73 protein-coding genes and 1 tRNA gene are annotated in these 83,141 nt (G+C 41.8%); 28 read left to right on the top strand and 46 right to left on the bottom strand.

What is annotated here, in order from left to right; all coding sequences use genetic code 11:
* Nucleotides 1-1,860: 1,860 nt before the first annotated feature.
* From ABKW31_RS18375 to ABKW31_RS18360, 4 genes are all read right to left on the bottom strand, one after another.
* Nucleotides 1,861-1,936: transfer RNA gene (locus ABKW31_RS18375), tRNA-Phe, on the bottom strand.
* 192 nt (nucleotides 1,937-2,128) lie between these two features.
* Nucleotides 2,129-2,404 carry an oxidative damage protection protein gene (locus tag ABKW31_RS18370; RefSeq protein WP_348618040.1) on the bottom strand — a complete coding sequence of 92 codons (276 nt, stop codon included), beginning with the start codon at nucleotides 2,402-2,404 and terminating at the stop codon, nucleotides 2,129-2,131.
* A gap of 251 nt (nucleotides 2,405-2,655) precedes the next feature.
* Nucleotides 2,656-5,796, bottom strand: coding sequence for an efflux RND transporter permease subunit (locus tag ABKW31_RS18365; protein ID WP_348618039.1), 3,141 nt, complete (start codon nucleotides 5,794-5,796; stop codon nucleotides 2,656-2,658).
* Nucleotides 5,797-5,798: 2 nt separating this feature from the next.
* Nucleotides 5,799-6,947, bottom strand: a complete 1,149-nt coding sequence (locus tag ABKW31_RS18360; protein WP_348618038.1) for an efflux RND transporter periplasmic adaptor subunit — start codon at nucleotides 6,945-6,947, stop codon at nucleotides 5,799-5,801.
* A gap of 230 nt (nucleotides 6,948-7,177) precedes the next feature.
* Here ABKW31_RS18360 and ABKW31_RS18355 point away from each other — a divergent pair, with 230 nt between their 5' ends.
* Nucleotides 7,178-7,822, top strand: coding sequence for a TetR family transcriptional regulator (locus ABKW31_RS18355; protein WP_348618037.1), 645 nt, complete (start codon nucleotides 7,178-7,180; stop codon nucleotides 7,820-7,822).
* Here the strand turns inward: ABKW31_RS18355 and mutY are convergent.
* A complete protein-coding gene (mutY, locus tag ABKW31_RS18350; RefSeq protein WP_348618036.1) occupies nucleotides 7,815-8,891 on the bottom strand; it encodes an A/G-specific adenine glycosylase in 1,077 nt (358 codons plus the stop codon). The genes ABKW31_RS18355 and mutY overlap by 8 nt on opposite strands.
* On the opposite strand from mutY, the gene ABKW31_RS18345 reads away from it, so the two are divergent.
* From ABKW31_RS18345 to ABKW31_RS18295, 11 genes are all read left to right on the top strand, one after another.
* The gene (locus ABKW31_RS18345) at nucleotides 8,861-9,697 is read left to right on the top strand and encodes an alpha/beta hydrolase (RefSeq protein ID WP_348618046.1); all 837 of its coding nucleotides are present in this window, start codon (nucleotides 8,861-8,863) and stop codon (nucleotides 9,695-9,697) included. The genes mutY and ABKW31_RS18345 overlap by 31 nt on opposite strands.
* A gap of 83 nt (nucleotides 9,698-9,780) precedes the next feature.
* On the top strand, nucleotides 9,781-10,500 hold the full coding sequence (trmB, locus tag ABKW31_RS18340; protein WP_348618035.1) for a tRNA (guanosine(46)-N7)-methyltransferase TrmB: 720 nt from the start codon (nucleotides 9,781-9,783) through the stop codon (nucleotides 10,498-10,500).
* Nucleotides 10,500-11,525: a methyltransferase gene (locus tag ABKW31_RS18335; RefSeq protein ID WP_348618034.1), complete on the top strand. Its 1,026-nt coding sequence runs from the start codon at nucleotides 10,500-10,502 to the stop codon at nucleotides 11,523-11,525. Before trmB ends, ABKW31_RS18335 begins: the two co-directional genes overlap by 1 nt.
* A 133-nt stretch (nucleotides 11,526-11,658) precedes the next feature.
* A complete protein-coding gene (gene glgA / locus ABKW31_RS18330; RefSeq protein ID WP_348618033.1) occupies nucleotides 11,659-13,086 on the top strand; it encodes a glycogen synthase GlgA in 1,428 nt (475 codons plus the stop codon).
* Between the two features lie 28 nt (nucleotides 13,087-13,114).
* Entirely contained in the window at nucleotides 13,115-13,414 is a 300-nt protein-coding gene (locus ABKW31_RS18325) for a hypothetical protein (protein WP_348618032.1), read from the top strand.
* A gap of 118 nt (nucleotides 13,415-13,532) precedes the next feature.
* Complete coding sequence (locus ABKW31_RS18320) at nucleotides 13,533-15,218, top strand: HAMP domain-containing sensor histidine kinase (RefSeq protein WP_348618031.1); 1,686 nt, start codon at nucleotides 13,533-13,535, stop codon at nucleotides 15,216-15,218.
* Nucleotides 15,219-15,385: 167 nt separating this feature from the next.
* A complete protein-coding gene (gene arcA / locus ABKW31_RS18315; protein ID WP_348618030.1) occupies nucleotides 15,386-16,093 on the top strand; it encodes a two-component system response regulator ArcA in 708 nt (235 codons plus the stop codon).
* A 180-nt stretch (nucleotides 16,094-16,273) separates the two neighbouring features.
* A complete protein-coding gene (locus ABKW31_RS18310) occupies nucleotides 16,274-16,771 on the top strand; it encodes a TlpA disulfide reductase family protein (RefSeq protein WP_348618029.1) in 498 nt (165 codons plus the stop codon).
* Nucleotides 16,772-16,776: 5 nt separating this feature from the next.
* Complete coding sequence (locus tag ABKW31_RS18305; protein WP_348618028.1) at nucleotides 16,777-17,001, top strand: DUF4266 domain-containing protein; 225 nt, start codon at nucleotides 16,777-16,779, stop codon at nucleotides 16,999-17,001.
* Between the two features lie 25 nt (nucleotides 17,002-17,026).
* Nucleotides 17,027-18,337 (top strand): DUF3570 domain-containing protein, encoded by a 1,311-nt coding sequence (locus ABKW31_RS18300; protein ID WP_348618027.1) that lies wholly within the window; start codon nucleotides 17,027-17,029, stop codon nucleotides 18,335-18,337.
* Nucleotides 18,338-18,444: 107 nt separating this feature from the next.
* Entirely contained in the window at nucleotides 18,445-19,278 is an 834-nt protein-coding gene (locus ABKW31_RS18295) for an FAD:protein FMN transferase (RefSeq protein WP_348618045.1), read from the top strand.
* A 25-nt stretch (nucleotides 19,279-19,303) separates the two neighbouring features.
* On the opposite strand, the gene ppiC is transcribed toward ABKW31_RS18295, so the two are convergent.
* The 8 genes from ppiC to ABKW31_RS18255 all read right to left on the bottom strand — a co-directional run bounded on the left by ppiC (nucleotide 19,304) and on the right by ABKW31_RS18255 (nucleotide 24,826).
* On the bottom strand, nucleotides 19,304-19,579 hold the full coding sequence (gene ppiC, locus ABKW31_RS18290; protein WP_348618026.1) for a peptidylprolyl isomerase PpiC: 276 nt from the start codon (nucleotides 19,577-19,579) through the stop codon (nucleotides 19,304-19,306).
* A gap of 158 nt (nucleotides 19,580-19,737) precedes the next feature.
* Entirely contained in the window at nucleotides 19,738-20,403 is a 666-nt protein-coding gene (locus tag ABKW31_RS18285) for a hypothetical protein (protein ID WP_348618044.1), read from the bottom strand.
* A 38-nt stretch (nucleotides 20,404-20,441) separates the two neighbouring features.
* Entirely contained in the window at nucleotides 20,442-21,227 is a 786-nt protein-coding gene (locus ABKW31_RS18280; protein WP_348618025.1) for a hypothetical protein, read from the bottom strand.
* The gene (locus tag ABKW31_RS18275; RefSeq protein ID WP_348618043.1) at nucleotides 21,217-21,537 is read right to left on the bottom strand and encodes a cupredoxin domain-containing protein; all 321 of its coding nucleotides are present in this window, start codon (nucleotides 21,535-21,537) and stop codon (nucleotides 21,217-21,219) included. Before ABKW31_RS18275 ends, ABKW31_RS18280 begins: the two co-directional genes overlap by 11 nt.
* Before the next feature lie 28 nt (nucleotides 21,538-21,565).
* A complete protein-coding gene (locus ABKW31_RS18270; protein ID WP_348618024.1) occupies nucleotides 21,566-22,891 on the bottom strand; it encodes an ATP-binding protein in 1,326 nt (441 codons plus the stop codon).
* A gap of 3 nt (nucleotides 22,892-22,894) precedes the next feature.
* Nucleotides 22,895-23,557 carry a response regulator gene (locus ABKW31_RS18265; RefSeq protein ID WP_348618023.1) on the bottom strand — a complete coding sequence of 221 codons (663 nt, stop codon included), beginning with the start codon at nucleotides 23,555-23,557 and terminating at the stop codon, nucleotides 22,895-22,897.
* 93 nt (nucleotides 23,558-23,650) lie between these two features.
* A complete protein-coding gene (locus ABKW31_RS18260; RefSeq protein WP_348618022.1) occupies nucleotides 23,651-24,277 on the bottom strand; it encodes a hypothetical protein in 627 nt (208 codons plus the stop codon).
* Nucleotides 24,278-24,316: 39 nt separating this feature from the next.
* Nucleotides 24,317-24,826 (bottom strand): FxsA family protein, encoded by a 510-nt coding sequence (locus ABKW31_RS18255; RefSeq protein WP_348618021.1) that lies wholly within the window; start codon nucleotides 24,824-24,826, stop codon nucleotides 24,317-24,319.
* Nucleotides 24,827-25,158: 332 nt separating this feature from the next.
* On the opposite strand from ABKW31_RS18255, the gene dsbD reads away from it, so the two are divergent.
* Nucleotides 25,159-27,357 (top strand): protein-disulfide reductase DsbD, encoded by a 2,199-nt coding sequence (gene dsbD / locus ABKW31_RS18250; protein WP_348618020.1) that lies wholly within the window; start codon nucleotides 25,159-25,161, stop codon nucleotides 27,355-27,357.
* A gap of 79 nt (nucleotides 27,358-27,436) precedes the next feature.
* Here the strand turns inward: dsbD and ABKW31_RS18245 are convergent, their stop codons facing one another.
* The 3 genes from ABKW31_RS18245 to ABKW31_RS18235 form a co-directional block, all read right to left on the bottom strand.
* Complete coding sequence (locus tag ABKW31_RS18245; protein WP_348618019.1) at nucleotides 27,437-31,993, bottom strand: EAL domain-containing protein; 4,557 nt, start codon at nucleotides 31,991-31,993, stop codon at nucleotides 27,437-27,439.
* Between the two features lie 253 nt (nucleotides 31,994-32,246).
* Nucleotides 32,247-32,876, bottom strand: coding sequence for a uracil phosphoribosyltransferase (gene upp / locus ABKW31_RS18240; RefSeq protein ID WP_348618018.1), 630 nt, complete (start codon nucleotides 32,874-32,876; stop codon nucleotides 32,247-32,249).
* A gap of 18 nt (nucleotides 32,877-32,894) precedes the next feature.
* Nucleotides 32,895-33,491, bottom strand: a complete 597-nt coding sequence (locus ABKW31_RS18235; RefSeq protein ID WP_348618017.1) for an ACP phosphodiesterase — start codon at nucleotides 33,489-33,491, stop codon at nucleotides 32,895-32,897.
* 166 nt (nucleotides 33,492-33,657) lie between these two features.
* On the opposite strand from ABKW31_RS18235, the gene aroQ reads away from it, so the two are divergent.
* The 5 genes from aroQ to ABKW31_RS18210 all read left to right on the top strand — a co-directional run bounded on the left by aroQ (nucleotide 33,658) and on the right by ABKW31_RS18210 (nucleotide 37,674).
* Entirely contained in the window at nucleotides 33,658-34,092 is a 435-nt protein-coding gene (gene aroQ, locus ABKW31_RS18230) for a type II 3-dehydroquinate dehydratase (RefSeq protein ID WP_348618016.1), read from the top strand.
* A gap of 40 nt (nucleotides 34,093-34,132) precedes the next feature.
* Nucleotides 34,133-34,594 carry an acetyl-CoA carboxylase biotin carboxyl carrier protein gene (accB, locus tag ABKW31_RS18225; RefSeq protein WP_348618015.1) on the top strand — a complete coding sequence of 154 codons (462 nt, stop codon included), beginning with the start codon at nucleotides 34,133-34,135 and terminating at the stop codon, nucleotides 34,592-34,594.
* Nucleotides 34,595-34,606: 12 nt separating this feature from the next.
* Complete coding sequence (gene accC / locus ABKW31_RS18220) at nucleotides 34,607-35,956, top strand: acetyl-CoA carboxylase biotin carboxylase subunit (RefSeq protein WP_348618014.1); 1,350 nt, start codon at nucleotides 34,607-34,609, stop codon at nucleotides 35,954-35,956.
* Nucleotides 35,957-36,154: 198 nt separating this feature from the next.
* Nucleotides 36,155-37,033 carry a 50S ribosomal protein L11 methyltransferase gene (gene prmA / locus ABKW31_RS18215; RefSeq protein ID WP_348618013.1) on the top strand — a complete coding sequence of 293 codons (879 nt, stop codon included), beginning with the start codon at nucleotides 36,155-36,157 and terminating at the stop codon, nucleotides 37,031-37,033.
* A 137-nt stretch (nucleotides 37,034-37,170) separates the two neighbouring features.
* Nucleotides 37,171-37,674, top strand: coding sequence for a hypothetical protein (locus tag ABKW31_RS18210; RefSeq protein WP_348618012.1), 504 nt, complete (start codon nucleotides 37,171-37,173; stop codon nucleotides 37,672-37,674).
* A gap of 253 nt (nucleotides 37,675-37,927) precedes the next feature.
* Here the strand turns inward: ABKW31_RS18210 and ABKW31_RS18205 are convergent, their stop codons facing one another.
* From ABKW31_RS18205 to trxA, 5 genes are all read right to left on the bottom strand, one after another.
* Nucleotides 37,928-38,911, bottom strand: coding sequence for a transposase (locus ABKW31_RS18205; RefSeq protein WP_348618011.1), 984 nt, complete (start codon nucleotides 38,909-38,911; stop codon nucleotides 37,928-37,930).
* Between the two features lie 284 nt (nucleotides 38,912-39,195).
* Complete coding sequence (locus tag ABKW31_RS18200) at nucleotides 39,196-40,338, bottom strand: 5-(carboxyamino)imidazole ribonucleotide synthase (protein ID WP_348618010.1); 1,143 nt, start codon at nucleotides 40,336-40,338, stop codon at nucleotides 39,196-39,198.
* Between the two features lie 15 nt (nucleotides 40,339-40,353).
* Nucleotides 40,354-40,848 (bottom strand): 5-(carboxyamino)imidazole ribonucleotide mutase, encoded by a 495-nt coding sequence (gene purE, locus ABKW31_RS18195; protein ID WP_348618009.1) that lies wholly within the window; start codon nucleotides 40,846-40,848, stop codon nucleotides 40,354-40,356.
* Between the two features lie 221 nt (nucleotides 40,849-41,069).
* The gene (gene rho / locus ABKW31_RS18190; protein ID WP_348618008.1) at nucleotides 41,070-42,335 is read right to left on the bottom strand and encodes a transcription termination factor Rho; all 1,266 of its coding nucleotides are present in this window, start codon (nucleotides 42,333-42,335) and stop codon (nucleotides 41,070-41,072) included.
* 323 nt (nucleotides 42,336-42,658) lie between these two features.
* Nucleotides 42,659-42,985 carry a thioredoxin TrxA gene (gene trxA / locus ABKW31_RS18185; RefSeq protein ID WP_306021099.1) on the bottom strand — a complete coding sequence of 109 codons (327 nt, stop codon included), beginning with the start codon at nucleotides 42,983-42,985 and terminating at the stop codon, nucleotides 42,659-42,661.
* 101 nt (nucleotides 42,986-43,086) lie between these two features.
* On the opposite strand from trxA, the gene rhlB reads away from it, so the two are divergent.
* Both rhlB and ABKW31_RS18175 read left to right on the top strand, forming a co-directional pair.
* Entirely contained in the window at nucleotides 43,087-44,349 is a 1,263-nt protein-coding gene (gene rhlB, locus ABKW31_RS18180; protein WP_348618007.1) for an ATP-dependent RNA helicase RhlB, read from the top strand.
* Nucleotides 44,346-45,863: a guanosine-5'-triphosphate,3'-diphosphate pyrophosphatase gene (locus ABKW31_RS18175; protein WP_348618006.1), complete on the top strand. Its 1,518-nt coding sequence runs from the start codon at nucleotides 44,346-44,348 to the stop codon at nucleotides 45,861-45,863. Before rhlB ends, ABKW31_RS18175 begins: the two co-directional genes overlap by 4 nt.
* 28 nt (nucleotides 45,864-45,891) lie before the next feature.
* Here the strand turns inward: ABKW31_RS18175 and ABKW31_RS18170 are convergent, their stop codons facing one another.
* Nucleotides 45,892-46,281, bottom strand: a complete 390-nt coding sequence (locus tag ABKW31_RS18170; protein ID WP_348618005.1) for a hypothetical protein — start codon at nucleotides 46,279-46,281, stop codon at nucleotides 45,892-45,894.
* 303 nt (nucleotides 46,282-46,584) lie between these two features.
* Here ABKW31_RS18170 and ABKW31_RS18165 point away from each other — a divergent pair, with 303 nt between their 5' ends.
* Complete coding sequence (locus ABKW31_RS18165) at nucleotides 46,585-48,636, top strand: amidohydrolase family protein (RefSeq protein ID WP_348618004.1); 2,052 nt, start codon at nucleotides 46,585-46,587, stop codon at nucleotides 48,634-48,636.
* A gap of 104 nt (nucleotides 48,637-48,740) precedes the next feature.
* Here ABKW31_RS18165 and hemB read toward each other — a convergent pair whose 3' ends face one another.
* Genes hemB through tatA form a run of 7 tightly spaced genes read right to left on the bottom strand, consistent with a single transcriptional unit; the run spans nucleotide 48,741 to nucleotide 54,006 of the window.
* Complete coding sequence (gene hemB, locus ABKW31_RS18160; protein ID WP_348618003.1) at nucleotides 48,741-49,739, bottom strand: porphobilinogen synthase; 999 nt, start codon at nucleotides 49,737-49,739, stop codon at nucleotides 48,741-48,743.
* Between the two features lie 15 nt (nucleotides 49,740-49,754).
* The gene (locus ABKW31_RS18155; protein WP_348618042.1) at nucleotides 49,755-51,650 is read right to left on the bottom strand and encodes a diguanylate cyclase; all 1,896 of its coding nucleotides are present in this window, start codon (nucleotides 51,648-51,650) and stop codon (nucleotides 49,755-49,757) included.
* Nucleotides 51,651-51,654: 4 nt separating this feature from the next.
* Nucleotides 51,655-52,452: a TatD family hydrolase gene (locus ABKW31_RS18150; RefSeq protein WP_348618002.1), complete on the bottom strand. Its 798-nt coding sequence runs from the start codon at nucleotides 52,450-52,452 to the stop codon at nucleotides 51,655-51,657.
* Nucleotides 52,453-52,454: 2 nt separating this feature from the next.
* Entirely contained in the window at nucleotides 52,455-52,694 is a 240-nt protein-coding gene (locus ABKW31_RS18145) for a hypothetical protein (protein ID WP_348618001.1), read from the bottom strand.
* The gene (gene tatC, locus ABKW31_RS18140; RefSeq protein WP_348618000.1) at nucleotides 52,691-53,437 is read right to left on the bottom strand and encodes a twin-arginine translocase subunit TatC; all 747 of its coding nucleotides are present in this window, start codon (nucleotides 53,435-53,437) and stop codon (nucleotides 52,691-52,693) included. The genes ABKW31_RS18145 and tatC overlap by 4 nt, the downstream gene beginning before the upstream one ends.
* Before the next feature lie 6 nt (nucleotides 53,438-53,443).
* Entirely contained in the window at nucleotides 53,444-53,743 is a 300-nt protein-coding gene (gene tatB / locus ABKW31_RS18135; protein WP_348617999.1) for a Sec-independent protein translocase protein TatB, read from the bottom strand.
* Entirely contained in the window at nucleotides 53,743-54,006 is a 264-nt protein-coding gene (tatA, locus tag ABKW31_RS18130; RefSeq protein WP_348617998.1) for a twin-arginine translocase TatA/TatE family subunit, read from the bottom strand. Before tatA ends, tatB begins: the two co-directional genes overlap by 1 nt.
* Before the next feature lie 145 nt (nucleotides 54,007-54,151).
* Between tatA and ABKW31_RS18125 the strand changes: the two genes are divergently transcribed.
* Nucleotides 54,152-55,072 (top strand): hypothetical protein, encoded by a 921-nt coding sequence (locus tag ABKW31_RS18125; RefSeq protein WP_348617997.1) that lies wholly within the window; start codon nucleotides 54,152-54,154, stop codon nucleotides 55,070-55,072.
* A gap of 68 nt (nucleotides 55,073-55,140) precedes the next feature.
* Here the strand turns inward: ABKW31_RS18125 and ubiB are convergent, their stop codons facing one another.
* From ubiB to ABKW31_RS18105, 4 genes are all read right to left on the bottom strand, one after another.
* On the bottom strand, nucleotides 55,141-56,766 hold the full coding sequence (ubiB, locus tag ABKW31_RS18120; protein ID WP_348618041.1) for a ubiquinone biosynthesis regulatory protein kinase UbiB: 1,626 nt from the start codon (nucleotides 56,764-56,766) through the stop codon (nucleotides 55,141-55,143).
* A gap of 7 nt (nucleotides 56,767-56,773) precedes the next feature.
* Nucleotides 56,774-57,400, bottom strand: a complete 627-nt coding sequence (locus tag ABKW31_RS18115) for an SCP2 sterol-binding domain-containing protein (protein WP_348617996.1) — start codon at nucleotides 57,398-57,400, stop codon at nucleotides 56,774-56,776.
* Nucleotides 57,400-58,182 carry a bifunctional demethylmenaquinone methyltransferase/2-methoxy-6-polyprenyl-1,4-benzoquinol methylase UbiE gene (ubiE, locus tag ABKW31_RS18110; protein ID WP_348617995.1) on the bottom strand — a complete coding sequence of 261 codons (783 nt, stop codon included), beginning with the start codon at nucleotides 58,180-58,182 and terminating at the stop codon, nucleotides 57,400-57,402. The genes ABKW31_RS18115 and ubiE overlap by 1 nt, the downstream gene beginning before the upstream one ends.
* A gap of 252 nt (nucleotides 58,183-58,434) precedes the next feature.
* The gene (locus ABKW31_RS18105) at nucleotides 58,435-58,815 is read right to left on the bottom strand and encodes a VOC family protein (RefSeq protein WP_348617994.1); all 381 of its coding nucleotides are present in this window, start codon (nucleotides 58,813-58,815) and stop codon (nucleotides 58,435-58,437) included.
* Nucleotides 58,816-59,025: 210 nt separating this feature from the next.
* On the opposite strand from ABKW31_RS18105, the gene ABKW31_RS18100 reads away from it, so the two are divergent.
* Together ABKW31_RS18100 and ABKW31_RS18095 are read left to right on the top strand one after the other, a co-directional pair.
* Nucleotides 59,026-59,544, top strand: coding sequence for a hypothetical protein (locus tag ABKW31_RS18100; RefSeq protein WP_348617993.1), 519 nt, complete (start codon nucleotides 59,026-59,028; stop codon nucleotides 59,542-59,544).
* Nucleotides 59,545-59,669: 125 nt separating this feature from the next.
* Nucleotides 59,670-60,635, top strand: coding sequence for an SMP-30/gluconolactonase/LRE family protein (locus ABKW31_RS18095; RefSeq protein WP_348617992.1), 966 nt, complete (start codon nucleotides 59,670-59,672; stop codon nucleotides 60,633-60,635).
* Between the two features lie 611 nt (nucleotides 60,636-61,246).
* Here the strand turns inward: ABKW31_RS18095 and ABKW31_RS18090 are convergent.
* Together ABKW31_RS18090 and prlC are read right to left on the bottom strand one after the other, a co-directional pair.
* Entirely contained in the window at nucleotides 61,247-61,936 is a 690-nt protein-coding gene (locus tag ABKW31_RS18090) for a DNA-3-methyladenine glycosylase I (RefSeq protein WP_348617991.1), read from the bottom strand.
* Nucleotides 61,937-62,098: 162 nt separating this feature from the next.
* Nucleotides 62,099-64,150 carry an oligopeptidase A gene (gene prlC, locus ABKW31_RS18085; protein WP_348617990.1) on the bottom strand — a complete coding sequence of 684 codons (2,052 nt, stop codon included), beginning with the start codon at nucleotides 64,148-64,150 and terminating at the stop codon, nucleotides 62,099-62,101.
* A gap of 202 nt (nucleotides 64,151-64,352) precedes the next feature.
* On the opposite strand from prlC, the gene gorA reads away from it, so the two are divergent.
* Nucleotides 64,353-65,711 carry a glutathione-disulfide reductase gene (gene gorA, locus ABKW31_RS18080; protein ID WP_348617989.1) on the top strand — a complete coding sequence of 453 codons (1,359 nt, stop codon included), beginning with the start codon at nucleotides 64,353-64,355 and terminating at the stop codon, nucleotides 65,709-65,711.
* A 54-nt stretch (nucleotides 65,712-65,765) separates the two neighbouring features.
* On the opposite strand, the gene ABKW31_RS18075 is transcribed toward gorA, so the two are convergent.
* From ABKW31_RS18075 to ABKW31_RS18040, 8 genes are all read right to left on the bottom strand, one after another.
* Entirely contained in the window at nucleotides 65,766-68,192 is a 2,427-nt protein-coding gene (locus ABKW31_RS18075) for an ABC transporter permease (RefSeq protein WP_348617988.1), read from the bottom strand.
* A gap of 89 nt (nucleotides 68,193-68,281) precedes the next feature.
* Nucleotides 68,282-68,587, bottom strand: a complete 306-nt coding sequence (locus tag ABKW31_RS18070) for a hypothetical protein (protein ID WP_348617987.1) — start codon at nucleotides 68,585-68,587, stop codon at nucleotides 68,282-68,284.
* A gap of 11 nt (nucleotides 68,588-68,598) precedes the next feature.
* Nucleotides 68,599-71,028 carry an ABC transporter permease gene (locus ABKW31_RS18065; RefSeq protein ID WP_348617986.1) on the bottom strand — a complete coding sequence of 810 codons (2,430 nt, stop codon included), beginning with the start codon at nucleotides 71,026-71,028 and terminating at the stop codon, nucleotides 68,599-68,601.
* Nucleotides 71,029-71,038: 10 nt separating this feature from the next.
* Entirely contained in the window at nucleotides 71,039-71,740 is a 702-nt protein-coding gene (locus ABKW31_RS18060) for an ABC transporter ATP-binding protein (RefSeq protein WP_348617985.1), read from the bottom strand.
* Between the two features lie 22 nt (nucleotides 71,741-71,762).
* On the bottom strand, nucleotides 71,763-73,016 hold the full coding sequence (locus ABKW31_RS18055) for an HlyD family efflux transporter periplasmic adaptor subunit (RefSeq protein WP_348617984.1): 1,254 nt from the start codon (nucleotides 73,014-73,016) through the stop codon (nucleotides 71,763-71,765).
* A 228-nt stretch (nucleotides 73,017-73,244) separates the two neighbouring features.
* Nucleotides 73,245-74,519 carry a HAMP domain-containing sensor histidine kinase gene (locus ABKW31_RS18050; RefSeq protein ID WP_348617983.1) on the bottom strand — a complete coding sequence of 425 codons (1,275 nt, stop codon included), beginning with the start codon at nucleotides 74,517-74,519 and terminating at the stop codon, nucleotides 73,245-73,247.
* Complete coding sequence (locus tag ABKW31_RS18045) at nucleotides 74,500-75,879, bottom strand: sigma-54 dependent transcriptional regulator (RefSeq protein WP_348617982.1); 1,380 nt, start codon at nucleotides 75,877-75,879, stop codon at nucleotides 74,500-74,502. The genes ABKW31_RS18050 and ABKW31_RS18045 overlap by 20 nt, the downstream gene beginning before the upstream one ends.
* Nucleotides 75,880-76,409: 530 nt before the next feature.
* Nucleotides 76,410-76,811 carry a Dabb family protein gene (locus tag ABKW31_RS18040; RefSeq protein ID WP_348617981.1) on the bottom strand — a complete coding sequence of 134 codons (402 nt, stop codon included), beginning with the start codon at nucleotides 76,809-76,811 and terminating at the stop codon, nucleotides 76,410-76,412.
* A gap of 211 nt (nucleotides 76,812-77,022) precedes the next feature.
* Here ABKW31_RS18040 and ABKW31_RS18035 point away from each other — a divergent pair, with 211 nt between their 5' ends.
* The gene (locus ABKW31_RS18035; protein WP_348617980.1) at nucleotides 77,023-78,039 is read left to right on the top strand and encodes a hypothetical protein; all 1,017 of its coding nucleotides are present in this window, start codon (nucleotides 77,023-77,025) and stop codon (nucleotides 78,037-78,039) included.
* Nucleotides 78,040-78,054: 15 nt separating this feature from the next.
* Nucleotides 78,055-78,624: a LemA family protein gene (locus ABKW31_RS18030; protein ID WP_348617979.1), complete on the top strand. Its 570-nt coding sequence runs from the start codon at nucleotides 78,055-78,057 to the stop codon at nucleotides 78,622-78,624.
* A gap of 208 nt (nucleotides 78,625-78,832) precedes the next feature.
* Here ABKW31_RS18030 and ABKW31_RS18025 read toward each other — a convergent pair whose 3' ends face one another.
* Nucleotides 78,833-79,933: a hypothetical protein gene (locus ABKW31_RS18025; RefSeq protein ID WP_348617978.1), complete on the bottom strand. Its 1,101-nt coding sequence runs from the start codon at nucleotides 79,931-79,933 to the stop codon at nucleotides 78,833-78,835.
* A gap of 71 nt (nucleotides 79,934-80,004) precedes the next feature.
* Entirely contained in the window at nucleotides 80,005-80,772 is a 768-nt protein-coding gene (locus tag ABKW31_RS18020) for a glutathione S-transferase N-terminal domain-containing protein (protein ID WP_348617977.1), read from the bottom strand.
* A 247-nt stretch (nucleotides 80,773-81,019) separates the two neighbouring features.
* On the opposite strand from ABKW31_RS18020, the gene ABKW31_RS18015 reads away from it, so the two are divergent.
* Entirely contained in the window at nucleotides 81,020-81,625 is a 606-nt protein-coding gene (locus tag ABKW31_RS18015; protein WP_348617976.1) for a hypothetical protein, read from the top strand.
* Nucleotides 81,626-82,043: 418 nt separating this feature from the next.
* Here the strand turns inward: ABKW31_RS18015 and ABKW31_RS18010 are convergent.
* A partial coding sequence (locus ABKW31_RS18010) for a S41 family peptidase (protein WP_348617975.1) occupies nucleotides 82,044-83,141 on the bottom strand: 1,098 nt, incomplete at its 5' end.

The following is an 83,141-nucleotide window of genomic DNA, read 5'->3' as shown; positions in this document are numbered from 1 at the left end:
CCCTATCAATAGACTGAACCCTATAACCGCTTATATGATAGTCGTGCCATGCCTTCATAATAGGTTCTGCCTAACGCTTATTAACGAGCATTTCGCATTTGCAACTGCTCGGCTTGATTGTTTTTTTTCGTCATTTTCAGTGCCTACCTTCTGATTTTATTACGTATTTTTTACTTTTATTAAGCTAAAACTACGGAAGTTCTAAAAAGCAAAAGGAGCCTGACTTTAACGAGACTTTTTTCGCTTCCTATTAAAAACCATGCGCAAAATATTTTCCATAATTAAATTAATAACTTAGCTGTTTTCTTAAAATCAAAGTGAGACCTAGGAAATTTATTTAATAGGAAGCGAAATTGGTATTATTCACTAATCTTCATTATACCTGATTTTTTATACAGCATATTGAAGTGAGAAATATTTAAGCAATCAGTTAATCTATAGTCCGCTATGGTCTGAACATTTGGTACATACCAAGCCGAGGGCGAAGTGCGGCTTTTGGCACAAACTTGCTATTCAAACCAAACAACATGAACGCCCACGCCATCAGTAAAAGCAATATTCCGAAGATGTCAGCCTCCCTTTTTTAGTTGTAAATGGAGCGGTTTGAAGTAAGCGAAATCTACAAATTAATATTGGACATTTGAATCCAAATCATTAGTGTCATTTGGCATGTTTAATCAATAAATACATACCCATGTTATACAAGAAACCTAATTCGAAATATTGGTATACCAAGTTTGATCTTGCTTTCGATGGCACGACTAAACGTGTTAATCGCAGTACTAGAGAAACAATCAGAGCCAAAGCTGAGGCTGTTGAACAACAAATCAGGGAAATCACATGGGAATTACTCAAAGAGCCTGAAAAACAACAATATGAATGGGCTGATGCTGTTCGTTTGTATTTAGGTTGTCGGCAAACTAATAAGACATTGAATGGCAAACAACGCAAGCTCCTATGGTGGCAAGAAAACTTAAGCTCTGACTCATTTAAGAAAATAACTGCAAGTGAAATTTTCACGACTTTGTCTACCCGAACAGAATTGAGTCTCGCCACGAAAAATCGGTATTTGTCTGAAATAAAATCCTTTTTGAATTTTGTTCACAAAGAGCTTGAGTGGATTGACCGAGTGCCCGTCATCAAAATCTTTAAAGAACGGGAGAAACCATTTTATAAACTCACTGACAACGACGTAGAGCGTTTATTGTTGGCTTCGCCGGAGTTCATGCGGCCTATCATTCTTTTTGCTCTTTCAACGGGGTTTAGAGCGTCTAACATCATTGGACTGACGTGGAACAAGCTTGATTTAGAAAAAAAGGTAATTCGGATCGATGCTGACAATCATAAAAGTGGCTCGGCCATGCTGCATCCAATCAATGAAACGGTTGTAACATTACTCAGAAATCTTGCCACAAGTAAGAAATCTGATTTCGTATTCCTAAACGAAAGTGACTTACCGATTAACGATCTTAATCGCCGTATTTGGTATCGAGCATGTAAAAGTGCTGCTTTAGTCGGTTTGCGGTTCCATGATTTGCGGCATAACTGGGCATCGCGCCATGCAGAGAAAGGCACGGATATTCTAGCTATTAAAGAATTGGGAGGTTGGAAAACTCTAGAGATGGTGCAACGCTATACGCATCCAAGTTTGGACTATCTTAGTCTACAGGCAAACAACATTGTAGAAAAATCATTTACAGAGAGTAGTGAAGATAACATTGTGACAAATGTTGATGAGAAACAGAGCTGTGACAAAAAATCGTCTCACTTTGTCACAGTAGGTAGTTTGAAAGTGCTAAAAGATGAGGGTCAAAAATGGAAAAACCTGTTAACTTTCAACAAGTTAACAGGTTTTAAACATGGTGCCCGGAGGCGGAATCGAACCACCGACACGGGGATTTTCAATCCCCTGCTCTACCGACTGAGCTATCCGGGCAAAACTGGTTGACTTGCGGCTTACGGTGTTTTGTAGGACCTGCTTCGTCGTGGGTGCGTATTAAACGGATTATGGTGATTTATGTCAACTAATTTATGGTAAATATTTTGATTTTTGTGCTGACTGCTGCAAAAACCAGCAAAGCTTAGTTATTAAATCACCATTTCAAGCAAAAAGCGGGCTTGGTACTCCTTATTCAGGTTTAACCGGCACGTAACCTTCAACTTCTACATCTTTACCTTCAAACAAAAAGTCGGTCATGGCCCCTTCTAAAAATTGACGGTGTTCAGCATTCATCATGTTGAGCTTTTTTTCATTAATTAACATGATCTGTTTCTTTTGCCAAAGCGTCCACGCCTCTTGGCTAATATTATCAAAAATACGTTTGCCCAGTTCACCTGGATACAATTGAAAACCTAAACCTTGTGCTTCTTTTTTCAAATACTGGCAATGTACCGTTCTACTCATTTTAATACCTTCTTACTCAAATGTGCCTACCCCACCTCGAAATAATAAATTAAGAGGATGGGCATTAGCTTAATAACTGAACTCATAAAGCTAGTCTAGCAAATTAGTTGAGCCCAGTCCTGACACAAAGGCACCAATAGCGAGCTTAATTCGATTTTAGTTTTTCGCACTCAAGTACAGCAAAAATGAGCGCGCCTAATAAATAAGCCAGCATAGGTGTCACAACCATTACGAACAGTATTTGTAGGGGATTAAACATGACTTTTATCCTTTTGTGCTTGCTCACCTTGCTTTTTATCTATACCAAAGAAGCGATAAACACATACAAAAAATAAAGGCACAAAAAATATGGCCAGTACCGTGGCTGAAAACATCCCACCAAATACCCCCGTACCAATAGCATGCTGACTTCCAGAGCCTGCTCCTGAGCTCAAGACTAATGGGGTTACACCTAACATAAAGGCCAAAGAAGTCATGATAATAGGACGTAAGCGCTGCCTAGATGCCTCAATGGCAGAATCAAGCAAACTATTACCTTCTTCGTAGAGAGTTTTAGCAAATTCGATAATTAAAATGGCATTTTTAGCCGCTAAACCTATGGTCGTAAGCAAGCCAACTTGAAAATAGACATCATTTGTCAGACCTCTAAGAAGGGTAAAGATCACCGCTCCCAATATACCCAATGGTACGACCAAGATCACGGCCGTTGGTATACTCCAGCTTTCATATAAAGCGGATAAACATAAAAATACGATTAAGATTGATAAGGCATATAACATTGGTGCTTGAGAACCAGACTTTTGTTCCTGCAAGGATAAACCCGACCATTCAAAGCCAAAACCGGCTGGTAGCTTTGCGGCTAATTCTTCCATCGCTTGCATGGCTTCCCCCGAACTTAGACCAGGCGCCGCCTGCCCTAAAATTTCGACTGAAGATACACCGTTGTAACGTTCTAATTTAGGTGAACCAGAAACGAGTCCGAAAGTACTGATAGCACTTAAGGACACCATTTTGTTTTCGTCATTACGCACATACCAGTCTTTGATATCTTCTGGCATCATGCGATAAGGTGCATCCGCTTGCACAAAAACCTTTTTAACCCGATTGCCATCGACAAAGTCATTCACATAGGTAGAGGCCCAAGCTGTGGTAAACACTTGATTCACATCGGCAATAGAAAGGCCTAAAGCCATGGCTTTCTGCTGATCGATATTAATTTTAAATTGCGTTGTATCACCTAATCCATTGGGCCGCACACCGACCAGTCGACTATCTTGTTCTGCCATACCAAGTAACTCATTTCGAGCCGCCATCAAGGCTTGATGGCCTTGCCCGCTCAAATCTTGTAACTCAAAGGTAAATCCTGTGGCATTACCTAATTCGGCGATTGGTGGTGGTATGAAGGCGAAAACAGACGCTTCTTTTAGCTGCGACAATGCCCCCATTGCCCGAGCAGCAACAGCTTGCACACTTTGCTCGGCACCGGGACGTTCGTCCCAGTCTTTTAATCTTAAAAAGGCCATACCGTTGTTTTGACCGCTACCTTGAAAACTAAAACCAACCACTGAGAACATGGCTTGTACGTTTTCTTTTTCATCCTCTAGAAAGTATTTTTCGACTTTATCCATTACCAAAGATGAACGCTCCATCGACGCACCTTGAGGCAAAGACAGCAGAGCAAACATTCGGCCTTGGTCTTCGTCAGGCAAAAAACCGGTTGGCAAGCGCAAGAACAGCGCACCCAGTACAACAACTAAAATCACATAGATAAACATGTACCGTCCAGTGCGACCCAATATGTGGCCTACTGAATTCTGGTAGGCCTTAGTCATCCCTTCAAATTTATTATTGAACCAAAAAAAGAAACCACTTTTTGGCTTATCTTCGCTGGAAATAGGCTTTAACATAGTGGCACATAACGCAGGTGTTAATATCAGGGCCACCAGCACTGATAAGGCCATGGCCGAAACAATAGTCACCGCAAACTGACGATAAATAACCCCAGTCGAGCCACCAAAAAAGGCCATTGGTACAAACACCGCTGATAGCACTAGAGCAATACCGATGAGTGCACCGGTAATCTGCTTCATGGATTTTTTGGTAGCCTCTTTAGGCGATAAACCTTCTTCGTGCATTACTCTTTCTACATTTTCCACCACAACAATCGCGTCATCCACTAATAAGCCGATAGCTAATACCATGGCAAACATAGTCAAGGTATTGATTGAATATCCAAAAAGATAAAGAATACCAAAGGTACCTAGCAACACGACTGGTACGGCAATAGTAGGGATTAATGTTGCTCTAAAGTTTTGTAAAAACAAAAACATTACACAAAATACGAGCACGATGGCTTCTAATAAAGTTTGTACAACAGATTCAATAGATAACTTAACAAAGGGCGTAGAATCATAGGGGTAAACAACCTCAAGTCCAGCGGGAAACTGCGGCTTCAACTGAGCAATACGCTCTTTCACCAATGCTGCTGTATCAAGGGCATTTGCTCCAGACGCCAAGCTGATAGCCATACCAGCTGCAGGTTGATTATTATATTCAGACAGTATTCGATAGTTTTCGCCACCAAGCTCGACTCTCGCTACATCTGACAAACGCAAAGTCGAGCCATCATCTGCCACCCTTAACAGAATATCGCCAAACTCTTTTGGCGTTTCTAAACCAGTTTCTACCACTATGCTGGCGCTAATTTGCTGACCAGGAACAGCTGGCGCACCACCTAACTCGCCTGCCGCTATTTGAGAATTTTGTGCTCTAATGGCAAGAATTACTTCATTAACAGTTACGCCATATTGGGTAAGTTTGTCAGGGTTTAACCATATTCTCATCGCATATTGTGAGCCAAAAAACTGTATGGTGCCCACCCCAGAAAGACGACTTACTTGGTCTTTTACATTAGAGGCAACATAGTCAGAAATATCAAAACGGTCCATACGGCCATCAGCTGAATAAAAACCTGCGACCAATAAAAAACCTGAAGATGATTTAGCCACTCTAACGCCAGCTTGCTGAACCTTGTCTGGCAACAGAGTCATAGCTGTCTGCAATTTGTTTTGTACTTGTACTTGTGCGATATCAGGGTCGGTACCTGCATTAAAGGTTACCGTTATATTGGCATTACCGGTTGAATCACTGCTCGCACTGATATACTGAACATTGTCTATACCGGTTAAGGTCTGTTCTATTACTTGTATTACAGTATCTTGCACCACTTGAGCGGAAGCCCCTGAATAGGAAGCAGAAATAGTAACTGTAGGTGGAGCAACATTAGGATATTGTGAAACAGGTAACTTAAGCATAGCCAACGTACCTGCCAACATAATCATAATGGCAATTACCCAAGCAAGTATTGGTCTCTCGATGAATATTTTAGCCATAGTTAACCGGCCTGCTGCTGATTAATATCGCTCGCCGCCACTGTCATACCAATAGATATTTTTTGTAATCCCGCCACGATAACTTGATCGCCGACTTCTAAGCCATTTAAAACTAACCAAGAGGCGCCAAAAGCACGATCGATAGCGACAAACCGCTGTTGTACAGTACTACTGCTATCCACAATATAAACATAAGGCTTGTTGTCATGACTAAACAACAGCGATTTTTGCGGTATTAATATAGAATTAGTCCGCTTTGCTTGATGCACAGTAACTTTGCCGAACATACCAGGCAGCAGAATATAGTCAGGATTAGAAAACTCAACCCGAATAGAAACGGTATCGGTAGATGGGTCGGTTTGCACTTCATTAAATTTAACTTCACCGTCATGCAGGTACTTTTCACCATCACTAAAGGTAAGCTCAGCAATAGGAGCGACTTTCTCAAGCTCACCTGTAGCGATGCGTTGTTTAATTCTGCGTAAATCATCATTGGCCATAGGAAGATCAAAATAGATGGGATCTAGCTGGGTGATTTCGGCTAAGGCAGCAGCTTGTTGCTCAACAACTAAAGCCCCCTCGGTCACACTGGATTTACTAATTCGCCCTTCAATGGGCGCCAAAACATTGGTGTATTGGATATTGAGCCTAGCTTTGTAAAGCGCCGCTTCAAGCACACCGACTTTAGCTTCTAAACTATCAAATTGGGCCTGAGCAATATCTAAGTCTTGCTGACTAACCAGCTTTTGTTTAATTAATTTGGTATAGCGACTTAAATCCGCTTTTGCTTCTTGTAAATTCGCTTTGTTTTCAGCAATTGCCGCTTCTGCTGAGAGTAAATTTGCTTCATAAACCGTAGGGTCTATTTGGTAAAGCGGTTGACCCGCGGCTACCACCGAACCTTCATCAAATAAACGTTGCATAATAATGCCGCTCACCTGAGGACGTATTTGCGATTTTTTAGACGCAATTGAACGAGCCGGTAAAGACTGGGTAAACAGCACATCTGTGGCCACTAGCGTTATAACATCAACGGCTTGAGGAGGTCTTTGCTGATTTGCTGTTTCACTTTGTTGTGGCGAACAAGCGCTTAAATATAGAACGCTGCCCCCCAGTAAAACCATAGCTGTAAAGAACCGAGAAAATTTCATTGAGACCTCAAATTAGTTGGTACCTGTTAGTTGATTGTTTTAAAAGATGTGAAAATAACTAACAGCAAAAATAAGAATGCATAATATTTACAAACAATTTACATACATTCATGCATGTATTGTATTCTACTGGTTACCTCGTTACAATTGCAACAACAGTAGAGAATTTAATAAGTTCTGTTACATCTCTCTCAGTATTCAGCAAGAATTCGGTGCATAACGAGGTATCTATGGCCAGAAAAACCAAAGAAGACGCGATTGCGACGCGCAATATTCTATTAGATTCTGCCGAACAGATTTTCTTCGACAAAGGTTATTCACAAACCACATTAATGGATGTAGCAAGTCATGCTGGGATGACGCGTGGTGCTATTTATTGGCATTTCAAAAATAAAATGGAATTATTCGAGGCCATGGTAGAAAGAGTGCATCTACCTTTAGAGTCCTTAGTTGAAGCATGTGCCGACGAAAATGAGCCTGATCCATTAGGAAAATTTCGTGAGTTTTCAGTAAAATTCCTTATTCAACTTGGCAGCGATAGACGTTTACAGCAGGTTTTTTCGGTGATGCTACACAAATTTGAATACAACGGACAGGTTGCCCAACTAGAAAAAAAACAACAGAGCTCATTTCAAGAATTTACTCAGAGAATTGAGCGAACATTCAAAAACGCAATTAAACGCGGACAGTTACCCATTGATTTAGATATTGAACAAGCCGCGTTTATCAAACACGCATATTTTACCGGTATTTTAAATAATTGGCTGTTTTGTCCATTAGATTATGATTTAGCGAAACAAGCCGAATCCTTAGTCGACAATTACTTTTTTATGTTAAGCCACAGCCCTAATCTTAGATTACCAGCATCTAACTAAGCTTTTCCTCGCGTAATGTTGTAAACAATTGTTGCGTCGGCGCAGCTAAGCCTAAGGCAGGAGGATTCAGCAAGTCATACCAACGGTCTTGCTCCTCACTCACCATTTGTGTTCTAGGCTCTGTATTTAGCAAAAGTACTACAGGCTGGATATCGAGATGGAAATGACTAAAAGTGTGACGAAATGGCAATAGAAAGCTGACTCTAAAATCGACTAAACCCAAGGTTTTAGCTTGCTGTTCAAGTTCTTCCAAAGAGTCAATTTGATAAAATCCCCATAAGCCTCCCCAAATCCCAGTTGGTGGCCTTTTATAAATCAAGGTCGTATTTTTCCACATAGGTATCAACATAAAAGTTGAACGCACCGGAATCACTTTTTTAGGTTTTTTACCGGGAAAGTCTGTGGGCCTTGCTAACTTAAATGCTTGGCAGTCAGTTGATACAGGGCAACGGGAACAAGCAGGAGAACTTCGAGTACACAGGGTTGCGCCCATATCCATCATGGCCTGATTATATTCTGCGGTGCGTGTAGCTGGCGTTAAACTATCCGCCAATTCCCATAATTGCGTTTCTACCGCTTTGTTGCCTGGCCAGCCTTCAATCGCAGCATAACGCCCTAATACCCGCTTAACGTTTCCGTCTAATATGCTGTGATGCTGTCCCTGAGCTAAGGACAATATCGCAGCCGCCGTTGAACGACCAATGCCAGGCAAATTCATCACTTGTTCAAGGGTGCTGGGAAACTCTCCCCCATGTTGTTGCACAATGTTTTTTGCCGCCTGATGCAAGTTTCTAGCTCGGGCATAATAACCAAGCCCAGTCCAGTGGTGCATAACCTCATCTTGCTGAGCCTCGGCCAAGCTAGCAACATCAGGGAAACGCTGCATAAATCTTAAGTAATAAGGGATCACAGTGCTAACTTGGGTTTGTTGCAACATAATCTCCGAAACCCACACAGAATAGGCTGATTTAACTTGTTGCCAAGGCAAGTCTTTGCGCCCATGCACCTCAAACCAAGTGAGAATGCGGTGTGAAAAAGATGAGTTTGCAGGGGAATTTTTATGAGTCACAACAATGCTTATTTTGCTTCTTAACAGATATACTGGATAATACCCTATCTGCTTCTATTTGGTTTACATTGCTCTCAGTGATTTCATCTGCCACCACTCTAAAAATAACTCAGCCTGTTGTATTTCTGCCAGGTACTCTATGTGATGAACGCATTTTTATGCCTTGTTGGCATCATCTCGATATACCTTATCAAGCTTATGTTCCTTTGCAATGGGCTGATGATCTGGCACAGATGTTAGCCTTAGGTGCTGATAGACTCGACTATTTTGATCAGCCAGTACATTTAGTGGGGTTTTCAATGGGCGGCTATTTGGCCGCGCTTATCGCCTTGCAAACCCCCACTAAAGTGGCTTCTTTGACTCTGATTGGCAATACCTGCCAAGCCCTACCCGAAGCAGAATTAATTCAACGTAAAAATTTAGTGGCAGCAATAAAACAAGCTAAATTCAAAGGTATGAGTGATACACAAATCGCCAATATGCTGCATCCGGCAAATAGGCACAATAAGGCTATTATCAAGATTATTCGTGAGATGGAACAAGACTTAGGGACGGCCACTTTAAATAGTCAAATAAAGGCCACCAGTGAGCGGAAAAATCTGTTACCTCAACTGGCAAAAGCCAGTTTCAAGTGCCATTTTATCGCTGGAGAGCAAGACTACCTTACCCCTGAAGCGCAATTACACATGGCCCAGCAGCAAATTCCCGGTAGCTCACTTAATATTATCGCTGAAGCGGGCCATTTATTGCCCCTAGAACAAGCAAAAGCCTTAGCTGACCTGTTAGCAAGCGCATTAAATACATGAAGTCCTTGCAATCAAAGATGGTCACCGGATAATGCGCGCATAAATAGTAAATACAATCATTCTACCCCTTAAGAGTAAGCAACATGAGTCAGTTCAAGTCTGAACAAGAAGCCGCAGAGTCCGGTGTCTACATTCGAAAAATTCAGAGTTTTGTCAAACGTGAAGGACGCCTGACTGGTGGCCAAGCAAAGGCAATCGAGCAATATTGGCCGACTATGGGTCTGTTGCACAGCAGTGGTAAATTAAATACCGAACAGACTTTTGCACGCACCGCTCCCCTAGTACTTGAAATTGGCTTTGGCATGGGCAAATCCCTGGTGGAAATGGCCAAAAACGAAACCGACAAAGATTTCATCGGTATAGAAGTCCACCGTCCTGGCGTAGGCGCTTGTTTGGCCGAAGCGGCTGAGCGCGAGGTTACTAACCTGCGTATTTACGAGCACGATGCCGTAGCAGTATTGGCTGACTGTATCGAAGACGGGAGTTTAGCCAGAGTTCAATTATTTTTCCCTGACCCTTGGCATAAAAAGAAGCATCACAAAAGACGCATTATACAGCCTGATTTTGTGCAGAACCTGCGCACTAAACTGGCTGTGGGTGGTATTTTTCATATGGCCACCGACTGGGAAAATTATGCACAGCATATGCTTGAAGTCATGTCAGCGGCACCGGGCTTTGTCAACTTATCGGCCCTTGGAGACTTTGTCCCTCGCCCTGAACAAAGACCCTTAACCAAGTTCGAACAACGTGGCCATCGTTTAGGTCATGGCGTTTGGGATTTAATGTTTGAGAAGGTAAATTAATGTTATCACCTACTAGCCAACTTTTAGCCAGAAGTAGTGAACTGTTTTCAACAGGTCGATGGTTATTTGTCAATCCGGCTGACGCCAATATATGTCAACACCTGGTCGATGCCGATATCTCAGTCTTCCATCAATTTTTTGATATTTACCAACAAAGTCAACGGGCAGGCGAGCCAGCTAAACATGTTTTTGCCGCTAGTTATGCCACCGAGACCCCCTTTGATGGCGCAGTGGTCAATATGCCAAAAGCCAAAGAACATGCCAAAATGTTGTTAGCAAACGTCGCTGCTTGTTTAAAGCCAGGGGCCAATATTATGCTGGTTGGCGAAAATAACAGTGGAGTAAAAAGTGCAGCCAAATTGCTTGAACCCTACTGTGAAAATGTCAATAAACTTGATTCCGCTCGCCATTGCGCCCTTTACGGTGGCGTGGTGACTTTACCGAGTAAAAGTTTTGACCTGAGCAAATGGCAAACTACTCAGACAGTTGACATAGCAGATTTGAGTTATCAAATTTGCTCTTTACCTGGAGTATTTAGCCACGGTGCAGTGGATATCGGCACTCGTGTATTATTAGAAAACTTGCCTCGTTACCATGCCGGACGTGTATTAGATTTTGGTTGTGGTGCCGGTTATATTGGCTGTTTTGTGGCACTCAACAACCCTCACGCCAAGGTTGTTATGAGCGATGTCAGTGCACTAGCCATCCATTGTGCGGCCCAAAGTGCTAAACTTAATAAGCTCACAGTTGACGTCATACCGTCGGATGGGCTCGGTGCTCTATCAAACAAATTTACTACCATTATTACTAATCCACCGTTTCATACTGGTATCCAAACTGACTACTCAGTAACAGAAACCTTTATTAGTGATTGTAAAAAGTTTTTAACCTCAGAAGGTTCACTCATTTTAGTGGCAAATCAGTTTTTGCGTTACGCAGAGTTATTGGAAAAACAGTTCAAAAGCGTTACCTTAATTCAACAGACAACTAAATTTAGTGTCTACTCTTGTTTACGTGCCAAATAAAATGAGAGCTGTTCAAAATGTAAACAACAAAATAACATAAGTTACGACGTTGAGTTAAATGGCTCTGCGTTGAAAACCTCAAGTTATAACGATTTTGCAATGTCGTGGCCTGTGGCCGTTTAATAGGATGCTGATGAAAATATTATTTGTTGTATCGGAAGTTGAAGATCTAGTGAAAACAGGTGGTCTTGCTGACGTTGCTAAATCACTGCCTCTCGCCCTAAGTGAGTTAGGTCATGAGGTGATTATTGTCATGCCTTACTACCAAGCCTTAGCCGATAAGTTTTCTGCCGCTGAATGTGCGCCAAAACAAATATTGTTTGCTGAAAACCGTCCTTATGAATTTGCTTTGCGTGAAATTAACCTCGCCCAGCTACGAGTCATATGCGTTGATTATCCAGCATTTTTTGCACGTAAAGGTTTGTATTCTGACGATTACCATGCCTACGGTGATAATGCTGAACGATTTGCTTTTTTCGCTCATGCGGCGCTAAAAACCGCACAGGCTATTAATTTTAAACCCGACATTGTGCACTGTAATGACTGGCATACGGCATTAACACCATATTTTCTGCATATCGACGACTCGGGCTTTTTTAGCAAGGCACGCTCAATTTTTACCATTCACAATGGCGCATATCAAGGCACTCATCGCTTTGCTGATATTCCGTATTTACGTCTGCATTATCAACTGCAAAACCAGCTTGATGGTGATGCACTGAATTTTGTTCGTATGGGCATTCGTTACGCCAATAAAATTAATGCAGTAAGTCCTAATTATGCTCAAGAACTATTGACACCTTTAGGATCTCATCATTTATTCTATGAGTTTACACAGCGCCAACAGGATGTTTCAGGCATTCTGAATGGCTGTGATTACTCGCAATGGGATCCCGTCAGTGACCCTCATATAGTCGAGCGTTATGATGTAGATAATTTTCAAGGCAAGGCTGCATGTAAGGCCGACCTACAGCGAGAAATGGCACTACCTATAATAAGTTCAACACCCATAATTGGTATGGTTTGTCGCTTAACCGAACAAAAAGGTTTTAGCTTTATCCTGCCTATGCTTGAACACTTAATGCAACATGAAATGCAACTGGTGATTGTGGGTACCGGCGATCCTGAAATAAGTCACTTTTTACATGACTTAGCCAAACAACATCCTGCCAAGTTGGCGTTTCATGAAGATTTCAGTGTCAGAAAAGCTCACATGATTGAAGCTGGTAGTGATTTTTTCTTAATGCCATCATTGTTTGAACCTTGCGGCCTTAATCAGATGTATAGCCTAGCTTTTGGCACCTTACCCATAGTCAGGGCAGTGGGCGGCTTGAAAGATACGGTGATTGATTTAGCTCAACAACCCGAAGCAGCAACGGGGTTCATTTTTGATCAACCAGACAGTGCTAGTTTATTAGCTTGTGTAGAAAGGGCTTTGTTATTCTATTTTGAGTATCCAGAAAAATTTGTAGCGACTCAAAAACGCGCGATGCATAGCCGATTTACTTGGCAAGCTTCCGCCAAAGAATATGAACAGCTTTATATTGAGGCGCTTAACTAAGGTGATAGGCAGATTATGCAAATTGTTTTTGGCCACTAGCCTGTGGGTAACAACCACTAAGGCACTGGCCTTACCTGAATTGTGTTTACAATCCCCCAAGCGCACTGCTGCTTGTCCACATCTTTTGTATAAAAAGAGTAAACTGGCAATCCCTAAATTGGCCGTGCAGGCAAATGAAATAGTCTGTTTATGTTTAACTGATCTGAATCCTCTACTCACGCCGCCTAGCAGTGAATTAGAAAAAATTGACCAACAACTCGCTTGGATGACGTTGACCCAAGAGTATCGCCTAACTAAAGAAGAAATTATGGCCTTAATACGCGAATGAATTTGTTCAATTATCATTAATTGTATACAGTCAAAGTAACAACAGGCTAAAAATTAAAAGTCTGCTAATACTTAGCATCACTAGTTTGTAAAAAATGAGAGTAACGATCAGTCCAAATATGGCCAATTCAAGCAGATTTCTATCAATCAAAAGCCTAATAATATGGGTGGTAATGGCTATTACCTCTGTGTCTCTCATCGTCGCTTCCGGTATCAATCTTTTTTCTCAGATCAATTCTTATAAAAACGAACTCATTTCTGACGTTAGTATGTTAGCTCAGCTCATCGGCCAAAGTGCGGTTAGTGCAATGGATGAAGGCCAGGTTGATGAGCTTCAAACCAGCATGAAAGTGCTGTCAGCAGTTACGATTATAGAAAACGTACATTTATATAAAGTCCTAGATAATGGTGAGCGCTCCTTTTTTGCTAGTTATAACAAAAATGGTATTGCTCCAGTAAGACCAAGGTTGGAGCAAAGTGAAAAACTCGCCAGCGTTATTCTTAGTGGTAACTTAGCTGAAATCATCAGCCCGATTTATCGGGAAAATAGCAATGCTGAAGATAGTAACGAAGAGATAATTAACGATTTAGTCGGCTATATTTATCTCAGAGCCTCTGCAGAAGCACTCGAAGAACACATTAGCGAGTCGATTTTATTGACGCTTACCGTATTATTGGTCTGCGTCGCCGTTTGTTTCTTTCTAACCCTTAAACTGCAAAGCACCATTACCGCACCTATCCAAACCCTTGTGCACTTAGTGCAACGCATCTCTCGACAAAAAGATTTTTCTAACCGAGCAGACCCAAATGGTATTAAAGAGTTAGATATACTAATTGATGCCTTTAATGCCATGTTAGAAAGAACTCAGGGACATATGCAGCGCCAAGCTGATGCAGAACATGAATATCGCTCCTTAAATGTCAGTTTGGAAGAAAAAGTCAATCAGCGTACCTTGGCGTTAAAAGACGCTAACTCTGAACTTATCCAAACTCTTGAGAAACTTCATCAATTTCAAAGACAAATGGTACAAAATGAAAAAATGGCGTCACTTGGTGACATGGTTGCTGGGGTTGCGCATGAAGTTAACACTCCTATTGGTTTAGGTGTGACCGCCTCGACCATGATGTTAGACAGACTAGTCGATTTGAAAAAAGCCTTTGAAGATAAAACGCTAAAAGCCAGCGCATTATCCAAATTTATTGGAGAAAGCGAAGAAAACTTAAACATCATTTATCGCAACCTTAATAGAGCGGCAGAACTCATCTCTAGTTTTAAACAAGTCGCAGTCGACCAAAGTTCGGAAAACAACCGTATTTTCTGCTTTAGTAAACTCATGGACGAAATCTTGATGTCAATGCGCCCTAAGTTAAAACGCGTGCAGCATGAAATAAAAGTACATTGTGGGGATGAACTGTATATTGAATCAAAAGCAGGACCGATTAATCAAATCATGATCAATTTAATCATGAATTCCATCATCCATGGTTTTGAGTTTATTGAAAAAGGCATCATCGATATAGATATTGCGATGCTTGATGACAAAAAGATTTGCATCACCTTCAAAGACAACGGCAAGGGCATTCCTGAACAGTTGCGTAAACGGATCTTTGATCCCTTTGTCACTACCAAGCGCGGACAAGGAGGAAGTGGTTTAGGTATGCATTTAGTCTACAACTTGGTAACCCAAGCACTTAATGGCTCTATTTCAGTGCAAAGCGAAAATAATAAAGGGGTAGAGTTTAAAATCATCTTCCCAGTAAAACGAATTGATCCCAGTGAAATGCCCCGCAGTTCGTTATTTTAAAACTGACATTTATCCCAGAATAAACATAAAAAAGACAAATTAGTTGGTAATAAAACGTAATATGCCGAATAATGTAGCGAAATATCGAAGTTTGTCTAGATAAAACCCTGATTTTTAGATAATTTCTGATAGACTTTTAATCAAATTTATTAACATGGCGTTAAACTATGCAGACTCCCAATATTTTAATTGTTGAAGATGAAGTCGTTACCCGCACGACGCTTAAAAGTTTATTTGAAGCGGAAGGTTATAACGTATTTGAAGCTGAAAATGGCGAACAGATGCATGACTTTTTTGAAAATAACAATATCAACCTGGTCATAATGGATATCAACTTACCAGGCAAAAATGGCTTAATCTTGGCACGTGAAGTACGCGGCCGTAAAAATATCGGTCTTATTTTCCTAACCGGTCGTGATAACGACGTTGACCGTATACTAGGTTTAGAAATTGGTGCAGATGATTATCTGACTAAACCCTTTAATCCTCGTGAATTGACGATCAGAGCCCGTAATTTATTAGCTCGTACAAGCAACACTAATGAAGACGATGATCTGCCTAGTCGTGTTAACTTTAATGGTTGGATACTAGACGGTGACAGTCGCAGCTTAATTTCACCTAGCAGCAAAGAATTCCGTTTACCTCGTAGTGAGTTCCGCGCCTTGCATCTATTTTTAAGCAATCCAGGTAAAATACTTACGCGTGAACAGCTAATTTTAGAGATGACAGGCCGTGAATTGCGTCCTAATGACCGCACAGTCGATGTAACTATTCGCCGTATTCGTAAACATTTTGAGTCTGAAATTAACGCTGATGACTTGATCGTCACTATCCACGGCGAAGGTTATCGTTTTTGTGGCTCAGTAGATGCCTAATAGACACTAATATAGACCACTAAAAGCGGCTCTATAGTACAAATTACCACTATGAATTGATTAAAAAAGCAGCCTTGGCTGCTTTTTTGTTGTTTGCTGTTTGTTCTTTCTCACCGTTAAGATTCATTTAAGCTAAGGGCTTTATTGTGCTTCCTATTCGTTATCGCTAGGAACACCCTCTTGAATTTTCTTAAACCAGTATTAGTTTTTTGTTGTTTAGCTCTGCCGGTATATACCAGCTCAGCACTAGCCGACAATGTTTCACCAGCACCGAATTTTGACATCAAGACCACTCAACTTAAGAGTTCACTGCAGGACTTACAAGGAAAAGTAGTCTATGTGGATTTTTGGGCCAGTTGGTGTAAACCCTGTCGTAAGTCCTTTCCTTGGATGAACAACATGCAAGCAAAGTATCCAGATGACCTGCAAGTGATTGCCATCAATTTAGATGCCGAGCCAGAATTGGCCGCGGCCTTCCTTGATAAAGTGCCTGCTCATATACCTATTGTGTACGACCCTCAAGGCAATATCGCCAAAGCCTACAAACTATTAGGCATGCCAAGTAGTTACCTAATTGATAAAAAAGGCAATATCCGCTTTTCACATAAAGGATTTTTTACTGAAAGAGAAAGCCTTTACGAAAACGAAATTAACACCTTATTAAACGAACAGGAGTAGACCCTATGCGTCATAAAATCCTTAAAATTAGCGCCTTGTTGCTATTAATCCAATTGGCTGGCTGTGCCAATCTTGGTGTGCAACCATGGGAACGCGACTTATTAGCTAAAGACGAAATGGCCCTCGACTCAGAGGGTAATGATTTGGGACTCGATGATCATATCTATTTCAGTAAAGAAGGTACCAGTGGCGGTCGCGCTTTTGCAGGTGGTGGTTGTGGTTGTAACTAAAGCAAGTCAGCACAGGAATTCAGCAATGAAAAAAACCATCAATATCACTGCCGCTTTAGCTTCTGCTACCTGCGCATTATTGCATCCTTATGCCAGTGCTAACGATATGTTAGAGGGCTGGAAAGTTGATACCTCATTAATGTACTACGGTGAAACAGACCGTGTTACCGCCGTTGAAACGGTTATTGCCGGACAAAAAGATTTTGGTGACGAACGTCTTTTCACTGGAAAAATTGTGATAGATACACTGACCGGTGCATCGGCAACGGGTGCAGTGGCCCAACTCACAGCCCAAACTGTTAGTCGCCCATCAGGCCAAGGCAGTTATACTGTCAATGCGGGTGAAACGCCTTTAGATAATACCTTTAAAGATACACGTGTTCAGGTTGATGGTCAGTGGACCCAACCTTGGTCTGATGTTAGTCGTATTACCACTGGACTTCATCTTTCTACCGAACATGATTATTATTCATTAGGTTTTAATGGCTCTTATGCCCATGATTTTTATAATAAAAACACGACACTTTCGGGCGGCTTAGCCTACTCTTATGATGTTATTAAGCCAGAAGGTGGCCTGCCCGTGCCATTTTCTACTAAAACAGCCTCAACTGGCTATTCAGAAGATTATGATGATGACGGATACATAGAGGAAGATGGTGATGATAACTATGCCAATGATGAACGCTCAGGCAGTAGTGACAATAAATCTACAATCGATGTATTATTTGGTTTAACCCAAGTTATTAACCGCCGCATGCTAATGCAGTTTAATCTAGGGGTTTCACAAATTAATGGCTATTCGACCGATCCCTATAAAGTACTGAGTATCGTTAACGATCAGGGCTTAACTCAGAGCTTAGTCTATGAAAATCGTCCTGATTCTAGAATTAAAACCTTCGCGTTTTGGCAAACAAAATACGCTTTAGATTTTGGTGTAGCTGATTTTTCATATCGTTTTGCTACCGACGACTGGAAAGTTGATTCACATACTTTCGATTCACGCCTACGTATTAATCTGAGCGATAGTAGCTATCTTCAACCCCATTTTAGATATTACAATCAAAGTGCAGCAGAGTTTTTCCAACCATTTTTAATGGAAGGGCAAGCCTTACCTGAGTTTGCCACTGCCGATTATCGATTAGGCGAGATGACGGCTTACACGCTAGGTTTAAAGTACGGCATGGAATTGGATAATGGTGATGAGTTATCATTCAGACTCGAATACTATCAACAAAGCCCCAAAAATGCTGGATTCACTGAACCAGGAACTTTAAAAGACGTTGATTTATACCCCAGTGTAAAAGCCGTTATTGCACAAGTTAACTATCGCTTTTAAGCTAGGCCTAACGATAGGTAAAAATGGAGATAGGCTTGACTAACAACGAGCAAGCTGCTTTTACTATGCAACATAAAAGCGATCACTATTGTGGTCGTTTTTATGCTATGGCGAGCCCCTGCGAATTACTCATTGATACTCAAGACGAAAAGCTTGCTAAACAACTGACCTCAATAGCGCAAGCCGAAGTAATACGCATTGAGAAAAAATTCAGTCGCTACCGCACAGACAATCTGCTGCATCAGATAAATCATAGCCAGGGTCAGTCAGTCATTATCGACGATGAAACCTATCGCTTATTACAATTTGCCAACACTTGTTTTGAGCTCAGTGACGGAATGTTTGACCTAAGCTCAGGGGTGCTGCGCAAAGCCTGGAATTTCAATGGTTCAGACCAACTCCCTAGTCCAGAGTTAGTTTCCAGTTTATTACCTCGGGTTGGTTGGCAAAGACTGCGCTTCACGTCCAACGAACTCATTATGCCTGCTGATATGGAGTTAGATTTTGGTGGTATCGGTAAAGAATATGCAGTTGATTGTGTCGCCAAACTCTGTAATCAACTGGCGCCAAAATTATCCGTGGTCGTCAATTTTGGCGGAGACATTCAAGTGACGTGCCCACGCAAAAAAGATCAATCTTGGCATATTGGGATAGAAAGTTTGCAGGGAGAAGACTTAACAGCACAACTCCTTCATATAAAAGCCGGTGGATTGGCCACCAGTGGCGATGCTAGACGCTTTTTACTCAAAAACGGTAAAAGATACAGTCATATTCTCAATCCTAATACAGGCTATCCTGTAGAGGACGCACCGCGTTCGGTAACTGTAGCTGCTTCACATTGTATTCAAGCAGGCTTACTTGCGACTTTAGCCTTATTACAAGGCCCTGAAGCAGAGCAATTTTTACAAAACCAGAATGTGCAATTTTGGTGTTATCGATAAATGTAGCAGTGAATATTTCAACTTTTTAATTGCGATATAGCGTTTTTATCAGGTGGTAACCAAATTGGGTTTTAACCGGCCCATGCACTTCTAAAATGGCTTTTTTAAACACCACATTATCAAAAGCCTTAACCATTTGCCCAGGTCGAAACTCCCCTAAATCACCGCCTTTTTTACCTGAGGGGCATAGAGAATGTTTCTTGGCTAATTGCTGAAAATTGCCGCCCTTATTCAATTGTGCTTTGATTTTTAGCGCTTCAGCCTCAGTTTTGACCAGTATATGACATGCACATGCTTTCATTATTTTGCCTTGGTATTTCAGTATGACAGGCCATTTTAGCCTGCTATTGCCTTTTTCAAAACAATATAACTAACGCAGTAAACAGCCAACGTTTAATATCTTCTGTGGTAGTGGCGCCAAATTAATTTTCGCAAGCTCAACAGACTTAAGGGCTAAGACTAAAACTCATATTCGAGGGCAAAACGTAGAGTATTATCTTTATCTTTGCCATTGAGGCCAGCAATAAAAGCTAACTCCCATTTCAGTTGCTTGATCCCTTCGTAGCGATGAACTCCGATAAATGCCGGGCCAATACCCACAAAGTCCTGACCGGTATAGATTTCTATCGCAGGCTGTACTTCCAGCATAAAACGATAACGATATTGCAGCCTAAACTCTGTTTCAACTTCATTTTGTACATTGGCACCCCACTCATAAATTAATAAAGCATTAAGTGTTAAGCTAGTATGCACAAACTCCTTTTCAAACAATAAACCGCTAGTCACTTCAAAAGTATTGCTATCATGTTGTTTTTCAAACTCAAACAATACGCCCCAGTCCGCCCAATATTGCCCTTGGTCGGTTAGCATATAACGAGCTTCCAGCTCAAAGCCTTGCAAACCAAAATCGTCAGACTCATCTCGCTCGGCACTAATATAAGCTTCGATAATCAAATACTCGGTAATCGCTTGGCCGTAGGCAAAACGCTGGGCTAATACATTTTTGTCATCGCTTTGACGGGAGGTAAGCCGCCACTCTACTTTGCGCTCATTGGCCACTACTAGCGGGTGATAAACCTTATCCACCGGATTGCCATCTGCCCAAGCGGGCCAAATAGCCCCCATTAGGCTAATGAGTAAAAATATAAATAAGGGTTTCGAATTCACTGGTTTTCACCTCTATCAGTATGGGCGATAAACTTAAGCCAAAAATATCGTGTAAAAAGTGGCAAAAAAATAAGAGATATATATAAGCTCACTTGCAAAGTCGTAGGCGTTGCAATATAGCCAAATAATACATTGAGCAAGTGGCCATATTCAGATTCATTATCCACCAACCACTGACTGTTCCACAGCGAGACACCCTCAGGAATAACATCCACCTGAACCAATAAATTGAGAGAATTAGTCACTTGTCCCGAAACAAAAATCAATAATATAGTCCATGAAGCAAACGGTCCAAATTGACGCTTAAGCCACACCGTAAAAAAATACAGCAAAATAGCCAAACTTAAACAAATTCCTAAACCGAGTAGGGTTCCAATCAACATTGACTGCAAGGCGTTTTGTTGATTAAGAAAGCCATTAAAATAAAGCAAAAAATTGGTGCCCTTAGCGACAATAATGATAACTAACAGCACTAACACTATCCAAGATTGGTGATGATTCAGATAACTGGCGGGACGAATAAATAGACCAAAACCTAGCAATAATACACCACTATATAACAGAAAATGTAGAGCCCATAAGCTCACTTCTAAGCCTGTGCCAGCAAACAATTCACCCAGTACATCTACCTGCTGGATAAAAACCAAGGAACAAAAGAAGCCCAATAATAAAGCGCCAAACAATAGCCGTTTAGTCACTGCAACTTGCCCGATCAACATACCTAGCAGCACAAACAGAGGCAGTGCGTCGCGCAGAAAGAGAATAACGGTATTAATCAGCATCGCCGTCTCCTCTTGATTCTTTCTCTACCACCACCGTGCCACGAGCAGAATTGGGATTATATTCACCGCTAAATTCATATTCACCAGGTCGCAAGGGACCAACAAAGATATAGGTTTTGCTGTTGGCAAATATCACTTTTTGTCGATTTAAAGAAAAGCTATAGAACTCTTCAGGGGTGTCATCTTGATTATGAATAATCAACTTGACTTTTTTGCCCGCTGGAATGGTGATCTGCGACGGAAAAAATAGATGGTCTTTGAGCACTAGTTCATATTCAGGCACCGCAAGCAGTGACGGACTAACCACCATCAGTAGCAAACAATAATAGCGATGAAATCTAGCCAACTGCAGGCTCCTGTTGCTCAAATTTAAGGTCAACGGCTAAACCCCCTAACATACTTGATGGACCGAGTTTGATTTTAGCATGATGCAGTTGGGCAATATGCTCTGCAATAGCTAATCCAAGTCCACAGCCTGGAACATTGCTAGCATGTCTATCTCCACCAATGCGATAAAATCGCTCAAATACCAAGGCATATTCCTCAGGCTCCATACCCGGACCAGAATCTTCTACCTTAACATTAACCCGGCCTTTTTGTGTTGTGATACTCACTCGAATACGTCCAAGATCTGGCGTATATTTACTCGCATTAGAAATTAAGTTTTGCAGCAATACCTCTAAAGCAAATTCGTCCCCAATGACGGTAGCGGTGTCTCCCAACAATTCGATTTCTTGTTGCTTTTGCTCAATTTGTGGATATAGGTGAGCGATAACGCTTTGACATAAAAGTTTCAAATCTAACGAGACAAAGTTGCCGCGATATTGTTCTGGATTGGTGCGATTTAACAAAAGTATTTGTTCAACCACGTGACCCATTCGCTCAATGCCTTGTTGCAAAAACAGCATATTTGCCATTGACTGTTGTTGACCACGTAGTTCAATAGCTAAGTTGTGTGCATTAATTTTCAATACGCTCAATGGTGTACGTAATTCGTGAGCGGCGTCAGAGGCAAAACGTTTTTCGCGCAAAAACGCGGCATCTAAACGCTCAAACAACTGGTTTAAGGTATTGACCACCGGCACTAATTCTGCCGCTTGCGGGATAGCAGCTAAAGGCCTTAGATCATCCGCCTTTTTAATTTTAAGTGCTTCCGATAACAAATTAAGGGGTAACAATCCGCGACTGATAATTAAAAAAGTTAAGGCGGCCAAAATAGCGATAGACATCACTAAGGGAGTGACTGCAGCAAGAATCACGTTTTCAGCTAATTCAAAACGATAATTCAGAGGCTGGGCTACCATAATCCAACGCTGTTGCTCAGGCATCCAATGACTGTAAGTTCGCCAGCGTTGAGCTAAAAAATTATTTTCATCAAAACCTTCTTCAAAATTGGCTATGGCAGATGTAAGCTGAGGATTGGACGCCACAATCAATTTTTTATCTTGCCAAATTTGAAATGTAAACGCCATTTGGTCAAGCTCAGTCTTTTGTGATGTATGCAGTGAGGTGGTTGAGAGTATCAGCGCCAAAGAACTGAGTTCGTCATCAAATATTGACGCCGCTTCAAGCATACTGCTGCGATAACCTTGAATAGCAGATGCGAAAGTAACCAGTGTAATCACTGAAATTAAAATCAAAGTCAGGTAACGACGAATAGACAAAAATTAGTTACCTTTAGCTACGCTGTAACCTACGCCACGAATCGTTTTTATAAAACCATCAGGTAATTTTTTACGTAAATGATGAATGTGTACTTCAATAGCGTTGCTAGCCACCTCTTCACCCCATTCATAAAGTTTTGACTCTAATTGCTCACGTGATTGGATTCGACCTGCTTGTTCCATTAAAATTTTCAGTACCATAAATTCTTTACGGGGCAAATCTAATATTGTATCGGCGATATTCACCACGTGTGAAGCAGAGTCTAAACTCACCTCTTTGATTTTTATCACACTGCTCACAGCGGTACCCAGACGTCGCTCTATCACTCTAAGGCGAGCGATGAGCTCGTGCACATCAAAAGGTTTACTTAAATAATCATCAGCGCCTTGATCAAGGCCTTTAATTTTATCTTCAATGGAATCTCTGGCAGTCAAAATAAGCACGGGGATTCGAATATGATGCTGACGGATCTTTTTAAGCAAACTTAGACCATCCATATCGGGCAGCCCTAAATCGAGCACCAACATGTCACATTCATTGGTTTGCACCGTTAACCAAGCAGACTTGGCATCATTAACATGATTGGCGGTAAAACCCTCAGCGCGCAAGGACTGATGTAAGCCCCGGGCTAATTGCAGATCATCTTCAACTAACAGTATTCGCATGCCGTTCTCATATGCTGTCATGATTTAATTATGGGTAATACTAACAGGATAGTGAACAAGGGATATACCATTGCGTATTCAAATTGAAGTCGATTACTTAGTGATTTTTGTCAACATTTGATTAGCTTGTATCAATTGAAATTCTATCCAGCCGTCCTGTTTTTTTGCCGCCGCACAATCCACTGCCAGCTGTAGATGTTTTTGCGCCTGCGCATAGTTTTTTTGGTCAAACCAAAACTCACCTGCTCGCAAATTACTCATGAGTCCCTGCGGATCGATCTCCAAGGCTTTACTGAGTAGTTTTTCAGCCATAGTTTGACTTCCAAATGAGAAAGGCCAACCCGGCGTATTGTGATACAAATAGCCCAGTTCAGCATAGGTCTGATGGGGGAAAACTCGAGGGTCTAAACTCAGTGCATATTGCAAGTCATCTCGGGCTTGTTTGGCAACTTTAAGCCCTTCAATACTCGGTACTTGGCTAGCATAAAACGCTTTAATTTGTCCACTTAGGGCCCATGCTTTAGCGTTGGTGGGATTTTGTTTGCTAACACTTTGGGCGCGAGCGATAAAACGTTGTAATAACGCTTTATCAAGGGTTTGATTGATAAAAACAGCGGAGTTTTGCCAATCATCAAAGAGCTCAGATACCGGATCAGTCATTGCCATGGTGGCAATACTTTGTGCCATTAAGCAGCAGAGCAAACATACGCGCGTCCACATAAACAAACCTTAGCCATCAAATCAAACTGAGTACTAAGTTTAATCAGGCTTTCTTAAGCCTTGCTTAATCGACTCATCCTTTGTTTCATATTCCCCTTCGATGATCTCACCGTCTTGCGGGTCTTGTTGACTTTTGGCTTGAAAGTCAGCTTGAGACTGACCAAAATTGCCGTTGACCGAGCCGCTTTGTACCACTTTTACCACCAAACCTTTCAATAAGGCTTTGGCAATAAGTGGGCGAGTCAGGGGTAAACATAAAATGATACCAAAAATGTCTGTGATAAAACCCGGTGTGACTAACATCACTCCAGCAATAACTAACAACAACCCTTCTGCCATTTCTTGACCTGGCATTGCACCTTGTTGCATTTTTTGTTGCGCAGTAAGTAAGGTATTCAAGCCTTGTTGCCTGACAAGGTGGGCACCTAAAAATGCAGTTACTATTACAATAGCTACGGTATTCCAGCCGCCTATAAGTTCACCCACGTGAATAAGCAAGGTGATTTCCAAAATAGGAAGGATAGCGAATAACAGGAATAATTTGCCCACAGCGGTCTCAACATGTTTAAAAGTGAATAGGAAAAGCGCTATCATTATCGATAATACGTCGCGCAGACGTTACCATATTTAGCAAACTAAAATAACATGAAATTTTGGCCTGCATTCCTTGGTCATAATGGTGCTGTGGTTTGAAGTTACTCCCATCTATACGAATATAGCTAATTTGACACTTAAAGACTGTGATATTTAATTTTGTGTTAAGTAATCAAAGGGTAGACTATTGACGTTTAAGATAGTCTAAATCAAATCGCTGCAGTGAAATTATTCACTATCGGATGCATAAAACGCCTTTTAATTAAACGACGGAAGTTAAAACAATAATGTTAAGCAAAAAAAGTTACTGGTTAGTTGCATGTTTAGCGTGCTTATTTTTATCAACACAAGTGGCCGCTCAACAATCGGACCCATTTGCCGACATGTTTACCGAAGAGCCGGATTTTCTTGCGGTTGATCAGGCATTTCAGTTTGAGTTTACCCAAAAAGACAATGACCTGGTGCTCAGTTGGACAGTAGCTGATGGATACTATCTGTATAAAAAGCAATTTAAAACCGTAGTCAAAAATGCCGAATTAGCCGAGCCACAATTTCCCCAATCAGAGCAAATTGAAGATGAGTTTTTTGGGGTGTCGGATATTTTTCGCCAGCAGGTGAATATTACTTATCCCATCATCCAGTCTATCCAAGATGGCGTAGTTAAAATTCAATACCAAGGCTGCGCTGATGCAGGCTTATGTTATCCCCCAACCGTTAAAGTGGTTTATCTGGATAAGACAAACTCTCAATTTTTACCTGTTGAAAAAGCCTTTGCCTATGATTTTACTCAGGAAAATGACACATTATCACTAAGCTGGAAAATAGCTGATGGCTACTACTTGTATAAAGATTCTATTGAGATAATTCCGGCAGGTGCAGCCCTCAAGGATTTAGAACTTCCCCCTGCAATATCCATCGTGGATAAATTTAAGGGCCCTACTGTGGGCTATCGTGGAGAGTTCAAATTTCAAAGTAAAATTATTACTGTTGCAGAACAAAATGAAGTGCAAATACAGTTTCAAGGGTGTGCAGATGATGGAATTTGCTACCCTGTCCAATCTAAAATATTGACCTTGCAAAAACTTAATTCAGCTGATGTAGCAGAAAACATATCACAAATTGGCACTTCGCTTACCTCTGAGCATTTCAATGAAAATGAATCAACGTCAAACACCGTGGTATCTCAGCAGTTTGAATTAGCGGATTTGTTAGCTAGTGACCAAAGCTTAACGTGGAGCCTGTTTCTGTTTTTCCTCTTAGGTATTGGCTTGGCTTTTACACCCTGTGTTTTTCCAATGTACCCTATTTTGTCGGGTATTGTGATTGGCCAAGGCAAAACTATCAGTACTTCAAAAGCCTTTAGCTTGTCTTTTATTTACGTCCAAGGTATGGCACTAACATACTCAATTTTAGGTTTAGTGGTAGCATCAGCTGGCGTACAATTTCAAGCTACCTTGCAACACCCCGCTATCCTTATCACACTAATCACTTTATTTGTGTTGCTTGCCATAGTGATGTTTGGTGCTTACGAGCTACAAATGCCTTCCAGCTGGCAAGAAAAACTCAATGCCATGAGTAATAAACAAAAGAGCGGCAGTTACATCGGCGTATTTGTAATGGGAGCCATATCAGGTTTAGTGGCTTCCCCATGCACGACCGCGCCATTAACTGGGATATTGTTGTTTATTGCTCAAAGTGGCGACTTATTGCTAGGGTTCACCGCACTGTATGCTCTCAGTCTAGGCATGGGTATTCCGCTCATCTTATTTGGTATAACAGGCGGCAAACTGCTACCCAAAGCGGGAAACTGGATGAATATCGTCAAAGTGACCTTTGGTTTTATGATGTTAGCAGTGGCCCTAATATTTGTTGAACGTTTGCAAAGTTATGTGCCGGTGTTAGTGGTGGATATAGCTTGGACAGTGCTTGGCTTGGCGTGTTTTACCTACTTCTTTGTGATGAACCAAGACAGTAAAGTGTCTTTCCTTAAGGGGCTAAGAACATTGCTGATTTTTGTTGGCCTGATGGCCTCAGGATTCTATGGTTATTCAACAATTACACCATTATTTGCCCATCAAGCAATGCCGGGAGTAAGCCAACAACAATCAGCAGTGACACCTCATCCAGATTTTGTTTTAATCAAGAGTCTTGATGACTTTAATGCAAAATTGGCAGCGGCTAATGCACAAGGCAAATCGGTAATGTTAGATTTATATGCTGACTGGTGTGTTGCTTGTAAGGAGTTTGAGAAGTTTACTTTTCCTGCGCCAGCGGTAGTCGACGCCCTTAGCAATACTGTGTGGATGCAGATTGATTTAACTGACAATACTCCAGTAAATCTGAGCTTTCAGGATTATTTTTCGATTTTAGGTTTACCTACTATTTTGTTCTTTAACCAGCAAGGCGAAGAGCTTAAATCGGCCCGAGTGACGGGCTTTATGAAGGCAGAGCCCTTTGCAGATCATGTGAATCAAGTATTTAACTAATAGCTTAATAAAATCTTTACCCTTAAATGGCGGTTTGTCACTCACAACATGAGAGGCCGCCAAACTTGCTACATCCTTATTACCAGCTTTGCTTGAGTAATGCTGGTAATTCACTCTCTGGTAGGGGCTTAGAAAAGAAATAGCCCTGCAAGTGCTGACACCCATGCTGTTTGAAAAAATCCACTTGATGTTGTTCTTCAATGCCCTCAGCAATACAGGTCATGCTTAATTGCTTAGCCATGCTGAGTGTTGTGAGAATAATGGCCTCATTGTTTTTATTTTTACCAATGTCATCAACAAAGCTTTTATCCACTTTGATGACATCAATGGGAAACTCTTTGAGATATTTCAACGAGGAAAAACCGGTACCAAAGTCATCGAGTGCGATACGAAAGCCCTTATGCTTGATTTGCATCATGTAATCTAGCGCTCTTTCGTAGTCTCGCATCAAGGCACTTTCGGTAATTTCAAAGCGAATCGACGATACAGGAATATTGTGTGCCTCTAACATCAGCATAATTTGATCGATTGACCACTGATTTTCAAAATGACGGGCTGATAAGTTAAATGATAAATACCCTTCAAAACCATCGGCTCGAAGCCCTTTTAACAGAGGCATCGCTCTTTCAAAAGCATCCAGTGTCATCGGCTCGATTAAACCTAACTCTTCGGAGATAGGGATAAACTTGTCTGGCGGAATCATGCCGCTTTTGGTTGGCCAACGCATTAAAATCTCAAAACCTTCGATACAGCCCGTTTCTATATTAACAATTGCTTGATAGTAATTAAGGAATCGTTTTTGTAGGTGGGCGGCTTTTAATTTATTTTCTAATTCCAAACGCTCTTTTACAATGGCATCCATTTGTTCAGTAAAAAATTGAAAATTACTGCGGCCCTGTTCTTTAGCGTGATACATGGCTATATCCGCATTTTTTAACAGCTCTTCTGCGGTAGTGCCGTCACCTGGGTACATCGCAATACCAATACTAGATGATACGCTAACACTTTGATTAGCTAATAAGATGGGCAAATCAATCAGGTCGCTAATTTCAACGACTAGGGCACTTATGGCCTCAGCACAACTAACCCCCTCAATCATAATGACAAACTCATCTCCGCCCAAACGCGCAACCGTGTCTTCTTTACGTAATTTATGGGTTAATCTGGTCGAAATTATTTTAAGTAATTCATCCCCTGCTTTGTGCCCTAAGCTGTCATTTACCTGCTTAAATTTATCCAAATCTATAAAAAACAGGGCCATACTTTTATCATGGCGATTGGCATGTTCTAAGCCGCGTTCAACTCTATCAAGCAATAAAGCTCGATTTGGTAAGCCCGTAAGCGAGTCATAATTAGCCAAACGACGGAGCTTTTCCTCCGCTCTTTTTTGTTCACTAATATCAGATAAAATCAGTAGGTAATATTCAATACGACTATCATCTTGCGTGCTAGCAACGGCATTTATATGCACCAACACATCACAAACCGTACCATCTAGAAAGACAATTTTATCTTCCCCTTTCCAATACTGGTTAACTTGTAAAGCCTGTAAATTATGCCAAAACTGCGCAGATTCACCTGACTGTACATTTTGAATTTTTACCAGCTGGTCGCCAAGTTCGTTATCATTTTGAATGTTAAACGCAGACTTGAACGCATCATTTGAGGCAATCGGATATTGTTTATTATTGAAGATCAATACCCAATCATGAGTATGTTTAAAGGCTTCGCCAAATACTCTTAGATTTTCTTGATTGGTTAAATTATCGGTGACATTGGTATAGGTTCCTGTCACTAATAGCGGCTTACCTTGACTATCAGATTGCACTGCACTACCTACATCGCGATACCATATCCAGTTGCCATCAAAGGCCAGCATTCTATAAGTTACATCTAATTCTGAATCTTCTCCGCTTAAAAATGCTTGCCACTGATTTTTATAATAAGTGCGGTCTCGATTATGGATAAGTGCGATATGTTGGGCATTATTGACTTGCTTAGCCATGGACGCATAGCCAAGTTCGTCAGTCAAACGAGGCGCAGTAAAGAGTTGCTCAGTAACTTGAAATTCCCAAATACCACTGTTACTGGCTGCTAAAGCTAAGGTTAATTTGTTTTTACTTTCAACCACTTCGAGGTGTGCGGTGTGAAGACTTAAATCATGTTGACGTTTGCGCCAAATCAATATTGCTACAATAAGCCCAATAAACACAATATAGCCCAAAATCGCCCAAGGAGAGCGCCAAGGGGCGTATGCTACAGAAAAAGTTATGGTGGCTTCTTGGCTTTTTGTGCCGCTTTGAGTATCAAAAGCCACCACTGCAAACGTATAATTACCTGGTCCCAGCTTCGGAAACATCACCTCAGGTACACGTGTTTCAGTGAACGCAATATTACCCGCCCCGGTTAAACGATAACCATAGCGAGTGCTACCTTGATTCTCAAATTCCAAACTAGAAAAGTGAATTTTCAAACCCACATCCTCGTGAGTAAGTTGAAAGTCTTGCCCACTTAAATCCTTTATAGGCATAGGCAACATTCGCGACGCTAATTCTATACCAGTAATATGAACTTGATTTTGAGTGACTACGCCTACCTCAAGTTTAGCAGGATCAAACAGGGTAATGCCTTTGGGCGAGCCATAAATCATTTTACCATCAGGTAGTTGTGCATTTGTGTATTGATTAAATTCGAGGTTTCTTAAACCCTGCGCAGCGCCATATTTTTGTAGATGCTGTGACTCTGGATTAAATTTTAAAATACCTGCATGAGAGCTCATCCAAATATTTCCCTGCTCATCTAATTGCAAGCCATAAATAGTATTGGTAGGAAGTAAATTAGCTCGATTAAAAAAGTATTTTTGTTCTTTGGTTTTATTATCGAGCCCAACTAATCCATAGCCTGGATAAGCAATCCACAAAATGCCGTTTCTGTCGATAACGGTACTATCGGCTGAAACTTCGGTACGATGCTGCTCTGCGGTTAAACTGTGCACAAGGGCTAACTGGTTGGTCTGGTTATCAATCTGCCACAGTTGCCCTATTGAGCTAAAAAGCGTAGTTTGAGGTTGGTCGGCCAAGGGCGGCAACAGTGCAACAGCATTTTTTATACTCAGTGTATTTTTAGCCGATTCTAATTGATTTACTTCACCGTCTTGCACCGAATAACGGTATAAACCGGCATTGTTGTAAAACAAAATATCGCCGTTAGGTTGCATCCGCATATCATAGACTTCGTTATTTAATAAACTTTGGTCTGACTGGTTTTTTACTTTTAGCGGTAAATTGCGTTTGGCCTTGGTGTCGAAATGCACAATGCTAGTTCCGGCCAAAAGCCATAAGTTGTTGTCTTTGTCAGCAAAGATTTTCGATATAAATGCAGACGAATATTGGGCTTTTTCATCAGTAGAACTTAAGAAACTTTGTGATTCACCCTCATTCAGATTGTAATAATTTAAGCCGTTACGGGTGCCCACCCACAAACCGTCATTGCCTTCATTATGCACACTCCATACCTCATTATTACTCAGTACTTTATTATCTCGCCCACCTCGTGCATTAAAAACATTAGTAAATAGAGTAGTTTTAGGCGACCAATATAGCGCACCATCAGATTCAGTGCCGAGCCAAAAATTTTGCCGCTTATCAATAATAATTTGTCTTATTATGTCAGTTGCCAAATACTCACGGCTATCTGTAGGTAAAAATAGATGTTGTAACTGCGAGGTCTGCGGACTGTAACTATAAAGCCCTTTATCTGTGGCAATGTAAAAAAGTTCATTTGGCGCTTTAACAAATTGCCAAATATTGCGACTAGTCAGATGCACAGTCGATTTTGGTAAGGCCCCTTTTTTATCTACAAAAGCGACAGTTTTCTCTAGTGGCAAACTATAAAGTCCCTCGACTGTACCAATCCACAATTGATTGCTGTCAATATACAGAAATTTACTATTTAACTTGTCTGGGTTGGGCAAATCGGTTTGTAAATAGTCAATAATGGTTGATTTACCCGTTTTTATATCAAGCCCAATCAAGGCATTCGACGAAGCGATAAAGAGTGTCGATTCAAAAAATTGAGCCCAACGAATAATTTGATTAGTTTCAATACTTTGGCTGTTTAACTGGAAAATTGTTGAAGTAGAGTCGGTTTGATAGGAATATTTAAAGATAGCTTCAGCCAAAACTAGCCAAATATCCCCTTGTTTGTCTTCAATTATCTGGTAATTAGATTGTAAGAAATCGGGATCAGAGAGGCTTTGTTGCGCAATAATTTTAATGGCTTCGCCAGTTTCTAAATTATATTGAAAAACGCCCTTCGCTTCTGTGCCAATCCACAAGTAACCCTTTGAATCTTGAAACAAGGTCTCGATAGGGATATTCAAAAACTCGTTGTTTTTACCTGTGATCACCTCTACACGATAGCCATCATAGCGATTTAAACCGTCATAAGTGGCAATCCACAGAAATCCCTGCTGGTCAATGAGTAAGGCATTAATACTGTCCTGTGACAGACCTTGTTCGGTTGAGAGGCGCATAAACATCGGCTCACTGAGCAAAGGAGCACTGTTTATGACTTTTGAAAATAAGGTGATTAATACCAAGCAAACCAGCGAGGGTATACGAATGCATCTAAACATTTTGCTCCACATGTCCACTAACGTATTGACGCTATACCGCTGACCACAATGTAGTTTTTTTATCATTTATTCAGATAACTCTTATTATGTTAACGACTGAACTTGGATTATTAATAACCCACAACCTAATAATGTCAGTCCTTTCACATTGAAATAGTTAAAATGAAACAAAAGAAGTAGCGCCATCATCGCCCATTCTGCGACGCTGGGGTTTAAGTCTACAAGTCTTTTATATATTTGTCATATTACTCGATTATCGGGTGCCAAATAATTTATCACCTGCATCACCTAAGCCAGGCAATATATAACCATGCTCATTGAGTTTTTCATCTATAGCCGCAGTGTAAATATCTACATCTGGATGTTTTTCTTGCACTGCTGCTAAGCCTTCGGGCGCTGCAACCAAAAATAGGCCCATAATGTCAGTGCAACCTTTTTGTTTTAGCAAATCGATAGTCGCAATCAGTGTACCGCCGGTTGCCAACATTGGGTCAACAATTAATGCCGTACGTTCGGCAATGTCTTTGACTACCTTGTCAAAATACGCGATGGGTTGTAGGGTTTGTTCATCGCGGTACAAACCCACTACGCTTATTTTTGCATTGGGGATGAGTTGCATCACCCCATCTAACATGCCCAAACCTGCTCGTAATATAGGTACAACGGTAATTTTTTTACCTTTAATTTTGCGAATTTGGATGGTTTCGTCATTCCAGCCACGAATATCCACCAATTCAGTTTGTAAATTCCGCGTGGCTTCATAGGTCAACAAATTACCGACTTCACTGGCTAGTTCTCTAAAATCCTTGCTGCTGACACCAGCTTCGCGCATTAAACCAAGTTTATGTTGTACTAAAGGGTGAACGATTTCTTTTATGCTCATGGTGGTTGCCCGTTACTATTAAGTAGAAGATAGTTTTTGACTACAGTGTAATGCATGTATGAGTAATTCAGGATAAAAAGCTGTGAAGGTGGCAGCAAAGCTCGCTTTATTTTGCTGAAAAAATGCATAAGCGTCGTGGGCAAAAATGATTTTATGCTTTAAACGCCGCTCAATGCTTTGCAAAACACGTAAACATGTTTGTTGCTGATGATAGTCACTCAACCACCGATCTTTTAGCAAGCTTTCTGACAAACGGGAAAAATGCGCTGAATCAATACCATTAAAGTCTGCCAACTGCTGGTAAAAAGAATCGAGCACCTCGTCTGTTGGCTTTGCAGTAAGCTCATCCCATTGTTTTAATAAAAAGTGATCAAAAGTGATATCTATGATTATCCCTGCTACTCGGCGCAGTTCTTTAGGGAAGGTTCTACGCAAATCAACAACTAACTCATGGTTATCAGTAAATAGGTCGACTTTACGATGCAGTCGCACCCCAGTCGCCAGCTCTGCGGGTAGGTCGTTAAGGGCTTGGCCTTTTACAAAATCACCAAGGAAATTACCCAATAAACTAGTTTGTGTATGATGAGCAATATGTATGTGTGCGATGTAATTCAATCGGTACTCTATTAACGGTTAAAATACTAAAACTTTGCGGCAATCTTCGCTGATAAGACCAGTATTTTGCTGCTATATTCTAAATCACCCCTATAATAGCGGCAGTATAAATGTTTAAGACGCTATTATCAGTGCACTATTAGATAGCTAAAGAAGAGACAACAGCGTGAAAGTATTACTTATAAATGGTCCGAACCTCAATATGTTGGGCAAACGAGAACCGCATATTTATGGTGCAAATAGCTTGGAAGAAATTGTCCAAAGCTTGCAAAATAAGGCAGTTGCTCTCGGTATTAGCCTAACTCATGTGCAATCCAATGCTGAACATGAATTAATTAATGCCATACATGCCGCATTTAAACATATCGACTACATCTTAATTAACCCTGGCGCCTTTACCCATACCAGTATAGCGATTAGAGATGCGCTGTTAAGTGTATCTGTACCTTTTAGTGAAATACATTTGTCCAATATTCATGGCAGAGAGTCCTTTAGGCATCACTCTTATTTAAGTGATGTAGCGCAGGGTGTGATATGCGGCTTTGGCACTCAGGGCTATGAATTTGGCCTAATGGCAGCTCATCAGTATCTAAATAAATAACCATTATTAAAAACAAAATCAGCGAACAGAGAGAGTTATCATGGATATACGTAAAATAAAGAAGTTGATTGAACTGGTAGAAGAATCAGGTATCTCAGAATTAGAAATTACTGAAGGAGAAGAGTCAGTAAGGATCCATCGTGGTCAACCATCATCCGTGCAGTATGCCCCAATGCAGTATGCTCCACAGCCGCAATATGCACCGGCGCCAGCTCAAGTTGCAGCGCCCGCTCCTGCAGTCGCCGCCGCGGCCACTAGTGAACCCGCTGGCCACATATTACGCTCTCCCATGGTCGGCACGTTTTATCGCTCTTCGTCTCCTGGCTCTAAATCTTTTGTTGAACTCGGTCAAAAAGTGAACGTTGGTGATACCTTGTGTATTATTGAAGCCATGAAAATGATGAATCAAATCGAATCAGATAAAGCAGGTGTGATAAAACAAATTTTGGTTGAAAACCAAGACCCTGTTGAGTTTGATCAACCCATGTTTGTGATTGAATAAAGGCAGATGAGCATGCTTAAAAAAGTTCTTATTGCAAATCGAGGAGAGATCGCACTGCGCATTCTTCGTGCATGCAAAGAGTTGGGCATAAAAACAGTTGCTGTGCATTCAACTGCAGATGAATCACTCAAACATGTGCTGTTAGCCGACGAAACGATTTGTATCGGCAAGGCTTCGGCTACCGAAAGCTATTTAAATATTCCCCGTATTATTGCCGCTGCAGAAATAACCGATGCCGATGCCATTCATCCTGGTTATGGATTTTTAGCTGAGAATGCTGCCTTTGCCGATGCGGTAGAAAGAAGTGGTTTCATTTTTATTGGCCCAAAAGCCGACACCATTAATTTAATGGGCGACAAAGTATCAGCCATTAAATCGATGAAAGCAGCAGGTGTTCCTTGTGTACCGGGCTCTGACGGGCCATTAGGCAATGACGAAGAATTAAACAAGAAAACAGCTAACCGTATTGGCTACCCCATTATAGTTAAAGCAGCGGGCGGCGGTGGTGGTCGTGGGATGCGCGTGGTACGCAATGAAGATGAGTTAATTAATGCCATCGCGACGACCCAAGCAGAGGCTGGTGCCGCATTTGGTAATGATGTGGTTTATATGGAGAAGTTTCTAGAAAACCCTCGCCATGTTGAAATTCAAATATTGGCCGACGGCCAAGGTGGCGCAATACATTTGGGTGAGCGTGATTGTTCTATGCAACGTCGTCACCAAAAAGTAGTGGAAGAGGCTCCAGCACCTGGGATAACGCCAGAAGTGCGGGCCAAAATTGGCGCGCGATGCTGCCAAGCGTGTGTCGAAATTGGTTATCGTGGCGCCGGCACTTTTGAGTTTTTATATGAAAACGGCGAATTTTACTTTATTGAAATGAATACCCGTATTCAGGTAGAACATCCCGTATCAGAGATGATCACCGGCATTGATTTAATCAAAGAGCAATTACGTATCGCAGCCGGCCAAAAGTTGTCAATTGATCAGTCACAGGTACAAATACGCGGTCATGCCATTGAATGCCGGATTAACGCAGAAGATCCTGATACCTTTATACCAAGTCCGGGTAAAATTAGTCAGTTTCATTCACCCGGTGGTTTAGGTGTACGCTGGGATTCCCACATTTATGCTGACTATACTGTGCCACCTTACTACGATTCAATGATAGGTAAGCTCATTACCTACGGCGAAACCCGTGAAGTAGCCATAGCTCGAATGCGCCATGCATTAGACGAGTTAGTTATCACCGGTATTAAAACTAATATCCCATTACAAAAGAGAATAATGGCTGACGAAAACTTTGCCAAAGGCGGAGCCAACATTCATTATTTAGAGAAAAAGCTTGGTATGGGTGGTCACTAGAAAATCACTGATAATCAGGTATTTATAAATTAACAGGCGGCATAACTATTATGTCGCCTTTTTATCGCCCCCCCTTTTTTTCATGGCTCCAATAGTCGGCTTAAGCTAATTAGTTTCTTAGCAAAAGGTTTGTTATTAGCAACTCATACAATGCATAAATAGGGTTATAATAAGCTTTTTGTTGTTGGGTGATAAATCATGCCTTGGATCCAGTTAAAAATTAGCAGCCCTGCCAAATACGCAGAACAGATTGGCGACATACTCAGTGCCAATGGCTCACAAGCCGTCAGTTTCTTTGATGCCAAAGACACTCCAATGTACGAACCCAAACCCGGGGAAGTCATGTTGTGGCCGGATACCGAAGTAGTAGGTTTATATGATGCTAATTACGATATGGCAGCACTGATCTTACGCTTAGAAAAGTCTCGAGTCTTAGGTAAAGGGTTTGCCCACAAAATAGAACAGCTCGAAGATAAAGACTGGGAACGTGAGTGGATGCTGAACTTTCACCCCATGCAATTTGGTCAACGTTTATGGATTTGCCCCAGTTGGCGTGATGTGCCCGACCCTACTGCAGTTAATGTGATGCTTGACCCTGGCTTAGCCTTTGGTACTGGTACCCACCCCACTACGTCGCTGTGTTTAACTTGGTTAGATGGCTTGGATTTACAAGATTCAACCGTAGTCGATTTTGGCTGTGGATCAGGTATTTTGGGTATTGCAGCACTAAAACTTGGAGCCAAACGTGTGGTAGGCATTGATATCGACCCACAAGCTATACTAGCCAGCCAAGACAACGCCAACCGCAATCACGTTGGTGAACAAATAGAGCTCTATCTACCCGCCGATCAACCCAACTTACAGGCCGATGTAGTATTAGCCAATATCCTAGCAGCCCCTATTAGGGAATTACGAGCCGTTATTAGCGGCTACTGTAAACCCGGCGGCAAGCTAGTGTTATCAGGCATCCTCGACAACCAAGCGCAAGAAATTAACGATCTATATAGTCATGAGTTCGATATGGAACCCATCGCCATACAAGGTGATTGGGCTAGGGTATCTGGGATAAAACGTTAGTTTTATCGCTGGCCCCCGCCTAATGCACCAGTTACTTATAGATCTTTGCATTTTGCCAAAGGTCCAGCTTTGACTATAACTTTATACCCATGGTTATCCAGTAAATCACGCAAAGTTTGGAGTTTGGAGTTTGATCTATGAAATTGAATAAAGCTGTTTATGGTTTACTGCTCTGCTTTTTTTTATTAATAGGTTGTGAAAAAAAAGCGAGTGTAGCGAGCATAAATAGTGCTGTGTTACTTAAGGCTGAAGACCTAATTAGAAATAACATTGAGTATATGGAAAGCGCTGAAGAATGGGTGTTGGCTAACTCTGGTGCTCGTTTAAACGGTAGGGGATTTCCGTTGAATACAAAATACATGGATATTAGAAGTTTAGATTATCAATTGACTGAAAAAACTCACAATCTAGGTATCGATTTTGTTGCGCTGGAACGCCATGTTGCAACCAAGATAGTTAAGTTTACTTATGTTTTGAGAGATGACGCAAAGGGCTATGCGTATGTTCGGGTAGTGAGGGAAGGAGCATTTCCGTCCAACCATTTTGAAACCGATTGCGATAAAACAACCAATATTGGTGTTTGTGAATACAAAACTATAAACGGTTGGTTGATATACACGGTGGATATTAGGATTCCGTAGCATAAATATGACATCCATAATGAGAGACAACATAAATATGACATCCATAATGAGAGACAACACGACAGCCCACCCAGTGATTTTGTAAAAATATAAAATAGTTAACTGAAATAGCGAGTTTAAGTATTAAAAAAGGCTGTTTTAGGCAGAAAAATGGCAGGTGAGGCAATATTAAGCGCTTAAGTCTAAATTTCGCGCAGCCTTGTTGAACAACTGGGTGTTGTTACGTATTTTTTATAGGAGCTTATTCAGCTTAGGCGCGTTTTAATAAGGCTTTGGCCTGACCCATGCCTCGTATACGTTGATGGTGAGTATTATTTTTGTATTGTTGCAGCATATGTTCGCTACCCACTGCTCTGCTGAAGTGTTGCTCAAACTCTGTGGTTAAGGTTAACCATTGCTCATCGTTAATCCCTAAGCGTTGCAGTATCGGGCTATGGTGGTGCTCAATATGCCCGGCTTTATCGTCTCGAATACAGCGGCCTGTGCAATCTACCAGTTCGCAGTAATCTTTTAGGCTGTAAGCAATGCCTTTGGGCATATCGTGTCGATGATGACCGATAAAAGGCATGAGTGTTGTGGGTTGCTTGGCGTTGTTGAGCAAGGCCTTAATACGCTGTTGAATACTGGTGTGATGTGAGGTTTCAGGTGTGGTTGCCATATTGGCGCGAATAGGATTTAAATCAACATAGGCCATACAGGCGAGTACTGCACTTTCATCTAACAGGGCTTGTGATTTAAACCGCCCTTCCCAGAATCGGCCAGTGCATTCATCTTCCTTATTCGCTTCACGGGCGATGTATTCATTGAGGCTACGCATAAACCAACTGATGTCGTATAGACGCTGGCGATAAATATTCACCGTTTCATTCAAGCTCAGTTGCTCACCTTCACTTAATTCGTCATGGCGAGCGTATTTCTGTGTTAACAATGTCCCTTTGTATAAACCATGCCAGCGCCTAAGCACTTCTTCCATTGACCAGCTTTGTGCCAGCGCTTTATCCACATACACCACCACGTGCGTGTGATTACTCATCACCGCATAGGCTGCAATATCAATAGCGAAGAGGGATGATAAAAACAATAAACGCGCCTCTACCCAGCCGCGGCGGTGCTCATAGCTTTGGCCTGTGACAGTATCTCGGCCACACAAAAAAGAATGACGAACGCAGCGCGAGACACAGTGGTAATAAGGGGTATCAATAAGACTGATTTGGCTTTGGCGAGATTGCGGCATGACAGACCATCCGTGGTTGTTTGAACCTTTAAAGCGTAGTTCAAACCTGTTTTTTTGCCAGTTTATGATGGCTGTCACAGTAGTATTAATGGGTGTCACAGTAGTATTAATTTTTTGTTGTTGGTCTTAATAGTATTGGTCAAGACCAGAAGATGAAAAAAGGAGTGAGGTGCTGACAACGTCAGGAATTTATCAGATCAACAATTTATAACTGAATCTGTTAAATATTGCGTCAAAAAAAGTTAGCACTTTAGTTGACGCTGATTCTTCAGAACACCGACAATTCAAACAAGGCCAAGCAGTCTTGTAGCTTCTTTCTTAAGCAATGGGAAGTGTTCTTCTGGGAAATATTTTGCCAAATCCAGCAACTTTTGTCCCAGTGCAGCATAGCTATCGGCGCAAACATTTAAGTGGCCCATTTTACGTTTTGGTCGCACTGTTTTGTCGTACCAATGTAAGTGACTGCCGGGAATACTGAGTAATTCTTTTGAAAAATCATCATAGCCAACGATATTAATCATGGCTGTTGGACTCAAAACATCAGTTGAGCCTAAAGGTAAACCTGCTATCGCTCTAATATGATTGTCAAACTGGCAAGTATCCGCGCCCTGCATACTCCAATGACCTGAATTATGCACTCTGGGAGCAATTTCATTGACTAACAATTGCTCGCCCATCTGAAAAAATTCAACAGCCAGTACACCGATATAATTAAGCCTTTCAGCTAATTTAGCGAAAATACCCTGAGCTTGGGTCATGAGTTTTTCATCAACCTTGGGCGCGGGCGCAATAGAAACAGCGAGTTGGCCTTGATGATGTAAGTTTTCAGCTAAAGGATAAAACACGATATTACCTTTATGGTCTCGAACACCAACTAACGATAATTCTCGGTCAAATTTCAGCATTTTTTCTGCCACCAAGGGCACTTTCTCTAGTTCTAACTGGCTCAATTGAGCCTTGAGTTCAGGTAAATCAGCGACAGTAGCTAGACGCCATTGCCCATAACCGTCATAACCATCTCTACTAGCTTTTATAATGAGTTTTTCGCCCAAGTTTTCAACTGCACTATCTAATTGGTCAACATGGGTAATGATATTGTAAGCACAGTTAGCAATATCAAGACCCGACAACAGGCTCTTCTCTTTAACTCGATCGGCGCCTGCCATAATAGATTCAATACTGGGTTTTAACTTACCACTGGCATTCACTTTATCCAGCAAATATTGAGGTATATGTTCAAATTCGACTGAGATTGCTTGGGCAGCTTCGATTGCTTGTTCAAGCGAAACATCAATAACTGCTTTTGTAATGGGATTAACCACATCAAGCGTATTTACATCAACAGCTGCAACGTTCAGCCCTAATGGATAGGCCGCTAAAGCCATCATTCTAGCGAGTTGGCCAGAACCTAAAATCAATATACTCATTAGCACGGCACCACGTTATTGTTGAGGTAGAGTGAGTTCTTCTATCGCTAGCACTTTAGCCGTTTGTTCTGCTCTAAAATCAATAACCGCTTGCTGAACATCTTTATCCTGCAAAGCGATAACTTGAGCGGCTAATAGTCCGGCATTGGCTGCTCCCGCTTCACCAATGGCTAAAGTACCCACTGCGACACCTTTGGGCATTTGCACAATAGAGAGCAAAGAATCAATACCATTAAGCTGACTTGAGCGCACAGGCACGCCAAAAACGGGTAAGTGGGTATGAGCGGCAATCATACCTGGTAAGTGAGCTGCACCGCCCGCTCCACCGATTATAACTTGAAAACCTTGCTCAGCTGCCTGCTCGGCAAACTCAGTGAGAAGATGAGGTGTACGGTGAGCAGACACGACTTTTGCCGAATAGCTGACACCTAACTTGTCTAACATAATTGCCGCTTGTTGCATGGTTGGCCAATCAGAATTAGAACCCATCACTATTGCCACTTTTGGCATAAACTTCTCACTTACATTGTTAGCGCAGCCAAACAACTTATCGGCGCATTGACTGCGTAAAATTTAGGGATGCAGATTGTAGCCCAACTCTGCCTTTAGCTTAAAGTCTAAAGTCGGTTAATGAGTGATTTTTAGTCATACAATCTGTTTTGGACTTAAATGAAAAATCCGCTGGAGACTGAGCCTCAGCGGATTTTCTAATCTTTGCAATTTATTACTAATTAGCTTTTCTGACGACGCATCGCAGTAAAGAACTCTTCATTGGTCTTTGTCATTGATAACTTATCAATCAAAAACTCCATCGCATCGATTTCAGACATCTCGTGCACTATCTTACGTAAGATCCACATTTTCTGTAGTTCGTCTTTAGTCGTAAGAAGTTCCTCGCGTCGCGTACCAGAGCGATTGTAATCAATAGCTGGGAAAACACGTTTTTCCGCAATTTTGCGGTTAAGGTGTAATTCCATATTACCGGTACCTTTAAATTCTTCGTAGATAACTTCATCCATTTTAGAACCGGTATCGATAAGTGCTGTGGCGATGATGGTCAAACTACCACCTTCTTCAATATTTCGTGCTGCGCCAAAGAAACGCTTTGGTTTGTGCAGGGCGTTTGCATCCACACCACCGGTCAAAACTTTACCTGATGAAGGAATGACAGTGTTGTACGCGCGGGCTAAACGGGTAATTGAGTCAAGCAAGATAACGACGTCTTTTTTGTGTTCAACCAAACGTTTGGCTTTTTCAATAACCATTTCGGCAACTTGAACGTGGCGACTGGCTGGCTCATCAAACGTTGAAGCAATTACCTCACCACGCACTAGGCGTTGCATTTCAGTTACTTCTTCTGGGCGTTCATCGATAAGCAACACCATCAATACACATTCGGGATGATTGGCGGCGATCGATTGAGCAATATTCTGTAATAATAATGTTTTACCAGCCTTGGGCGGCGCAACAATTAAACCACGTTGACCACGACCTATAGGCGCCGCAAGGTCTAATACTCGTGCAGTAATATCTTCACTACTACCATTACCACGTTCCATCGTAAGACGTTCGTTAGCATGCAGAGGTGTTAAGTTTTCGAATAAGATTTTGTTTCTGGAATTTTCTGGACGGTCAAAGTTGACTTCACTAATTTTCAGCAGGGCAAAGTATCGCTCGCTGTCTTTAGGTGGGCGAATTTTTCCAGAAATCGTGTCACCCGTGCGTAAATTAAAACGCCTGATCTGGCTTGGAGAAACATATATGTCATCTGGACCAGCCAAGTATGACGCATCGTTGGAACGCAAGAATCCAAAGCCATCTTGCAAAATTTCTAATACGCCATCGCCAAAAATATCTTCGCCACTTTTAGCATGGGATTTTAAAATTGAAAAAATGATATCTTGCTTACGAGCACGAGCCATGTTTTCTAGCTTCATTTCGTCGGCTAGGGCAACAAGTTCACTGATCGGTTTATTCTTGAGTTCCGTTAGGTTCATATTTGGTGGGTCTTTATGCTTGAAGATTGCCTAGGGGCAACTATGGTTGAATAATTCAAGGGTGTTTACTATTTCACATTTCTGATTTGAGCAAAAACTGACTGTTCAGGTAAGAACGTTTAAAATCTAACACCAAAAAACAGTAGCGTCCAGCCAAAATATGCGCTTTGTCTGGCCTTGTGTCAAATAAACTGTGCAAAATCTATAAATTTTTGAGTTATTACTGGTTAAATAGCCAACAATTAAGGTCTTTATTACTTAAGCGAGAAACAAAAAAAGCCTAGCACAGCTAGGCTTTTTGATTTTTTTCAGCTTTAGTGAGCTTAAATATTACTATTTATGAACTCAACTAATTGTGATTTAGATAAGGCACCCACTTTAGTCGCCGCAACGTTTCCACCTTTAAACAATAAAAGAGTTGGAATGCCTCTAATACCAAACTTTGGTGGCGTTTCGTTATTTTCATCGACATTAAGCTTGCCAACTGTTACTTTGCCTTCGAATTCGTCAGCAACCTCATGCAATATTGGCGCAATCATTTTACACGGACCACACCATTCCGCCCAGAAGTCAACCAACACAGGACCAGCAGCATTGATTACATCGGCCTCGAAACTATCGTCAGTCAACTGGATAATTTTGTCGCTCATTCTTTTCTCCGTAATTTTTTCTCTCGCTGAATTTATTCAGCGCGGTCATGATTGTTATATAGAAACTGGTTTTTAATGCAAGCACAGATAAGCTATAAGCTATGCAAACAACACATTTAACTGAAACACAATTTTCAGATTTGCCCATAAATGAGCAAGTCATCAAGGCGCTAAGTGCAGCGAATTTTAATCATTGCACGCCCATTCAAGCTTTGAGTTTACCAACTTTATTAGCTGGCCACGACATCGCAGGCCAAGCTCAAACGGGAACCGGTAAAACCATCGCCTTTTTGGTAGCAACATTTCACTACTTACTGGCTAATCCGCAGCCAAATAAAAAACAACCGCGGGCCATTATAATGGCACCAACCCGTGAGCTAGCGGTACAAATATTTAATGACGCAGAATTGCTCAGCCAGCACACGGGCATATCCCTTGGTCTCATTTATGGGGGCGAGGGTTATGAAAGTCAACGCGATAGTTTACAAAAAGGTGTCGATATTATTATCGGCACTACAGGTCGTATTATTGACTACTACAAGCAAAATATATTTTCGCTTGAAGGTATCCAAGTAGCTGTGCTCGACGAAGCTGACCGCATGTTTGATTTAGGTTTTATAAAAGATATCCGTTTTTTATTCAACCGCATGCCCAAAGCGACTGAAAGATTAAGTATGTTATTTTCTGCCACGCTATCTTATCGCGTTCAAGAACTTGCCTATGAACATATGAACAATCCTACTCATTTGCAAATTGAACCCGAACGCAAGACGGCTGAACGAGTTGAAGAAGAGTTATTTTATCCTTCTGATGAAGATAAGATGCCCTTATTACTTAGCTTAATGGAAGAAGAATGGCCTGATAAAGCCATAGTTTTTGCTAATACCAAACACAGCTGTGAGAAAGTAGCTGATTGGTTACAAGCTGATGGTCATCGAGTCGGTTTGTTAAGTGGCGATGTACCACAAAATAAGCGTTTGAAAATCTTAGAAAATTTCACTACTGGGGTATTGGATATTCTGGTTGCCACTGATGTTGCAGCCCGCGGATTACATATTCCAATGGTCAGTCATGTGATTAACTATGATTTGCCAGATGATGCTGAAGATTATGTTCACCGAATCGGCCGAACAGGTCGCGCTGGTGAGAGCGGCAAGTCGATTAGTTTTGCTTGTGAAAAATACGCGCTCAATTTACCAGCCATTGAAACTTATGTTGAACATTCAATTGCGGTAACTGAATATGATCCCAGCACCTTAATACGGGATGTTACTCCGCCTGCTCCGCGTTTTAAAAAGCGTATGCAAAGCGGCAGAAACCATCCTAAACGACCGTCAGGACCTAGACCTCAGCGACATAAATGAATAGTCAAACCGATATAGCCATTCCATTTAATCAACCAGAGCAGCTTTATGCCGCGGTTGATTTAGGCTCCAACAGCTTTCACATGGTCATTGTGAGAGTCTCTGCGGGCAGCGTGTCTATTATTGGTAAGGTTAAACAAAAAGTCAGATTAGCTGCAGGTTTAGATGACAACATGCATTTAGATGACGCGAGTCTGGAACGGGGCTGGCAATGTTTAGCAACATTTGCCGAAAGGTTACAGGATATTCCTCTAGCGAATATCAAAGTTGTTGGTACGGCAACTCTCAGACTGGCAAGTAATGCTCAGCAGTTTTTAGACAAAGCCGAAGAGATTCTGCATCATAAAATTGATGTTATTTCAGGTGTAGAAGAGGCTCGTCAAATATACTTAGGTGTGGCCTACACTTCAGCTAACCAAGGTAATTCACTGGTAATTGATATTGGTGGCGCAAGCACAGAGGTGATTGTCGGTAATGACATGAATCCCATTCATTTAGTCAGTTTAAATATGGGCTGTGTGACCTTTAAAGAACGTTATTTTAGTGACGATTTAATCACTGAAGAAGCCTTTGCAGAAGCCATTTTAAATGCCAAAGTCCTGTTAGGGCCGGTTAAAAATGACTTTATTAGTTTTGACTGGCAGCAATGTTTGGGTGCATCTGGCACGCCACAAGCCATAACTGAAATTTTGATCACCCAAGGTATCAGTGACTCCATTCGATTAGACTATCTATACAACCTAAAACAACAGTGCATCGATTGCATCTCCATTGAGCAATTGGATATTGTCGGCCTAACAGAGTCACGACGAGCCATATTTCCCAGTGGACTGGCGATTTTAATTGCTTTGTTTGAAGAACTTAATATTCAACATATGCAAATTTCCACAGGGGCACTGCGCGAAGGTCTCATTTACGGCATGTTAGACAATATGCAACAAAATGACCGACGCACCCAAACCCTTGAGCAAATGATCAAGCAATTCCATATTGATGCAGAACATGCACACCGAGTCAAAAACCTCGCACTGATTTTATTTAAACAGGTACAACATCAGCTCAATTTGAAGAAAGTCGATTGTGAAGCCGCATTAATTGCCGCCACAATGTTGCATGAGTTAGGTTTACATATTGAATATAAACAACACCACAAACACGGCGCTTATATTTTGTCACATGTGCCTATGGTTGGTTACACCCAACAATTACAAAATGGCGTTAGGGTATTAGTCCTCAACCATCGCGGTGATATCAAACTCGCAGATTTTAAACCTTTTCAATCCGACATACATGACAAGCTTATTGTTATTTTACGCATAGTTCGCTTGGCTTGTTTGCTGTCGATTCGTCGTAAAGATAAGTTACTTCCCAAGATAAAAGTTAATATTGAAGACGGTTGTTGGAACCTTACTTTCCCCGAAGGGTGGCTAAAAGACCATCCTTTAATTGATGCTGAACTTGCCAATGAAAAGTGGCAACAACATAAAGTTGGTTGGAAGTTAGAGTGTCGCTAGCAACTAGCAACTAGCAACTAGCAAAAATCTAATTCTTATTTAGCCGTTGCTGCAACGCTTGATGAAGAAAAACAACATTATCACTGTTTTCACTTGCCAAAAAGTCCTCAAATATAGATAAAGTGCGTTGGTCTTTCGCTGTAAACAATTGCTCATTTAGTAACTCGCTAACGCTTTTTTCGACCTGCATCAATGAGCACAACTCACCATCAAGCTTGATAAACAATGCCCGTAGAATATCTTTAAGCCAATTATCAACATAGCTGGTTTGTAAGCGACCGGGATGTTTAAACAGGTCCTTTATATCTAACTCAATATCTTCATTTGATTGGCTGGCACAAAACAATAAGCGATACCTGAGCAGTTCATGCAGTGACAGGCCTATAAGATGATGTTTTATTAATTGACGATTATTCATGATATTCATTACAGTTTTATATTTTTTCTGGATCAACTCGCAGTTTTGTTTAACGAAGCCTGATACACCTCACAAAGTAGACATGATAAGTCTTGTCAAAGGTTTAAAACGGCAACAAGCTGTAAGCAAAAGACGATTTTCACCATAGATCCCCCCTCGCTTTAACCTCAATATGCGCAGTGCTTTGCTTAATTTTCTTAAGCGCTATACACTAAATTCTGCGGCGAATTGATGATACTAGAGTTCAGTATTTAATCAGCTGCAAAGCTTTCAAAGTGCTTTGTTCTCAAAGGAGTTTTTATCATGCGTAAGTTAATCTGTGGTGCACTATTCGTTCTATTATTTGCCTGTTCAGAACCAACGATAGAGGCTCCAAATTCTTCAATGGAGCAAAGCCTAAGCTCATTTACTGTCATGCTTAACGGTAACAAAGTCGGATATTTAAAGGTAAACCAGCAAGGTAAGGATACTCAGGTAGATTATGACTATAAGAGCAATGGTCGTGGTCCTGCTTATCAAGAGAGCCTGACTCTTGATAGCCAAGGAATACCTACTCATTGGAAGATAAGCGGTAATACCACATTTGGTAATCTTATCACTGAGCAGATGGATATAACTGCAGGCCAAGCCACATGGCTAGATGCGACTGGCAACGGTCAAGCATCATTGGATAAATCAGCCCTTTATGTGCCGCAAAATAGCAGTCCCTATAGTGCTTTTGTATTGGCAACAGCACTTTTACAAACTGAAAACCTTACAATGCCTGCCCTCCCCGCCGGCCAATTGTCTCTTAAAAAGTTGGAAGAGCTGAATATTGAAAGCGCTAACGTTACTCTGTCGCTCAGTAGTTACGCCCTTGCTGGGGTAGATTTAGATCCTGAATATTTTATCCTTGACGCTCAACAACAGCTTTTTGCATATATCACCCCCCGTTTCATTATTATCAGGCAGGGCTTTGAAAACAATGAAGCTGAGTTGCGCGCCCTTTCAGCAAAATATTCCACTGAACGTTTTGAGGCGATACAAGCCAAATATACCCATCGATACGATGGCGCTGTACGTATTCGTAATGTACGAATTTTTGAACCGCAAAAACTCAGTCTTTCAGAGCCGGTGTCTGTTGTGGTGAAAGATGGTCGCATTGACCATATCGCATTAATATCAGAAGCCACACAAGACTACGAAACCGACATTGACGGAGCAGGTGGTACGTTGGTACCCGGCCTTTATGACATGCACAGCCACACTGGCGATGATGACAGTCTTATGAACGTGTTAGCCGGTATCACATCTGTCAGAGATATGGGCAACTCACTCGGCGTATTAAATGAACTGAAAGAAAAAATAGATACTGGAATTCTCGCCGGCCCTAGAATTACCCGCTATGGCATGATTGAGGGCAAAAGTCCTTCAAACAACAACAATGGCATATTGGTAGAAAACCAAGAGCAAGCCTTAGCAGCAGTCAATACTTACGCAGAAAACCATTTTTCTGGTATAAAAATCTACAACAGTATGCAGGGTCAATGGGTGCCTGCCATTGCACAACGGGCAAAAGAGTTAGGCATGCGAGTATCGGGGCATGTGCCGGCTTTTTCTAATGCCGATCAGATGATCCTCGCTGGCTATGATGAGTTAACTCACATCAATCAAATCATGCTAGGTTGGGTACTAGAGCCCGACGAAGATACCCGCACGCTTTTACGCCTGACGGCACTGGATCGCCTGCCTGCACTAGATCTTGAAAGTGCTCCAGTTCAACACACGCTTAAACTGATGGTAGACAATCATGTTGCCCATGATCCCACGCTGGCTATCCATGAATATTTATTACTATCACGTAACGGAGAAACCCGAGCTGGAGTAAAAGACTACATAGAGCATATGCCGCCTGCGGTACAACGCAGCGCAAAAGTATCCATGGCTAAAATTACCAGCCCAGAGCAAGATCAAGCCTATCGGATGGCTTACCAAAAGATTGTCACTACCTTAAAAATGATGAAAGAGCGTGGAATTTTGATTGTGCCTGGCACCGACTTGGGCGGCGCATTTAATTTGCACCGAGAATTAGAATTATATCAAGAACTTGGTTATAGCCCTGCAGAGCTGCTAAAACTTGGCAGCTATGATATGGCGAATTATCTTGGTTATACTGACCGTGGCAGCATTGAAGCAGGTAACCTAGCCGATTTCTTTTTAGTGCCAGGCAATCCTGTAGAAGATTTCAAAGCCATCAAAACTATTAGTTTAGTCTCACGTGGGGGAATTTTTTACTACCCTAGCGAAGTCTATCCAGAATTTGGTATCACCCCTTTTACCGACAAACCTAAGGTGCAAGAAGCAGATCCCAGATAACCCTTAGATAAGCTGAACTCAAAATAATCAATTCCGAGTTCAGCTTAGTACGCTTAGCGATTAACAAAAAACTTGGTAGCTATTTTGCTCGGCGCTTCTTTCTTTTACTTTTTCTGCAGTAAGCGCGCCGCTTGTTTGGCAAAATAGGTTAAAATGCCGTCGGCGCCGGCACGTTTAAATGCCAACAATGACTCTAATATGACTTCGTCTTCTTTTAACCAACCGTTAGCAAAAGCCGCTTTGTGCATCGCGTATTCACCACTGACTTGATAGGCAAAAGTGGGCACCTTAAATTCAGATTTACACCGCCGCACTATGTCTAGATAAGGCATACCCGGTTTGACCATAACCATGTCGGCACCTTCTTGAATATCTAGGGCAATTTCACGCATCGCTTCATCGGAATTAGCCGGATCCATTTGATAATTCTTTTTATTTCCCCCTTTTATATTACCTGCTGAACCAACAGCGTCTCTAAAGGGTCCGTAATAACTCGAGGCATATTTTGCAGAGTAAGCCATGATGCAGGTATTAACATAACCTTGGGATTCAAGCGCCTGACGAATGGCACCGATACGACCATCCATCATATCCGAAGGTGCCACAATATCAGCACCCGCTTCAGCGTGAGACAAGGCCTGTTTTACTAAGATTTCGACCGTGGTATCGTTGATTACGTAGCCCTGATCGTCGATGATGCCATCTTGACCGTGAGTGGTAAAAGGGTCGAGAGCCACATCAGTAATCACCGCAATAGCTGGCACGGCTTGCTTTAATGCTCTTACTGCTCTTTGGGCTAGGCCCTGCGGATTAAACGCTTCACTGGCAGATAAAGATTTAAGGTCTGCGGGCGTCACTGGAAACAAGGCAATGGCCGGTATACCCAAATCAACCAACTCTTTTGCTTCCTCAATCAACAAGTCTATTGTGACTCGTTCAATGCCAGGCATTGACGCGATAGCTTCACGTTGATTTACCCCTTCAATGACAAACATAGGGTAAATAAGATCTTGTGGATTAAGCTGATGTTCTGCGACTAACTTACGCGTGTAATCATGCTGTCTAAGTCGGCGCATTCTTGTTGAAGAAAAGTGTTCTACCATATCGTTGTCCTATATTTATTCGTCACTGGCGTTTAAAACAATGCCTTTAACATTATTGCGACCGGCATTTTTGGCCAGATAGAGTTGCGCATCTGCTGCAGCTAATATGGCATCCTCTGGCTCATGAGGATTAGCCACCGCCGTAGCAACACCTGCACTTACGGTTAGTTGAATTTTATGACCATCAGCCTGAATTATTTGACTCTCGATTTGTTGTCTAACTTGCTCTACCAGTGCAGTGGCACCACTTAATTCTGTGCTTGGTAACACCAACACAAATTCTTCACCACCGTAGCGGCATAAATCATCACTGGGGCGTTTTAGTGCACTTTTTAATGTGCGAGCGACTGCAATAATGCATTCATCGCCAACTAAATGGCCGTACTGATCATTAATCTTTTTGAAATAATCGATATCTACCATAACAATGGAGAGCTGCGTGCGCTCACGACGACTGCGACGAATTTCAGCGATATATTTTTTGTCAAAATAACTGCGATTACGCACGCCAGTGAGCGCGTCCATAGTATTTTTTTCTTGTAGTTCGCGATTAGTTTCAGATAATTCACGCAAGGCTATTTCTAACTCCAAGGTACGTTCTTGTACTTTATATTCCAGCTCTTCTTGGGTATTTTCTTGCAAGGCCAACATATCATCTTGGTTTTGTTTTTCTTGTATGGCTTTGCTTAACAATTCGCTTTGAGCTTGTTGTAAAGCTTGCCGTTGTTGGTTGTTACTAATCGCCAATACTAAGGCCAATAAGAGTGTTTCAATAGCTGCGCCGAGGATCATTAAATAATCGGATGGCAGATCTAACTTAACAATATTTAGATTATCTAAACAGATGATAAAACCGGCAAAAAACAATACGCTCCATGCCAGAGTATAAACACCGGCTAAACTCACACCCTTAGTCCATAACCAAATACCAACGCCATATATTAGTGCGCCACTGGCCAGTAACATCACTAAAAAGCCACTATTTAACAAAGATAAAGGTAAAAATAGACTTAAGAGCACGCAGGCAAAATAAAGCAGTGCAAGCAATCGTAATAAACGACACAACCTCACACTGTAGTGCTTCACACCAAGCAACAAGTCACAAAAGATGATCGAAAATGCAATAGTCAAATTGGCAAATATGGGCAAGGCATGTTGCTGAAACCAAGGCGACTCTGGCCAAATATGTTTATAACCAAAGCCATGTAGGCTAGCCAATGACAAGGCCAAAAACACTACATATCCCGCATAAACAGCAAAGGTGCTAACCTTGGTGGTCACAAAATAGAACAGGTTACTGATGGCCATCGCCAACATAAAACCTAAAAACAGCCCCATTACCAAGTTATATTCGCTGGCAAAACTGAGATAACTGGATTCGGGCCACACATCGACAGACAGGCGCAAAGCACCAGTAGTTTGCACCCGAATATAAACGGTAATTAATTGTTCAGCTTGGGGTACAGGGAACAAAAACCGCTCATTCTCTATCGGTCTTTGCGCAAACGGTAGGGTATCACCACTATGGTATTCAGCTAAAATTTTGCCATTATCTTCAAACCATACTGAGATGTGGTCAAGTAAGGGATAACCCACCTGAAGTAACCAATTCCGCTGCGTATCCACTTGTGGCAGGGTAAATTTAAACCAGTAAGGGGCAGCAGACATTCCAAAAGACTGCAGACCTTGCGGATCACTTTGCCACGTTTGCGTCTCATTTTGCATGAGCATATTGGCTGAATATTGATTATCAGCATCAACCAAATACTCTATGCCTGTCACTCGGCTGTAGGCTGAACTAGCTGAACTTTGTATATTCGGATAGATGAGGCCCATAATCACACAGAACATCACTGCAACCACAAATAACCAGTTACTATTAATCTTTACTTGCAAGGTGTCAGACTGCATCACGCTAACATTCTCCAAGAACACCAAACAATGTGCGACCATTGGCTACGCTATGGGCTTGTACCACATCCAGCTCATGCTCCATGATATTGGCTAGTTGTTCGGCGATAAAAGGTAAATAGGCGGGTTCATTACTCCCACGGTCAACCTTACGATTATTGGGCAGGCCTTTGGGTCTTAAGTAAGGGCTATCTGTCTCTAACAACAACCTGTCCAGAGGAAGATGTTTAACCGCCTCTTGCAGGTCTTGGCCGCGTTTACTGTCGCAAACCCAACCGGTTATTCCAATATACAAATCAAGAGCTAAATAAGCCTGCATTTGCTCAAGGTTACCGGTAAAACAATGCACAACGCCACCCACTAAGCTACCGCGATATTTTCTGAGTAAGTGTATTTGCTCTGCAAAGGCTTCACGCTCGTGTAAAAAAACCGGTTTTTTACATTCCACAGCTAAAACTAACTGTTGTTCAAATACTTTAAGCTGATCTGCTTTTGACGAAAAATTACGATTAAAATCCAAACCACATTCACCAATTGCCACAACTTGTTTATGACTGGCTATCTGCCGGAGCTGTTCAATAAAATCGTCACTAACATCTTGAGCGTAATGAGGGTGCACGCCAGCGGTACTATAAAGCGAATTAGCATGGATCAAACACAAATCAAGCGCTTTTTGACTTTCACTAACAGACGTACCGGTCAGCATAATGGTATTCACACCAACTGCCGAGGCTCTGGCTATTATAGGTTCTATAGCCACTCGTCCATTGGATAAATTCACACCTATATCAAACCAATCCATTATTATTTGACCCGTTTACCCAAACGAATTTGTGCTATTTTAGCGATATCAGACCCTATTCTGCTTAGTGCCTCTCTCGTCACAGATAAGCCCATCTGTTCGGTATTTGCAAGCGCTTCGAGTTGGGATGTACTCGTCACTGGCTGTTGAATAATTAAAGTGAGAGCAGATTGAGCCACTGCGTTTTGCATCATTAATAAAGTAGTTACACCGACCGTTAACACTACTATTAAACGCTTCACTCGACTCCATTCTCCTCTTTCTCATCGTCCTTGGCTCGAGTATAAAAACCACCAACAATGACGCCAAATTCAAATAGAATCCACATCGGTACGGCTAACAAGGTTTGCGAAATAATATCTGGTGGGGTTAGCAGCATACCTAACACAAAAGCACCAACCACTACATAAGCCCGTTTAGCCCGCAATGCCGCAGGCGTAGTCATCCCCGTCCAACACATTAATACAATGGCAACAGGAATTTCAAAAGACAAACCAAAGGCAAAAAACATTTTTAAGACAAAATCGAGGTAGCTAGTGATGTCGGTATTATTCACTACGCCTTCTGGTATCACGCTAGTAAAGAACGCAAAAACCAGCGGAAAAACCACGTAATAAGCAAACGCCATTCCGGCATAAAATAATAAAGTACTAGAGAGTAATAATGGAGCAACTAAGCGTTTTTCATTTTTGTATAAGCCGGGCGCCACAAAACCCCAAATCTGATACAACACCATGGGAATGGCAATAAAAAATGATAAGACTATTGTCAATTTAAAGGGGGCAAAAAATGAAGAAGCAACGTCAGTTGCAATCATCTGTGCATTGTCAGGCAATACGTCTTGCAAGGGCGTCGCTAACCAATGGTAGAGATCATTGGCAAAGTAAACCAAACAAAGAAACACAATAAAAACACTGGCAACGGCTTTTAGCACGCGGCTTCTGAGCTCAATTAGATGAGCAATCAAGCTATTGGGTTCAGCCATCTATCATTACTCTTTAGAATACGGTTTTTGCACGGACTTAGCCGCATTACGAAGTTCATCTACCGTTTCTTGTAACTTAGGCGATAAATTTTCCATGTTTTGTTCTTCAGCTTTTTTCAAATTTTCATGTAATTCTTGAATTTTGAATTGCTGTTCAACTTCTTGGCGAAAGCCATTAGCCATGCCTTTGATTGAGCGCACCGTTTTTATCGTAGAGCGAATAGCGCCAGGCAGTTTTTCCGGACCCAAAACAACCAAAGCAACTACGCCAATTAAGAGCAATTCAAAAAAGCCGATATCAAACATTACTTATGCTCTTTTTGCTCACTCGTCTGAGTTTGAGTGGCCGTAGATGTTGCCTTAGATTTATCTTCAACCTTATCTTTGGCTGGAAAATCTGCGTCATCTTTGTCTTCTTTGTCTTCTTTGTCATCCTCGCCCATAGCTTTTTTAAAACCCTTGAAGGCCGAACCAAGATCACCACCTAAACCACGTAGTTTCTTAGTGCCAAATAACAACACGATAATACCCAAAATAATTAATAATTGTGGAACGCTGATGCCAAACATAACTCACTCCTAAATTCAGTATGCGCCTATTATACGTAGCAATGGTAAAAGGTCACTGGATTTGATGTTTAAAAATTTTTCTAAATATTTATAAAGAAAATAAGTTAATCTAATAGAGCGCTTACGATACAGGATCAGTAACAAAGTGAAACCGTTATTCAGGCTTTTTCCAATTTTTATACTCACCCTAGTGAGTAAGCCAAGTTTTTGTGACGAACAACAAAGACCGTGGCTAGATTCTTTGCATGAAAACATTACGGATTCAGTTAATGAATCCGCTTTGTGGTTTGATGAATTTTTCATGATTGATCAAAATAGTTTATCAGAGAGCGCCTTGGGCGAAGCACGAATCCAACTAGGCTGGAATCCAAGAAGTCGTGACTTAAATCAATTCGAAAGTCGCATCAAGCTACGTTATAAATTACCTAACCTTAAAAATCGGGTAGATCTAGTCGTTTCTGACTACGACGATGAACAACCCGATAACTTATTGCAAAATACTAACTTGGATAACAAAAATCAGCAAAATCGCTTTAGTTTAGCTTTGCAATGGAAGGCCAAACCTGACAGTGGTTTATCGCATCGCATTGGTATTGGGCGACGTTTACAACCTTTTGTTAAAAGTCGTTATCGCACGATATTGGGTTTTAGCGAGCAGTCAGATTTAAGGCTAGAAAGTTCGGTCTACTATTACAGCAGCGATGGTTTTGGTGCTGAATTAGCAGCCAGTTACGGCTATGTGTTTACGCCAAGCTCTCTGTTTCGGTTTAATAACCGCTTTTTCTTTCGCGACAGAACCAATGATTGGTTATGGCAGCATAGTTGGCAAAATCTAGTGCAAATAGATGAAAAAAATGCCTTGATTTGCGGCCTATATATAGAGGGCCTGAGTCAACCCAACTACCATTTGGAGGAATATTTAGTCAGCTCTCGTTGGCGCATTAATGCACTGCGTGATTGGCTGTTTTTCGAAATGGAACCCTATGTAACTTGGCGTAAAGATGAAGCTTTTTCTGCTTCTTACGGCATTGGGCTGCGTGTCGAAGGATACTTTGGCCAAATATAGTCTTCGTTACCCCTTAGCAACACAGCTGCAGCTTGCTCAATGGTGACTGAGCGAGAACTTAAAAGCGCTTAATCCAGTTTGGTATTAAATGCAATTAACCAACTAAGCAATCCTGTGGCCGCAATACCCGCGCTTACCCACCAATGGTTTTGATAAAGCGGTACAATCGCACTAACAATAAATAAGGTCGAACCTATTACAATATATTGCATACGTTTAGTTTGTTGATTTTGTCGCGCTTGCCATTGTTCAAATTGTATTCGGTGTTGCTCAGGTAAGGTTTTAACTTGTTTCAGTGTGTCATAAATCAAATCAGGCATTTCAGGCAGTTTTTCTGACCAATACGGCATATTTGCTTTAATTTTGCTGTACATGGCTTTTACACCGATCTGCTCTTTCATCCAATTTTCAAGGAAAGGCTTAGCGGTTTTCCACAAGTCCAACTCAGGATAGAGTTGACGGCCTAAACCCTCTATATACAACAAGGTTTTTTGCAACAACACCAACTGTGGTTGAATGACCATATTAAACCGTCTGGCAGTATTAAATAGCTGCAGTAAAACATTACTAAATTCGATTTCTGCCAATGGCTTTTGAAATATTGGCTCACAAACTCGGCGAATTGACGCTTCAAAATCATCAATATCAGTATCTGAAGGCACCCAACCAGAGTCCACATGTAATTGCGCTACTTTGCGATAATTACGGTTAAAAAAAGCGATAAAGTTTTCAGCTAAATAGCGCTTGTCTTCACTATTTAAGGTACCCACAATGCCAAAATCAATGGTGATATATTGCGGATCAGCAGGGTTTAGGGTAGATACAAAAATATTACCTGGATGCATATCAGCGTGGAAAAAGCTGTCGCGGAAGACCTGAGTAAAAAAGACTTCCACACCGCGTTCTGCCAACTTTTTCATGTTGGTATTTAAGACATTAAGCTGGGTAATATCTGAAATAGGGGTGCCGTAAATTCTCTCCATGACCATCACATTTTTGTGGCAATAGTCGCTATATATAGTCGGCACGTATAAGGCATCAGACCCTTCAAAATTACGCTTAAACTGAATGCCATTGGCGGCTTCATGGGTTAAGTCCAACTCGTCAATTATAGTGCGCTTGTATTCTTCGACTACTTCAACTGGGCGTAAACGTTTACCATCAGGCAGTAATTTTTGCAGCGCCACGGCGACGGTGCGCATTAATTCGATATCTGACTCAATCGTGCGTTTGATATCAGGGCGAATAACTTTAATGATCACTTCTTTGCCATTTAGTGTGGCGGTGTGTACTTGGGCAATAGATGCAGAGGCCAAAGGTCTGGGCTCAAAATCACTAAACAAGTCACTAATGGCTTGCAAGCCAAGCGATTTAAGTATTATTTGTTCTGCCACTGCACTGTCAAAAGGAGCAACCTTATCTTGCAGAATGGTTAATTCGTTGGCGATATCAATGGGTAAAAGGTCTTTACGAGTTGACAACATTTGGCCAAATTTAATAAATACTGGCCCCAAGGTTTGCAGTGCTAAACGAATTCTTACGCCTTGTGATTTGTCAGCATGTTTATTGCGTAACCAAAAGAAACCGTAACGCCCTAATTTTGCATACCACGGTAACCAACTGGGTGGAATAAGTTCATCCAAACCGTGTTGCAAAAGCACTTTATTAATATGATATAAACGTAAAATTCTCATCGCAGTATTAAGCCTTGTGTGCTTTTTCAAGGATCGCCAATCTGGCAGCTAAGCGCTCGGTGGCGCTACGAACTTTAATTACTTCTTCACTAAATTGCTCAAGTTCACCTTGATTAATACCCACAGCGCCCTCTTTGGTTAAACGCTCAGCCCATATGTCACGACTTTGCTGGAAAAAGTCTTTACCTTCGGCCATAAGCGATTTTACGCTACTGAAGGTTTGATGAGCAAAAACATCACCGCTGAGTTTGGCAAGTTGCTCTTCCCAGTCAATATCTAACTCTTTGATTAAGTTACTAAAACTCTGCGCCACATAGATATCACCGACAAGAATGAGTTTTTGCTGTTGAATGAGAGATGACAATTGACTGCTATCTTGTAATAAGGGCAGAGTTTCAAGATTTAATTCAATCAAACAATCTGCGCGTTTCCCCTCACTTTCCTCATGCAAAACAATGCCTAAGCTAATGTCATCAGAAAAATGGAATATTAAGGGCCAAGGAAGTTCGCGTACTCGCACTTGTAGGTTGCGCCCTTGCAACTTACGTAATTTGGGGGCGCTATCTGGGTCAAGCTTTAACAGCTTATTCAGCACCTGCTCTAAACCGGAACTCAGTAATTGCGCAGCTGGCATTAAAATTTAAAACCCCGATGTAAAGCTACAATGCCACCAGTTAGGTTTTGATAAGTGGTTTGCTCAAAGCCTACCGCTTGCATCATTTCCTTTAGCACTTCTTGTGCAGGGTGCATACGAATAGACTCGGCCAAATATTGATAACTATCGGCATCATTAGCCACTAACTGGCCAATCTTAGGTAATAGGTGAAAGGAATATGTGTCATAAACTTTGCTTAACAATTCATTGCTCGGCTTAGAGAACTCTAAAACCAGTAGACGACCACCTGGTTTTAACACTCGATACATAGAGGCCAAAGCCTTGTCTTTATCGGTAACATTACGCAATCCAAAAGCAATGGTAATAATATCAAAGGTATTGTCAGGAAAGGGCAGTTCTTCAGCATTAGCTTGCACATAGTCAACGTTGCCGACTATGCCCATATCACGCAACTTATCGCGCCCAACCTTGAGCATTGCATCGTTAATATCAGCTAAAATAACGTGGCCTTTATCACCTACAATACGTGAAAATTTCGCAGTTAAATCGCCAGTTCCACCAGCTAAATCAAGCACCTTGTGGCCTGAGCGCACTCCACTGCAATCGATGGTATAACGTTTCCATAAACGGTGAATACCCAACGACATCAAGTCATTCATGATATCGTATTTAGCCGCAACCGACTGAAATACGTCTTTTACCATGTTCACTTTTTGAGTTTTATCAACTGTCTTAAAACCAAAATGAGTTTGATCTTGATCATTTTTTTCGTTTTGTTGTGGGTTATTACTCACGCTCATGACATATCCTTACTAAACCAGCGTGTAGTTTACCCAAATTGTTAGCCAGTCAACAGACATGATTGGTAATAATCAACAGATCTTGTGATGTTTAGATGCCCGTCAGAAAAAAGCATGATTATCCAAGCAAATAGGATACAAATAAGCCTTTTAAACGCATAGCGCGGATTAGCGATTAATTTTGAAGCTGCTCTAATGAAGATAATCAGCAGGCACCTTAAAGGTGCCTGTTGTTATATTTAGTTCAAAATCTTAAACCACTCTATGCAAAGCGCAGACCTTATTACCTGAGGGATCACGCAAATAGGCGAGGTAAAGTTGACGACCACCGCCACTGCGTATGCCAGGAGGATCTTCACAGGTAATCCCACCATTCGCTAACCCAGCTGCATACCATGCATCAGCCAATTCAGGTGAACTAGCAGCAAATCCAACCGTACTGCCATTACCATGACACGCCACTTCGCCATTTATTGGCTTGCTCAAAGCAAAAATGCCTGCCTCAGTAAAATAGAAACAACGCCCTTTGTCATCGATTACACCTGGCTTGTGACCCAAGGCACCCAAAATTGCATCATAAAAAACTTTCGATTCGGCAACATCATTTGCGCCCAACATAATATGACTAAACATTATTCACTCCTTAAGCTAACGACCATAAACGAAGTCCATAACACCACCATTCTCAGGCAATACCAAATCATCTTTTTTATTATTGAGTCATAACTAACACAAATAACTTAAATGTAAATATTGTGAAAACATGCCGAATCTTAATCGATCATGTCCTAAAATTAAGCTAGTCTGTGCGCGTTTTAATTACGCACGGAAGACAATCTCATTATGCCATCACCCAAAACTCACAATACGTTTCGTCAATTGCATCGTTGGTTAGGATTTTTTCTCGCTGGCATCATGACCGTTTATGCTTCAAGTGGTGTCTTATTAATTTTCAGAAACACAGACGTATTGAAATTTGATCAAACCGAACTACGCCAACTAGCGACTGACTTAAGTCAAGAAACACTGGGTAGCGAATTGCGCTTGCGCAACTTTAGCGTTATTGCCCAAGAGGGAAGTGTTATCCGTTTTTCACAAGGCAACTATGATACAACGACTGGCATAGCGACTATTGTAGAAAAGGATTATCCACCTGTAATAAGACATTTAGTCAAACTGCACAAAGCAACCACCAATAGCCCGCTGTATTGGCTTAACATTAGTTTTGGGGTGTCTTTACTGTTTTTTGTCTTATCTGCATTTTTAATGTTCATACCAAGAAGCCTTTTGTTTAAAAACGGTCTGAAAATAGCCGGAACGGGTTTCATTTTTGCGCTGCTAGTGGTGATATTTGGCTCCTAGTTAAACAAAGATTTTCACCTGGCCAGCATATATTTAGAGATTTATAAGCTATATCAGCAAAAATATTGCGTAATGAAAAAAATACTTTAGGCTTATGAAATCGTTTTCTTAACAACATATACTTTATGAAATTTGTATACTCCGCTATTTTTACCAGCTTATTACTTACAGCTTGCCAGCCAAATTCAAGTGGGAGTAAAACGACTTCGAGCAGTTTGCCAAGTTATTGTGCAGATGCTGCTTCACAAACTATCACCTCACAAAGCATAGTTAATCTTGTGGCTGAGGGCTTTGTGTTTCTTGAAGGACCGGTTTGGATTGAATCGCTAAATAGCTTTTTCTTTTCAGAAATGGACTTTAACGGACCACAAGACAACGGCCCGCGTTCTGTAATCCATCGTCTAACTCTACCCGCACAAATAAACGTATTTATCGATAATGCGGGCAGTAATGGCCTTGCCACAGATGGCAAAGATCTCTTAGCGACCACCCATGACGACCAAGGTTTGACTCGTTATAGTCTGCCAAACAAAGACCGAACTGAAGTGCTCGATAATTACCAAGGTAAGCAATTTAATTCGCCAAACGATTTAGCCATTTCGGCTCGTGGTGATATTTATTTCAGTGATCCTGACTGGCAACTCGGCGGCAGAGAAAATCAAACCGGCATGACGGGCGTTTATCACTTTAATGTCAAAGGTGACGTTGCATTAGTAGACGGAAGTTTGCGTAAACCCAATGGTGTAACCCTATCAGCCGACCAGCACTACCTATATGTGGGTGATGTAGACGGCAAAATTGGTCGATACCCCATTAATACTAACGGTAGCACAGGCCAGCGTGAAGCGTTCGCTGAAGTCGAGGGCCCCGATGGCATGGGCATGGATTGTGCGGGCAACTTATACGCCACCAGTCACGCTGCCGGACAGTTGCATGTGATTTCCCCCCAAGGCCTTACCTTAGCGCTTATCGATATTGCGCCGCAACTCACCAACATCGCATTTGGCGGCCCAGAGCATAAAACCATATTATTAACTGCAGGAGGGAAGCTGTTCAGCATCGATAGCCCGATTGCAGGTCTACCCTACTGAGACAGGTCTAAGAAATAAAGAGAAACAACAGATTGAAATCGGGGCTTAAAACCCCGCCTCTCCCCATTTTTTTGTAGGAGCTGCTTCAGCTGCGAACATTACGCACAAAGTGAACAAATCAATCATACCAGTCAATTTCACAATTGCGGTAGATTCTTTCGGCCCTAAATAACAACGGTTACCGGGGCCTCCTACAAAAGCACAAACCAACCTATAATTTATAACTTATCGCCAATTGTAGGAGCTGCTTCAGCTGCGAACATTACGCACAAAGTGAACAAATCAATCATACCAGTCAATTTCACGACGGTGGTTGATTCTTTCGGCCCTAAATAACAACGGTTACCGGGGCCTCCTACAAGTAGTCAAACCAACCTATAATTTATAACTTATCGCCAATTGTAGGAGCTGCTTCAGCTGCGAACATTACGCACAAAGTAGACAAATCTATCATACAAATCAATTTCACAATCGTGGTTGATTCTTTCGGCCCTAAAGGGCCTCCTACAAGTGGTCAAATTAACCTTAGTGTTAAATTATCATTTCCTCATGATTTGATTTTTTGCCCTAGATTAAACTCACGTAAGTTTGTCCTTGCTCGAAGCTCGAAGTTAAACATAATTATCTCCCACACTATTAGCAATAATAATGCTGATCTCTTGCAGCGAACGGCCACTCTGTTGTTGTAAGTCATTAAAGCTGTGCTGAATGGCATTCAGACTGCTTTTAGTTTGCACACCACCAGAGATAATCTCCCGCTGGCGAAAATAACTTTCAACATCGCGTGACAACAGGAACGTATCTTTGCCTAAAGCGCGCAAGGCATAAGGCCCCGTATTTCCACCCAATCGCGCACCACATTTTTTAAGATAAGCCCACAAGCCAATAATATCGTCACTTGGCCAGTCAGCCACAAACTTGGCAAAGCTCCCATGTTCTCGCCTGACACTATCAATCATCAAGGCGTTTTCTCGTATTGTTTTGACCTTCGAGAAGTTACGTATAATTGCCGGATCTTGTGCTCTTGCTTCTAACATCTCGTCGGGCATCATCAATAATTTTTCGATGTCAAAACCCCAAAAAAGCCGTTCAAAATCAGGCCATTTGTTGCGCACTACCCGCCATACAAAACCAGATTGAAAGACCTTTTTAGTAAATTCAGCTAAGAAGCGATCATCGCCAATCTTGGCTACTTCATTGTCACTAAGGGGTTGACTGAGAATAGTGGCAAGCCCTTTTGGACCGCCCTTGCGCTCACATGCCCGTTGATAAATCGCCTGAAATTTCTCTAATTTTTGCATGGTGTTAATCTTTTATTTTTCAGGTTTATTCAATGCCCTGAGTTCACGATCTATAACATGCGTTACGGAGTCGTGAACCTCGGTGTTAACATGCCTAATCTTCAAGTTTTTGTCTTAACTTTTTTGGCTCGCAACTCCTTGCCCGACACTCGTAGCTGCTTTTCAAGCGGCTATGCCCGAATGACGCAATAGCGCATCCACTTCAGGCTCACGCCCCCTAAAGGCGACAAACAATTCCATCGGCTCTTTGCTGCCACCCATTTCGAGAATATGGGTTAAAAAGTCTTCACCTGTTTTGGCATTAAAAATCCCTTCTTCTTCAAATCGACTAAAGGCATCTGAGGACAAGACTTCCGCCCACTTATAACTGTAATAACCCGCGGCATAACCACCAGCAAAAATATGGCCGAAGCTGTTTTGAAAACGATTAAAGCTAGGTGGAACATTGACCGCGACTTCACTGCGCACATTGTCTAATACACTTTGCACCGGCGTTTGTTGTGCATCAACAAATTGCTCGTGCAAGTTAAAATCAAACAAACTGAGTTCTAACTGACGCACCATCTGCATAGCAGATTGGAAATTACGGGCGGCTAACATGTTATCTAATAAGACTTGGGGTAGAGGCTCTCCAGTTTCATAATGTCCTGAAATAAAACTCAGCGCTTCAGGCTGCCAACACCAATTTTCTAAAAATTGACTGGGTAGCTCTACTGCATCCCATGCAACACCGCTGATGCCAGAGACACCGCTCACATCAATTTTAGTTAACATATGATGCACACCGTGGCCAAATTCATGAAATAAGGTCACGACTTCGTCATGGGTAAATAAAGCAGGCTTATTCCCTATTGGGCCTGTAAAATTGCAGACCAAATAAGCCACGGGTGTTTGCAAACTGCCATCGGCCTTAATACGACGACTATGACAGACATCCATCCACGCCCCACCCCGTTTTTTGGCTCGAGCATATAAATCCAGGTAAAAACTACCACGCAATACGCCTTGCTTATCTGTAATCGAGAAATAACTCACATCGGGGTGCCACGTATCGACATTTTGCTGTTCGGTGATGGTCAAACCATATAAACGTGATACCACTTCGAACAAACCTTTAAGCACCGTCGGTTTTGGAAAGTAAGGACGAAGTTGTTCATCAGAAATTTTGTAGGTTTGCTCTTTCAATTTTTCTGCGTAGTAAGCAATATCCCAGGCTTGGAGTTCACTTTCAGCAAAGTGCTCTTGTGCATAAGCGCGTAATTCCGCCATATCTTGCTGAGCTTGTGATTTTGAGCGTTTCGCTAAATCATGCAAAAAGCCATTCACTTGTTCAGTAGAGTTAGCCATTTTACTGGCCAAAGAATAGTCAGCGTAATTAGCAAAATCGAGGAGTTTGGCCTCTTCCTGACGCAAACTGAGGGTTTCATTAATAATGTCAGTATTATCCCACTGTCCCGCATTCGGCCCTTGTTCGGAAGCCCGAGTACAATAAGCGCGGTACATTTCTTCACGTAAGTCACGACTGTCGGCGTAAGTCATGACCGGTAAATAACTAGGAATATCTAAAGTAAACAACCAGCCGTCAAGCTCTTTGCTTTGTGCAGTTTGTGCTGCGGCAGCCAATGCTGACTCAGGCAAACCTGCTAATAAACCTTCATCAGTAATGTGCTTTTGCCAGCCCAATGTAGCGTCCATCAAATTGTTACTAAAGGTCGAACCTAAGTCCGATAAACGACTTTGGATTTGTGCATAACGGTCTTTTTTATCACCATCAAGTGCCACACCAGATAACTGAAAATCGCGAATCGCATGATCAACTACTTTCTGCTGAGCCTGAGAAAGCGTTTTAAATTGCTCACTTTGCTGAATGTGCACATAAGCATTATACAAATCACTGTTTTGGCCAACCCAGGTTGAAAACTCTGAGAGTGCAGGCAGACAGCCGTCGTGAGCTTCACGCAGTTCGTCGTTACTGACCACAGAATTCATGTGCGACACCGGTGACCACAGCTTACTTAGTTGGTCTTCTACCTCTTCAATGGGCGCAACTAAATTGTCCCAGGTAAATGTAGATTGGCTTAATAGCTCATTGATTTTGGCTTTGCACTTATCAATGGCTTGCAATATTGCAGGTTGAATATGTTCCGGTTTAATTTGTGAAAAAAGGGGTAAACCAGATAAATCTTGTAATGGATTGCTATTTTGTTCGGTCATAGTGGGCTCTTATTCAGTCCTAGTGGCTTAGAAATTGGGATAAAACAGGTAAAACTCAAGGTTTGTAACAAAATCAGTTTTATTACTTTTATTCCAAGCTAGATTAAAGCGATTAGCCTGATTGATTAAATACACTATTATTTTTGCCCCAAGACCATTATCTTGGACACAGATTTTTAGATCACTTGATAAGGTAGTTACAATGACAGAACAGGCAACAGACTTCGATTACATTTGTATTGGCGGCGGCAGTGGCGGTATTGCATCGGCTAATAGAGCATCGAGATATGGGCAACGGGTTGCATTAATCGAAGCCAAAGCCATAGGTGGCACCTGCGTCAACGTAGGCTGCGTGCCCAAGAAAGCCATGTGGTACGGTGCACAAGTAGCCGAAGCCATTAATCTATATGCACCAGATTATGGTTTTGATGTCACCATCAATAAGTTTGACTGGTCAAAACTGGTTGCTAGCCGCGAAGCCTATATAAAACGAATTCATGGCTCTTATGACCGAGTATTGGGCAACAACAAAATTACTGTTATCAAAGGTTTTGCCACTTTTGTAGATAAAAATACTGTAGAAGTAGACGGTAAACACTACACAGCCAAACATATTTTGATTGCCACGGGTGGGCGGCCGAATATCGATAAAGTACCTGGTGCTGAGTATGGTATTACGTCTGATGGATTTTTTGCCTTAGAAGAACAACCCAAACGCGTAGTCGTGGCGGGTGCAGGGTACATCGCAGTCGAGCTTGCTGGGGTATTACATAGTTTGGGCAGCGAAACCCATTTGGTGGTACGTAAAAACTCCCCTTTGCGTAACTTCGATACTATGATTTCTGAAACTTTAGTTGAAATTATGAAAGAAGAAGGTCCAACGCTGCATACCCACAAAGTCATTCAAGAAATAGTTAAAAATGATGATGCTAGCCTGACTGTTATCCTGTCTGATGGCGAGCGCATCGAAACCGACTGTTTTATTTGGGCCATTGGTCGCAGTCCGGCCAACGATAAAATTGGTTTAGATAAAATAGGCGTGGAGCTCGATGATAAGGGTTATGTCAAAGTCGATAAATTCCAAAATACTAGCGTCGCCGGCGTCTATGCCGTGGGTGATAATATTGGCAAAATCGAACTAACACCGGTTGCAGTAAAAGCGGGGCGTTTATTATCCGAGCGGCTGTTTAACAATAAACCCGACGCGCACATGGATTACGAATTAATTCCCACAGTAGTCTTTAGTCATCCACCAATTGGTACTATCGGACTCACTGAGTTAGAAGCTATCGAAAAATATGGTGAAGACGATATTGAAGTGTTTAACTCTAGTTTTGCCGCTATGTACACAGCTGTGACCTCTCATCGTCAAATCACTAAAATGAAGCTAGTGTGTGCGGGTAAAGAGAAAAAAGTAGTCGGTTTACACGGTATCGGTTTTGCTATGGATGAAATTATTCAAGGCTTTGGAGTGGCAATGAAGATGGGTGCAACTAAGGCAGACTTTGATGCCTGTGTGGCTATTCATCCGACGTCTTCTGAAGAGTTTGTCACTATGTAGGCAAGGTACCTTAATCCAAAAAAGGGCGGAATTTTCTGCCCTTTTTTAGACCAATTAGTCGCTACCACGCAATGAGTGGATTACTGGTTGGTTGATATACTGTCGCAGTGGCCAGTAGCACGCGAAAAGTGCCAAACATATTATTAACGAACTGCTCAGTACAAACATTGCACCCAATTCAACTGCAATATAGTCATTTAACTCATGCTTAAATCCGATATATAACTCCACAACAATCAGCACACTTGTCGCTATGCCGAGCACAATAACTTTGATGTTATCTTTGATCACCAGTTTGATTAATTGTTTACGTTTTGCGCCCAAAGCCAAACGCGTGCCTAGCTCAAAACGGCGCATTTGCGTGGCATAACTGAGTATGCCGTACAAACCGATGGCCGCCAGTACAAACGACACGAGTGCCAATACGCCACTGGTAATCGCAGTAGTATATTGACTAAACAGACGCTGATTACGACGTTCATTTAGAGTCGTTAAACTAAATAAACTGTAATTAGCACTCAAGCCTTGTAATGCGGCAACAATATTCTCGCGCGTCAGCGTTTGACCTGCTTTCAACTTCACCAAGAACATATTTCTAGTCACTGAAGAGGGAAAATAAAAACGTGCAGGTATATCGGTTTCGCCCGGCACTTTTATCCCCTTCACCACACCAACGATGGTGGCGCCATTGTCAAACTTTAGCCCGACAGCGTCGCCGTTGGGCGCTAACTGATGAGCAAAAACATCATTCACAATCATCACATTGTTATTATCTTGAAAATCGTTTTCTGAGAAATAATTGCCTTGCAGCAAGGGCTGTTTAATCAGTTGAAAATAGTTGTAATCCACATCTTTGGCTTTAAGCGAATAGCGCTCATCGCCTCCAGAACGCGTCAAAGCTAAGGTTGGAAACATCATTGGCGCCATCGACTGGCTCACGAGTTCAACTTGTGGCATTGAGCTTAAGTTATTCCGAAACTCAATGATATTCGCGCGCAATATAGCCTCTTCGGTGTCGGCACGATGCGGCACTGATAAGACGGCAAACGATATATCGTCAGTGCTAAATCCCGAGGGTTCGGCAATCGAAGTTAAAGCCTCTTTAAATAACACCAAATTAATAAATACTAAGGATGAGACCAAGGCTATTTGACAAAAAATCAAGCCCTGACGCATGCGCTTTGATACTTGAATACCCAGCCCTTTGCCACTGCTTTGCAATGATTGACTCAGTGCATGATAATTAATTAAGGCTTTACCCATGTAAGCAAATAATAAGGCCATGGCAATCATTAATGTGATGGCTGTGATCAACGTTATTGGATGAACCGCTAACTCGTCCACTCTAGGTAAATAACTATGCAAAAAACGTTTCATCAACATGAAACCCAGTGAAGCAACATAAACGGCAACAAAACTCGCTAAAGCCATGAGGACAAGGGCTTCGGCAAAGAGTGATTGGAATAGATGGCGCTTAGTGGCCCCTAAGGCCGCATAAATTGCCAAATTGCGATGACGAGTAGCGATACGAGAGATAAACAAGTTGGCAATGTTAACCCCTGCAATCAACACCAAACCAACAACACCGGCAATCAACAAGAAAATCGTGGTTTTACTATCAGCCAAAATCACCGACTGCAATGAGTGCAATTTCAATGCAATACTCCAACCTTTAAAAAACCGGTGTCCTGCTACTTCATTTTGCCAATTATCACTGACCAAAGCACTGAGTCCCTGCTCAATTTGCTTGGCACTTTTATCGGCAGGTAATTTACCTAAAAATAATAAAGCGCCATCATCATTGCCCCATTTGAGCCGTTGTTCAGCACTGACAGAATTAAAATCCCAGGGCAAAAATACTTGGGAGTTAAGGCCCACCTCAATCAACTGCGGCTCAGTGAAGTCTTGGCTTAATACCCCAATAATGCGATAACTACGCTCACCAAATTGCATGCTTTTTGACAATACATCTGCACTTTGCGCAAACTGCTGTTGCCATGTCGCAAAGCTAATGACCGCCACAGGCTGGTAAGTATTCAACGCTTCAGTTTGCTCAAACGCCCTTCCCAATGCCATTTTCGCGCCCAACAATTCAAACCAACTTGGCGTAACAAAAGCAATCGATAAAGTGGGTTGTGAGGCACTATTAACTAACACATCAGCATCGTAGTACATTAATGCACTGTCGCTAAAAACATCCTGTTTCTCAAACAAATGCATTAAGTTAGGGTAAGTAAACGCATGGCCATCAATCTGCTGATTATTATCTACCAACTGATGTTCTACAGTATAAAGGCTATCCTGTTGTGGGTAGGGTAAAGGCTCAATTAACAATAAATACGCTAAGGTAAGAACACTTAACAAGGCCCCAATAGACAAGCCCAAGGTCGTGACCACAGTTACTAAAAAACCAGGCTTGGCCATCAAACTAACCCAAGCCTGCTTGATGAAATATCGAGTCTGATTAATATCTACCCTCATTTACTCTCCTCCACCTAATAAAAAAACACCTAAGCCATAAGCTGATTGAAAGAAGATGAATGAACTCCTTAATGAAGGCAGATTCATATTCACCACAGTAAAGGCATACAGGGTGCGCAAACCGACTTTAAGGTGGCCTTTTGACTCGGCTGTAGTTTCTCCAACACCAGCATGGAGCTTTCAATAGGCATGTTGTTTTCCATTAATTTCACTCCGACAGCGTATAAACTTTCTTGTTGTGAAGGAGGCAAAGACTTGACCAACAAATTATCCAAGGCTATTACACTTAAGATTGTCCCTAATGTCAGCCCCAAGCTCACGACTGCACTCGCCACCAAGGCTGCCCCATATAGAGCCATGCCTGTTTTTTTGATTGGGTGACAAATTGGGTTCATGGCAAATTAACCTAATCACTGCCACGCAATGAATGAATGGCTGGTTGATTAATAAACTGTCGTAGAGGCCAATAACAAGCAAATAGCGACAGTAAACTGATAATCGCCACCGTAAAGATAAATACCGCCAGTAAATCTAGTCCAAGATAGACTGCGATTACGTCTTGGTAGCCAATATAAATGACTAACATCACAACCACGCTAAACGCGACACCCAAGGCTATAACCCAGGCATTATCCTTCACTATCAAGCCGATCAGTTGTTTACGTTTAGCGCCAATTGCCATGCGTGTGCCCAATTCAAAGCGACGCATTTGGGTGCCGTAACTGAGTATTCCGTACAGACCAATACTGGCTAAAAATAGTGTAATTAAGGCTAATACAGCAGTGGTAATCGCAGTGGCATATTGGGTAAACAAGCGTTTTTGTTTAATCTCCTGCAGTACTTCTAAACTAAACAAGGCATACAGACTACTGACTGAATTGATAGCTGACACCACTTCTTCGCGAGTAATAGTTTGACCCGACTTTAATCTCAGGGTCATTTGTGTGGTACTTAGGCCTGCAGGGGTATAAACCCGCATTGGAATGGTTGATTGTTCTGGCATAGTTACACCTTTGACCACACCGACAATCGTAAACGGTTCGCGATCTCCCCCAGGAGAAATCTGTAATCCAATAGCACTGCCAGTCGGGCTTAATCGTTTGGCAAATACATCATTAACAATCATTACCCTATTGCGATCTTTAACGTCAGCGACACTAAAATAATCGCCTTCAAGTAAGGCCTGGCCCATCATAGAAAAATAATTGTCACTGACACCTGTGCTTTCAGGCGTGTAATTTTCATTAGTTGCAATCGCTGTTAAGGCCCATAGGCCAAACCCACTTAGCACTGAGCCAGATTGAGAAATTTCCTCTACCTGTGGTAACTCAAGCAGTTTCTTTTTAAGTTCGGTCATAACGGGCGCGACTTCTTCTGCTGGGGGAAATGTGGAGGCAGATACAGACAAACTTATTTGCGTCATATTTTCAACACTGAAGCCTGTAGGTTTGGTGATGGTGTCTACAGCCTCTCTGAATAAACCGATATTGGCAAAAACTAACAACGTCGCAATCGCCACTTGACTAATAATGAGTGCCTGTCTAAATCGTTTAGAAACCTGCACGCCAGTGCCTTTACCGCTGGACTGCAAAATAGAATTTAGCGCCCGATAATTGATCATCTTGCTGCTCAAGAAGGCGAATAATACAGAAAATACTAGAGCAAAAAATAAAGCTGCAATAAAGGTAACAAGATTAAGACTGAGTTCATTAACCCGCGGCAGGACTGCCGCTAGTTGGCTTTGCATTACATAGAAACCGCAAGCCGCTATAGCTAACGCTAACACGATAGACATAAACATTAACAAACCAGACTCAGCTAGCAGCGCTTTGAAAAGGTGAGACTTTTTAGCGCCCAAGGCTGCATATATAGCCAATTGTCGCTGTTGCTCGGCTGTGCGTGACATAAATAAATTGGCGATATTTGCAAAGGCAATTAATACCAAACCCAAAACACCCGCTAATAATAGATAGACCGTGTTTTGACTTTCCCCCAAGATAACACTCTGCAATGATTGCATCTTCATATTGATTGACCAGCCAGCAAAAAATGGTATGGCTGACACATTTTCGACCCATATATCATGTACTAATGGCGTAATAATTTGCTCTACTTGGATTGCCGAGAGAGTGGGTTTTATTTTTCCAACAAAGGTTAGAGAGCCACTAATATTACCCCAGCGTTCTTTCATGCGAACATCCAAGTTATAATCCCATGGAAACCAAATATGTGTGGTCATGCCCGTGGCTTTAATTTGTGGCTCTACAAATTTTTTGGCCAATACCCCTATCACCCGATAACTCACACCACTAAATGATACCTTGGTATCCAGAATATCTGGACGACCTGCAAATTCCTGTTGCCAGGTTTGATAGGTTAATATTGCCACGGGATTAAAGGTATCTAAGGCCTCTGTTGCTTCAAACATTCTGCCCAATTGCATGGAAGCACCGAGCATTTCAAACCAATCAGGAGTGGCATAACCGGTATTTAACGTGGGTTGATTAGGCAAAGAGGTTAATACATCTTGTCCATAATTAATGATTGCCGCCTGCTCAAATACCTCCTGACTTTTATATAGATTAAGGAGGCCTGGATAAGTAAAAGCCTCGGCGTTGGTTTCTCCGGTTTTATCACCGATGGCATGAGCCACATTATAGAGTCTGTCTTGTTCAGGGTAAGGCAGGGGTTGCAAAATCAGTAGATATGCAAGGGTTAAAATACACAACAATGCCCCTAAAGTTGTACCCATTGTCGTTACGACAGTAGCGACAAATGCGGGCTTTTTCTTAAGACTTACCCAAGCCTGCTTTTGTTGAAAAATAAACTGGTTCATCGGCTTTGACCTATGCAGTTGCTAAACGGGGTGTCGTTAAAATCGCACCATCAAGTAATCTAAGTTGGGTTTTTGCCATATCGGCATAACGCGGGTCGTGAGTCACCATACAAATCGTGGTGCCATTGTCGTTGAGCTTTTCCAACACATCCATAACCTGATCGCCACTTTTTGAATCAAGGTTACCGGTCGGCTCATCCACTAGTAAAATTGCGGGTTTGGCCACTAGAGCACGTGCGATAGCGATACGTTGTTGTTGACCACCTGAAAGCTGATTAGGTTTGTGGCTGCTACGGTGGCTCATACCCACTAGTTCTAAACATTCAGCGACACGAGTTGCAATCTCTTTATCACTGGGTACTTTGGCTTTATAGCGCAAAGGTAAGGCCACGTTATCAAACACAGATAACTCATCGATCAAGTTAAATGACTGGAAAATAAAACCAATTTTACTGTTTCTAATTTCTGCAGCTTGGTCGAGCGACAAGTCTGTGACATTGACCCCTTCAATTTCATATTCGCCACCGCTGGGCATATCGAGTAAACCTAAAATAGACAATAGCGTAGACTTGCCACAACCCGATGGACCAGAGATAGACACATAGTCTCCAGCCTTAATAGTAATATTGATATTTTGTAATGCATGGGTCTCTAATTCATCCGTTTCAAACACTTTAGAGATGTTGTTCATTTTAATTTTAATGTCGCTCATAAGGTATTCCTTTGATTTATTCTTAGTTAATTGAAAGGGATTGACTGGTCGATTGGAGATTCGACAAATCTGAAATAATGAATTTTTCGCCAGCAACGGCGCCTGAAATAATTTGCATATATTGCCCTGCTTGCACGCCAAAACGCAGTTCTTGCAAACTGGCATTTTGTTCAGTGTCCATGCGATATAGGGCAACAGCACTATCAGCTTTGGCGCCCGCAGGGCGTTTGATGTAAGTCACATTTTTTAGGGTATCTGCGATGATGACGCCATCAACACTTAATTGTGGTCTAGCGCTGGCTGGCAATGAGGCGGGCAGAGCAATTTCGATTTCAACCGTGTTGTTATCTACAATCGGCTCAATTCGACTGACGCGGCCTTCAATTTTGTCTCGGCGAGTATCGATAATCGCAGACTTGCCAATACTGACTAACTGAGCTTGGCTTTGTGGTACACGAATTAAGGCAATTAAATCAGTCACACTGCCAATTAGCGCTACTTCTTGACCAGGTGAAAGACTTTGTCCCAGCTCTACTGATAAACGTTGTAATACACCATCAAACCCCGCTCGTATGGTCAGTTTTTCCAGTCGTGATTGGGCAATATTGAGTCGACCTTGTTGTTGTTTGACTCGCTCAAGTTCGATATTGACGGATTCTTCATGCACCAAGGTAAGTTGTTCGTTACGTTGCTTAAGAATAGCGATACGCTGTCTATATTGCTTTTCATCTAACACAGTTTGTTGAAAAGTGAGCTGAGAAACAATACCCATTGCAACCAGTTTTTCTTCAGCAATACGTTTAAGCTCCGCAGTTTCAAAACGCGCTGTGATTTCAGCCAAACTGGCCGATTCGGTGAGTGTTTCCCGTTGGTTATTGAGCTTTAATTGACGTAAATTTGCCTGTGCCTGAATCAGCTCTTGTTCGGCATTTTCAACTTGTTGATCTAATTCTGGGTTTTCTAAGCGCACAATAACGCTATTCGCTTTTACCTGTGCACCGGGTTTTAATACGATTTCTTTAACTGTGGCAGATGAGAGAGTAGTAATGAGCTGCTGTTTATTAGAAATTAAACTGCCATAACCTTCAATAACGACCTCTAACTCCCCCTGTTGCACGCTCTCAATTAATAAGCTTGAGCGCTCTACAGATAGCGCACCCCCACTTTTTAGCGCCCACAATATCAACAGCAAAATCAATACACCTAAACCTATGGCCAATACTTTTGGTGAACGCCAAGCCAAAGCTGAATTCTTTTTTGTTTTTACCACATCCATTAACGACTCCGATTTAAAATATTTTGCCTTGCAAACAACGCTCGTTCTTCCTGTATTAACAAGAGTCGTGCCAAACATTAAAATTGTTTGTTTACAGTTACTTAGTTTGATTCAAAGAATTAAAATTAGAGAGCGAGTCCGATATCGGACTAAAGCAGTCCGGAAATGCAACGAGTGAAACATAATCAAAGCATCACTAACTTGGCTGTTAGAACATGGTTAGGCTAGTTAATTATGGTTTAGCGGTAAAAGCAGGGTGGCAGTCATGCCAGGTTGGTTAATATTATTTGTTAGCTCAATACTGCCACCGTGTTGCTCAATAATATTACGACAAAAAGTCAAACCAATGCCCTGTCCTTGTTGTTTAGTGGTAAACAAAGGCACAAATAAATTATCGGTATTTGCAAAACCATGGCCATCATCGACCAAGGAGATAAGTGACTTTTGTTTAAGCTTACTAACGCGAATTTTTACAGTTTGCGCTTCTGCTTCGAAAGCGTTTTTAATTAAATTAATTAAAACTTGTTCAATAAAAGTAGCATCTGCCCAAATTGTTGGGCTTTCAACACTGCACTCCAAGTTATAGCCATTAAATAAGGCCTTTAAGCGTTGAGAAAACAAGTGACAATCAACATTTTGTAACTGTAAATTGAGTTGCTGAGAGAGCGACGAGTAACGATTTACAAAATCTTGTAAATGATGACAACGTTCAGATATCAGCGACAAAGCTTGTTTTTCACGGGACGATTCAAATTTACTAGCCAGGCTTTCAGCCAAGGATGAAACTGGCGTCAAGGAATTGCGTATTTCATGGCTCATCACCCGAATTATTTGTTGCCAAGCATTTAACTGACTCGCTCTGATAGCGGAGTCTATATTAGTAAATACCAGCAATTGATGGCGCTCTCCACTGTCGATAAATTCACTTTGACTGACATGCCACTGGCCTTCTTTGTCGGGTAATTTCCACCCACCATCAACATATTTTAAGCCCAATAATGTCGGAGAAGCTAAGCGAAACATTTGCCACGGTTGTTCGTATAACACCGAAAAAGCTGAATTTGCATAGGTCAACTTTTGTTTTTGGTTAAAAACCATCATAGGAGTATCGAGCTGATCGATGAGTTGATAAAGCAGCAAAGCATGTTGATCATATTGTGATTTATGCGACTGCATTTTGGCACTGAGTAGCGTTAATTCATTATGAAATTCGGCGGTTACACCTTGACTGAATTCAGACTTAGCGTATTGATTATAATCTTCGACTTTAACCGCTTCGATATGTAATAAGGCCCGTTCAAACGAGGTAAGAATGCGGGCTTTAAAGCGAAATATACCTATTAATAACGCCAGGCCAATAATGACCATGGTTAATCCAATATTCCAAGCCTGCCAGTTGTTTTGCATAAGTAGTGTGAATAACGCCAGCATTAACAAAGCACTAAACAGGGCAAGTACCTGAACGATGTAAGCGCCTAATGAGCTACTTTTGAAGGTCGGCATATTTTTCTAAGCGTCGATAAAGCGACGACTTGGTTATGCCCAATAATCCGGCGGCCTTGGGAATATGTTGATCAACTTTATTTAAAGCTTGCGTAATTAAGCGGCGTTCGGCTTCTTCTAAGGTGAGCATGGGTAGTTGCTCGTCATCGCTGGGTTTAGTTTTGAGCCCATTGATATTCAGATCACAGGCAGAAAGTTCAGTACTTCTGCACAGCAATACCGCCCTTTCCATTACATGGCTCAACTCACGGATATTGCCCGGCCAGTGATAGTCTTGCAAATCGGCAGCGGCATCTGCCCTTAGGCTAATAGGTGTTTTACGGTATTTTTTACAATATATATCAATAAAGTGTTCAGCCAAGGCTACGATATCGGCTTGACGTTCTTTGAGAGAAGGTACTCTCAATTCAATAGTATTAACCCGATAATAAAGATCTTCACGAAATAACTCTTTAGCAATCAATTCTTTAAAATTACCGTTACTCGCACAAATTAAACGAATTTGGGTGAATTGGGTTTTACTTGAGCCCAAGACTTCGTATTCACCACTTTCTAGTACACGCAACAACTTGGCTTGTTGTGATAAGGGGATATTAGCAATTTCATCTAAAAATAGACTACCGTTTTTGGCCAATTCAAAACGCCCTACTCGATTAGACTTTGCATCTGTAAACGCACCTTTGGTATGGCCAAACATTTCACTTTCGAACAAAGTCTCTGATATAGCCCCCATGTTGACCGCAATAAGAGGCCCCTGAGCATAGTTTGATTGAGCATGAATATAAGTGGCTAATTGACTTTTCCCGGTACCATTATCACCGGTTAACAGCAGCGTAACGTCGGTATTGGCCACACTATCAATTTGTGACATCAATTCATGCATACACGCAGATCGCCACTGATAAGCCTCTTGTGGTGCTTGAACATTATCTAAACGTTGCTGTAACTTTTGATTTTGTTTTTTTAAGCCGGTCACGGTAAGTTGCTGTGCGATAACCTGTAATAGTCGCTGATTTTTCCAGGGTTTCTCAATAAAATCACCGGCGCCAAGTTGCATTGCCTTAACCGCAAGTTCCACATTAGACCACGCTGTCATTGCTATAGCTGGAATACCCAAGTCAGCTTTCGCCAACCAAGCTAAAAATCCCAAACCCTCTTCGCCAGACGTGGTATCCCTTGAATAGTTCATATCCAAAAGAATGACATCAACCTGATTTTGTTTGATCAACTCTTTGGCCATGGTAGGGCTTTCAGCCTCTAAGATTTGATATTGATTATCTTCTAAGACAAAACGGGCACTCATGCGCACATCAGCACGGTCGTCTACCACCAGCACGGTTTGCTTGTTATGAGTTTGCATAGTTGTGCATATCCCGTATAAACATGTTGTCTTGCTTAGTCTGGACCGAATCATACAGATAACATGGTTATTTGATAATGCAAATAATGAACAATTAGACTAAGTAAGCTCAATTTGAGTTAAGTGTCGAGTAATAGACGCTAATGTGTTGCGCCACGTTAAAGCAATGGCTAACTTTTTAGCACACCACATTCAAAGCTATTTTTTTGCTTCAAGCATATTCAAATAACAGGCAAAAAAGGATAGTGAACGTTGCAACGTGAAGTGATGAGTCAACCGGCGAAAACCAAAACATAGCGCCAAAAGACATTGAACAGGTGATGTTTATCAGTAAAAGTTATCCGGCCCACACTGCTTGGGGAAGCTTTGTCAGCAAGTTGTTACTTTGGTTTGGTGCCTTAGCACTGACATGGGCCGTGATATTTTTTGTATAACAATCTCACTTCACAAATAATTTACTTGAATACCAGTCACACATAGTGGCTGGCATTTATAGTAATTGCAGACTTATATGCGGCAAATAGACGGACTCATACAGTAATAGAATCTTTCACCGCGACTTTTGCCCATAAGTGTGAGCAGTTTTTAACAAAGGCTTGGTGTATTGGATGGGCTTGGTACTCACTTTGTCCGGCTAAATCATCAAAAAACATTAATTCTGATACCTGAAAACTGTTATCAACCACATCACGACTTTCTGTTGATGCAGGTAAACCGATATGCAGGGTTTTGACCGTAGGTACCTGTCTTAATGTTTGTAAACCTGCGATTAATTGCTCACGATCAACCACAGAGTCTGGATTTTTTAACCAAAAATAAGCCGTATGTATGACTTGTGTTTTTGTTGTCATGATTTCTTGTCCTGTTGCGGATGCTGCCAAACAAACGGCACCACTGGCGGCGATAAACTGTCTTCTTGTTAAGTTACCCATTATGATCTCTACTTGGCTTTTTTACGATGCATGCAGTCTAGCAAAGACACATCTGCTTGCTAAGTATTAAAGTTAATTTGCTCTTTACTCAAATACGCATCTTAATCGCCAAGCACAACGAGTAAACAATAAAGACAAACTTGGCGGATTAGGCGGGTGGTGATACAGTTTCAGTTAAACAACACAGGGTAATCAGGACATAAAAAGCGCTATGGATAAGCCCTCATCTTCTGCTAATCAACAACTTGCGTTATTTCTCGATTCGCTCAGCATACAAATTGCTGGGGCGCACAAACGTGAAGATTTACGCGCCATACTGCGTAAGGTAAGTGCCTTTGGTCGACCGCTACGCTATGACAACCGGGCCTATTGGATAAGTTTGTCAGCCGCATTATTAACTGCTGCATTAGCACTACTAAGCCTGTATTTTTATCCGAATAATGTTGCTGCGCCTTGGTTTGCGGCGGCAGCTGTGTTGACCAGCTTAGTGTTCGCAAGCCTAATCTATGTTCGACGTAATAAGATCAATGGGTTGTCAGATGCGCTTTATCAGCGTGATGTATATTTAGATAATGCGTGGCAAAGCGAGCCCTATCACGGCAAAAGTTTGGCCGCACAATTAGGTCAGCAATTCAGCGAGTTTAGACGGGGTAACCACTTACGTGAAATTTCGTGGTTGGTGAAGGGTGAATATCAAGGTTCCGAACATCACTTTGAGTATCACGCTTATAATTTTCACTACGTTGACCGCCGGCAAGTGACCACGACTGATTCAAAAGGAAGGGTCCGAACCCGCACCGTCTATGATCATCATTATCGTTTCGGACTTTATCTACCTTTCGAGTTTGTGCGCGATATTGCCATTTCCAGCAGTTGGTTTGGTGGTTTCTTTAGTGGTAGTTACAAACCCGCTTCAGTAGAGTTTAATCGTAAGTTTAAAGTCAAAGCCCAAAACGAGTTAGCTGCAGCCAAATTTTTAAAACCTGCTGTTGTAGTAGAAATTGAAGATCTGGGGAAAGAATTATCGGAGTTGAATCTGGAATTTTCTTCTTCCGGACAATTGTGTATCTCTTATGCACAGAATATTTGTAGCTGGCAACGCCAATATGGCTTAGATAATCCAGAACAATTTTTACGGGAAATTGAAGGCGACCAAACGCTCACTCGACTTCACAATACACTAAAACGCATTCATACTCTGATGCGCTTTAGTGACAATAACTTTTAAGCAAAAGGATAAAGAATGGACAGTAGCATGGTGTTTCTGATTGTGTTTGGTGTGGTTATTTTAGCCGTCGTATTAATTTATAACGGCATTATAAGCCGCGCTAACGCGGCGCAACGTGCTTGGGCCAATGTTATTACCCAAGAAAGACAAAAAAACAAAATCATTCCACACTTACAAACGGTAACCGAGCAATATCAGCAGTTTGAGTCTGGTGTCCAAGAAAAAATAACCGCTTTGCGCAGTGCACTTGGTGGCTTGAGTAGTGACAAGATGGACACCAACCAACTAGCCGAAGTAGAGACGGCCACCCGTAATCTCGTCCAAGGTATGCACATTGCAGTTGAAAGTTATCCCGAACTCAAAGCCAACGAGATGTTTGGCAAATTAATGCGTGAAATTGCTGAACAACAAGAAAATATCGGCGCAGCTATTCGCATTTTTAATCAAAACGTTGAAGCATTTAATAACGGCATTGAAATATTCCCTAACTCAATAGTAAACAGTTTGCTCAACAAAAAGAGCAAATTGAATACTTTTAACGACACCGAAGCTGAAGCAGGTTTTGACTATAAACCTAATTTTTAGAGAGTATTTATGGCGCCTTAGAGTACTTTAGTAGCCAGTGTGAAGGTCGCAAATTTTTGATTAGGCCCTTAAACACAATGCCTACCGTTGGCGCTGATATAGTGAGTACCCCTTTGCCAGCTCGTCTAACCAGGCGAGCCAGCTAATTTCTGCTCTTTGCGCCTATACAAGCACTTCGAATTGCTTTGCTCTGATTAACAATCATAGATCATTTAAAATTTGCAGAATCCTTTAAGCACGCGATGATGTGTTCTTGTCCACCGAATAATGCCGCTGCATTTGTTCCTTCAGAATAGACATTGCCTTGAGGTAGACCGTCGCTGCCGACACTGAAGGAATGTTGCTCGACGCTTTTATTAGCAGAATCGGCAAACATAATGTACCAAACCTCCTTATCTATATTGCCCTTTGCCCTAATATCACCGTCGCCCTTATCCTGATAAGGATGGAATATGGATGCTTGCTCAGGATGGCGTTGTCCATTGGCAGTCTTCTGATATGCGGGGGCTGGCCGCAGCTCCTCAAACGCCAGCATTTGATGCAATGCTATAGAGCCTTCTCCGAATTTCCCCTTAGGCCCCTTATCCGCAACAATCGCAAAGCTGCCTCGCGGCCCGGTTAGTGCCTCTTGTTTGATCCCCAGTTCGCCTGGTGAGTATATGTAGGCATAGTCACCTAGTGAAATCTGTTTGTGCTGCCATTGCCCCGGAATAACAATGAAGGGGATCTCCTCGGAATCGATATAGCGTTTGCTCACATCCCCAGTGCGATTAGCTAACGAAGTCGTGGAAACAAAATACTGCAATGCACCTGCGGGAGAAGGGACAGAAATAAGTGGAGCTACAGCGCTCGCATGACCACCACCAACCACCTTTCCCGAGCACCCGCCTATTCCGGATTTACCTCCTTCTACATGAAATCCGAATATACACAATTCGGGGCCCTTATCCGAAAAGTGGAACTCATTATTGCTCACTTTGCCAAGTTCAATGGCACTCGTGGTTAAAGAGCCGCAGGGTTTACGCGTAATCCACTCAGACCCTTCGCGCGCAGTTAGTCCGTCACACAGGTAGGAAATTCCATGGTTCTGTAATTCATATGCTCTGCGCGCACCATCCGCATTAACACGCATATCCTGCCGGACAATGACTGCACTGCCTTCATTGGTTGTGTAGGTATAAGTCGGGTATGGCTTACCCTCATGTATTCCATCTTTTGCGCGTTCGATATTGCCGCAGGATAAAGGTGATCCAATCGATGAATTTGCATACATCAAAAAAATCGAGACAAGAAGGGCTTGGTGCGACATATATATAAACTCCTGTTGCTATACAGATTTAGGTAACCACAATAAACTGAGCATAAAGGTGTTGTTGAGTCTTATCCGTAAGTTGCTTGTAAGTATTCGATAATTTTTGCTGACTCAAACAAAGCCACACCGTGATTTGGATCGATTAGGTAAGGTATAGCCATCCGCCCCGCTTTCTCCTGCAATTCCTTACGATTTTTCAGCTTACTTTCAGGCACAATATTGAACAACTCTCTGACAGGGGGTAGCAACCACTCACCCAACTCAGTTCTGCCGCAACTGCGCAGCACATAGGGGATTTCTAGCTCACACAGGTATTCGCGTACAGGTCGAGCATAGGGACTGGACTCGAAACTATATAATTCGAGTAACTTTTCCGGGGGCTGCGAAGCTACTTTTTTGAGCCCCAGCCCCGGACGCGCAACACTTGCCAGCATAGATCCTACTTTGTGAAAGGCCCCGAACTGCCATTTCAAAGGCAGGCTTTTTTGCCCGTAAGTAGCAAACAAGTACGTGACAATATCCAGCGACTCATACATGGCGATACCAGTATTGGTATCGACCAAATACGGGAACTGCTCTTTGCCGCCAAGCTCAATCACTTCTGAACGGTAACGTTCACCGCCCTTTGGGCAGGGATAGATTTCGGCATCCAGATCAAGTTCGGTAAGTGCTTCTCTAACTAAACGACAGTAAGGGCACCCCTCTATATCATAGAGTTTAAGAGACAATTCCGGCTTAACAACTGCCGCATGACTACTGATACCTATACCTGAACGCACCACTGTTGCGAACAAGGAGGAAGCAATATTAAAAGGACCTAAATTTAGTTTTTTCAAAGTAGTTATTCCGATTAGTAAGGGATGGGTCAGCCAACCCAACTTTGATTTACAGTATAACAGTTAGATATTTTCTATTTCTAACTGTTGGCTGGTTGTCAGTTAACATCACTTTAGTGCTAACCAACTAAATCAAGGCGGCCTTAGCAAAAATATATGCTATGTCACAGCGTCTTTCTACTGTATTTTAGATTGCTTTGAAATCCTAACTTTTGTGGCTTTTTTAATATGAATACAAGGAGAGAAAATGTTTTTTAATTGGTTTTCTCAACGTGACGAAACTAAATTTCTAGTTGAAATTAATTTACAAACACCACGGCAATTATTTAATACTCTCGATCCATCGCCTTTTCATGAAAAAGACTTAGACAGTGCGGCTGAGCGTTACATTATTGATTCAGCAGACGAGCTTGCTCTTCATAAACCGCTACATTTACTTATACACCTACCTGAAAATACTATTACTCATGAAACGGCCAAGCATTTCCAGGATTCGATTCAACGCTATTTTACTTTTAGAGCGTCAGAAGCAAACCTTCATTTGCGGCGGCGTTTTCGTGACGGACGAATTGCCTTATTGGTCGGTTTTTCGTTTTTACTGAGTTGCCTGATGATAAGAGAACTGTTGCTGACTTATGGCGAAGGCTTTTTTTATGACTTTTTAGCGGAAGGTTTTTTGATAACTGGATGGGTCGCCCTCTGGCACCCGTTAGATATCTTTTTATATCAATGGTGGCCTTTACTCAGGCGGCACCGCCTTTTAGATAAAATAAGCCAATTAAGTGTAGAAGTAACTCCGTCTTCATCACAAACGTTTTACTCTGAAAACCCTAGTAGCTCAAACTTGAGCTAACAATTGAAGCCTAAAGATTTTGATCTCATCAGATAGTCAGTATCATGCCCATGCCCGTCATGGGGTTAATCTTTTAGATCGAAGTAGATAAAAGAACAAATTGAACCACTGAGGACACAGAGTTCACAGAGGAAAATCAGTTAAAAAATACAGTTATTATTAGAGTAAAGAGCTAGAGCTGACTTGCTCTAAGTGCCAAAGCCCGTCATGGGGTTAATCTTTTAGATCGAAGTAGATAAAAGAACAAATTGAACCACTGAGGACACAGAGTTCACAGAGGAAAATCAGTTAAAAAATGCAGTTATTATTAGAGTAAGGAGCTAGAGCTGACTTTCTCTAATGTGCCATTTACTGCCGTTCACCAACATTCATCTGAACTAGAGCTTTTAGCAGAAAGCGGATCTTCAGGGTTTGTAGTCTATTTGAGAATTTTATTCAGTGAGGGGTCTATATGCTGCAAGTAATCGCTGAAACTCAAAGGTGCATAAACATCCGGTTCTTGCCATTTTCTGTCGTCATTTGCGTTGGTGGTTTGCCACAACTTGGTTGAGAGAAATATTTTTAAGCCACTATTGGGTAAGTCGAAGCTGTTTCTAGCATTAGCAAAAAAATGAACATTAATACCTGTAGGCTCACCTAAAAACACTGCGTAGGTATATTGCTCTAATGCGGTGGCCATAAGTTGGGCTGCCGAAAACGTGCGACCACCGAGTATTACATAGAGATTCTTTTGCTGATTGGCATGACTGGCAGCGATAGCTTTAACTAAGTCATTCACTAAACCAGTTTCGCCCCCAGGGTTATGGCGAATGTCTATTACTAATTTACTGCCGCTTTTTTCGTTTGATAGGGCAATTGCTGCTGCCACTTGTTGCTCAATGTTATCGAGTTCCGGTTTTGTGAAACCGTTGAGTTTAAGGTAAACCAAGTCATTAGCAGGCTGAAAGGTGTACCAAACCATTTTATCTAAATGTTGCAGATATAACGGCTGTTCAGCAGACAATGAATGCCAATTATCGTCAACTACTATACCCCTTTGCTCTTGAGGCCAGTTATCTATGCTATCTAAGTTGACCGTCTGCTTTATCTGATCTATCTGTAACGTGTAGTTAGCTGATTGCGATGAGCTTGATAATGCAAAAGCATGTAAAATTTCTGGAGCAGATAGGGCATAAACTCCCCACTGTTTAACGTTCATTTCATTTTCAATCGGAAACATGGCGCTGATAATATTTATGGCTTTCATGCTATCAGTATCATTCACTGCTATCAGTTTGGCTCCCATATATTGTGTAAAATCATTATGGGTAGCAACAACGTAAATGCCGTCTTCAAATGCTGCAAAGCGCAGTGGGATCGGTTTAACCTGCATGCCATTACCAAATTCGCTTTCAAATAAAGGATGATAAAAGCGGATAAATGAATGACCATCCTTAGCCAAAGCTAGCAAACTAGCCAACCGCACTTTTATCTGATGGTCTTGAAGTTCAGGGATCGCTTGTTTCAAAGCCATTGC

Origin of the sequence: Paraglaciecola sp. 25GB23A (assembly GCF_040012495.1) — a bacterium.
Lineage (GTDB): Bacteria > Pseudomonadota > Gammaproteobacteria > Enterobacterales > Alteromonadaceae > Paraglaciecola.
Note: the sequence above shows the minus strand (reverse complement) of the source record. Positions and strands in the feature narration are given on the sequence as shown.

Coding starts and splice junctions, on each gene's coding strand:
- ABKW31_RS18360 (WP_348618038.1), bottom strand. CDS start 6,947: ATGAAATTTTCTCGGTTCTTTACAGCTATGGTTTTACTGGGGGGCAGC.
- ABKW31_RS18115 (WP_348617996.1), bottom strand. CDS start 57,400: ATGCCAGCTGCGCAATTACTGAGTTCCGGTTTAGAGCAGGTGCTGAAT.
- ABKW31_RS18280 (WP_348618025.1), bottom strand. CDS start 21,227: ATGCTGATTAATACCGTTATTCTCTTTCTGCGCGACGCACTGCCTCTG.
- ABKW31_RS18355 (WP_348618037.1), top strand. CDS start 7,178: ATGGCCAGAAAAACCAAAGAAGACGCGATTGCGACGCGCAATATTCTA.
- accC (WP_348618014.1), top strand. CDS start 34,607: ATGCTTAAAAAAGTTCTTATTGCAAATCGAGGAGAGATCGCACTGCGC.
- hemB (WP_348618003.1), bottom strand. CDS start 49,739: ATGGTAGAACACTTTTCTTCAACAAGAATGCGCCGACTTAGACAGCAT.
- ABKW31_RS18035 (WP_348617980.1), top strand. CDS start 77,023: ATGGATAAGCCCTCATCTTCTGCTAATCAACAACTTGCGTTATTTCTC.
- ppiC (WP_348618026.1), bottom strand. CDS start 19,579: ATGAAAGCATGTGCATGTCATATACTGGTCAAAACTGAGGCTGAAGCG.
- gorA (WP_348617989.1), top strand. CDS start 64,353: ATGACAGAACAGGCAACAGACTTCGATTACATTTGTATTGGCGGCGGC.
- ABKW31_RS18075 (WP_348617988.1), bottom strand. CDS start 68,192: ATGAGGGTAGATATTAATCAGACTCGATATTTCATCAAGCAGGCTTGG.
- ABKW31_RS18150 (WP_348618002.1), bottom strand. CDS start 52,452: ATGGATTGGTTTGATATAGGTGTGAATTTATCCAATGGACGAGTGGCT.
- upp (WP_348618018.1), bottom strand. CDS start 32,876: ATGAGCATAAAAGAAATCGTTCACCCTTTAGTACAACATAAACTTGGT.
- ABKW31_RS18335 (WP_348618034.1), top strand. CDS start 10,500: ATGTTATCACCTACTAGCCAACTTTTAGCCAGAAGTAGTGAACTGTTT.
- ABKW31_RS18100 (WP_348617993.1), top strand. CDS start 59,026: ATGCCATCACCCAAAACTCACAATACGTTTCGTCAATTGCATCGTTGG.
- rho (WP_348618008.1), bottom strand. CDS start 42,335: ATGAACCTAACGGAACTCAAGAATAAACCGATCAGTGAACTTGTTGCC.
- ABKW31_RS18025 (WP_348617978.1), bottom strand. CDS start 79,933: ATGTCGCACCAAGCCCTTCTTGTCTCGATTTTTTTGATGTATGCAAAT.
- ABKW31_RS18320 (WP_348618031.1), top strand. CDS start 13,533: ATGGCCAATTCAAGCAGATTTCTATCAATCAAAAGCCTAATAATATGG.
- ABKW31_RS18015 (WP_348617976.1), top strand. CDS start 81,020: ATGTTTTTTAATTGGTTTTCTCAACGTGACGAAACTAAATTTCTAGTT.
- ABKW31_RS18090 (WP_348617991.1), bottom strand. CDS start 61,936: ATGCAAAAATTAGAGAAATTTCAGGCGATTTATCAACGGGCATGTGAG.
- ABKW31_RS18300 (WP_348618027.1), top strand. CDS start 17,027: ATGAAAAAAACCATCAATATCACTGCCGCTTTAGCTTCTGCTACCTGC.
- tatC (WP_348618000.1), bottom strand. CDS start 53,437: ATGGCTGAACCCAATAGCTTGATTGCTCATCTAATTGAGCTCAGAAGC.
- ABKW31_RS18065 (WP_348617986.1), bottom strand. CDS start 71,028: ATGAACCAGTTTATTTTTCAACAAAAGCAGGCTTGGGTAAGTCTTAAG.
- ubiE (WP_348617995.1), bottom strand. CDS start 58,182: ATGAGCGTGAGTAATAACCCACAACAAAACGAAAAAAATGATCAAGAT.
- tatA (WP_348617998.1), bottom strand. CDS start 54,006: ATGTTTGGCATCAGCGTTCCACAATTATTAATTATTTTGGGTATTATC.
- ABKW31_RS18200 (WP_348618010.1), bottom strand. CDS start 40,338: ATGAGTATATTGATTTTAGGTTCTGGCCAACTCGCTAGAATGATGGCT.
- ABKW31_RS18040 (WP_348617981.1), bottom strand. CDS start 76,811: ATGGGTAACTTAACAAGAAGACAGTTTATCGCCGCCAGTGGTGCCGTT.
- tatB (WP_348617999.1), bottom strand. CDS start 53,743: ATGTTTGATATCGGCTTTTTTGAATTGCTCTTAATTGGCGTAGTTGCT.
- ABKW31_RS18365 (WP_348618039.1), bottom strand. CDS start 5,796: ATGGCTAAAATATTCATCGAGAGACCAATACTTGCTTGGGTAATTGCC.
- trxA (WP_306021099.1), bottom strand. CDS start 42,985: ATGAGCGACAAAATTATCCAGTTGACTGACGATAGTTTCGAGGCCGAT.
- ABKW31_RS18345 (WP_348618046.1), top strand. CDS start 8,861: ATGAGTTTGCAGGGGAATTTTTATGAGTCACAACAATGCTTATTTTGC.
- ABKW31_RS18050 (WP_348617983.1), bottom strand. CDS start 74,519: ATGCCGACCTTCAAAAGTAGCTCATTAGGCGCTTACATCGTTCAGGTA.
- ABKW31_RS18175 (WP_348618006.1), top strand. CDS start 44,346: ATGAATAGTCAAACCGATATAGCCATTCCATTTAATCAACCAGAGCAG.
- ABKW31_RS18170 (WP_348618005.1), bottom strand. CDS start 46,281: ATGAATAATCGTCAATTAATAAAACATCATCTTATAGGCCTGTCACTG.
- ABKW31_RS18295 (WP_348618045.1), top strand. CDS start 18,445: ATGGCGAGCCCCTGCGAATTACTCATTGATACTCAAGACGAAAAGCTT.
- ABKW31_RS18030 (WP_348617979.1), top strand. CDS start 78,055: ATGGACAGTAGCATGGTGTTTCTGATTGTGTTTGGTGTGGTTATTTTA.
- purE (WP_348618009.1), bottom strand. CDS start 40,848: ATGCCAAAAGTGGCAATAGTGATGGGTTCTAATTCTGATTGGCCAACC.
- ABKW31_RS18105 (WP_348617994.1), bottom strand. CDS start 58,815: ATGTTTAGTCATATTATGTTGGGCGCAAATGATGTTGCCGAATCGAAA.
- ubiB (WP_348618041.1), bottom strand. CDS start 56,766: ATGAGAATTTTACGTTTATATCATATTAATAAAGTGCTTTTGCAACAC.
- glgA (WP_348618033.1), top strand. CDS start 11,659: ATGAAAATATTATTTGTTGTATCGGAAGTTGAAGATCTAGTGAAAACA.
- ABKW31_RS18260 (WP_348618022.1), bottom strand. CDS start 24,277: ATGTGGACGCGCGTATGTTTGCTCTGCTGCTTAATGGCACAAAGTATT.
- ABKW31_RS18245 (WP_348618019.1), bottom strand. CDS start 31,993: ATGTTTAGATGCATTCGTATACCCTCGCTGGTTTGCTTGGTATTAATC.
- ABKW31_RS18305 (WP_348618028.1), top strand. CDS start 16,777: ATGCGTCATAAAATCCTTAAAATTAGCGCCTTGTTGCTATTAATCCAA.
- ABKW31_RS18055 (WP_348617984.1), bottom strand. CDS start 73,016: ATGGATGTGGTAAAAACAAAAAAGAATTCAGCTTTGGCTTGGCGTTCA.
- ABKW31_RS18165 (WP_348618004.1), top strand. CDS start 46,585: ATGCGTAAGTTAATCTGTGGTGCACTATTCGTTCTATTATTTGCCTGT.
- ABKW31_RS18265 (WP_348618023.1), bottom strand. CDS start 23,557: ATGCGAATACTGTTAGTTGAAGATGATCTGCAATTAGCCCGGGGCTTA.
- prmA (WP_348618013.1), top strand. CDS start 36,155: ATGCCTTGGATCCAGTTAAAAATTAGCAGCCCTGCCAAATACGCAGAA.
- ABKW31_RS18285 (WP_348618044.1), bottom strand. CDS start 20,403: ATGGGGGCTATTTGGCCCGCTTGGGCAGATGGCAATCCGGTGGATAAG.
- ABKW31_RS18045 (WP_348617982.1), bottom strand. CDS start 75,879: ATGCAAACTCATAACAAGCAAACCGTGCTGGTGGTAGACGACCGTGCT.
- ABKW31_RS18210 (WP_348618012.1), top strand. CDS start 37,171: ATGAAATTGAATAAAGCTGTTTATGGTTTACTGCTCTGCTTTTTTTTA.
- accB (WP_348618015.1), top strand. CDS start 34,133: ATGGATATACGTAAAATAAAGAAGTTGATTGAACTGGTAGAAGAATCA.
- prlC (WP_348617990.1), bottom strand. CDS start 64,150: ATGACCGAACAAAATAGCAATCCATTACAAGATTTATCTGGTTTACCC.
- ABKW31_RS18095 (WP_348617992.1), top strand. CDS start 59,670: ATGAAATTTGTATACTCCGCTATTTTTACCAGCTTATTACTTACAGCT.
- ABKW31_RS18370 (WP_348618040.1), bottom strand. CDS start 2,404: ATGAGTAGAACGGTACATTGCCAGTATTTGAAAAAAGAAGCACAAGGT.
- trmB (WP_348618035.1), top strand. CDS start 9,781: ATGAGTCAGTTCAAGTCTGAACAAGAAGCCGCAGAGTCCGGTGTCTAC.
- rhlB (WP_348618007.1), top strand. CDS start 43,087: ATGCAAACAACACATTTAACTGAAACACAATTTTCAGATTTGCCCATA.
- dsbD (WP_348618020.1), top strand. CDS start 25,159: ATGTTAAGCAAAAAAAGTTACTGGTTAGTTGCATGTTTAGCGTGCTTA.
- ABKW31_RS18275 (WP_348618043.1), bottom strand. CDS start 21,537: ATGGTGGTTAGTCCGTCACTGCTTGCGGTGCCTGAATATGAACTAGTG.
- ABKW31_RS18205 (WP_348618011.1), bottom strand. CDS start 38,911: ATGCCGCAATCTCGCCAAAGCCAAATCAGTCTTATTGATACCCCTTAT.
- ABKW31_RS18070 (WP_348617987.1), bottom strand. CDS start 68,587: ATGAACCCAATTTGTCACCCAATCAAAAAAACAGGCATGGCTCTATAT.
- ABKW31_RS18060 (WP_348617985.1), bottom strand. CDS start 71,740: ATGAGCGACATTAAAATTAAAATGAACAACATCTCTAAAGTGTTTGAA.
- arcA (WP_348618030.1), top strand. CDS start 15,386: ATGCAGACTCCCAATATTTTAATTGTTGAAGATGAAGTCGTTACCCGC.
- ABKW31_RS18155 (WP_348618042.1), bottom strand. CDS start 51,650: ATGCAGTCTGACACCTTGCAAGTAAAGATTAATAGTAACTGGTTATTT.